Origin of the sequence: Microbispora oryzae, from assembly GCF_017896165.1 — a bacterium.
In the GTDB taxonomy this organism is placed as follows: Bacteria; Actinomycetota; Actinomycetes; order Streptosporangiales; family Streptosporangiaceae; genus Microbispora; species Microbispora oryzae.
The window spans coordinates 1-115,343 of record NZ_JAFCNB010000004.1 but is presented as its reverse complement, the minus strand read 5'-3'; the positions used below and the strand labels follow the sequence as shown (position 1 = coordinate 115,343).

The following is a 115,343-nucleotide window of genomic DNA, read 5'->3' as shown; positions in this document are numbered from 1 at the left end:
GGGCCACCTACCAGACGGGCGGGCACCAGCCCTGGCACCTGGACGCCCGGCAGACGGCCTTGTCGTTCACCCAGGGCTTCCTCGGGTTCGGCCGGATCGACCGGATCGTCAGGTCCAGCGTCTCCGGCTCCCACGCCCGTGTCGCCGTCGGCTTCCGGCCGGAGGAGAGCGGGCGGCTCGCCACCGCCGCGGTGATCCACCTCGTCCGGTACGGCCGCGGCGAGGACGCGCCGTGGGAGGTCGTGGGGACCGACGACACCACCTTCACCCTCACGACCCCGGCGTACGGAGCCACGGTCGCCTCACCGGCGAAGGCGGGCGGAAGGATCACCGGGGTCGACGAGAGCATCCGGGTCCAGGTGCGCCAGCCGTGGTCGGACCGGCCGCTCGGCGACGCCTGCTGCGTCCCCGCCGGAGGCGAGGGCCACCCGTGGTCGTCGAAGGTCGCGTTCAGGGCACGGCCCGGGTGGACGGCCACCGTCGTCGCCATGACGGGCGGCCACGTGGCCGAGGTCGAACGCTTCGCCGTCACCGGCGTCCGGGTCGCCACCGGCTGACAGGCGGCCGGCCCGGGCCGAAGGATCTCGCCGTCAGGAACGCGCGGTCAGTGGCCCCGGCGGATCCACTCGTCCAGGTGCGGTTTCTCCACCGCGATCGAGGTGCTGTCGCCGTGCCCGGTGTGCACCGCCGTCTCCGGCGGGAGCGTGAGCAGGCGGTCGCAGATCGACGCGATGATCAGGCCGAAGTCGGAGAACGACCGCCCGGTCGCGCCGGGCCCGCCGTTGAAGAGCGTGTCGCCGGTGAACACGACGCCGAGCTCGGGGACGTGGAAACAGCAGGCCCCGGGCGCGTGACCCGGGGTGTGCAGGACCTCGATCCGCGTCCCGCCCGCCTCGATCACCTGTCCGTCGGCCAGATAGCCGCCCGGCTCCCGGCCGGGATGGGTGAGCCGCCACAGCGGCAGGTCGTCCGGGTGCAGCAGGACGGGCGCCCCGGTGGCCTCCGCGAGCGCGGGCGCGACCCTGACGTGGTCGTCGTGCGCGTGGGTGGCCAGGATCGCCACGACCCGCCGGTCCCCCACGACGTCGAGGATGGCCTTCACGTCGTGCGGCGCGTCGACGACCACGCACTCGGCGGCGTCGCCGATCACCCAGACGTTGTTGTCGACGTCGAACGTCTGGCCGTCGAGGCTGAATGTCCCCGACGTGACGGCGTGGTCGATCCGGGGGCCGGTCGGGAGATCATCGGTGTTGGCGGGCACCCCATGATTATGCCCCCGCCACACCCGCCTCCCGGTCAGGAGCCGCCGGCCAGGCTCTCGGCGCCCGAGCGGCGGCGCGCGGCGAGGAGAGCCCGGCTGTCCGGGCCGTCAGGTGAAGTGGATGGAGCCGTATTCACCTGCGGCGATGTGAACATTCGAGCCGAATTTCGTGCAATAGGCATAGGACCATCGGCCACCGGACACGACGTTGCCCTTCGCGAACTGACGGTTCGAGCAGAGGACCTGCGCGTAGTACGAACTACTGGTGGCCGTGCAGGCCGCGCCGTAGGTGTTCTCGTCCTGCCATTCCGACAACCCGCAGAACACGGCGCCGGAGGTCTGGACCGCGGCCTGGGCGGGAACGGTCATCGCGCCGAGCGCGAGCGCGGTGCCGAGCCCCGCACGTACGACGAATTTGCTGATTCGCATGAATTACTCCCGTTGAATCTCCGCGGCCAGATGCAATACGTCCCTTTCGGAACTCGTGTCAGGATTCATATCCGGCCGCGGCCTGTCAATTCTCGAATGTCCCGCCGGCGGGATCGTCCGGCGGAAAACGGCGCCCAAACGGCGCCCCAAAAGGGAGAACTCCGAATGCCGGGAATGAGGTGCGCGCGATTCAGCGGCCCGCGAGCCGGCCGGCGTCCGCGCCGTACTCCGTGCGCGGCGCGACGGCGGCGCGGTAGTCCCTGGCGATTCCCTGCGCGGCCGTCAGCAGGGGATCGATCAGGCGGGGCAGCTCCCGCACCCGCCGGGAGGACACCACGATGCCGACGGCCGCGAGGAGCCGTCCGTCCAGGAACACCGGGGCGGCGGCGGAGCACGAGCCGAGGGTCATCTCCTCGTGCGTGGTCGCGTACCCGCGGGCCCGGACCTGGGTCAGCTCCCGGGCCAGCCGGCCCGGCTCGGTGATCGTGTGAGGGGTGGGCCGCTCCAGCGACCGGGACAGGTAGGCGGAGACGAACCAGGCGGGTTCGAAGGCGAGGAGCACCTTGCCGACGCCCGTCGGATGCATGGGGAGCCGCCCGCCCGCCCGCGAGACGATCGGGACGGCCTGCCTGCCGTACACCTTGTCGACGTAGAGGACCTCGGCGCCGTCGCGGACGGCGATGTGGACGTTCTCGCCCGTGCCCGCGAAGACCTCCTGCAGCCAGGGGCGAGCGACCTCCTGCAGCGGGTCGGGGGCCAGCTGGCCGAGCTCCCACATGCGGCGGCCGACGTGGTAACGCCCGTCCTCGTCCCGGCCGAGCGCCCGCCAGTCCTCCAGTTCCGCCACCAGGCGGTGGACCGTGCTCAGCGCCAGCCCGGTGCGGGCGGCGATCTCCGTGAGCGTGAGCCGGGGATGGGCGGCGTCGAACGCGCCGATGATCGCCAGCAGCCGCGAGGCGACCGTGCGTCCCTTCTCGCGTGCCCCTCCCGGCATGCCGCCCCCCTTCCCGGATGTGGCCGTCGCTTCCACTGAGCGGAAGCACAGCCTACGCGCCGCCGCGCCGGATCACGATGCTCGTCCCATGCACACACAGGTCGCGATCATCGGGGCCGGACCGGCGGGCCTGCTGCTGTCGCACCTGCTCCACCTGCGCGGCATCGGCTCCGTCGTGCTGGAGCGCCGCAGCCGGGCGTACGTGGAGCAGCGGGTCAGGGCGGGGGTGCTCGAACAGGGCACGGTCGACACGCTCGTCGAGTCCGGGGTGGGTGAGCGGCTCCTGCGCGAGGGGCTCCCCCACCGGGGCATCGAGCTGCGGTACGGAGGCGCGGGCCACCGCATCCCGTTCGAGAAACTGGTGCCCGGCCGCACGATCACCGTGTACGGCCAGCAGGAGGTGGTCAAGGACCTGATCGCCGCCCGGCTGGCCGCGGGCGGGGACGTCCGCTTCGAGGTGGACGACGTCGCGCTGCACGACATCGCGACGGACCGGCCGTACGTGACCTTCGGCGGGCTGCGGCTCGACTGCGACGTGATCGCCGGGTGCGACGGGTTCCACGGCGTCAGCAGGCCCTCGATCCCGGCGGGCGCGCTCACCGAGTTTCACCGGGATTACCCCTTCGCCTGGCTGGGCATCCTGGCCCGCGTGCGGCCCTCAAGCGAGGAACTGATCTACGCGAGGAACGAGCGCGGCTTCGCCCTGCACAGCATGCGCACGCCGCAGATCAGCCGCTTCTACCTGCAGGTGCCCCCGGACGACGACGTGGCGGCGTGGCCGGACGAGCGCGTCTGGGCCGAGCTGAAGGCGCGCCTGGAGACGGTGCCGGGCTTCACCCTGGCGACCGGCGAGATCCTGGAGAAGTCGGTCACCCCCATGCGCAGCTTCGTGGCCGAGCCCATGCGGCACGGCCGCCTCTTCCTGGCCGGGGACGCCGCCCACATCGTCCCGCCGACCGGCGCCAAGGGGCTCAACCTGGCGGTGGCCGACGTGCGGGTGCTCACCCGGGCGCTCGCCCGCTTCTTCGCGGACGGCTCGACCGCCCTCCTGGACGGCTACTCCGACGCCTGCCTCCAACGGGTCTGGCGGGCCCAGCACTTCTCCTGGTGGATGACGACGCTGCTGCACACGTTCGAGAGCGACGACGCGTACGGCGGGCGGCTCCAGACCTCCTACCTCGACTACGTCACCTCGTCGGAGGCGGCCGCCACCACGCTCGCGGAGAACTACGTGGGCCTGCCGTACGAGGAGGAGCGGTGAGCAAGGTGATCGCGGACCCGGCGGCGGCCGTGGCCGACGTCGGCGAGGGCGCTTCGCTGGCCGTCGGCGGGTTCGGCCTGGCGGGCGTCCCCACCGTGCTCATCCGGGCCCTGCTCGCGAGCGGCGTGGGCGGGCTGCACGTCGTGTCCAACAACTGCGGGACCAACGGGCGGGGGCTCGGCGAGCTGCTGGCGGCGGGCCGGATCGCCCGGGTGACCGGCTCGTACGTCGGGGAGAACAAGGAGTTCGCCCGGCAGTATCTGGCCGGCCTGGTCGAGGTGGAGCTGATCCCCCAGGGCACGCTGGCCGAGCGGCTGCGCGCCGGCGGCTGCGGCATCCCCGCCTTCTACACGCCGGCCGGAGTGGGCACCGCGGTCGCCGACGGCGGCCTGCCGTGGCGCTATCACCCGGACGGCGGCGTGGCGGTGGCCTCCCCGCCGAAGGAGGTACGGGAGTTCGACGGCGTGCCGTATGTGCTCGAACGCGGCATCGTTCCCGACTTCGCGCTGGTCAGGGCCGCGAAGGGCGACATCCACGGCAACCTGGTGTTCTCGCGGTCGGCGCGCAACTTCAACCCGCTGGCGGCGATGGCCGGGCGGGTGACGATCGCCGAGGTCGAGGAGCTGGCCGAGCTCGACCCCGACGAGGTGCACCTGCCGGGCGTGTTCGTCCAGCGGGTGGTGCCGCTGACGCCCGCCCAGGCGGCGGACAAGGGAATCGAGAAGCTCACCACGACTGCCGGGGACGCCTGATGGGCTGGACGCGGGACGAGATGGCCGCGCGGGCGGCGGCCGAGCTGCCCGACGGCGGGTACGTCAACCTCGGCATCGGCCTGCCCACTCTGATCCCGGGGCACCTGGACGGCCGTGACGTGGTGATCCACTCGGAGAACGGCATCCTCGGGGTGGGCCCGTACCCCCACCCGGACGAGGTGGACCCCGACCTGGTCAACGCGGGCAAGGAGACGGTGACGGTCCTTCCGGGTGCGTCGTTCTTCGACTCCTCGCTGTCGTTCGGGATGATCCGCGGAGGGCACATCGACGTCGCCGTCCTCGGGGCCCTGCAGGTCTCGGCCCGGGGCGACCTGGCCAACTGGGCCGTACCCGGGAAGATGATCAAGGGGATGGGCGGGGCGATGGACCTGGTGCACGGCGCCAGGCGGGTCGTCGTGCTCATGGAGCACACGACCAGGGACGGCTCGCCGAAGATCGTGCGGGAGTGCACCCTGCCGCTGACCGGCCGGGCCTGCGTCGACCTGGTGATCACTGACCTGGCGGTCGTCGAGGTGACGCCGGACGGGCCGCGGCTGGTGGAGACCGCGCCGGGCGTCACGCCGGACGAGGTGCGGGACAGGACGGAGGCGGAGCTGCTGTGAGGGACGTGTACATCGCGGACGCCGTCCGCACCCCGATCGGCAAGTACGGCGGGGCCCTCGCCGGGGTGCGCCCCGACGACCTGGCCGCGGAGGTCGTCCGGGCGCTGCTCGGCCGCTCCCCCGGCCTCGACCCCGGGCGGATCGACGACGTGATCCTCGGCGCGGCCAACGGCGCCGGCGAGGACAACCGCAACGTGGGCCGGATGGCCGCGCTGCTGGCCGGGCTGCCGGTCTCGGTGCCGGGCGCCACGGTCAACCGGCTGTGCGCCTCCGGGCTTGAGGCGGTGATCCAGGCGGCCCGCGCGGTGGCGTGCGGCGACGCCTCCGTCGTCGTGGCCGGGGGCGTGGAGTCGATGAGCCGGGCGCCGTGGGTGCTGCCCAAGCCCGAGCGCGGCTTCTCCCGCGGCCACGAGCAGCTCTACTCCACCACGCTCGGCTGGCGGATGGTCAACCCGAGGATGCCCGAGCGCTGGACGGTGTCCCTCGGTGAGGCGACCGAGATGCTCGCCGCCCGCTACGGCGTCGGCCGGGAGGCCCAGGACGCGTACGCGGCGCGCAGCCACGAGCGGGCCGCCGCCGCGTGGAAGGACGGCCTGCTCGACACCGAGATCCTTCCGATGGAAGGGCTGACCAGGGACGAGACGATCAGGGACGACAGCACGCCGGAGGCGCTGGCCCGGCTGAAGCCCGCCTTCACGGTCGACGGCACGATCACCGCGGGCAACTCCTCGCCCCTCAACGACGGCGCCGCGGCCCTCCTGGTGACCGACGCGGACGGCCTGGCGGAGCACGGCCTGCGCCCGCTGGCCCGGGTAGTGTCGACGGGGACGGCGGGGGTCGACCCGGCCGACTTCGGCATCGGCCCGGTGCACGCCGTGGCCCGGGCGCTGGACCGGGCCGGGATCGGGCTCGGCGACCTCGCCGGCATGGAGCTCAACGAGGCGTTCGCCGCGCAGGTGCTCGCCTGCCTCGCGGAGTGGCCCGAGCTCGACCCGGAGATCGTCAATCCGCTGGGGGGCGCCATCGCCATCGGCCACCCGCTCGGCTGCTCCGGCGCGCGGCTCGCCGGGACGCTGGCCCATCGGCTGTCCCGGCGCGGCGGCGGCCTCGGGGTCGCCACCCTCTGCGTCGGCGTCGGCCAGGGGCTCGCCCTCGTTCTCGAAGGGATGTCATGACCCATCCTCCGTATCTCAGCCCCGGCTACCGCAGCACCGTCCTGCGGGCGCCCTCGCTGCCGCCGGTCGAGATGAAGGCCGACCCGGAGGCCGCCGAGCTGACCTCTCCGGTCTTCGGTCCCACGGAGATCGGCCCGCTGGACGCCGACCTGACCGCCGGGCGCCCGGGCGAGCCGATCGGCGAGCGGATCATCGTGACCGGGCGGATCGTCGACTCCGGCGGCCGTCCCGTGCCCGGCACCCTGGTGGAGATCTGGCAGGCCAACGCCGCCGGGCGGTACGCCCACCAGCTCGACCGGCATCCCGCGCCGCTCGACCCCAACTTCAGCGGGGCGGGCCGGTGCCTCACCGACGACGAGGGGCGCTACCGCTTCGTCACGATCAAGCCGGGTGCCTACCCGTGGCGCAATCACCACAACGCCTGGCGTCCCGCCCACATCCACTTCTCGGTGTTCGGCACGGCGTTCACGGAGCGCCTGGTCACCCAGATGTACTTCCCGGGCGACCCGCTGTTCCCGTACGACCCGATTTTCTGCTCGGTGCCCGGACAGGAGGCCCGCGACCGGCTCGTCGCCGCCTTCGACCTGGACGTCACCGAGCCCGAGTGGGCGCTCGGCTACCGGTTCGACGTCGTGCTCGGCCACACCCCGATGGAGGACCGATGACCACCCCGTCGCAGACCGTGGGGCCGTTCTTCGGGTTCGCCCTGCCGTACGCGGACGACTGGGCGCTGGTCCCCGAGGGCCACCCGGGGGCCGTCCTGATCACGGGACGGGTGCTCGACGGCGCCGGGGAGCCGGTGCCCGACGCCGTGCTGGAGCTGTGGACCGGTGAGACGGGGACACGCGGCGCGCTCGCGCGCGGCGGGCCCGGCGCCTCCGGCTTCGGCCGGTGCGCGACGGAGCCGGACGGCTCCTACCGCTTCCGCGCGGCGCCGCCGGCCGGGCCGTACTACTCGCTGACGGTCTTCGCCCGGGGGCTGCTCCGCCAGGTGCTCACCCGGATCTACCTGGAGGACCGGCCGGACCCGCTGCTCGACTCCCTGCCGCCCGGCCGCAGGGCCACCCTCATCGCGCGGCCGGACGACGCGGGGGCCCACCGGTTCGACGTACGCCTCCAGGGCGAAGGGGAGACGGTGTTCCTTGCGTTCTGACCGTGCCGAGCCGCCGGAGCGGGCCGACCTGGGGCTGCTCTCACCGGTGCGGGCGGGCGGCGCGGCCGAGGCGACGACCGGCGACGCCGCCTGGGTGCGCGCGATGCTGGACGCCGAGGCAGCCCTGGCCCGCGCCCAGTCGCGGCTCGGCGAGATCCCCGGCGACGCCGCCCGGGCCGTGACCGCGGCCGCCCGCGACCTCCGGATCGACCCCTCCGATCTCGCCCTCCGGGCGCGGGACGCCGGCAACCCGGTCGTGCCGCTGATCGCGCGGCTGCGCGGGGCGGTCCCCGGCGCGGCCGGGCACGTGCACCGCGGCGCCACCAGCCAGGACATCCTCGACACCGCGGCGATGCTGGTCGCCGCCCGGACCAGGGCCGTCGTGCTGCCCTTTCTCGGCCGGCTGCTTGACGCCCTCGCCGGGCTGGCCGACGCGCACCGGGACACCCCGATGGCGGGCCGGACGCTCGGGCGGCAGGCCGTGCCGACCGTCTTCGGCCTGCGGGCGGCGGGCTGGCTCACCGGCTGCCTGGACGCCCGCGACCGGCTGGCTGCGGCGCCGCTGCCCGTCCAGCTCGGCGGGGCCGCCGGGACCATGGCCGGGTACGGCGAGCACGCGCTCGCCCTGCTGCCGCTGTTCGCCGAGGAGACGGGCCTGGACGAGCCGGAGCTGCCCTGGCACACCGTCCGCACCCCCGTCACGGGGCTCGCGTCGGCGCTCGCGGGGGTCACCGGGGCGACCGGCAAACTGGCGACGGACGTGATCCTGCTCGCGCAGTCGGAGGTCGGCGAGGCCGGCGAGCCGCCCGCGCCGGGACGCGGCGGGTCGTCGGCCATGCCGCACAAGCGCAACCCGGTGCTCTCCATCATGATCCGCTCGGCCGCCCTCCAGGTGCCCGCGCTCGTCCAGATCATCCTGTCGTCGCAGGTGGCGGAGCACGAACGCCCCGCCGGGGCGTGGCACGCCGAGTGGCAGCCGCTGCGCGAGTGCCTCCGGCTGGCCGGCGGGGCGGCCGAGACCGCCGCGGAGCTCGCGGAGGGGCTGCGGATCTTCCCCGACCGGATGCGGGCGAATCTGGACGGTCTGCTCGCCGTGCTCGCGGAGCACGGCGGGGCTCCGGGCGTGGGAGCCGCGTCCGCCCTGATCGACCGGGCCCTCGCCCGGCACCGGCGCACACGCCCCGGAGGCTGCGGAGACTGCGGAGACTGCGGAGACTGCGGGGAGGCGGCCGCACGATGACACTGCACCATCGGTTCGACGGGCCCGCGGACGCGCCCGTCGTCGTGCTCGGCCCCTCCCTCGGGACCACCGCGGAGGTGTGGGCTCCGCAACTGCCCGCCCTGTGCCGTTCCCTGCGGGTGCTCCGCTACGACCTGCCCGGCCACGGGGGCTCCCCCGCGACGACAGGGGTGACCGTGCCCGGCCTGGCGGCGGAGCTCCTCGGCCTGCTCGACCGGTACGGCCTGGGCACCGTGGCGTACGCGGGCGTGTCGATGGGCGGGGCGGTGGGGACCGCGCTCGCCGTCACCGCTCCGGACCGGATCTCCGCTCTGGCCCTCGTGTGCACCGCCGCGCGTTTCGGCTCGCCGGACGGCTGGCGCGACCGGGCCGCGCTGGTGCGGCGGGAGGGGCTGGAGCCGCTCACCGCCGTCACCGCGCGCCGCTGGTTCACCCCGGCCTTCGACGCGCCGGAGCCGTACCTGGACATGCTGCGGGGAACCGACCCCGAGGGGTACGCCGCCTGCTGCGAGGCGCTGGCCGGGTTCGACCTGCGCGACCGGCTCGGGGAGGTGCGGGCGGCCACGCTGGTGATCGCGGGCGAGGACGACCCCGCCACGCCGCCGGACGACGCGCGGATCCTGGCCGGCGGGATCCCCGGCGCGCGGCTGCTCGTGGTCCCGGGGGCGGCGCACCTGGCGCACGTCGAGCGGCCGGACGTCGTGACGGACGCCCTGGTCCGGCACCTGGCCGCCGGACAGAGGCGGGAGGAGGAGTGATGGACGACCGGTACGGCGAGGGGCTGCGGGTCCGCCGCGAGGTGCTCGGAGACGATCACGTGGACCGGGCCCTGGCCGGCACGACGGAGTTCACGGCGGACTTCCAGGACCTGATCACTCGGTACGCCTGGGGGGAGATCTGGACCAGGCCGGGGCTCGACCGCCGCACGCGCAGTTGTGTCACCCTGACGGCGCTGGTGGCGCGTGGTCACCTGGAGGAGCTGGCCATGCACGTCCGGGCGGCCCTGCGCAACGGGCTGACCCCGGACGAGATCAAGGAGGTGCTGCTGCAGACCGCCGTCTACTGCGGGGTTCCCGCCGCGAACGCCGCGTTCGCCGTCGCGCAGCGGGTCATGGCGGAGAATCAAGACGATTGTCCCTAATGTAGGAATATGTCGGATTCGGGGAAGCTTGCCGCCTTCCTCCGGGCACGGCGACGGATCACCCACGTGGAGGACGTGGGCCTGCCGCCGATGGGAGGCCGCCGCCGGACGCCGGGCCTGCGCCGCGAGGAGGTCGCGATGCTGGCCGGCATCAGCATCGACTACTACGCCCGGCTGGAGCAGGGACGCGAGCGCAATCCCTCCGGCCAGGTCGTCACCGCCATCGCGCGGGCCCTCGGGCTCGACCGGCAGACGACGGCGCACCTCCTGGAACTCGCCCGTCCGACGGCGGAGCGGGCCGGGCCCCCGGCCGCCGAGGACGAGGTGGACGGCAACGTGCTGCGGCTGCTGAGCCACTGGCATCACGCCCCCGCCTACGTGGTCAACCACCGCCTCGACGTGCTGGCGGGCAACCGGGCGGCGGACGCGCTCTACGAGGGTCTGTGGCACCGGGACAACCTGCTGCGCCTCGCCCTGCTCGATCCCGCCGCCCGGGACTTCTACGTGGACTGGGAGAGGGACACCCGGATGAAGGTCGCCCACCTGCGGTCCGCCGCCGGGACGACGGCCGAGGACCCCCGCCTCGCCGACCTGATCCGGGAGCTGTCGGAGGCCAGCGAGGACTTCCGCCGGATGTGGGACATGCACGAGGTGCGGCGCAGGACCCGCGAGAAGGTCCGTTTCCGCCGTCCCGAGGTGGGCGTCGTCCACACGACCATGGAGGTGCTCAGCGTCGACGGCAGCTTCGGCCAGAAGATCGTCGTCTTCCAGGGGGAACCGGGCAGCGTGTCGGAGCGGGCCCTCGCCTCCCTGGCCCGGCGCGGCGCCGGAAAGCCGACCGTCTGGCCCCGGCCGCCGGACCGGCCCCGGCCCGGGATCAGGCCGCCGGCGTCCGGTCCAGCCCCGCCAGAAGCGCCGTGAGCGTGGCCCCGAGCGGCGCGTCGAGAGTCACCAGCGCGTCCTGGTCGCCCCGGGTCTGCCCCCGGTTGACGATCCCCACCGGGATGTCGCGGCCGGCGGCGTGCCGGACGAAGCGGTAGCCCGACATGACGGTCAGGGACGATCCCAGGACCAGCAGCGCGCGTGCCCGCTCGACCATGTCGTAGCACTCCCGCACCCGGGCGGGCGGCACGTTCTCCCCGAAGAAGATCACGTCCGGTTTGAGCAGCCCGCCGCAGGCCAGGCAGTCCACGACCCGGAAGTCCTCCACCTGGTCGTCGGTCAGGACCACGTCGCCGTCCGGGTTGATCTCGCCGGCGCTCGCCTCCCAGGTGGGGTTGGCCTCACGGAGCCGCCGCTCGAGCTCACGCCGCGGGCTGCGTCTGCCGCAGCCGAGGCAGGCGACCCGGTCGAGGCCGCCGTGCAGCTCGATGACCCCGCGCGCGCCCCCGGCCTGGTGCAGGCCGTCCACGTTCTGTGTGATGACCCCCGTCACCAGCCCCCTGGACTGCAGCCGCGCCACGACGTGGTGACCGGCGTTCGGCTCCGCCTTCGTGATGTGCCGCCAGCCCAGGTGGCTGCGGGCCCAGTAGCGACGCCGGGCCGCCGGGCTGCCGATGAACGTCTGGTAGGTCATCGGGTCGGCCCGCCGCGTGCGCCCGGTCTCTCCGCGGTAGTCCGGGATGCCCGACTCCGTCGACAGTCCGGCCCCGCTGAGGACCACCACGCCGCCTCCGGCGAGGAGATCCAGCAGCGTCCGGAACGGGGGGCCGGTGACCACGTCCGGCGGGCCGGGGGGACCTTCGGAAACCGTCCACGTCACCCCTCCATGGTGCCCGATGCGGCGGTGAGGTCGCGCCCGGCCCCGCCGGGTTGTCGGCCGGGTTGTCGGCCGGGTTGTCGGCCGGGTTGTCGGCCGGGTTGTCGGCCGGGTTGCTGGCCGGGTTGTCGGTCGGGTTGGGGCGCGGGCCGGGGGCCGCGGCCGTCCTTGCGGCGTCCGGCGGGTAGGTTGCCAGGGTGAGCGACCTCGACATCAGGCCACAGATCACCCGGCACGGGGGCCGCGACGGCGTCTCCGCCTCACCCGTACGAGAGCTTCTGCCCGGGCGCGAGGTGGCGCTCGGAGAGAGCACCGTGGTGCGGCGGCTGCTCCCCACCCTGGGCAGGCGCATGGTCGGCGCGTGGTGCTTCATCGATCACTACGGGCCGGACGACGTCGCCGGCCGGCCGGGCATGCAGGTGCCGCCGCATCCCCACATCGGACTGCAGACGGTGAGCTGGCTGCTGGACGGCGAGGTGGTGCACCGCGACAGCCTGGGCAGCCTTCAGACGCTGCGGCCTGGCCGCCTCGGGCTGATGACCGCGGGAAACGCCATCGCCCACTCGGAGGTGTCGCCGCCGGAGCACGGCCGTCTCCTGCACGGCGCGCAGCTGTGGGTGGCCCTCCCTGACGCGTTCCGGGCGGTCGACCCGCGATGGGAGTACCACGGCGAGCTGCCGGTGCTGGAGGAGCGCGGGCTGCGCGCCACCGTGATCATGGGTGAGATGGCGGGCGCCGCCTCGCCCGGCACGGCGTACACCCCGCTCGTCGGCGTCGACCTCGATCTCGCTGCGGGCGCGGCTGTCACGCTGCCGCTGGAGCCCGACTTCGAATACGCCGTGCTCTCGGCCTCGGGGGACGCCGAGGTTGACGGGGTGCCGGTGCCCCGGGGCTCCCTGCTCTATCTGGGCTGCGGCCGGCCCGGGCTGGCCCTGCGCGCGGAGTCGGCGAGCCGCCTGCTGCTGCTCGGCGGCGAGCCGTTCGAGGAGCGAATCGTCATGTGGTGGAATTTCGTCGCCCGCAGCGGAGACGAGATCGCCGCGGCCCGGGCCGACTGGATGGACGGCGACCGCTTCGGCACGGTGACCGGATACGACGGGCGGCCCCTCCCCGCCCCGGCGCTGCCGGCACTGCCGCTCAAGCCGCGCGGACGCGCCCGCTGATCCCCTCCGGCGCGGCTTCCCTCTGGCACTGATCCCTCCGGGCGGCACCCTCCGCGCGGCTCCCTCCGGCGCGGCTCCCCCGGAGTAGATCGCCTCCGGCGCCGCCCGGGTCACCGCCGGGCAAAAGGGCGGGACCGATTTCCGCGTGCGCCGCCTTCCGGCGTAGCGTCGTCCTCAGGAGCCGGAAAGGGGGAGCCGGCGATGCCTGACGTCGTCTACCGGCTGATAAACGCGATCAACGCGCATGACCTCGAGTCTTGCCTCGGCTGCTACCACACCGACGCCTTGATGGTCGGGCCGGAACTACAGGCGGAGGGCCTGGAGCAGATCGCCGCCTATCACGCCCATGTCTGGGAGGGCCTTCCCGACATCCGGGTCAACTTCTGGGAACGGATCTCCAGCGGCGACCGGGTGATGATCGAGGGGTGCTCCTGCGCGACACACACGGGTCCGTTCCTCATCGCCGGCGGCGAGGTTGTCGCGCCGACGGGACGGGCCGTCAACTTCCGCGAGTGCTGGGTCTTCACCCTCGAACACGATCTCATCGTCAGCCACCGCCTCTACCACGACCAGATGGAGCTCTACAGCCAGCTCGGCGTGGGGTTGACGATCAAAGTCGCCGAGCCCCCGATCGCCTAGCACGTCCCAAGTCGTTCGAGCTGCGGGGATGGCGCAAGGAGTCGAAGAAGTGGACATCTACCTGGCCGAACGCGAATGCGGCCGCTCTGTCCCTTCTACCGCGACCCACACCCCGGCCTGGCCTGGACATTCCTGAGCCGGGCCCTGAAGTTCCTGGGGCTCCGGTTGTGAATTCCCTGGCTTGTGCCGGTCACGGTCTGTAATGTATCGAACACATGATCGGACTGGTGGGGAGGGGGTGTCTTCGTGTCGGCGGTTCGTGACTCCGGCGTCGGTGGCGTCCCCCGCTCCGGCGATAGGGACAGCGCCGCGGTGCCCACAGAGCTCTGGCCGGGGCCGGACGCTGGTTTCCTTGGGTCGTCCGACTCGGATACTCGTGTCCCGGCGGGCGGGGTGCCGCCACTGCTTGCGGGTACGTGTCTGGATCCTCGCTCCCCCTCCCATGGGCGGCCGGCAGGGCCGCCCGCCGCGGACCCGCGCGGAGACGGCTCGGATGAGTCGTGGATGGCGGACGCCGGGAGTGCGCCGGGATCAGGTCCGCGAGGTGCTGGGGGAGGCGGTGCCGATGCCCCTACGGGCCGCGCCGACGGCCCCGCGCGGACGGCTTCGCGGACGGCTTCGCGGCCGACGCTACCGGCGACGGCGACACAGCCGCTGACACCGCCGGCGACGCGGCCGACGACGTGGCCGACGACGTGGCCGACGACGTGGCCGACGACGTGGACGTCGTGCTGGAGTTGGCCGCCCGGATGGCGCGTAGGCACCGGCAAGACGGTGCGGCGGTGTGTTTGCCGTCGGTTGAGAAGCTGATCCAAGCGATAGATCTGTTGAGTTCGGTGTTCGTGGCGCAGTTGCATCAGGTGCATGTCACCGGTGAAGCCAAGGCGCATGGGCATGCCTCCACCGCTTCATGGCTCCGCTCAACCAGACCGAGCACCCCCACACCCAGCACCCCCACACCCAGCACCCCCACACCCAGCACCCCCACACCCAGCACCCCCACACCCAGCACCCCCACACCCAGCACCCCCACACCCAGCACCCCCACACCCAGCACCCCTGCACCAGACGCGGCGGAGATCGGCGCTGAGGTGCCGGGCGCGCCTGGGCCGCCGGCAGGTGCGGCGGAGACCGGCGCCGAGGCGCCGGGAACGCCTGGGGTGCAGGGGGTGCCGGTTGTGGTGCGGCGTGGTCCGGGGATGACGGGTGCGCAGGCGTCGCGGTGGTTGCGGATCTCCGGTGAGGTGGCGCGCCTCCCGCAGGTGAGGGGCCGCTACCGGGCCGGGTCCTTGTCCGGCGGAGCGGTGGACGCCATTACTACGGTGACGGCGAAGCTGACCGACACGCAGGCCGAGGAAGCCGAAGCGATCCTCGTGCAGTTGGCGGATGCGGCGTCGTGCACGGAGGTGGCCAAGGCGGGCCGGTACATTCGAGAGATTCTGGACCCAGGCAGCCTGGTTGAGGAGTGCGAGGACGACTACGCCTCCCGGTTCCTGCTGATCCGCCCGTCCAGCACCGGCGGAGTGGAAGGCGAGTTCCGCCTGCCCAGGGAGGCGGCGGCCCGGCTGCGGGCGTTCTTGACCTCCTACGCCCGCCCCAAAGACAAGGACGACGACCGGCCACTACGCGTCCGCCAGGCCGACGCCTTCGCCGCCCTGCTGAGCGAGAAGGTCTCCACCGAACTCCTCGTCATGGTCCGCGCCGAGTCCATCCCCGACGACATCCTCACCCCCACCGGCACACCGAAGGCCCCGCCGACCCGAACACAGGACGCCCCGCTGACCGGAGCACAGGACGCCGGGTCGACCGCCGAGCCGACCGGCACCGACCCTCCCAAAACCTCCTCCCACACTGCGCTCGCCGCCGCTACTGGAGTCGCCGAAGACGGCGGCGCTGCCACCACCGAAAAGGCAGGCGCAGACGCGCGGGCGGAGGGGCGGTCGGAGGCACAGGCGGCCGGAGCGCGGGCTGACGCGTGCCGCACCTGCGGGCATGCCCCCAACCGGCTCGCCCCCGGACTGCTCGTCGCCACCGGGCACCTGCTGCCCGTCAGCGACGTCCACCGCCTGGCCCGCACCTCACGCCTGACCCGGATGGTGATGGACGCCAAGGGCCAGATCCTCGACATGGGTCGCTCGGTGCGACTGGCCACCCCAGCCCAGCGCAAAGCCCTGCTGGCGCAGTACGCCACCTGTTACTGCCAGGGCTGCCCGATCCCCGCCACCATGGCCGAAGTCGACCACGTCCACGGCTGGATCGACGACGGCGTCACCAACCTCGACCTGCTCGCCCCCGCCTGCACCTTCCACAACCGCGACAAATTCACCCACCCCCACCGCTACACCACCCACCGCAACCCCAACGGAACCTGGACCCTCACCCACCACCCGAAGGGACGCCTCACCCGGCAGCCCCGAACCGGCCGGGTCACCCAGCCCCCGTGATGGACAACCGGGGCCCGGGACACACTCGGGGACAGATACCGCGCAGGCAGGGCGCGGACGCCGACCGGGCGCGCCGCCGATGCCGCGCGAGTGGCGGGGGTGGCCGTGGAACACCACGCCGACGACCTGCCCCCGCCGGCAACCTGACCCGCGCGGGCGGCCAGGCCCCCGCAGCCCACCGGACCCCCGCGGACGGCCGCAGGCGGCCGGACCCTCGCGGGCGGACCGGCCACCCCATCGAGCGAGCCGCCCACGGCTGGAGCCAAACATGACTGGACCCTGCCATCGATCGTCTACACGATCGAGTCCGAGGGATCCCCCGGAGACCCGCCTGGGCCGACACCGAGGCGTAGGCGCTCCTCCTCGACGATTCGCCGCGCCAGCGCCTGCTCGGACAGGTCGACCGCCTCGGGGGCCGACTCCGCGAGATCGCTGCGCCGGGCGTACGCGTCGAAGAGCGCCGTCTTGCGGCGCAGGATGGCGAGCAGGCGCTCGTCGACGGTGTCGGCGGCGAGCAGGCGGTGCACCTGGACCTTTCGCACCTGGCCCATCCGGTGCGCCCGGGCCACGGCCTGGCTCTCCGTGGTCGGTTTCAGCTGCGGCTCGCAGAGGATCACCACGGTGGCGGCCTGCAGGTTGAGCCCCGTGCCGCCCGCCTCTATCTGCCCCAGCAGGACGGCGTGCCCGGTGACGGCGCCGAACTCGTCGGCGATCCGCTGCCGTTCCGCGGCCGGCACCCGGCCGGAAATGGGACCGTGCACCCCACCGTGCATCCCACGGTGCACCCCACCAGGCACCACACCGCACGCCCCACCGGGACTTCCACCATGCACCCCACCATGCACCCCACCATGCACCCCACCATGCACCCCACCATGCACCCCACCATGCACCCCACCGTGCCCGCGCCGGATGAGCGCCTCCCGGACGACCGCGAGGACGCTGGTGAAGCACGAGAAGACCACGACCTTGGCTCCGTTGCCCGCCGCCTCCTCGACCAGTTCGAGCAGCCGATGGAGCTTCGCCGAGCGGGCGGGCACCTGGTAGGCGGCCCGGCGCATCGCCATGAAGTTGCCCGCGGCCACCGCCCGTCGGTAGGCCGCCAGGTCGGCCTCGCTGAGCTCCTCCCACTCGTCCACGTGCACGAGATCGGGCAGCTCGGGCAGCACGTCCACCTGGTTCCTGCGCAGGTAGACGGGGGCGACGGCGCGGCGGAATGCCTGGGCGCCCGCGGCCGCGTCGCTGCCGCGGATCTCGGCGGCCAGCTCCGGCCGCAGATGGCCGACCAGGGCGCGGAAGTCCTCCACCCGGTTCTCCATCGGCGTGCCGGTGAGGAAGATCACGCGGTCGGCGCGGCGGCACCATTCGGCGACCGTCCTCGATCGGCGGGCCTCCGGGTTCTTCACATAGTGGGCCTCGTCGACCACCAGCGCGCCGATGTCGATCTCCGCGGGTATCCGCAGGCTGTGCAGGGTGTCCAGGGTGGTCACGGCCACTCCCCCGGCGCGGGCCCACTCGGCCAGCGCCGCCGCGCGGAACTGGCCGTGCGTCCGGTACGCCCGGAGCGTGCTGCGGCTCTCCACCTCGCGGATCCAGTTGATCAGCACGCTGGCGGGGCAGGCGACCAGGAAGTGACGGGCGCCCGCGGCGCTGAGGTGGGCGAGGACGGCGACCGCCTGGACCGTCTTGCCGAGCCCCATCTCGTCGCCGAGGATCACCCGCCGCTGGGCGAGCGCGAACCGCGCGCCGAACGCCTGGTAGCCGCGCAGCGAGACCCTGCGGTGGGTGTCGTCGAGCGGCTGCGCCCTGATCAGGGTGGCCAGGTCGTCGGGCACGAACCCCTCAGCGGCGACCCGGTCGGGCCCGACGGCCGCGACCTCGGTGAGCAGGCCGTAGTAGTCGGCGGGCCTGACCTCGAAGTCGGCCCACGCCTCGAACGGCGCGGGCGACGGCCGGAGCAGGTCGACGACGGCCTGGTTCAGCAGGAGCCGGGTGCCGTGCGCCCGCGCCTCGCCGAGCGCGGCCCGCAGCCGCGCGAGCGCCTCACGGGCCCGGCGGCGGCGCCGTGTCCCGGCGAGCAGCATGCGCAGCCGGCCCCGGGCCGGCCGGGCCGCTGCCACCAGCGGGGCCAGCGTCCGCTCGGCCTCGGCCGCGGCGGCGACGGCGCGCGGCAGGTCGGGGCCAGCCCCCACCAGCGGCCGGAGCGCGGCCAGCAGCGCCGTCGATGCGTCGTCCCGCTCGCCGGGGTCGATCCGGACGGCGACCGCGTCGGCCGCGGCCTCCTCGATCTGCCGGGCGGCGGCCACGACCTGCGCGGCCGTCCGCGCGCCCACCCCGGGTACGAGCTGCAGCGCGTACGGCGTGGCCTCCAGGACGTCGAGCACGCTGCGATAGCCGGCCTGTTCCAGCAGACCCAGGCGCAGCCGACCGTCGGTGACGTCCCGCAGCCGGCTCACGGGCACGAGGGCCAGCCCGTCGCGGGCCAGCCGCATCCGCACCGCGGACACCGCCCGCCGCACCTCCGCGCGGGCGCCGGCGTCGTCCGCCAGCAGGGCGCGGGCGTCCGCGAGTAACCGCTCCGCCTCACTCAGCAGGTCGCGGGCCGCCCGCCCGGCGGCGCAGACCTCGCCGTCCGGCGCGTCGTCCCGCTCCCGCGCTCCCTCCTGCCGCAGCACCGCCACACCGCCCTCGCCCTTCCCCACCGGGCCCGGATCTCCCGATGCACGGCAGTTACGGTGACCAAACGCGGGGGCGCTGTCAATGGCGGCAATGGGGGGCTGCCGTGATCAGGCACGGAAGGCGGCGGCGAACCGTGCGGTGTACGCCGGCCAGGCCACCGGGTCGTGGCCCGGGATGAGCGGATACCCTCGGGCGGCGGCGATGGCCTTCAGCTTGCGGATCTGCTCGACGGTGGCCTCCGGCCCGCAGTCGATGAATCCGCCCACGGCCACCTCGCGCTCGATGTTCTCCGTCAGGTCGGCCGCGTCGAACGCGAAGACGAAACCACCGCCCCCCAAGGAGTCGTCGAGGTCCACGACGAAGCTCTGGTGGCCGGGGGTGTGGCCCGGCGTCGGCACCGCGGTGACGCCGGGGGCGATCTCGGCCTCCCCGTCGGCGAGCCGCCAGTCGATCCTCGGGTCGTCGAAGTCGATACGGAAGATGCCGTGCTCCTCGGCGTCCCCGGACAGGCCGTACTCCAGCTCGGCGCGCTGGGCGTGGACCGGCACCCGCCCGGCGAAGTGCTTGAGGCCGCCCGCGTGGTCGAGATGGAGATGACTCACGGCCACCGCGTGGATCGCGTCCATGGGGATGCCCACGTCCGCGAGCGCCTCCTCCAGCGGTTCTCCCGGTCCGGGCAGCACGGGCAGGTACTCCGGCCCGGGATGGAAGCGCCGGGCGAGAGCGGCGTCGCGGATCAGCGCGGTGTTGAAGCCCGTGTCGAGCAGCACCCAGCCGCCGTCCGTCTGCAGGAGGACGCCCGGCACGGGCTCACGCAACCGCTCCCCCGAGACGTCGCCGTGGAGGGAGACGCTCTTCGGCAGGTCCTCCCAGCCGAGTGTCAGCAGCACAATCCGCCGCACACCGGTTCCCATCGCGTCAGACCCCCGGCTCGTCGGGCGAACCCGTCAACCATGCCGCGATCACGGCCCCCTCACCCTCCGGCAGGAGGGCGGCGAGCGGCCCGGGGCCCTGTTCCTGGCCGTGTTCCCAGCCGTGTTCCTGGCCGTGTTCCTGGCCTGACGGGAACGGCCGGGCCGCGAGCAGCCGCCCGGCGGCCTCCTCGCCCACGCCCGCCGCGGCCAGGCAGCTCGCCGCCTGCCGCTCGGGCAGGGCGTTGAACCAGCGGAAGCCGGCCCTGCGCCGGGCCTCGCGGTCGGGCACGCCGATCAGCCTGACCCGCGAGATGCCGCCGTCGGGGTACGCGTCGACCCGTACGGCAGCCGCCGGGGCGGTGGGCCGGGGCAGGGTGAACACGTGCCGCGTGTCGGGCTGGAGCCGGGTGCGGGGCAGGATCGGGAACCAGGCCGCCGAGCCGGGGTCGTCCGTCTCCTCCCCGCCGGGCGGACGGCCGTACAGCTCGATCTCGCCCGTGGCGTTGTACTTGAAGTGGCTGGTGTCGATCTCGATCTGCCGCAGCCGGCCCGTCGCGGCCAGCCTGATCACGGCGTAGTCATGCCCGGAGTCGCGGCGGCGGCTCGTCTCCCAGCCCTCCCCCATCGTCCGCGCCCGGTCCGGCCGGTTCAGCAGGTCCGCCGAGGTGTAGAAGTCGTCGCTGCTGGCCACCACCAGGCCGCCGTGCTCCTGGCTCGCCAGGTCGACGGTCAGCCCGTCCCAGCGCCGGGGGTCGGGCACGACCTCGCCGTACGCCCGCAGCCGGGCGACGCCGCCGTCCGGCTCGATCGACAGCCGCAGGTGGGTGAAACGGCGCGGGTCGGCGACCGGGAAGAGGTTGTGCGCGTCGCCCTTGAGGGGTCCGCGCGGCACGATCTCCACCCACTCCGCGCCGGGGCCGGTGAGGTCGTCCACGTCCGGGTGGCCCTCCATCCCGCACGCCTCGATCCGGCAGTACGGCGGGTAGTTGCCGGTGAAGAAGGAGGTGTCGACGTCCACCTCGGCGATCGTCCCGGGGGCGCCGAGCCGGACGATCACCCAGTCGTGGCCGGGCTCGCCGCGGCGGCGCCGGGTCTCCCAGCCGTCGACGATCTCGCCGCGGTGGTCGTAGTGGCCAGGCACGAAGTCGGCCGGGGCCGGCACCAGCAGATTCTCCTTCAGGCCGAACGACTCGTCGCTGGCCGCCACGACGCCGCCGCCGAGCCAGCGGGAGGCCAGGTCGAGCCGCTTCCCGCCGCTCATCGGACGGCCGCCTTCAGGTGCCGGGAGAGCGGCCACGCCGGAATCCGCTTCGGGTCCGGGGCGGCGTACGTGCAGACCTTGCTGGTCCGCAGGCCGAGCCCGGCCACCGCCTCGGCCAGCCGCACGCCGGCGGCGACGCCGTCGACCACCGGTACGCCGAGACGCGCGGTGATCGCCTCGTCGAGCCCGGCCATGCCGCCGCAGCCCAGGCAGATCACCTCGGCGTGGTCGTCGCGGACGGCGCGCCCCGCCTCGGCGACGATCTCCTCCATCGCGGCGGCGGGGTCGTCGTCCACCTCCAGAGTCGACAGGCCGCAGGCCCGCACCGAGGCGCAGCGGTCGGCGAGCCCGGCCAGCCGCAGCCGGTCCTCGATGGCGCCCACCGACCGCTGGAGCGTCGTCACCACCGAGTAGCTCCGCCCGATCATCTGGGCCACGTGCGCGGACGCCTCGGCAATGTCGATCACGGGCACGTCCACGATCTCCTGCACCCCCTCGCGCCCATGTTCCCCGAACCCGGCGAGGACCACCGCGTCGTACGGCTCGCCGAGGGTGAGGAGCCGGTCCATCACCGCGACGGCCGACAGGTAGCTCTCCATCGCGCAGTCGATGGCCTCCGGACCGTACTCGGGCTGGACGGCGAGGATCTCGGTGCCCGGCGAGGCGGCGCTCCGCGCGGCGTGGCCGATGGCGTCGGTCATCGACCGCGAGGTGTTGGGGTTGACCACGACTATCTTCACTAGGTGTCCTCCGGTCGGTCGGTCGACGGGGTCAGCAGGCGGCCGGCGGGGCGCGCCGGGCCGGCGGGGCGCCCCCGCAGCCAGGTGCGGCGCACCACGCCGTGGAGCCGGCGGCCGGCGTACGGGGTGACGGGCTGACGATGGTGCAGTTCCTCGGGGCGGACGGTGAACGTCTCGTCGGGGGCGAGGACGAACAGGTCGGCGTCGCGCCCGGCGACGATGCCGCCCTTGGCCGTCAGGCCGGCGAGCCTGGCCGGGCGCTCGCTCATCCAGCCGGAGACGCGCGCCAGCGGCACGCCGCGCCGCCGGGCCTCCGTCCAGACCACGGGCAGCGCGAGCTGGAGGGAGGAGACTCCGCCCCACGCCGCACCGAAGTCGCCGGTCTCCCGGTGCTTCAGCTCGGCCGCGCAGGGCGAGTGATCGGAGACGACGACGTCGAGCGTGCCGTCGCCGAGGGCCGCCCAGAGCCCGTCGCGGTTGACACCCTCCCGTACGGGCGGGCAACAGGCGAACTCGGTCGCCCCGTCGGGGATCTGCTCCGCGGCCAGCGTCAGATAGTGGGGGCAGGTCTCGGCGGTGATCCGCACGCCGTCGCGGCGGGCCGCCGCGATCAGCGGCAGCGATCCGGCCGCGGAGACGTGCACGATGTGGGCGCGCGCCCCGGTCAGCCGGGCCGCCTCCACCACCGCCGCGACCGCGGCCTCCTCGGCGGACGGCGGACGGGACCGGAGGAAGTCCGCGTAGCGGCGTCCCGCGGCGCGGGGGGCGCGGGCGAGCTCGGCCTCGCTCTCGGCGTGCACGAGCAGGAGGGCGTCGTACTCGCGCAGCGTCCGCATGAGGGCGGCCAGCTCCGCGGGAGAGACGGGCGGCAGATCGGGCGCCCCCGCGTCGGCCAGGAAGCACTTGAAGCCCATCACGCCGGCCCGGTGGAGCTCCGCCAGATCCCCCGCGTTGCCTGCGTGCGCGCCGCCCCAGAAGCCGACGTCGACGTGGCACCGCCCGCGCGCCGCCTCTCGCTTGAGCCGCAGCGCGGTCACGTCCGTGGTGGCGGGCACGCTGTCGACCGGCATGTCGATCAGGGTCGTGATCCCGCCCGCGGCGGCGGCCCGCGTCGCCGACGCGAAGCCCTCCCAGTCGGCGTGCCCCGGATCGTTGAGGTGGACGTGCGTGTCGACCAGGCCGGGCAGCACGACCTCGTCCGCGCCGACCTCGACGACCTCACCGGCGGTCCGCGCCGCGGCCGTGTCGTATGGGCCGACGGCGGCGATCCGGCCGTCCCGCACGGACACGGCGGCGGGGACCTCGCGCCCGCCGATCACGGCCCGCCGCGCGAGGATCACCAGATCGGGCGGGGCCGAGGGGGCCGCGGTCATCCCCGGGGCCCCGAGGTCGCGAGGGGGCCGTCCGTCACGAGCCGTTCCAGCAGCGACACGGCCTCGTCCACGTCTCCGGCGACCGGCGCGAGCCGCAGGTCGCCCGGGCCGACGACGAGGTCGGCGGCGAACGCCTCGCGCAGCCGCCGCCAGCGCGGTCCGAGCAGCACGAGCCGGGCGGCGCCGGGCTCGGTCTGCAGGGCCGACCAGACCACGGCCGCCTCCGCGAGCGTGCCCACCCCGCCCGGCAGGGCGACCACCGCGTCGGCGGCGAGCAGGTGGCGCAGCCGCTCCGAATAGTCGGCGGCCCAGCGCAGTTCGGTGCACCACGGGCTGGGCGTGAGGCCGGTCCATGCCGTCATGGGCAGCCCGACCACGGCCGCCCCCGCCTCGCGGGCGCCCCGCGCGGCCGCGCCCATCAGGCCGGCGTACCCGCCGGTCATCAGCCGCCAGCCCCGGCGGCCGAGCGCCGTGCCCAGGGCCAGGGCGTCCCGCCACGCGGGATCCGGCTCCTCGACCCGGGCCGACCCGACGACCGCGACGGTGGGCGGCCCCGGCGGACGCGACCCCCGCCCGACCGGCACATCCGGGTTATCCGGGTTATCCGGGCGATCCGTCTTATCCGTCTTATCCGTCTTATCCGGCGACGAGCTGATAGCCACGGAGCCCCTTCTTCGTCGACAGGGTGATCAGCGCGCCGCGCAGCACGCCCTCGGAGTATTCGCTGCCGGGGTTGATCGACCGGGATCCGCCGACGACCGCCTCGCCGCGGGACTCGTGGATGTGACCGTGGAGGCCGAGCAGCGGGCGGTAGGTCGCCATCGCGTCGCGCACCGCGCTCGACCCCACTCCGGTGATCACCGGGCTGCCCGCCTTCATGACCGGGCGGAACTCGTCGTCCAGCGCCATCGCCTGGTCGATGGGGGTGTCCTTCGGCGGGACGTGCAGGTTGAAGACGGCCTTCGACATGTCGGGGACCCTGGCCGCCTCCCGCGCGATCCTCTCGGCGAGCTGGTCTTCGGGCAGCTCCCGCGGCGACTTCCACGGAGTCGGGTTGGAGTAGCCGACCGAGATCATCGTGAAGCCGCCGGGCAGCTCGACCAGCCGGCCCTCCGGGTTGAGCAGCATGTCGGAGGAGCCGAGCACCTCGTCGACGAACAGCGGATCGTCGTTGCCCGGCGCCAGCAGGCACATGATGCCGGTGCCCGCCAGCCGTTCCTCGGCCAGCGCCATCCACGCCGACAGCGTCTGGTGCATATGGGTGCGGAACGTCTTGTCCACGAGCTCCGGGTGCTCGCGGAACTCCGCGATCTCGTCGGGCGTGGTGTCGTACGCGTAGAAGCCGGCGTCGGCGATCGTCTTGCGCAGGGCGGGCAGCTCCTCGGCGCTCACCTCCCGGTCGCGGCCGAACAGGTGGGAGGTGAAGCGCCCGCCGGCGGTCGCGATGACGGGCACCAGCATCTTGCCGGTGATGTCCCCGCCCATGATCAGGACGTCCGCGCCGTAGAACTTGCCGGCGTTGACGAACTTGCGGAAGCAGCGGTCCGACCCGTGGATGTCGGTGGCGAAGAAAATCTTGACGTCACGGCTGCGCACCGATCGGCCCTCCGATCTCGTCGGGAAGCTCGTACCAGGGGATGCGGCGGCCCACCTTGCCCCGGGCGCGCCATTTGAGCGACTTGGGCGCCGCGGCGAGCCCGTCGGCGATGCCGGCGGCCCGCCCCGCCACGGTCTCGGCGGCCGGGCCGGGCAGCAGCTCGGCCGCGAGGCCGGGAAGCCGGGAGAGGTTGTCGGTGAAGGTGGTGTACCAGCCCCAGTCCGAGCTGGTCACCCGCACCAGCCGGTCGAGGCTGACGTGGTCGTCGCCGCCGGGGGCGGGCGCGTCCGGCGGCGCCACCTCGTGGGTGAGCAGGATCGTCAGCGCGTCCGTCAGGTCCTTGAGGTTGACCTCGACCACCTGCAGCTTGGTGAGCAGCAGGTCGGCGGGGGCGAGCGTCTCCGGGTGCAGCCCGAGCCGGTCGGCCAGGTCGAGGCTGTGGCACATCTGGAAGCCGCCCACGAAGACGTCGAGCTTCCGGTCGTTCGCCTCGTCGCCGTAGAGCAGCCTGCGATCGCCCCGCATGTTGTTGAACCGCACGTTGGGCGTGTAGCCGAGCTCCTCCATGGCGGCCCGGAACGCCTTGCCCTCCCTGGGGTGGATCACCAGGTCGATGTCGCCGTACTCACGGCCGAGGGCGGCGGGCACGTCGCGGTGGCGGTGCCGGGCGACGGCCAGCCCGCCGATCAGCCGTACGGCCAGGCCGCGCTGAGCGAACGCGCCGAGCAGGCGCTCCGTCTCCGCCTCGATGTCACGCAGGGGCACCGCGGGGCTCATGCCGGCTCTCCGATCACCACTCGGTGGATCGTGTCGTAGTGCTCGGTCCTGGCCTCCTCGCTGGGGAAGTTGTAACTCTGCTTGCCCAGCGCCTCGGCGAGGTGGAAGCCGAGCAGACTCAGCGGGAGGGCGGCCAGCAGCGGGGAGAACTCCTCGGGCAGTCCCTCGGCCAGCGGCAGATGCAGCGCGGGCAGCGCGGGCGCGGCGTCGCTCACGACGACGGCCGACGCGCCGATGAAGTCGATCTCGCTGAGGATCTCGGCGGCCCGGTCGGCACCCGCCCCCGTCGGTGCGATCACGACGACCGGGGTCCCGGGCGAGGTCACGAAATACTCCTCGTGCGCCCACTCCTCGATGTTGGTGCTCAGGCCCACGAGCTGCGGGCCCTCGAAGAGCTTGGCCGCGCCGAACTTGGCGGACGCCTCGTTTGGCCCGGCGCCGAGGAATGCCGTCCACCCGTGCTCGGCGATCGCCTGGGCCGCCTTCTCCGCCGGTCCCGCGTTGGCGAGCAGGGTCCGTTCCGCGAGGGCGGGCGCCGAGTCCAGCGCGGCGCGCGCCGCTCCGACGTCGCGGCCCCGGGCGGCGCCCCAGCGCAGGGCCAGGTCGGCCAGGGTCGCGACGAGGCCGAGATAGGTGCTGGTGCCGGGCGAGAAGCCGAGCGTCGGGACGTCAACGGGCAGCACGGTGTCGGCCGCCGCGGCGAGCGCCCCCTCACGGTTGTTGGTCAGCGCCACGGCGAAGTGGCCGAACCTGCGGGCCTGCGCCGCGGCCTCGGTCGTCCTGCCGACCTTCCCGGAGAACGACACGCACACCACGGCGCTGCGCTCCGGCAGGTAGCGCACCTGGTAGCGAGCGAAGTCGAGGGCGTGCACGGCCCTGGCGGAGACGCCCGCGTGCCGCTGGAAGGCCAGCGCCGTGGCCAGCCCCGCGAAGTAGGAGTCGCCGCAGCCCACCAGGAAGACGTGTTCGACGCCCCGCTCCACCAGCGTCGCGGCGAGCCGGGCCACCTCCCCGCCGGGATCGGCGAGGTGACGGGCCACCACCTCGGGGATCATGGTGATCTCGCGCCGCATGACGTCGATGTCGTACGGCGCCACACTGGGCGCATCGGGCGATTTGTCCGTTTGACCCCTTTCATCCGACCCGGCGGATTCGGGAGTGGCGTCGCCGTCGGCGTCGGTGACGCCGTCGAGGGCGGCGTACTGGCGGGCGGCCTCCTCCGGCTCCAGGCCGGCCAGCGCGAGCGAGCCGATCCCGGCGACCGCCCAGGCCGCCGTGGCGGCTCCCCGCCGCACCGCCTCGGCCAGCGGGAGTCCCGCGGCGAGCGCGGCGGCCAGCGCGCCGCAGAACGTGTCGCCCGCGCCCGTGGCGTCCACGGCCTCCGTGGGGAACGCGGGCACCTCCACCTGGGGCCCGTCGCCCGCGTCGACCAGCGCGCCGGCGGCCCCCAGCTTCACCACGACCGCGGGCACGCCAAGCCCCCGCAGCCACGCCGCCGCCCGGGGCGGGTCGTCGTATCCCGCGAGGGCGGCGAGCTCGTCCCGGCTCGGGACGAAGACGTCCGCCCGGACGGCGAGGCCGGTGACCGCCTCGCCGTCCCCCGCCCAGTCCTCGTGGGTGTCCAGGGTGATCAGCGCGCCGGGGGCGCGCCTGCGGACGTGCTCCACAAGGGCGGCAGCCGCGGCCAGCGGCATGGCGGCGACGTGCACCACGGGCGCGGGCTCGTCCCACAACCACGCGTCCGGGACGTCCTCGGGGCGCACCGCGACCTGCGCGGAGCGCTCCCTGGGCGTGCGGTAGATCCAGTGCCGCCGGCCGTCCTCCTCGTACACGACCCAGTTGCGTACGGTCGGGCCGTCGACGGTGCGGACGCCCGACGTGTCCACCTCCAGCCGTTCCAGCGCCTCGAGGATCCCGGGGGGAAGGTCGTCGCCGCGTCTGGTGACGACGCCGACGGCCGGGTTCCACAGCCGGGCGGCCAGCACGGCGTAGACCGCGTTGCCCCCGGGGGAGCCCATCCGCACGGTGCCGTCGGGGTGGATGACGTCGTCGATGGTGAGATTGCCGATGACCAGCACCCGCCGGGCTCCGGCGGCACCGGGCAGAGCCATGAGAGCAGCTCCTTCGTGGTTATGGAAACGCGTTGTGGGGAGGCGTTGTGGGGAGGCGTTGTGGAAACGCGTTGTGGGGACGCCTTCGTGGTTCTGGGATGAGGGCCTGGAGAGGTCGCTCCGGGAGGCTTACTCCGGGACACTCACTCCGGGGGGATCTCGCGGAAGACGAGCCCGAGGTCGACGCCGCGGCTGCGGTTGACGAGGCGGGCCGCGACATACCAGACGGCGCCGGTGGCGACGACCCCGATCATGAACCACAGCGACAGGGCCCGGGTGACGGCGAACAGCGAGTTGATGCTGTCGTTGGCGATGAACATGATCATCAGGCCGCCCAGGGCGATCACGCCGCCCGCTCCCGACAGCGCGACGACCGGGACGCCGAGGAACCGCCGGCCGCCCGCCGACTCCCAGACGTCGCGCAGCCGGTACGGGAACACCACGCCGGCCAGGGACACCACGATGAAGGCGAGGATCTGTGCGAGCAGGGCGCCGAGGAGGCTGGCCGACGACCAGTTGACCAGCGCGACCAGGGCGATCTCGCCGGTGACCACGCACAGGGCGATGGCCTTGACGGGCGTGTGGAACCGCTCGCTGACGTCGCCCAGCCGCTGGGGCACGGTCCGGTCGAGGGACCAGGCGAGCATGTACCGCGTGGCCTGCATGGTCGACAGCGGGGTGCCCATGACGGCCCAGATCACGAAGCCGAGGCCGATCAGCAGCAGCAGGAAGACGTTGTGGGTCAGCAGAGCGGCCAGGAAGTTGAATCCGGGCGGCAGGCCCGCGGGCAGGCCGAGCTTGTCGGGGGCCGCGCCGGCCAGGTAGCCGAGGCTGCCGAGCCAGTCGGTGCTCACGTGGCCGGTCAGCACGACGGTGAGCAGGGCCAGGACCAGCCCGTTGATCAGAACGCCGCCGACCATGGCGCGGTACTGCGTCTTCGACGCCCGCTTGATCTCGCCGCCGATCTGGGCGGAGCCCTGCGCGTAGCCGACCACGAAGAACACCCACGGCAGCATCAGCACGGTGTCGGTGAGACTGAAGCCCGCGCCGTTCCCCGTGTACCCCGCCTGCTCCGCCGCGGGGATGATCTGGTCGAAGGTGAGCCCGTGGTTGCGGGCGGCGAAGTCGTCCCAGCCGGAGGCCAGGCCGCCGCCGTTGAACAGCAGCAGCGCGAAGCTCACGAGGAGGCTGAGCCCGGCGACGGCGAACAGCACCTTCTGCCACCGCCAGTAGCGCTGCCCGCCGACGACGATGAGTACGCCGAAGCCGACGGTGATCAGGGTGCCGAGGCCGAGCACCCACCACTGGGTGGTGATGCCGAAGAGTTCGTGCCTGCCGAGCAGCGCGTTGCTCATGTCGAGCCACACCTGCTGGCCGGTGACGGTGGTCAGGGTGGCCAGCGCCGCGGGGACCGCGAAGGTCAGGGCGAAGTAGGCGTTGAACCCGATCCAGAAGAAGATCATCCACAGGCCCTGGCTCCAGGAGAGCAAGAACCCGGCGATCGGGTGCAGAGTCCGGCTGACGAACACGTAGTCGCCGCCCGACCTCGGCATCGCCGCGGAGAACTCGGCGTACACCCGCAGCAGGGTGAACGCCATGAGCAGGGTTCCGACGATCACGGCGAGCAGGATGTTCCCGCCGGGGAACGCGGTCTGCGCCTGCAGGTAGAGGAAGACGCCGCCGACCGCGACGTTCATCCCGAAGGTGTTCATGACGAAGGCGTCGAAGAACGACACCTCGCGGATGAGCCCGGTGGCGTTCCGGACGAAGACGCCGGCTTGACGATCGGAGGAGGAGGCGGGGAGGTGACTTGGTGCGGCCACGGCGATGGCCCCTCTCTGCGGAGCGGGTGGAGCTATGGAGTAGTGCCGTCGGGGGGTGTCGTGGGGGCGGGCCGGAAGCCCACCCCGTGCTTGGGGTGGCTCTCGATCTCGAAGCGGAACCGGTCGGCCTGGTAGAGGACCTGGGAGAACTCCACCGGCACGCCGTGCTGGTCGCGGGTGACGGCCTCGACGCGCAGCAGCGCCTCGCCGACCGGGACCTGCAGGTGGGACGCGTGCTCGGGAAGCGCGCGGACGACCTCGATGACGTTGCGGGCGGAGGTCATCACCGTGCCGTACCGCTGCTCCAGGAGCCCGTAGAGCGATCCCGACAGGTCGGCGTCGGCCAGGCCGGGGAACAGCGCGGCCGGCAGCGACGCCGACAGCAGCACGACGGGCTCGCCCGCCAGGTGGGCGACCCTGCGCAGCCGGAACAGCGGGGCGCCCTCCGGCAGGCCGAGCGCCGAGCCGATCGGCTCCTCCGCCGGCGCCGTCTCCGCGGACAGCACCCGCGTGGCGACCGGCAGCCCGGTCGCCGCCAGCGTCGCGGTGAAGCTGGTGAGCAGCTGGATCTCCGCGCCGACCTTCGTCTCCCTGACGTAGGTCCCGCGGCCCCGGGTCCTGGTCACGTAGCCGTCCTTGGCCAGCGCCAGGATGGCCTGCCGCACGGGCGCCAGGCTCACCCCGAGCCGGGCCGCGTACTCCTTCTCCCGGAGCAGCTGCTCCCCGGGCGCGAGCCGGCCGGACACGATCATGTCCAGCAGCAGCCGGTAGATCTGCTCGTGGTACGGGATCGGGGAGCCGCGGTCGATCTCGGGAAGGGCGCCGATCGCCGGTGCCTCGATGGTCTCGGGTGACCTCATGGCGTCGACCGTAAAGATTATAAGTTTCTAATTTATTAAGGAGGAGTTGCGTTTCGGGTCATGATAGGCATGCTTCGCGCGCTTCCCACCTGGGGAAACGTAGATCTTGACGCCTCACACCTCGCGGGGCGACTCTCCCGCGATGAGGGGATCGAGCGTCAGCTCGGGATGCTCACGCTGGATGGAGCGCATCCGCCACTGGTCGGAGAAGACGGCCAGCAGGGCCTGGTCGCGGCGGCGGGTGAGCACCTCGGCGCCGCGCTGGCGCCGCAGGATCTCCGCCGAGGCCGCGTCGGTGCGGCGGGCGAGGGAGTACTCCAGCCGGTCCAGCACGATCTCCGCGCCGAACTCGGCGGCCAGCCGGTGCTGGACGACCTCGAACTGCATCGCCCCGACCGCGGCGAAGACGGGCGCCTGATCGCCGCGCAGGTCGGAACCGAGCACCTGGATCACGCCCTCGGCGTCGAGCTGGTCGACCCCGCGCCGGAACTGCTTGGCCTTGCTGGTGTCCCGCACGCGGGCCGTGGCGAAGAGCTCGGGCGCGAAGCTCGGGATGGGCGGGAACTCGACGGCCTGGCCTTCGTACAGGGTGTCCCCCGGCCGCAACGCCGAGGCGTTGACGAGGCCGACGACGTCGCCCGGGTGGGCCTCGTCGATCGTGCTGCGCTCCTGCCCGAACACCGACTGGGCGTACTTGGTGGCGAACGGCCGGCCCGTCGCGGCGTGCGTCAGCACCATCCCGCGTTCGAACCTCCCCGAGCAGACCCGGACGAACGCGATGCGGTCGCGGTGGGCCCGATCCATGTTGGCCTGCACCTTGAACACCAGCCCGGAGAACGGCGCGTCCAGCGGCCGCAGCGCGCCGTCGACGTCCGCCCGCGGGGCCGGGGCGGGCGCGAGGCCGACCAGCACGTCGAGGAGGCGGGCCACGCCGAAGTTCGACAGCGCCGCGCCGAACAGCACGGGCGTCGACTCGTGCGCCTCGAACCGCTTCTGGTCGTGGTCGGCGCCGATCGCCCCGAGCAGGTCGACCTCCTCGCTCGCCCGGATCCAGTCGGCGCCCAGTTCGGCCTCGGCCCGGTCGGGGCTCAGCTCGGTCTCCAGCGCCCTGGTCGCGCCGTGGGCGGTGCGGGTGTAGAGCACGATCCGGTCGTCCAGCCGGTCGACGACGCCGCGGAATCCTTCGGCCGTCCCGATGGGCCAGGTCAGCGGCGTGGGCCGCAGGCCGGTGCGCTCCTCGATCTCGTCGAGCAGCTCCAGGGCCTCCCGGCCGGGCCGGTCCCACTTGTTGACGAAGGTGATCACGGGGATGCGGCGGTGCCGGCAGACCTCGAAGAGCTTCATGGTCTGCGGCTCCATGCCCTTCGCGGCGTCCAGCAGCATGACCGCGCAGTCGACCGCGGCGAGCACCCGGTAGGTGTCCTCGGAGAAGTCCGCGTGCCCCGGCGTGTCGACGAGGTTGAACACGTGGCCGTGGTACTCGAAGCGCAGGGCCGCGGAGGTGATCGAGATGCCGCGGGCGCGCTCCATCTCCATCCAGTCGGACGTCACGCCGCGCCGCCCGGCCTTGCCGTGCACCGCGCCCGCCTCGCTGATCGCGGCGGCGTGCAGGGCCAGCGCCTCGGTCATGGTCGACTTGCCCGCGTCCGGGTGGCTGATCACCGCGAAGGTCCTCCGGCGCCGCGCCTCGCCCGCGATGTCGCCCTCGGCTCCCATGACCGGCCTCCCCATCCGCCCCGGCGCGTCCCCGCCGCCGTACGCACGTACGCCATCCTCCACGACCTTGCGAATCTACCCGAACCCGGGACCGGCACCTGCCACCAAATATGCGAATCCCACTCGCAGTCAGGGCTGCTGTGCGGGGATACGCGCGATATATGGTCCGCATAGGGCCCGCATAGGGCCCGCATACGGTCGGCAGATGGCCGGCCACCGAGCCGTATCCGCCCCCCGGAGGCCGAATGGAGCTGCGCGACCTACGCTGTGCCCTGGCGCTTCGGGACCACGGGCACTTCGGGCGGGCGGCGCAGGCGCTCGGCATCGACCGGCCCCGGCTCCGCCAGCAGATCAAGGCGCTGGAGGCCGATCTCGGGTTCGACCTGTTCCACCGCGCCGACGGTGCCGTGCGGCCCACCCCGGCGGGCCGCGTCTTCCTGCGCCGGGTCAGGCACGCGCTGCGCCACCTGGACCAGGCCGCGGTCGAGGCGGCCGAGGCCGGCCGAGGCGACGCGGGAACGCTGTCCGTCGGCTTCGGCGGCGCCGCGCTCGCCGCGATCCTGCCCGAGGCCGTCGCGGCGTTCCGCGAGCACTACCCCCTGGTACGGCTGGAGCTGGTCGAGGCCCCGGCCGCCGAGCAGGTCGCGCAGGTGCTCGCCGGCCACCTGGACGCGGGTCTCGTCTGCGGCCCGCCGCCCGCGGCGGCCCGGGAGCAGCTGGCGTGCGTCCCGATCGCGCACGACCGGCTCCTGGCCGCCGTGCCGGACCCCGGGACCGCCGGGGCCGCCGGGGCCGGCGCCGGGCACGAGACCGACCGGCACGGGGAGGCGGGCCGGCACGCGGCCCGCGGCCCGCTGCCGCTCGCCGCCCTGGCGAAGCGGCCGCTCATCCTGACCTCGCGGAACGCGGAGCCCGCGGTGGCCGAGGCCGCCCTCGCGATGTGCCGTACGGCGGGTTTCGAGCCGCCCGGCGTGATCGAGGCGAGCGGCCTGCACGCGATGCTCGGGCTGGTCGCCTGCGGCCTCGGGGTCGGTGTGGGGCCGGAGAGTATGCGCAGGCTCCGCCACGACGGGGTGGCCCTGCGTGAGCTGTCGCCGCCCGGCCCGGTGCTCGCCGTCCATCTGATCCACCGCGCGGGCGACCCCGCGCCGCTCCTGCACAACTTCCGCCGGATCGCGCAGATCGTCGGCCGCTGAGGTCACTGAGCACAACCCACCGAGCACGAGCACTGACCACGAGCACGGGAGCACGGGCCGGGAAGCGCCGGGTCAGCCCGCGGCCGGGCCCCCGGGGGGCTCGGGGAGCGGGATCCGCAGCGACACCGTGCCGCGCAGGTCGAGCCACGCCGCGTCCGGTCCGCGCACCACCCGCAGCACGATCTCCTCGCAGCCGGGGCAGCGGGCGGTGAACCCCGGCTCGGGGCCGTAGACGTGCAGCGAGGCGACCAGGCCGGACCGGCCGCAGCCCGCGCAGCGCTCAACGGCGGCGGTCACGTCGACGGCGAAGATCTCCCGCAGCGGGCCGGCGAGGGCGTTGCCGTCCAGGTAGTCGTCGGTCATGTCAGCCTCCTGTGGGGCCGAAGCGTTCGGTCTTGACGCGGCCGGGGTCGTGCCCCAGCCCGATCAGCAGTTCGGCGGCGTGCTCGACGAAGCCGGTCGGGCCGCAGACATAGCAGTCGGGCCGCCGGTCGGCCGGCCATCCGCCGGCGGCCAGGTCGTCCGCCGTGATCCGGCCGGCCGGGCGGGCGGACCCGCCGGGCGCCTCCCGCGTGTAGACGTAGGAGACGTCGAGGCCAGGGTCGGCGCGGTCCAGCTCCTCGGCGTAGAAACGCCGGCCGGGATCGCGGGTGGAGTAGATCAGGCGGAACGGCGGCCCGCCGCCGTCGGCCCGCCGCGCGCGGATCATCGACATCAGCGGGACGATCCCCGAGCCTCCGGCGACGAGCACGACCGGCGCGGACGCGCCCGCCCGCCACACGAACCAGCCGCCGACGGGCCCCCGCATCTCCACCTCGTCGCCGGGCTCGAGCACCTCCGTCAGGTAGGGCGAGACCTCGCCGTCCGGCACGCGCTCCACGGTCAGCTCGATCCGCTCGCCGGCCGAGGGAGAGGCGATCGAGTAGCTGCGCTGCGTGCTGTAGCCGTCCTCCGCGGTCAGGCGGACGTCCACATGCTGGCCGGGCAGGTGGCCCGGCCAGCCGGGCAGCTCGAAGACGAGCGTGCGCGCGGTCGGCGTCTCGTCGCGGGTCTCCAGCAGGCGGGCGGCCCGCCACGTCAGGCGTCGCACCCGGTGCCCCTCCCGCCGATCATCGCTGGGCGTACGTCCTGGGTCACGGGGCTAGTCACCTTCGTACCGCTGCTCACGCCAGGGGTCGCCGTAGTTGTGGTAGCCGGCCGTCTCCCAGAATCCCGGTTCGTCCTCGTCGAGGAGCCGGATGCCGCGCACCCACTTGGCCGACTTCCACAGGTACAGGTGCGGGACGAGCAGCCGGGCGGGACCGCCGTGGGCCGGCGCGAGGTCCTCCCCCTCGTACTCGTAGACGATCCATGCCTTGCCGTCGAGCAGGTCCTCCACGGGGAGGTTGGTGGTGTAGCCGCCGTAACAGTGGATCAGGGCGTGTTCGGCGGCGCTCTCGACGTCCTCGAAGAGCACGTCGAGCGAGACGCCCCGCCACGAGGTGTCGAGCTTGGACCACTTGGTCACGCAGTGGAGGTCAACCGTCGGTGTCTCACTCGGCAGCGCGGTCAGCTCCGCCCAGGACCAGCGGAGGGTCTGGCCGTCCTCCGCGTCGATGGTGAACTCCCACCGGTCCGTCGGGACGCGGGGTGTGGGGCCCGCGGACAGGACGGGGAAGTCGTGGGTCAGATATTGGCCCGGCGGTAGCCGGTCGGCCCGGTCGCGGTGGCGGCCCTGGAAGCCGCGGGAGATGATCCCCATCCGTGTCTCCTCACGTCGTGCTCGCCCCGCCGTCAGTGGGGCGCGAGGTTCGGCGTGCCGTCCCTCATCTGGGGTTCAGTCTCGCGGATCAGGTTTCCCGGAGACCACCCGGCCCCCTGCCGTCACGGAAATCGTGAGATCACAGGGATCACAGGGATCACAGCGTCGCGGGGATCACAGCGTCGCGGGGGTCGCGGTCAGCTCGCGTGCGGGGCGAAAGGGATGCGGACGCCGAGGAGGAAGCCGCCGTCGGGGATCTGCTCGGCCTTGAGGGTGCCACCCGCGAGGTTGATCCGCTCTCGCAGACCGGCGAGCCCGTATCCCGACTCCACATAGTGGGCGGGAGGGGCGGCGTGGCAGTCCCCGGGGCTGTTGACGACGGAGACCCGCACGCCGTCCGCACCGGTCTCACAGGTCACCCGCACCTGGGCCCCGGGGGCGTGCTTGCGCACGTTGTTGAGGCCCTCCTGGACGACGCGGAAGCAGGCGTGGGAGATCTGCCGGGGCAGCTCGCGGTCGCCGGGGTCGAGCGTGAGGGCGACCCGCAGGCCGTTCTCCTTGGCCTCGCGCACCAGGCGGGCGATGCCCTTCACGCCCTCGGCCGACTGGGGGACCTCGTCTCTGCGCAGAACGGTGAGCAGTTCCCGCAGCTCGGTGAGCGCCTGGACCGCCTTGTCCTCGATCGCCGACGTGAGGCGCCTGACCTCGCCCGGACCGGCGGCGCCGGGGATCATGCCGGCGTTGAGCGCCATCGCCGTCACCGCGTGGGTCACGGTGTCGTGCAGCTCTCCCGCGATCCGCCTGCGCTCCCGCCAGGCCGCGTTCTCCTCCCGGTCCCGCACGGCGGCCTGCAGTTCCTTGAGGGCGCTGCGGTATCGCCAGACCCACGTGCCGACCAGGGCGGGGAGGTAGACGAGGGTCAGGCCGCGGACCAGGCAGAGGTAGTGGTTGTGGTCCATGTAGGGGCTGCGGTAGTTCACCACGGCGTACACGAGCGTCAGCGCCCCCGCCGCCCAGGGCCAGCGCCGCACCCGGTTCTCCGCCGTCATCGAGTACGCGGCCAGCGTCAGCGGCACGACCTGCCCGGTCAGGCACGCGCAGACGACCGACGCCACGAGCATCGGCCAGGCGACGCGGCGGCGGAGCAGCATGGTGCCCGCGGTCACGATGCCCGCGACGATCTCCAGCGGATCGGGCACCGGGCCCCACAGGGAGAACGACTTGTCGATGAGGGTCACCGGAATGGTGAACGCCAGGACGGCGGCAGCCAGAAGCAGATCGCCGATTTCGCCGGGCCCCAACCCCGCTAGTTTCCTCCAATGTTCCGTCATGTCCCCATCTTGTGGCGTCTACCTGCGTGTTCTCATCCCCAAGCGGCGGTCGGAAGGTAAACTTTCGGCCGATCCACAGCCGCCCGGCGCCCTGGGCGGGGAGCGGTTAGGGTGGTCAGGGCCGGAACGTTCGCCGCCCAGAGTGCGCAGGAGAGCGAGACCGGCCGGCGGCCGGGGCGGCCCGTCGGCGTGGACGTGCACGTGACCAGCGCTGGAGGGCGCAGATGAGCACTCCCCGCACGGACGGCGACGTCGTCGACCTGTTGGACCCCGAGCTGATGCGCGACCCGTTCCGCGGCTTCTCCCAGATCCGGGAGCGCGCCCCCCTGGCCCGGGCCGCCTTCCCGGGCCAGACGACCCCCGTCTGGCTCGTCACCCGCTACGACGACGTGGCGGCCGTGCTGAGCGACCGCCGGTTCGTCAACGACCCCGCCGGCGTTCCGGGGACCGGCGCGAGCAACGTGCGCGAGGAGCTCGTCCGCGCCCGCGGGATCCCCGCCGAGTACGCGCGCTACCTGCTCGACACCGTGCTGGACGCCGACGGCGCCGACCACATCCGGCTGCGCCGGCTGGTCTCCCGCGCCTTCACCGCCCGCCGGGTGACCGAGCTGCGCCCGCGGGTGGAGCGGATCAGCGAGGACCTCCTCGACCGGCTCCCCGGGCACGCGCGGGACGGCGTCGTCGACCTGATCGAGCACTACGCCTACCCGCTGCCGATCACGGTCATCTGCGAGCTTGTCGGCATCGCCGAGGAAGACCGTCCTCTCTGGCGCGAGTGGGGCCGGGGCCTGGTCCGCATGGAGCCGGGCGCGGTCACCGAGCCCCTGCGCGACATGATCGCCTTCGTGCGGGACCTCATCGTGCGCCGCCGGTCGGAGCCCGCCGACGATCTGCTCACCGGCCTGATCCGGGCGCACGACGAGGACGGGGACCGCCTCACCGACACCGAGCTGATCACCATGGTGCTGACCCTCGTCCTCGCGGGGCACGAGACCACCGCTCATCTCATCGGCAACGGCGTGGCCGCGTTGCTGGCCCACCCCGGCCAGCTCGGCGCGCTGCGCGCCGACCCCGCCCTGCTGCCCCGCGCCGTCCACGAGCTGATGCGCTGGTGCGGCCCGGTCCAGGGCACCCGGTTCCGCTACGCCGCCGAGGACGTGGAGATCGGCGGCATGACGGTGCGGCGAGGGGAGCCGATCATGGCGATGCTCGTCTCGGCCAACTACGACCCGCGCCGCTTCGACGACCCCGAGCGGCTCGACATCACCCGCGAGCCGGACGGCCGCCGCGAGACGCACCTCGGGTTCGGGCACGGCCTGCACTACTGCCTCGGCGCCGCGCTGGCCCGGCAGGAGGCCGAGGTCGCGTTCGGGATGCTCCTGAGCCGCTTCCCCCGCATCGAACCGGCCGTCGCGCCCGAGGACCTCGAACGCCAGCTCGTGCCGGCCTCGTGGCGCCTGGCCCGGCTGCCTGTGCGCCTGAACACCTGAACGCCTGAACCCGCCGGGGGCGGTGGGACGGCGGGGCCGGCCGGAGGGCACGGCTCCGCCGGGGTGATCGCGCGGTCTTGACGATCGACGCGGCCGGAGCGACACTCTGCACCCGGCGCCGGGCCTGGAGCGCGTACGGCCCCGCCGGCGGCCTCGTCCGATCCGACGCAAAGGGTGGGCGTTGACCCCCACGTCATCGGTGCCCCCGCCGAACCTCCGCGGCCGGGTGCCCTGCCATGCCGCCGCACCGCGGCCGCCGCCGCCGGATGTCGCCGTGCCCGTGCCCATGAAACGTTCAGCACCGGCCCTTTCGGCGCCCGTCGGGATGGAAGCGACGGCCCGCGGCGCCCTCGCCGGCAGGAGAAGGAGAGACCGTGCGACGCACGCAGGTAAAGGCGGCGCTGGCCGCGCTGGCGATGACCGCCATGCTGCCGCCGGCGGCCGCCCACGCGACCGCCACGCCAGACACGACCCCCCTGGGGAAGCCGGCCCCGGCGTCCCTCTTCAGGGCGCACACCGCCGGCCGGGTCGAGCCGGCCGGCGGCTCGGTCCGCTACAGCTGGCCGGGCGTCTACTTCGAGGGCCGCTTCCGCGGCACCGGCGTCGGGGTCGCCCTCAACGACGCCGTGAACGATTACGACGTCCAGGTCGACGGCGCCACCGTCGCCACGCTGGTGACCCCCGGCCGTACCACCTACTGGGTCAGGGACCTGACCAACGGCGTGCACAGCGTGCGGCTCGTCAAGCGCACCGAGAGCCCGTCCGCCTTCGGCGAGTTCTACGGATTCGTCGCCGCCCCCGGCGGCGCCCTCCTTCCCGGGCCGGCCGATCGTCACCGGCAGATCGAGTTCATCGGCGACTCCTACACCGCCGGCTACGGCAATCTCTCCCCCACCCGCGAGTGCCCCGCCCCCGGCCAGGTCGACCGGAACACCAACACCGACATCAGCTTCGGCGCCCTCACGGCGCGCCGCCTCGGCGCCGACTACCAGGTCAACGCCTTCTCCGGGCGGGGCATGGTGCGCAACTACAACGGCATCGAGCCGGGCACCGACTACCGCACTTATTACGACCGCGCCCTGATCGGCGTGCCCGGCGACGTCTGGAGGAACCCGGGCACCTGGCACCCGCAACTGATCGTGATCGGCCTCGGCATCAACGACTTCTCCACCGCGATCAACCCGGGCGAGTCGTGGACGCCGGAGTCACTGGTCGCCGCCTACAAGACCGCCTACCAGGGCTTCATCGACAAGCTCAGGGCCCGGTACGGCAAGCGCGCGATCATCGTGGTCAGCGCCACGTACATGTCCAACACGACGGCGTTCTCCGACGCGGCGCGGCAGATCGTCCAGGACCGCAACAGGCGGGGCGACGACCGGGTCCGCTACTGGTACTACGACAATTCGGAGCTGGACTACGGCGGTTGCGACTGGCACCCGTCGGCCCACGACCACCAGATCATCTCCAAGCGTCTCGACGACTTCATCGCCACGCTTCCGCTGCGCTGGTGAGCGCGGGTGGCGGGGGCCCGCGGCCCCCGCCATCCGGATGGGCGCTCAGCCCGCCGCGTCGAGTGTGGCGATCTCGTCCGCGGACAGCTCCAGGTCGACGGCCTTGACGGAGTCGAGGATGGTCTCGGGGCGTGAGGAGCCGGGGATGGGAATCACCACCGGAGCCTTCGCCAGCATCCACGCCAGGCACACCTGCTGCGGGCTGACCCCGTGCTCGCGGGCGACCTCGGCGAAGGGCGCGAACCGGCTGCCGAGCCCGCCGGCCCGGCCGGTGCCGCCGAGCGGGCTCCACGGCAGGAAGGCGATGTCCATGTCCGCGCACAGGTCGAGCTCGGGTTCGCTGCTGCGGAACGACGGCGAGAACTGGTTCTGCACGCTGACCAGACGGCCGCCGAGGATCTCGTTCGCCTCCCGGATCTGCTCCGGATTGGCGTTCGAGACGCCGGCGTAGCGGATCTTGCCCGCGTCCAGCAGGTCGCGGATCGCGCCGACGGAGTCGGCGTAGGGCACTCTCGGGTCGGGCCGGTGGAACTGGTAGAGACCGATGGCGTCCACGCCGAGCCGCTTGAGCGAGGCGTCGCAGGCCTCCTTCAGGTGATCGGGCGAGCCGTTCACCGTCCACGAGCCGTCGCCGGGACGCAGGTGGCCGCCCTTGGTCGCGACGATCACATCGCTGGTGTCGCCGCCGTATCCGGCCAGCGCCCGCGCGATCAGCGACTCGTTGTGGCCCACCTCGTCCGCGTGGATGTGGTACGCGTCCGCCGTGTCGATCAGCGTGACCCCGGCGTCGAGCGCCGCGTGGATGGTCGCCACGGAGCGCCGCTCGTCCGGGCGCCCCTCGATCGACATCGGCATGCCGCCGAGGCCGATCGCACTGACCTGCGCGTCACCGAGTGGCCGATATTTCATGGAAATCCTCCTCGCAGGGGCATCCGCATCACTTCATGCTGCTCGACTCGGCGTCCCCCGGGCCAACACAGGATGTCGATGATCTCCAGCACTCTACGTGATGGCGGTGGCGGCCTCCGGCCGCGGCGGGGCCCCACAGGAGGAGGCGCGGCGAGGAGGGACCGGAGGCCCGGCTGGGCCTCCGGCCGCTCAGCCGCGGTGGGGCGCCGCCCCGGTGCTGTCCCTGACGACGAGCTCGGGCTCGACCAGGTGGCGGACGGCTACGCCGTTCTCACCGGCCACGCGGGACTCGAAGAGCCGGAACGCCTGCCGGCCGACCTCGCCGAAATCCTGCCGGAGCGTGGTCAGCGGCGGCCAGAAGTAGGAGGCCTCGGGCAGGTCGTCGAAGCCGACCACGCTGACGTCGCGCGGGGTGCTGCGCCCCGCCTCGCGGAGGGCGCGCAGGACGCCGAGCGCCATCTGGTCGTTGCCCACGAAGACCGCCGTCACGGACGGATCACGCGCGAGGAGCTTGCCGAGCTGGTATCCCGAGCGGGGGCTCCAATCGCCGCGCAGCGGCTCGGGAACCGGCCGGCCCTCCGCCTCCAGCACCTCACGCCAGCCCTCGATCCGGGCGCCCGCGTCGATCCAGTTCGCCGGCCCGGCGACGTGCCACACCGTCTCGTGGCCCAGGTCGAGGAGGTGCCGGGTCGCCCGGGCGGCTCCGGCCCGCTGGTCGACCATGACCACAGGAACGGAGGCGTTCTCCCCCGCCCCGACGGCGACCACGGGGAACTCGGGCGGCAGGTGACGCAGCCCCTCCGTGGCGGACTCGTGCGGCGCCACGATGATGACGCCGTCGACCGACTGCGCCCGCAGGCGGTCGACCCCCTCCTCCATGGAGAGGCGGTTGAGGTTGCTCAGGCTGGCGATGCTGACGGTGTAGCCGCTCTGCCGCGCGGCCCGCTCGATGCAGTAGAGCGTGGAGGCCGGGCCGTACTGGGTGGTGTCGACGCTCACCACGCCCAGCACCCCCGAACGTCCGGTGACGAGCTGCCGCGCGGCCGCGTTGGGCCGGTAGTCCAACTCCCGCATGGCCGCGAGGACCCGGGCGCGGGTGTCCGCGCGCACGAGTTCGGGCGCGTTCAGCACCCGTGAAGCGGTCATCGCCGACACCCCGGCGAGCTGTGCGACATCGCCCAGCACCGCCGGCTTTCCCACCCGTGGCTGCCCATCCCGCCGCCCCGCCATGGGCTTCACCCCCTTGCCGTTAACGTTAACAGGGCAGTCGTCGTCACGCGCGAGCGGCACAACCCGCGAACCGGAGCTGACCTACCCGCCTGACCAGCCCTGACAGCGCCGCCGGGGCGGTGCGCGGGGCGCGGCACCCCGGCCGTACTGCCGCTGTGTGGACCGGTCCGCCGCCGGGCTCTCCCGGCGCCGCCGGCACACCCGCCGCGGTGGGCCTCGCCGCTGGCGCACCGGCGATCCCGGAGGGACGGGTCACGGAGTGAAACGTTCAAATTCCGGAGCCCAGCCGGCACCGCCCACCTCCCGTCCGTCACCATTCGTCCCATTCGTTGTCACCCGTCGCTCTCAACACCCCGCCACGGCCCGCCGGGACGCACCCCAGGGGGTCACCCGCGCACCCTTCCGGCACTCTCCCGGCCGCTCCCCCCATCCCGGGGAACGCGGGACGACGGACTGTCACACCTTCTCGCGACATTCCCTACTTTCATTAAGCAGATTAGCCGGACAAATTATGCTATGTGCCCGAATTAACGTTTAATTTACAATTGGCCGATTCGCGCGGACCCCGGCCAGGCGCCGAGCCGGAGCGCCATCCGGCCGGCCGTATCGGCCGCCCGCACACCCGCCTCACCGGCGGCCGTGGAATGAAAGTTTCGGCTCCGCCCGGCGTAGCCGCCCGACCTCGCGGCCCGAAATCGCAGCTCACACCGGACCACATGGAGCCGTACGGATATGGGGCGGGGCCCGGCTCGTTGACTGACCCCGCGCCACGGGGATTGGCTCCGCACAGCGATACGCGCCATTCGCGAACGGAGCCACAGCCGGGATCGGCCATCGAATGTTAGCGCTAACAGAAGACTCGACCGGCGAAGGCTCCTGAACGGCGGCTCGACCGTGCGCACTCGGCCGCCGCGGATGACCGTCACAACTCGGAGAATGGGAACACACCTGTGCGACATGACAACTCCTTTCACCGGCGGCTGAGGCTTTCGGCAGCCGCCGTCGCCGCCCTGCTGACCGGGGCCGTCGGCGTCGTCGGCGCCCTGACGACGACCGCGGCCGAGGCCGCGGCCGGATGCCGGGTCGACTACACGGTGAACAACTCCTGGCCCGGCGGCTTCGGCACCAACGTCACCATCACCAACCTCGGAGACCCGATCGACGGCTGGCGGCTGACCTGGTCGTTCTCCGCCGGGCAGACGATCACCCAGCTGTGGAACGGCACCTACACCCAGTCGGGCTCCCAGGTCACGGTGACCAACGTCTCCTACAACGCCACCATCGGCACCGGCGGCAACACGTCCTTCGGCTTCAACGGCTCCTGGAACGGCACCAACCCCGTGCCGACGAGCTTCTCGCTCAACGGGGTCGCCTGCACCGGCGGTGTGACGACCTCGCCGTCCACCTCGCCGTCGACGTCGCCCTCGGCTTCGCCGTCGATCTCGCCGTCCGCCTCGCCCTCGGCCTCGCCGTCCGGCACGCCGACCAGGCAGCCGTGCGACATCTACGCCGCGGGCGGCACGCCCTGTGTGGCCGCGCACAGCACGACCCGCGCGCTGTACGCGAACTACAACGGCGCGCTCTACCAGGTGCGGCGATCCTCGGACAACACCACCCGTGACATCGGCGTGCTGAGCCCGGGTGGCGCCGCCAACGCGGCGGCGCAGGACTCGTTCTGCGCCGGCACGACCTGCCTCATCACGATCATCTACGACCAGTCCGGCCGCAACAACCGCCTGACCCAGGCGCCTCCCGGCGGGTTCTCCGGCCCGGCCGCGGGCGGCTACGACAACCTCGCCACCGCGACCAAGGCGCCGACCACGGTCTACGGGCAGAAGGCGTACGGCGTCTACGTCGATCCCGGTGTCGGCTACCGCAACAACTCCACCAACGGCATCGCCAAGGGCGACCAGCCCGAGGGCATGTACGCCATCTTCGACGGCACGCACTACAACGGCGGCTGCTGCTTCGACTACGGCAACGCCGAGACCAACAGCCGTGACAACGGCAACGGCACGATGGAGGCCATCTACTTCGGCAACATCAAGGTCTGGGGCTACGGCGCGGGCAACGGCCCGTGGATCATGGCCGACCTGGAGAACGGCCTGTTCTCCGGCGTGAACCAGCACTACAACGCGGGTGACCCGAGCATCAGCCACCGCTACCTGACCGCCATCGTCAAGGGTGAGCCGAACCACTGGGCCATCCGCGGCGGCAACGCCCAGTCGGGCGGCCTGGGGACCTTCTACGACGGCGTGCGGCCCAACGTGTCGGGCTACAACCCGATGAAGAAGGAAGGCGCCATCATCCTCGGCATCGGCGGCGACAACAGCCACGGCGCCGCCGGCACCTTCTACGAAGGCGTCATGACCTCCGGCTACCCGACGGCCGCCACCGAGGACGCCGTCCAGGCCAACATCGTCGCCGCCGGCTACCGGTGATCCACCTCAGGTAGACCGAACGCCGCGATCGCGACCGAGCCGCCCCCGGCACACGCCCGGGGGCGGCTCACCCGCGTTGGCCCGGGGCGCGGTGGCCACCCCTCACATTTGTTTTCCGGCATTCGGAAAGTCGCATTTTACGGTCAACGGGTAAAAGGTCACGATTCTTCTCGCCCGGTCCTTCTCTCCCGCGGGCCGGGAGACGCCGCCACCCCCCCGGATGACGAAGGAGTCGCCTGTGCCGACATTCCCCCGCGACCAGTGGTACGTCGCCGCCTACGGGCGCGAGATCGGGCACGAGCTCTTCAGCCGCACCGTCTGCAACGAGTCGATCCTGTTCTGGCGCACCCAGGCCGGGTCCGTCACCGCCGTGTCCAACCGCTGCGTGCACCGCCGGTTCCCCCTGTCGCAGCCGCCGTCCGCGCTGGTCGACGACCAGGTGGTCTGCGGCTACCACGGCTTCACCTACGCCGCCGACGGCCGTTGCACCGCCGTACCCGGCCAGACCAGGATCCCCCGCGCCGCCCGGCTCACCTCCTACCCGGTCGTCGAGCAGGACTCGTTCGTCTGGGTGTGGATCGGCGACCCCGCCAAGGCCGACCCGGCGCGTGTGCCCCGGGCGCCGTGGCTGGAGTCCCCCGGCTACGCCACCGTCTCCGGCATGGAGCCGCTGCGGGCCAGGTTCGGGCTGCTCGTCGACAACCTGCTCGACCTCAGCCACGAGACGTACCTGCACGGCGGATACATCGGCACGCCCGAGGTGGCCGCCACGCCGATCACCACCGAGGTCGACGAGGACGCCGGCATCGTCTACGTGAGCAGGCACATGGACGACGCGGAGTGCCCGCCGTTCTACTCCAAATCCACCGGCCTGAACGGACGGATCATGCGGTGGCAGGACATCGAGTACATGCCGCCGTGCCTCTACACGCTGCACTCGCGCATCGCCCCTCTCGGCGTCCTGCCGCACGACGACGGCACCGACCCCGGCGCGTTCCACGTCGAGGTCGTCTACGCCATGACCCCGGAGACGGACACCTCGACCCACAACTTCTGGGCCGTCGCCCGTGACTTCGCCCAGGAGGACCAGAGCGTGTCCGATTTCCTGGCCGAGCAGAACCGCACGGTCGTGCTGCAGGACGTCGCCGCGCTGAACGCGCTGGAGAAGTCGATCGCGGCGGAGCCGGAGGGCTACCAGGAGCTGTCGATCAACATCGACACCGGCGGCCTCGCCGCCCGCAGGATGCTCGCCAAACTCATCGAGCGGGGTTCGGCCGCGCCGTCCGCCGCCAAGGGCTGAGGCTCGGATGAGCGTGGACCCGTCCCGTGCGGCCCGCGGGGTGTTCCGCGTCGAGTGGCTGCCCGGAAGCGACCAGTTGCGGGGGTTCTGCCACTGCGGCGCCGCCACCGTGGCGGACGGCCCGGTGGAGGTGTGGGACTGGCTGCTGGCTCACCCCGTCGGACACGACACCCGTGGCCGGGCGTCCGTGCCCGGGTCCGGCCCTGCGGTGCTCGCGGGAGCGGGGGCGGCGCCGTGACGGGCGGAGCGGAGCCGGAACGGCTCCTCGTCGTCGGCGCGCGGGAGCCACGCGCCGACGGGGTGATCACCCTGGACCTGCTGGATCCGGCCGGCGCGGACCTGCCGGCGTGGGCGCCGGGGGCGCACGTCGACCTCGTCCTCGCGGACGGCCTGGTCCGGCAGTACTCGCTGTGCGGCGACCCGGCGGACCTCCGGGTCTGGCGGGTCGCCGTGCAGCGGGAGCCGGGCGGCCGCGGCGGCTCCGAGCTCGTGCACACGAAGCTGGAGCGGGACGCCGCCGTCCTCGTCCGGGGCCCGCGCAATCACTTCCCGCTGGAGCCGGCCCAGGGCTACCTCTTCATCGCCGGAGGGATCGGCATCACCCCGATCGTGCCGATGGTGGCCGCCGCGGAGGCGGCCGGGGCCGAGTGGTCGCTGACCTACGGGGGCCGCACCGCGACGTCGATGGCCTTCGCGGCCGAGCTGGCGAGTGCGTACGGCGACCGGGTGCGGCTGCGTCCCCTGGACGAGCACGGCCTGCTCGACCTCGACGCCCTTCTCTCGCGGCCGCGGCCCGGCGTCCTCGTGTACTGCTGCGGCCCCGAGGGCCTGATCGAGGCGGTGGAACGCCGGTGCGCGGCGTGGCCGCCGGGGACGCTGCACGTGGAGCGCTTCACCCCCAGGGACGTGGGCGAGCCGGTCAGGTCGCGGCCGTTCGAGGTCGAGCTCGCGGTCACCGGCGTCACCCTCACTGTGCCGCCGGACCGCTCGATCCTGGAGGTGCTGGAGGAGGCGGGCGTGCCGATCCTGTCGTCCTGCCGGGAGGGCACCTGCGGCACCTGTGAGACGGAGGTGCTGGCGGGCGAGGTCGATCACCGCGACTCGCTCCTCACCGAGGAGGAGCGCGCGGCGGGCGACATCATGTACGTCTGCGTCTCCCGCGCCGCGTCCCCGAGGCTGGTCCTCGGCCTGTGACCGCCGTGCGGCACGGGCACGTACTGCCAGGGGCCCGTACGGCACGGCATTGACGGCACGGCATTGACGGCATTCGCGGCATGTACGGCACGGGCGGCCTGTGCCATTCTGACCGGATGAGCGGGAACGCGACCGGCCGGGCCGGCGAGGCCGTCCGCCGCGCGGCCGGGGCGACGCAGGCCGGCCCCGGTGGGGAGGCGCTGGAGCGCACCGGCCCCGTGGTGGCCCGCGCCCTGCAGATTCTCGGCGCGTTCACGGCCGACCGGCGGGCGCTGACGCTGAGCGAGTTGTCCCGGCGCGCCGGGCTGCCCGTCTCCACCGTCCACCGGCTGGCGGCCGAGCTCGTGGCGTGGGGCGCGCTGGAGCGCGACCAGCGGGGCTGCTACCACGTCGGCCTGCGCCTGTGGGAGATCGGGTCACTCGCCCCGCGCGGACAGGGTCTGCGCGAGGCGGCACTGCCCTACCTTGAGGACCTGTCCCATGTGACCAGGGAGAACGTGCAGCTCGCCGTGCGCGAGGGCACCGAGGCCGTGTTCCTGGAGCGGATCGCCGGAACGGTGGCCGTGCCGGTGCTGACCCGTGTCGGCGGCAGGTTCGCACTGACGTCGACGGGCGTCGGGCTCGTCCTGCTGGCTCACGCGCCCGTCGACGTGCAGGAGATCGTCCTCGCCACCCCGGTCAGGCGCCACACCGAGCGCACGATGACGACGCTCGGCGAGCTCAGGGCCGCGCTCGCGGACACCCGCGCGCGGGGATACGCGGTCAGCGACCGGCAGATCTCCCTCGACACCCTCTCGGTCGCCGCGCCCGTCCGCGACGGGACCGGGAGGGTCGTCGCCGCGGTGTCCCTCGTCGTCCGGTACGGGACGGCCCACCCGCGGGCGCTGGCTCCGCTGGTCCGCACCAGCGCGCGGGCGATCTCGCGCGCGCTCGGGCACGCCGGTCAGGAGGGCTCGACCGAACGGAGGGTACCGGCGGTACCGGCGGCACCGCCGTCCCGGCCGCCGGTGGGATGAGCCGCGTCAGCCAGCGGACGGCGTGAGCGCCACGGCGGCCTCGGCGGTGTGGACGAGGAAGGTCAGGGTCTCCTGGAAGTACAGCTCGACGCCGGTGGCGTCGTGGGACAGGTAGCCGATGGACAGGTCCTGCCCGATGCACAGCTCGAAGTCGCCGCCCCGGCTGGAGACCAGGTACGCCCCGTCGATGGCGGGCGCCCAGATGATCTTCCCGCTGAGCAGGCGGGCGATGTGCTCGTGGACGGGATAGCCGTACACCGAGGTCTCGTTGACGGCCGTGTAGGCGGCGGCGCTGAGCACCAGGTCGTACGGCCCGCCGACCCCCGCGAGGCGCAGCGCCGAGATCGCGTGGCTGATGGCGTCGGGGTAGTCTCCCACCTCGGCGGGGAGCGGGACGGCCGGGTTCGACGCGCTCTCGCGGATGCCGGAGATGCCGGCCGCGGCGTACCCCTCGAAGATCGCGCGGTCCTCGGCGAACGCGATCCGCTTGGCGGCGACCTTGACCGGCTGCCAGTCGGCGTCCTTGGCTCCCCGCTCGACGTCGTCGACCTGCGCCCGGTCCACCGTGAACGGCACCCGCAGCTCAAGGATCGGCTGCGACCTGCGGGTGCGCGCGACGACGCCGGCGGCGGGGGGCTCGACGGGGTCGAGGTGGCCGGTGGAGACGGCGGCCAGCTCCAGCCCGGCCGGCTCGGGCACGTCGACGACCCGCCGGCCCGCCACGTGCCGCCGGAACGTGCGCCGCGCCTCCTCCTCCAGGTCGGCCCAGGCGGCCTCGGAGATGGGCGCCAGTTCGCGATGCAGGTTGTTCATCGGGACATGCTCCTCTTCAGGTCGCCGATCCCCAGCGACCCGTCGGGCGAGGGCCGGGCATCGAGGTCGGGGCCGGTCTCGGCCGCGTGGCCGGCGCCGGGTGGTTCGGGAAGGTCGTCGAGGAAGTCGGCGCTGGGCGCGAAGAAGAGCGAGCCGGTGACCGCCGTGGAGAAGTCGAGGATCCTGTCGGTGTTGCCGGGCGGATCGCCGAGGAACATGTTCTCCAGCATCTTCTCCGTCACCGCGGGGGTGCGGGCGTAGCCGATGAAGTAGGTGCCGAACTCGCCGCGCCCGACGTTGCCGAACGGCATGTTGTCGCGGAGGATGCGCCGCTCGGTGCCGTCGGGGTCGGTGATCGTGGTCAGGGCGACGTGCGAGTTGCCGGGTTTGACGGCGTCGTCCAGCTCGATGTCGGACAGCTTGGTCCGCCCGATCACCTTCTCCTGTTCCTCCACGGGCAGCGCGTTCCACGCCTGGAGATCGTGCAGGTACTTCTGCACGATGACGTAGCTGCCTCCGGCGAACTCCGGGTCCTCGCGGCCGATCAGCACGGCCTCGCTCGCGACCGGGCCGACGGGGTTCTCGGTGCCGTCGACGAAGCCCAGCAGATCGCGTTCGTCGAAGTAGGTGAAGCCGTGGACCTCGTCGCGGACCACGACCGAGCCGCGCAGCCGGTCCATGATGTGGGAGGCCAGCTCGAAGCACAGGTCGAGCCGCATCGCCCGGATGTGGAAGAGCAGATCGCCGGGGGTGGACACGGCCGTGTGGACCGGCCCGCGCAGCTCCCGGAAGTCGTGCAGCCCGGCCGGGCGGGGCCCGGCGAAGAGGCGGTCCCACGCCTTCGAGCCGATGCCGGCGACGCAGCTCAGCCTGGCCTCGCCCGCCCGGAAGCCGACCGACCGCTGGAGCGCGGGCAGGTCGGTCAGCAGGTCCCGCGCGACCGCCTCGCCTCCGGGGGCGATCGTCACCACGAGGAAGATCGCCGCCGTCGTCAGCGGGCTGAGCACCGACTGGGGGACCGCGGGGCGTCCCGGTTCCCCCTCGGGCACCTGCTGTGTCATCTCCGCGCCCTCCTCGCCTCGCGCCTCGCAGGGCCCCAGCCTTTCAGGCGGCGGCCACGGGGTGCGACGCCGGGGTGGCCGGCCCGGTCCCCTGCCCGGGTCCGCACTGGTCGGCACTGGTGCGGCGGCGGAGCCGGGCGATCAGGGGAGTGACGCACCCATCCTCCCCGGCCGGCTCGCGTCGTAGCGTGGCGGAGTGGACGTTCTCGCCGATCTGCTTCGCGCGCTCCGCTCGGCGGCGCGGCCCGACGGCCCGCCGGGGCGGGGCGACGAGCCCGCCGCCGGGCTCCGGCAGGAGGAGGTCGCGCTGCTGGCCGGAATCAACCCGGCCTACTACGCGCGCCTCGAACGAGGCGACGCGCTCGAGCCGCCCGACTGGGTGCTCGGCGCCCTGGGGCGGGTGTTCGGCCTCGACGACGGCTGCATGGAGTATCTGCACCGCGTGGCCCACCCGGGCGGCGACACGCAGGTCCCGGGCAGGGTCCTGCGGATCGTCGACGGCTGGCGGCACGCGCCGGTCTTCGCCGTCAACAGGCGGCTCGACGTGCTGGCCGCGAACAGCATGGCCCGCACCCTCTTCAAGGGCATGGACCACACCGACAACCTGATGCGGCACACGTTCCTGTCCGACGCCGCCCGCGAGTTCTTCCCGCACTGGGAGCAGGAGGCGCGGTCGAAGGTGGCCCATCTGCGCGCCGCCGCCTCGGCCGGGCCCGTGCCGGCCCTGGCCCGGCTGGTGGACGAGCTGTGTTCGGAGAGCCGGGAGTTCCGCCGGCTGTGGGCGCGGAGCGACGTCGGGGCCGGCGAGTACAAGCGCATGCACCACCACGACCTCGGCGGCCTGGACCTGCGGCACGACACGCTGTCGGTCGAGAGCGCCCCCGGCGTGCTGCTCTTCGTCTGCCAGGCCGACCCCGGGACCGCCTCGGAGGACGCGCTGTCCCTGCTGAGCATCCTGGCGGCGGAGGACGAGTGAGCCGCCGAGGCGGCTGAAACGACTGAAACGGCCGACCGGCCCGCCCCGTGGTCGCGGGACGGGCCGGCCGTGTGGCACGACCGTTACGAGGCGGTCCTGTCGGGACGCTCGGTCACGCGGACGAAGTTCACGATCGGATCACCCACACGCGCCCGGAACGCCACGTCGAGCCGGCCGCCGGCGACCTTCACCGTGTACTGGCGGGTGACCGCCGTGTTCTCGCCGGCCTCCCTGGCGAGGTCGAGACCCTCGATCACCCGGCGGCCCGCGACGGAGACGTCGAAGACCCGCTTGCCCGGCTTCTTGTGCCGGGTCTCGGCGAAGCCGAGCTCCACGGTGTAGACGCCGTCGGGCAGGCGGTCGAACCGGTACGCCCGCATGCCCTCACGGGCGCTGCGGAACAGTCCCTGCTCGGTGGTGCCCTTGACGTCCGTGGCCGACGTGCTCGCCTTCGTGTCGTCGCCCACGTAGCCGTACCCGCCGGTGGTGAACTTCCGGTCGGCCGCCCACGTGTCGCCGCCGGCGTCGGTCACGGCCTTGCCGCCGCCCGCCTCGACGGCGACCTGGACCTTCGGCACCACCACGAGCACGGTGACCGGAACCACCGGGGCCCGGCCGCTCGACGACCGCACGAGCAGCGTTCCGGTGCGGACGGTGCCGGGCTCGACACCCGCGCTGGAGGCGGCGACCTGGATGGTCGCCGTCGCGCCCGCCGCGAGCCGCCCGCTCGCCGGGGTCACGCTCAGCCAGGTCTGCGCCGGGTCGTTCTCGACGGTGTACGTCGCGTCGGCGCCCGGGTTGGCGAGCTGGAAGGTGCTCTTCCTGGTGGCGGAGGCCGGCATCACCAGGGTGACCCGGTCGGTGGACGCGGTGACCCGGCCGGTGGCCAGGGCGGCGTCCATCCGGTTCCGCCCGCCGGCGGCGACCGTGACCTCCTTGGTGAGGGTGCCGTAGTTGTCCGCCGAGATCTCCACCCGGTGGTCGCCGGCGGGCACCTGCCCGAGGAAGGCGCCGTCGGGGCCCGTCGTGAAGGCGGCGGCGTCGTCGACCCGCACGGTCGCGCCGGCCAGCGGGCCGCCGTCGTTGGCGTCGGTGACGACCCCGGTGAGCAGCCCGCGGCCGCGGGCGGCGATGGTCAGGCTCTGGCCGTCGCGCAGGACCGGGCTCTCGAAGGAGTACTGGAACGCGTCGGTGCCGTCCTCGTTCTCGATGCCGACCGTGGCGCTCTCGCCCGCCTTGCGGACGGTGTCGAGACCGCGGTAGCGGAACTCGACGGAGCCGTCCTCTCCGAGCAGCGCCTCGAACGAGAAGAACTCGTCGGCGTTGTAGAACTTCACGTTGCGCCACTCGACGACGAAGGTGCGGTTGGGCGCCGTCCCGAGGACGGCGGTGTAGAGCGCCTCCGGGCCGTACAGTGCGAGGTCGTCCCAGTACGGGTAGACACCGGCGTTGATCTCGTCCTGCCGGGGCAGGGTCGTGTTGCTCGGGAAGGAGTAGCCGTTGGCCATGCCGAAGGTCAGGTAGCCGTTGGTGCTGATCCGGCCCCTGGTGTACGTCTTGCCGTAGAACGGGAAGGCGAACGGCAGGTCGATCACCTGGGTGTCGTCGTCGTCCGTGAGCGGCTGCGGCGTGGTGGCCTCGACGTACGCCTCCTTCCCGCTCCTGCAGGTGTAGCCGAAGGCGTCGATGTGGCTGGACAGCTCGATGTCCTTGGTCGTGTCACCGCCCACCGTGACGGACACGGTGGCGTCCTCGGCGCACAACGAGTCCGCGGTGACCTTCAGGTCGTAGGTCGTGTGCGGCAGCAGCAGCTCGTAGTGGCCGCGGGCATCGGTCACGGTGGTGGCGGGGGTGCCGGCCGCGGTCACCGTGGCGCCCGACTCGGGCTCGCCCACGCTGGTGACGGTTCCCGACACCGTGCTCATGGCCTGAGCCGTCAGCGTCGCGTCCGCCGTGACGGTCTGGTCGACGGCGACGGTGACGGTCCGGGTGACGTCGTCGTACGCGAACTTCCGGACGGTGAACTGGTAGTCGCCGCTGAGCAGGCGGGGCAGCGTGTACGTGCCGTCCGGCCCGGTGGAGACCGTGCGGTTCAGCGGCCCGGAGATGCCGACCGTCGCGCCGGCCACGGGCGCGCCGCCGGAGGTGACCGTGCCCGTCATCGTGCCCAGCTCGCCGGCCGGGGTGGACTTGACCGCGGCGTACGCGTCGAGCATGCCCTCGCCCCAGACGAAGTTGTCCGCGGCGGTGCCGCCGCAACTCTCGTCGTCGACGTCTGCCGCCGTACGGTCGAGCAGTGCCCGGGTGCCCTCGATGTCGTTCCGCAGGTAGGGCGAGGCCGACCACATGAGCGCCACTGTCGCGGCGACGTGGGGGCTGGCCATCGAGGTGCCCGACTTCAGCCCGTACCCGTTGCCGGGCAGCGCCGACCGGATGTCGACGCCGGGCGCGGAGATGTTCGGCTTGATCTCGCCGTTCTCACCGGGACCCCTCGACGAGAAGTAGGCGATCTGGCCGCTGGAGTCGAAGGCGCCGGCGCTGTAGCTGGCCGCGTAGCCGCCGGGTGTCCCGGTGGTGTCGCACGCCTGCCCCGCGTTGCCGTTGGAGAAGGCGGGGAAGATGCCGGCGGCGACCCACGCCTCGACCATGTCCTTGTACCAGAGGTCGATGCCCGTGCCGCCCCAGGAGTTGTTGACGATGTCGGGCGCGAGGTCGGGACGCGGGTTCTGGCCGTTCAGGTCGGTGGGCGCGAGGATCCACTGGCCGGCGGCGAGCAGGGCGTAGTCGGGGCAGCCGTCGATGAGGCAGCCCTTCGCCGCGATCCACTTGGCCCCGGGGGCGACGCCGATGTTGTTGGCTCCGCCGTCGCCGCCGACCATGGTGCCGACGGTGTGGGTGCCGTGGCCGCGGTCGTCGCACGGCGTGTGGTCGGGGCAGGCGCCGGCCGGGTCGTACCAGTTGTAGTTGTGGTCGACGGTGCCGTCGGCCTTGGTGCCGCGGTAGTGGGAGACCAGGGCGGGGTGATCCCACTGCACGCCGGTGTCGATGCTGGCGATGACGATGCCCTCGCCGTGGTCGCCGAGCTCGTTCCAGACCTTGGGGGCGTTGATCCGGTCGACGTTCCACTCGACGGTGGCGGCCGAGGTCGTCGCCGCCTTCGCGGCCTTCGCGGGCTGCGGGTCCGGGAGCGGGACGGTCACGGACGGCTCGATCGACGCCACCTCGGGCAGCTTGGCGATGTCGGCGGCCAGCTTCGCGTCACCCGTCACCTTGACGGCGTTGACGATCCAGAACGGGGTGAAGTCGGCGTGCGCGCTCGTGAGGAGCTTGCGCAGGCCGGCCTGGGACGACGCGGCGGTCTCCGTCTTCAGCCGGTAGACCTGCCGTCCCTTGTCGCTCTTGCTCCTCGCCACACGCGCGGCACCGAGGTCGGCGTGGTCCTTGAGCCGTACCCAGAAGGTGGTCTTCCCGTGGGCGGAGAGGTCCTGCTGAAGTGCCTTATCGATCTTGGTGGGATCGGGAGTGGCCGGTGCCGCGATCGCCGCGGTCTGCGGGAGCAGCATGGCCAGGGCGGCGGTCCCGATCAGGACCATTCGCCGTAGGTGCGGTAGTGACACGCGATCTCCTATGTGGGCACGCACGTGCCCACAGGGGGGTAAAGGGATTAGAGAGGCTCAAATGAACTTCCGGGGAAGCATCATGATGGATCAAGATATTTACGGCAATACGTGAATAAATCGTTCAACTCGATGTAACAAACGGTCACCACGCTCCGCGCATACGCGCTCACATCGCGCCACATTGGGGGCTTGGAGCCAACAGACCAAGGGGGGCAGCGGGGCTACAGCGGCGCCAGTGGCCACAGGAGGGCTGAGTGATCGCCGACCCGGGACGCACGGATGAGGGCAGATGCCGCCGGGAGGACTCCGGGTCGGGACGCGGCGCGGGAAACGCGGAGGGCGCCGTGGACACACGACCGCGGAGGGGCCGCGGAGGGACACGAAGAGACGCCGAGGGACACGGAGAGACGCGCAGGGGACACGGGTGCGTTGCAGGGCGGAACTGGTGCCGGCCATGGCGTGACACGAGGTGACACAGGGCGACACGGGGCGACACGGGGCGAGACAGCGACACGCGGAGGGGCCCAGGGAGGCGGCATGCCGGCGGCGGCGGTGGCCGGTCCGCGACATGCCGCGGGACGGTGCTCGCCGGGATAGGGCGAGCCGCCGTCCGTCGGAGCGACGGGTATGCGCTCGTACCGCTCCTCCACCGCGCGCTCCTGGGCCCAGGGGTGCGCGGCGCCTGTAACGGCGAGAAAGAGTGAACTTCCTGGGGCTATTGGTTGTCCAGGTACCCTTGTGACCAGTTTCGCCAGCGTGGCGTGATTCGCCACGATCTCAAGAGCAAGATGGAGCGGGGCCCGTGCTGGGGGCGTTGGGCATCAGCGAGTTCGACGAGCGCGTCTACCGGGCGCTCCTCGACCAAGGCGAGCGGACGGTGACCGAGATCGCGGCGTGGGCCGGCGCGCCGCCCTCACGGACCAGGCACGCCATGACACGTCTCATGGCGCTGGGGCTGGTCCGGCGGGTCGCGACCGGCCGTTACCAGCCCGTACGCCCGCAGGACGCGGTGCCCGCCCTGATCAACCGGCGGCGGCTGGAGATGGAGGCGGCGTTCACCCAGGCCGGAGGCGCGGTGGACGATCTCGCCCAGGTCTACCGGGCGGCGCGGCTGCGCACCGATCCGAGCGACATGGTGGAGGTGCTCTCCGGACGCGACGCGGTCAACCGGCGGGTGGAGGAGCTCACCCGCTCGGTCACCACCCACATGTGGGTGTTGGACCGGCCGCCGTACCTGTGGGCGAACGGCCAGCCGGACACCAACGAGACGGAGATCGCGACGACGCTCGGCATGATCCGGCGGGGCGTGGAGATCCGCTCGGTGTACTGCCCGGAGTCGATGCACCGGCCGGGCCGGTTCGAGACCGTCCGCAGACTGGCCGCCATCGGTGAACAGGCGCGGATGCTGCCGAGCCTGCCGTTCAAGCTGAGGATCATGGACCAGCGGGTCGCGCTCGTGCCGCTGGTCGGCGGCGTCTATGACAGCCTCGCCGTGGTGCACCCCTCGGGCCTGCTGGACGCGCTCATGGAACTGTTCGACGCGTACTGGGAGCGGGCCGAGCCGCTCGCCGGCGCGGCGGCGGCGCACGGCGACCAGCCGGACGACGAGCGGCCGAGCGAGGAGGACCTGCTTCTGCTGCGGATGCTGAAGGCGGGGCTGAAAGATCAGGCCATCGCGCGGCAGCTCGGTGTCAGCGCGCGGACCGCCACCCGGCGCATCTCCACGATCATGACGAGGATGGGGGCGGAGACCCGGTTCCAGGCCGGCGTGGAGGCGGCGGCCCGAGGCTGGCTGTGAGGCGCAGCCCCGCCATCACGAGATCGAGCAGCCGCGACGCGAGATCCCGCTGTGACTCGTGGCTCGCGATGAGGGCGACTCCTCCGGCGGCCATCATGACGTCGGCGGCCGGAACGTCGTCGCGGACCGTCCCGGCGGCGACGGCGGCCCGCAGCAGGCGGTCGACGGCCGCGCACAACAGGTCGCGGCTGTGCGTTCGCAGGCCCTCCCGCGCGGCGAGGATGCCGGGCAGCGCCTCCGACATCCCGTTCTTGGTCATCACATAGCCGACGAAGCCCTCCATCCACTGCCGCAGGGCGTCCTCGGGCGGCAGCCGGCCGAGGAGCTCCCCCGCCGATTCCGCCAGCCGTTCGGTCTCCCTCCGGTAGGTGGCCTCGATCAGGTCCTCACGCGTCGGGAAGCGGCGGTAGAGGGTGCCGATGCCCACACCCGCGTTCTTCGCGATCGCCTTGAGCGAGGTGTCGGCGCCCTCCTGCGCGAACGCACGCGCCGCCGCCTCCAGGACGCGTTCGTGGTTGACCTGCGCGTCCGCCCTCAGCCGCCGTTGCCCGGTCGTCATAGCACCCCTCTTCCTTTAACCGGAGCTGGCTCCGGTTATAGTCGTCGACGTAACCGGATGCGGCTCCGGAACGGAGCCTATCCGAGGGTCCTAGCGAGGCCAGTCCGGAGGCGCCTCCGACGGCCTGCCAGAGGAGAGAGGCATCACCATGGCACGACTCACCATCCCGTTCGGGGCCACGTCCACCGCGGCCGAGGTCATCGCCGGAGTCGACCTGACGGGCCGGCGGGCGATCGTCACGGGGGCGGCGTCCGGCATCGGAACCGAGACGGCCCGCGCCCTCGCGTCGGCCGGCGCCGATGTGACGCTCGCCGTTCGCGACACGACGGCCGGCGAGAGCGTGGCCGAGCGGATCGCGAAGGACAGCGGCGCTCCGGCCGCACGGGTGGCGCGGCTCGACCTGGCCGACCCGGCGTCCGTCGCCGCGTTCGTGAGCGCGTGGCGAGGTCCGCTGCACATATTGGTCGCCAACGCGGGCGTCATGGCCACGCCGGAGCGCCGCACCGCACAGGGCTGGGAGCTGCAGTTCGCGACCAACCACCTCGGTCACTTCCAGCTCGCCACCGGCCTGCGCCACGCGCTGGCCGCCGCCGGGGACGCCCGCGTCGTGGCGGTGAGCTCGGTTGGACACGTGAACGGCGAGGTGCTGTTCGACGACGTCAACTTCGAGCGGACGCCGTACGACCCGTGGGCGGCCTACAGCCAGTCGAAGACGGCGAACGTGCTGTTCGCCGTCGAGGCGGCGAGGCGCTGGGCGGGCGACGGCGTCTCGGTGAACGCGCTCAACCCCGGCCGGATCTGGGGCACGAACCTCGGCCGCCACATGACGGCTCCGCCGGAGAGCTTCGACCCGGCGGGCGCGACGGGTATCTCCGTGAAGGACGTCGCGCAGGGTGCGGCCACCTCGGTGCTGCTCGCGGCGTCACCCCTGGTCGACGGCGTCACCGGCGCCTACTTCGAGGACTGCCAGGTGGCCGGGCCCCACGTGCCCGGGGTGCGGCGCGGCGTCGCCGCGCACGCGCTCGACCCGGCGAAGGCGGCGCGGCTGTGGGACCTGTCGGGCGCGATGCTCGCCGAGGCGGGATACCCGGTGCTATGACCACGCCCCGGGCCGCCGCCCGGTCAGCCTCCGCCCGTCCCGATGTTGTCGCCCAGCGCTACCAGCACGCCCTCCTCCGCCGGGCCGCGGCGGGTCGGCGTGAAGCCCAGCAGTTCCCTGGCCAGGTCGTCGTTGCCGGAGAACCCGGCCGCCGAGTCGACCAGCTCGCAGCCGTCCCACAGGACGAGCATCGACGACACCGTGTGGGTCGCCTTGTCGCTGTGCATGTCGTAGTGGGCCACGGCGGGGACGGTGTCGTACCGGACCCACAGGTCGTGCCCGGTCATGAACACGTCGAGGTCGTAGCGGACGGTCAGCCCGAGCAGGTCGGGCTTGTAGACGTCGTCGATCCCGGCGAACGCCTCGTCGAGCGCGATCAGGCGGGGGCAGTCGGGCGCGGCGGAGCCGTAGAGGGCGTTGGCCGCCGCGAAGAGCGGCAGGTGGATCGCCGCCGACTTCTCCCCGCCTGACATCTGCGAGTGACGCTTCCTGCTGAGCTTCACCTCCTCCTCGCCCGGCACCTTGAGCCGCAGCTCGAAGGCCCGCCAGGCGCGGTAGTCGAGGACGGTGGACAGGGCCTCCTTGTACGTCGCCCGCGGGTGGGCGGCCCGATATTCACGGATCATCTGGCGCAGCAGCCCGCGCAGCTCGGCCAGCCGCCCCGGCCCCAGGTCGTCGCGGCCCAGCAGCTCGGAGACCTGGCGCTGGGCGTCGCCGGCCCCGTCGGCGACGACCCAGCGGATTCCCACGGTGGTTCCCGTCGACATGGGCCGTGACCGGGTGTCCGCGTCCATGCCCCTGACCAGGTCCTTCGCCAGCCTCACCCGGTCGGAGATCTGGTCGGCGAGACCGGTGAGCAACTCGTCCTCCAGGACCACGCGCTCCCGTTCCTCCAGCAGGACGGCCTGCTCCCGGGCGCGTTCGCCGACGCGCCGGGCGAACGAGGTGACCGGGTGGCGGCCGTCCGCGTCGTGGATCCGCACCAGGACGAGCGACTCCCCCTGCTCCCAGTCGAGCCGGTAGTCCTCCTCGCAGGCGTTCAGCGCCTCGCCGAACTCCTTGAGCGCGTCGGACATGCGGTCACGCGACCGTTTGCGCGCGCCGTCGCCCGCCTGCCGTCCCTCGGTGGCCCGCTCGCACAGGGCGAGCAGCTCGGCCACGCCCTCCGGCAGCACCGAGCGGACGGCCAGCGCAGCGTCGCCGGCCACCGTGCCGCTGGCCACCGTGTCACCGATCACCGTGCCGCCCGCGTCTGTGTGCGCCGCCGCGGGATCGGCCGCCGGAGACCCGGCGGGCGGAGGGACCGCCAGCCGTTCGACGACCTGGGCGGCGGCCTTCTCCGGCTCGGCCCAGCGGTCCCTGCCGGGCCACACCGGCTCGGCGGGGAGGCCGAGCACCGGCCGCAGCTCGGCCTGCGTGTACGGCGCGAAGGACGCGAGCTGCTCCTGCGTCTCCCGGAGGGCGGCTGCGAGGGCGTCGCGGCCGTGCCGGCAGGCCGTGGTGGCCTCGACCAGCGCGTCGTGCTCGGCCCTGGCCTTCTGGTCGGCGGCGCGCCACCGGGCCGTCGCGGCGGCCAGCGCCCGCTCCGCCTCGTTGATCTGGCCGAGGACCTCCTTCAGCGGGGCGCCGAGCGCGTCCTCCAGCACCGAGAGGCGTTCGGCGAGCCGCAGGTGGGCCTCCTCCTTGTCGGCCAGGTCGCCGGCGGCGGTCCCGAGGTCGGTCTCCAGCCGCTCGATCGTGCGGTGGCGCGCGGCGAGGTCACGGGCCAGCCGTTCGGCGTCGGCCACGTGGCGCGACTGCCGTTCCGCCGCGGCGGTGAAGTCGCCGACGGCCCTGACGACCGCGTCGACCTCGGCGGCCGTCACGGGCATGTTCCGGTCCGCCGCCGTCTGCCGGAGCCGCCGCCGCTCGGCGTCCATCTCGGCGGTGGCGGCGTCGAGCGCGGTCGAGGCCTCCGCGAGCTCGGCGCGGGCGGCGGCCAGCAGGGCGGACGCCCCGGTCAGCGCCGTCGCCGCCTTCGGCACGTCCCTGCCGACCTGGCGCAGCTCCGCCCGGGCCCGCCCGAGGTCGTCCAGCCGCCGCCGGACCGCCTCGCGCTCCGCCTCGGCTCTGTCGCGTTCCCGCGATCTGTCCCGGATCTCCTCGTCGAACTCGGCGAGGCGTGCCCGCCGCCTGGCCGCCCGGTTGGTCGCGCCGATGTACTCCGGCGCGGCCTTGGTCCGGGCGCCGACGTGCACGCCGTACCCGAACTGACCCCTGGTGCTGATCGCGGGGACGCCGGAGGCGACGTCGAGGTCGTCGGTCAGGGCGATGGAGGCGAGCACGCCCGCGACGACGTCGGCCGGGACGTCGTCCTGCTCCTCCGGCACCAGCACGCTCGCCAGCGTCCGCCCGGAGGGCCTGCGCTCCGGCGGGGCCGCGAGCAGGTACGACTCCGACCGCGGCTCCGATAGCGGCTCGGCCAGCGCCTCGGCGGTGAGCCGGGGGTCGGGGTGCACCCAGGCGGTGAGCAGCCCGGCCGCGTCGAGGGCGGCCTCGACGGAGGCCGCCCGCTCCCGCGGGATCTCCTCGGCGAAGCGCACCAGCCGCCAGAGCGGCGCTCCTGGCCGGGCGTCCCGCCCGGCCTGCCGGGCGGCGTCGAGCGGCGGGGCGTCGTCGCGTTCCGACGCGACCTCGTCCCGCTCGGCGGTCAGCCGCGCGATCTCGGCGGTGAGGCCCGTCACCGCCGCCTCGGCGCTCGCTGACTCGGCGGCGAGCGCCGTACGCCGCGCCTCGGCCAGTTCGGCGAAGACCTCGCCCAGGCTGGGCGCGCCCGCCTCGGGCAGCCGCGACAGGCCGCGCGTCAGAACGTCGGCGTCGCCCGCTCCGGCCGCCGCCTCGGGACCGTCGCCGGCCCACCGCCCGGCCCAGGCGCGCAGCTCGCCCTCGGCCCGCGCGAGCGCGTCGCCGAGCGCCTCCTGCGCGCGGCGGCACGCCTGCTCGCTCGTCTCGATCTTCTGATGGGCCCGTTCGAGGGACTGCCCGGCCCGGTCGCGTTCCGCCTCCGCGTCGCCGGCCCGGCGCAGCGCGGACCGCACGTCCTCGGCGTCCTGGAGCCGGGCGACGGCCCGCGCACGGACCTCCATCGGGTCGGTCCCTTCCGGAGCCGGGACGCCCGCGAGCTCGGCCGCCTCGGCTCCGGCTGTCGACTGCCGGGCCGCCGCCTCCCGCGCCTCGTCGAGCTCGCGGCCGGCCTCGGCCGCCTCACCCCGCAGGTCGGCGATGTGCCGGGCGGCGCGGCCGTTCGCCTCACGCGCCCGCGCGATCTCCTGCGCGCCCCGCGCGACCTGGGCGCGCAGGTCTTCCAGCTCGCCCTGCGCCGCGTACGCCTCGTGCCGTCGGAGCGCCTCCAGCCTGCCTTCGAGCCTCGTCTGGTCGGCGGCCGCGGCGTCCCGCTCCGCCTCGGCGGCCTCCTGCGCGGCCTCGGCTCGGCGCATCTCGGCCTGTGCCCGGCGGACCTGGACGGCGGGGTGGACGGCCTGCCCGACGCGGGCCTCGATACGGGTGAGCTGGTCGCGGACGCCGACCTGGAGATAGTCCGCGTATCGGGTCAGGAAGGCGCGGGCGGCGGCGTCGGCGGTGGCGAGGTCGTCGGCCAGGCGCTGGACGGCCTCCAGGTTGTCGAAGTCGCGGGCGGCCTGCTCGATCAGGTCGTCGGAGACGGGGCTGAGGCCCGCGGTCAGCGTGTCGGAGACCTTGGCGGGGTCGAGGTCCTTGGCCAGCAGCGGCCGGCGCAGTGCCAGCAGCAGGTCGAGCAGCTGGGTGTACCGTTCGCGGCCGAGCCGGAACAGGGCCGCGTCGACCGCGTCGCGGTAGTCGGTGGGGTTGGTGCGCGCCGCCCCGGGTTCGAGCAGCCGCCGGAGCTGCTGGTCGGTCACCGGCCGGGCGTCCTCCGACAGCAGGCCGAAGTCGACGCCGACCCGCCTGGCCGTGACGAAGTAGGTCCGCTTCACGTCGGGCCGGTCTCTGCGCGCGTGCATGGCGATGATCAGCGTGACGGTCTTGCCGCCGTTCGCGAACTCCATCCACACGAACCCGTACTCGGACTCCTGCCCGCGGTAGAGCAGGTTGGACTTCATCGTGCGGTTCTCGCCGCTGAACGGGTCGAGCCTGCGAGCGTCGACCACGCCGTCCAGGATGAACGGGAACAGCACCTCCAGGGCCTTGGTCTTGCCCGACCCGTTGTGCCCGCGCAGCACCAGCCGGCCGTCCGCGAACGCGAACTCCTCGTCGGTGTAGTCCCAGATGTTGATCAGGCCGGCACGGGACGGCTTGAACCGGGTCACGCCTGGTCTCCTTCGTCGAAGAGGTCGAGCTGGCCCCGGGGCGGCGCCGGGATCGCCAGGGTGATGTTGCGGTAGCGCATGGCCGCCGGGAGCAGCAGCACGCCGCCCGGCACCGGCCGCACCAGCCGCAGGTCCGCGAGCAGGGTGAGGGCGGCGTCGAGCAGGCCGCCGGGGTCGTGCTGCCAGGCCGCGGTGAAGGAGGCCGGGCCGAACGTGTCGTACAGCTCCTCGATCAGCGCCTTGAGCCGGTGGCGCTCCACGAGGACCAGCGGCTCGGGACGGCCCGGCGGCTCCGGCGTCTCGTGGCCGGACGACCAGGCGAGGTCGCGCACGACGCCCGCCCGTGGGAGCGCCGCGTCGACCCGTTCGATCAGCTCGCGCTGCGTGTCGGCCTCGACGGGCGGCTCCAGCCGGCCGAACGCGTCGCCGTCCTCCTCCAGCAGGTCGGCGACGCGGGCGAGCAGGAGCCCCGCCGCCCGGTTGACCGCGCCGCCCCTGCCGGGGAACGCCAGGTCGGTGAACCGGCCGCCGGGATCGGCGAGCAGCACGCCCTCGGCCCTGCGCTCCACGATCAGGCCGGTGAATCTGGCGACGTTCTCCACCAGGTCGTCGCGGCGCAGGGCCGCGGCGGCCTCGGCGTCGAGGTCGGCGTAGTAGACCACCGGCCGCTCCAGCAGCAGCCTCCTGGCCCGTCGCTCGGCCGGGCCGCCGAGGCCGTCGAGCAGGCCGGCCGCGCTGGTCAGGTGCTGCACCGGCCGGGACGGCCGGAAGATCGCCATGCAGAGGTCGTGGTCGATGTCGTACAGGGCGTCCCCTCCGTCGCCGCGCGCCCACGCCTCCACCGAGCCGTCGGACAGGTGGAGCGCGCCCCGGTCGACGAGCCAGCCGATCACGTCGACGACCGCGGCCCGGTGACCGGGCACGACCGGGTCGAAACCGAGCCCCGCGATGGTGTTGGCGACCGGGGCGAACAGGCGCACCAGGTCGGCGAGGCTGATCTCCACCCGTGACCGCTGGAAGGAGCCGAGCACCAGGCACAGGTAGGCCAGCCGCCTGCGGTCGAAGGGCCGGCCCGCCCTGGTGACGAAGATCTTCCCGCGGGAGGGGTCCAGCGCGTCGAGGCGGCGGACCAGCCGCACCTGCCGGGTGGTCGCGAGCAGCGTGTAGCCGAACAGGTCGTGGAAGTCGCGGGTGAGCTGGTCGGCCCAGGCCAGCACGCGCTCCAGCACGCCGGGACGGGGATGCACGGCGGTGATCAGGTCGGTGGTCAGCACCAGCCGTACGGCGTCCTGGTAGGCGCCGAGGTCGGTGAGCGGGACGCCGGCGGCGGCGCGCGGCTCAGCCATCGGCCCGTCCCGGGCGCGTGGAGATCTCCAGGGCGAAGCCCGGCAGGTGTAGCAGCCCGTGGGCGGTGCGGACGCCGCTGCCCGCGGCGTGGGGCACCAGCCGCAGCACCACGGTGTCGTCGCTGCCGCTCGCGGACCGCAGCCGGCCGGACACGACCGTGCGGGCCTCCAGCGCCCGCGTCAGCAGGGCGAGCAGCACCCGGGTCTCGACTTCGTCGAGCACCCGGTCGTGGGCTCCGGCGCCCGCGAGACTCGCCGCGGCCCGGCGCTCGGCCGCCCTCGCGGCGAGCTGCCGTCCGCGCAGGTCGGCCCGGGCCCGCGCGTCGGCGCGGACCGGCTGCGGGAGGCCCGGCCCGGACGGCCTGCCGGTGCGGAACGGCGTGAGCCCGATCTCGATGCCCGGGGCGTCCCACCAGGTGGATCGCGGCGAGATCTGCTCGACGTCGTCGTGGGCGCCGCCGAGATGCCGCGCCGATCCCACGTTGAACGCGGCCGAGGCCAGGGCGTACGCGGCGTCCTCGTCGGGCGCGTCGCAGATCCACTCCGCGAGGTGACGCAGCTCGGAGGCGCGGTTCACGCCGCCGCGCTGGGCCTCGGTCACCTGCCGGAGCAGGGCGATCACCCCCGACACGGCCGTGCGCGTGGCGCGGCGCAGCCCCGCCGCGCCGGACGACGCGCCGGGCTCGGCGGTGAACCAGGCCCGGAGCGCCTCCCAGCGGCGCCGCCAGTCCTCCGTGCGCTCCGCGGGACCGAGGAACGGCCGGTCGTCGACGCCGGCCGCCCTGGCGAGCATCGCGCCGGCCCCCGAGTCCTCGACCTCAAGCACCGCCCGGTGCAGCCGTGGCAGGTAGCGGTCGAGCTCGGCCATGAATTCGGTCATGTGGGCGAGCAGGGCGTTCTTGTGCCGGAGGAACAGGTCGGGCGACGCGTCCGTGGAGCCGACGATCTCGCCCAGGGTCACATGGAACCGGGCGGACCGGCGCACCATGTCCTCCATGACCTGGTCGAGGCGGGAGAGACGGCGGTACACCTGCTCCCCGTCGCCGCCGCGGTTGGCCAGTGCCAGCGACTTCAGGTCGTCGAGGATGTCGGAGAAGACGAGCCGGGACAGGTTCGCGTCCCTGACGCGCGCGGCGAGCACGTCCTCCACGGCCGTGAACGCGCGGTAGCCCAGCTCGCTGAACTGGTAGACCGACTGCCGGTTGCGGTACCGGGCCAGCGACCCCGCCCGGGAGGCGTCCTCCAGGCGGTGGATGATGCCGTCCTCGGCCAGCGCGTCGAGCCTGGCCCGCAGGGACGCGTCCGCGGCGGGGACACCGTCGTGGTGGAGGGCCAGCTCGGCCAGCGCCGCCGCCACGTCGTCGCCGTCGACCTGGACGCGGTGCACCGCCCGCAGCCGGTCCATCGCCCTGAGCACCCACAGGTACACGACGAAGTCGTCCCTGTGGGTGAACTTGAACAGCCGGAACCTGTCCCCCACGGCCGGCGCGTCCAGGTCGAGCGCGCGGCCACCGCCCCATGAATCTGCCATGACCCCGCGAGTATGCCGCACACCACCGACAACAACGGTCCCGAGCGGTCCCGAGCGGTCCGGCGCGGGCGGCGCGGCGCCGCGGCCAGGAAACGGACCCGCGGCCGGGGCTCAGCGGCGGCTCAGCGGCGGCCGAGGGCGCGCAGCTGCTTCGGCGTCAGCGTCGACACGTTCTGGTCGATCGGGGTGTCCGTGTACTGGTGGATCGTCCAGGTCTTCCAGTCGGCCGGCGGGCTGATGTCGCCTCCGGGGCGGTTGTAGTTGGCGACCCAGAGGGGATACGCGGACAGGCCGCGCCCGTAGGTCTCGGCGAAGTTCCAGCCGCTGTAGAACATGGGCGCGACCCCGGTCTTGGCCTTCACGTAGGCCAGCCAGGTCTTCGCCCAGCTGTTGACGCGCTCGACGGACTGGCCGTCCGAGGTCTCCAGGTCAAGCACGAGCAGGTCGCCGGGCCTGGCCGGCTGGGAGTTCACCACCGACAGGAAGTGGTCGGCCTCGGCGATCGGGTTGTTGGCGGGGTGCCCGTAGTGGTACACGCCGCGGACGATGCCCTTCTTGGCCAGCTCCCGCCAGTGGCGGGCGAAGGACGAGTCCGTGAAGTCCAGGCCCTCGGTCGCCTTCACGAAGCCGAACTGGGCCCGGCTGGTGTTCCAGTCGTAGTCGGACTCGTAGCCGGAGACGTCCTGGCCGTAGGTGTACGGGTTGGCGTGCGCCGGGCTCGCGACGACGAAGGTGCCGGCGGAACCGGCGAGGGCCGCCACGGCGACGGCCAGGCCCAGGCGTTTACGGGAGGGGCTCCGCCGCTCCTCGCGGGGCGAAGCGGCCGTGACGGATCGGTGATGGGGCATGTCGAGGTTGACTCCTAGCTTCCATGCCGCCTACCGGGTTAGCTGACGGGTTCGGGCAGGAAGTGCCCTACGGGCGCCCCTGGGGGGCCGGCGCTCCGATTCACCCCGGAAGAGATGGGTCCCCGGCTCCGCGAGTGCGGATTCGGCGGCCGTACGATCTCGACGGACGTGGTCCCTCGTGGCCGTACGGTCCGGGCAACGAACGGCAACGGTATGACGCTGTCAGGGCAGCATCATGCGCTGCTTCGGACTCCAAGGTACACACTTCTCAATAAAGGTGTAAATAGGACAAAAGCCATACCAGGCTGCGATCGATCGCCGTTAACGACTGAGCAAGCCATTCCCGATTTACAAAGTAGATTTACCACGCGAGCACTGGTGCAAAAGTGACGAAAGATGCGCCAACCGGTGGCCGGTATAGTGAGTCAGGTGACTGACTCCGAGAGTGAGGGGCGACCGGGCAAACGCGACCGCCTGGCCGCGGCGGCGGCGCGCGTCCTGCACGAGCAGGGGGTCGAGAAGACCACGCTCGCCGACATCGCCAAGGCCGCGGACGTCCCGGTCGGCAACGTCTACTACTACTACAAGACCAAGGATCAGCTCGTCGGCGCCGCCATCGCCACGCACGAGCGGAACATGCGCGCCCTGGTCTCCGCGCTCGACCGGCTGCCCACCCCCCAGGAACGGCTGAAGGCGCTGGTCGGCGCCTGGGTGGATCAGCGGGATCTGACCTCCAGGTACGGCTGCCCCACCGGCACCCTGGCGAGCGAACTCGACAAACGGGCCGAGGGCGGCCTGGACCGGGACGTCGCCGAGGTCATGGGGCGGCTGCTCGACTGGATCGAGCGCCAGTTCACGGCCATGGGCCGCGCCGACGCCAGGGAGCTCGCGGTCGCGCTGCTCGCCGCCTACCAGGGCATCTCGCTGCTCACGAACACCTTCAGAGACCCCGGCCTGATGAGCGCGGAGGGCCGCCGTCTGGAACGCTGGATCGACTCGCTCGGCTGAGAAGGTCCGGGCGCGAGCACAAAGACGAGAGGGCGAGCGACATGGACATCCGGGTGGACGACCTCTCCGGGCCGGAGATCGCCGAGTTCCTGCTGGAACACGTTCGGGAGATGCGGTCGATCACTCCCCCGGAGAGCAAGCACGCGCTCGACATCGACGCGCTCCGCCGGCCCGGCGTCACGTTCTGGACCGTACGGGACGGGGACGCCGTCGTGGGCTGCGGCGCGATCAAGGCGCTGGACGGCGGCCACGCGGAGCTGAAGTCGATGCGCACCGCGTCGTCGCGCAAGCGCGCGGGGATCGCGTCCCTGCTGCTCGAGCACATCATCGCCGAGGCCGGGCGGATGGGGTTCGCCCGGCTGAGCCTGGAGACCGGCGCGGCCGCCTTCTTCCTGCCCGCCAGGAGGCTGTACGAGAAGTTCGGGTTCGCGTACTGCGAGCCGTTCGGCGACTACCGGCCCGATCCGAACAGCGTGTTCATGACGAGACGCCTCTGACGGGTCCGCGCGGCCCGGCTCAGCGGTGGACCGTGACGGAGGTCGTCAGCAGACCGCCGTCGGCCAGCCAGCGACCCCGGAAGCCGGTCAGCGGCCTTCCGCCGATGCGCGGCCCCGGCACGAGAAGGGTGGCGGAGAACGAACCGTCCCGGTCGATCCGGATCAGGGCCTCCGTGAAGTCCAGCCACCGGCGGGCCAGCGGGAACCACGCCTTGTAGACGCTCTCCTTGGCGCTGAACAGCAGGCGGTCCCAGTGCGGTCCCCCGGCCGGCTCCCCCAGCCCGGCCAGCGTCTCGCGCTCCTCGGCGAGGGAGATCGTGCCGAGGACGCCTGCGGGCAGCGGCAGATCCGGCTCGGCGTCGATGCCCACGCTGAGGACGTCCGTCGAGACCGCGGCCGCCCGGTATCCGGCGCAGTGGGTGATCGAGCCCACCACTCCGGCCGGCCATGTCGGCGAACCGGCCTCGCCCGGCGGGATGGCCACGGGCGGGAAGCCGAGCGCGGCCAGCGCCGTCCGCGCGCAGTGCCGTCCGGCGGTGAACTCGGCGCGGCGCTTGGCCACCGCACGGGCGACGTGGGCCTCCTCCTCGGGGAAGAGCACGACCCCCGGCGGGTCGTCGAAGACCTCGGCCGCGGCCACCCCGTCCGGCAGGATCCGTTCGATCACGGCGCCGGCAGGATCTGGCGCGGCCGGCCAGGCGTGCCGGCCCGGGGCTTCCACTCCCGCGGGTATCCCAGCGAGACCTCCTCGAAGCGGACGCCGTCGTACCAGGTGGTGCGGGGGATGTGCAGGTGGCCGTAGACGGCGGCGACGGCCTGGAAGCGCAGATGCCAGTCGGCGGTGGCCTCGGTGCCGCACCAGATGGCGAACTCGGGGTAGCGCAGGATCCGGGTGGGCTCGCGGACCAGCGGATAGTGGCCGGCCAGGACCGTCGGCAGCCCGCCCGGCCGCTCCTCGAGCCGCCGTTCCGTCTCCTTCAGCCGCGCGGCGCACCACGCCTGCCGGGACGGGTACGGGTCGGGGTGCAGGAACGTCTCGTCGGTGCAGACGACCCCGCTCTTGTACGCGAGGGCCAGCGCGGCCTCCACGGTCGTCACTCCGGGCATGCGGAACGTGTAGTCGTACAGGACGAACAGCGGGGCGACCACGACGGTCCCGCCCGGTCCGTCCCAGACGGGGTACGGATCCTCCGGGGTGACGACGCCGAGGGAGCGGCACACCTCGACGAGACGCCGGTAGCGCTCCTCCCCGCGCAGCGTGACGGGGTCGCTTGGATGGCTCCACAGCTCGTGGTTGCCCGGCGTCCACACGACTTTCTCGAAGCGCCCGGCGAGCAGGCGCATCGCCCACTCGAAGTCGCCCAGGCTCTCGCACACGTCTCCGGCGACGATCAGCCAGTCACCCGGGGAGGAGGGCTGGAGCCCCTCCAGGATCGCCCGGTTCTCCGGGTAGCCGATGTGGAGGTCGCTGATGGCGAGGAGCCGTTCGCTAGACAACGGCGATCCATGGACTGACGGGCCGCATCGGCAGGTCCTCGCCCCTCACGTGTCGGGTTCGCCGGGAAACTTCCGCTTGATCGATGATGCCAGACCGAGCGGCGCGCCGGGAGTCCGCGACCGGCTCAGGAGGGCAGCACCGGCTCCAGCCGGAACATGGCGCCCTCCGCCCGGCCCCGGCCGGGAGCGCCGCTGATCCGGCCGGCCACCGCCCTGAGGACGTCGACCGTCGTGATGATCCCGGCCGTGCGGCCGTGTTCGTCGACCACGGGGACGGCGTCGCGCCCGGCGTCGAGCATCGTGGCCGCCACGCAGTCGAGGGGCGCGTCCATCCGCACGCGGGGCAGCCGCCGCTCGCCCAGGAACTCGCGGACCTCGCGGCGGGCGAGATCGGCCGGGCCGCCCGACCAGCCCATGGCCAGGTCGAGCCGGGTGAGGACGCCGTGGAGCCGCCGGTTGCCGTCGACGACGGGGATGTGGTGGACGCCGGCCCGCCGCATGAGCTCCCACGCCATGAGCGGGGACTCGTCCGGCGCGACGGTGAGGACGATCCGGCTCATGACGTCGGCCGCTGTGAGCCTCCGGGTGCCGATCATGTCTCCTCCTTCCCCGGCCGCACGATCGCGACCGGGCAGTGCGCGCGGTGCAGGACGCCGTGACCGACCGAGCCGAGCACGGCGGCGCTCATCGCGCCGAGCGCCCGCGAGCCGACCACCAGCAGGTCGGCGGAGCGCGACGCCTCCGACAGCGCGTGAACGGGATGGTCGCAGACGGCCTCCTCCTCGACGGGGACGTCGGGCTGCTTGTCCCGCCACCTCCCGAGCTGCTGCAGGACCGCGGCGGCCCGCCCCTCGAAGACCTCCTGCGACAGCTCGTCGCGGCCGGGCGTGAGCGGCGGGAGCACGGGCATCTGCCACGCGTAGACCACCCTCAGCCGGGCCGAGCGGCGCCGCGCCTCGGCGAATCCGTGGGCGAGCGCCGCCTCGGCGTGATCGGAGCCGTCGTAGCCGACCACGATCTCGCCGTACAGGGGCGATGCGGGCCGGCGGACGACCACGACGGGGCCGGCGACGTGCCCGGCCACCCCGAGGCCCACCGAGCCGAGGACCATGCCGGCGAAGCCGCCCATGCCGCGGCTGCCGATCACGAGCTCATCGGCGTCCCGCGACTCGAACTTCAGCCGTCCGATCACGTCGCCGGTGACCAGGTGCTTGGCCACCCTCACCCCCGGCGACCGGTCCCGCGCGTGCCGTTCCGCGGCGTCGAGCACGCCCTGGCAGTAGCGGTGGATCGCCTGGTCGAGGCCCTCGGGCCCGGGGAACGCCCAGTTGCCCGCCCACGGCTCGCGTACGTGCACGATCCGGACGTCCGCGGCCCTGCGGACGGCGTCGTCCACGGCGTAGTCCAGCGCCGCGGACGCGGCGGCGGATCCGTCGACGCCGACGACCACGAATCCCGCCATGACCATCCCCTCCTTGATTGGCCCTCTTCCATCACATCTCGGGCGAGAGCTGATCACCGCTGCCGAACGTCACCGGGTGGATGGGACTTTCGGACCCCTTCCAGCCCCTTTGGACCTGGGCCCGCTCCCACCGGTCCACGATCACGCGGGGCCGCGTACCGTGGGCGGTGACGGGCAAAGAGCCGGACGGACGGCTCACGACGCGTGCCGCCGAGGCGAACGGTGCCGATCCCGGCCGCGAGGTGCTCCCGCCCTTCCCGCGTCAGGAGGAGGAAGCGGATGTCTCACACGAAGAGCACACCGGGCGACCTCGGGCGCCGCGTCGCCTACCAGCGGAAGAGGCTCGGCCTCACCCGGCAGGAGGTGGCCGAGCGGGCCGGGATGGCGCCCGGGTTCGTCGAATATCTGGAGGAGCGGCCCGCCTCGCTGACCGAGGGGAGCCTGCTGCGGCTCGCGTACGCGCTTGAGACCACGGTGGACGAGTTGCTGGGCGCCACCGCCGACCGGCCGGCGGGCGCCGGGACGGCCGTGGTCCGCCCGCTCCTGGACGCCCTGGACCTGGAGGAGTGCATGCGGCTCATCTGGCCGGGCGGGATCGGCCGGGTGGCCTTCACCGGCCCGGACGGCCCCGTCGTGCTTCCGGTCAACTACCGGCTGCACCACGGCGAGGTGATCTTCCGTACCGCCGCCGGCGGCTCCCTCGACCGGAGCGTCGGCGTGGTCGAGGGCTGCATGACCGGCTTCGAGATCGACCACATCGACGAGGTCAGGAGCGAGGGCTGGAGTGTGCTGATCCAGGGACAGGCCCAGCCGGTCGGCCCGGGCGAGCCGCCCGTGCCGGGCCTGGAGCCGTGGGCGGGCGGCGAGCGCACGCTCGTCGTCAGGATCGTCCCGCGCCACGTCACCGGCCGCCGCATCCGCGCCTTCTGAGGCTTCCGGCACTTCTGACCCCTGATCCGCTCCCCCGCCCATGACCATGGCGCGGCGTGGGCATCCTCCTCACAGGGGGTGCGCCGGACCCGGGGACCGGCCGTGGAGGTGGTCGAGATGCACATGAAGGTTCGCGATGTGATGACCAGGAAGGTCGTCGCCGTCACGGGCGCCACCTCCTATCGGGACGTCGCCCAGGTCCTCATCGACCGCGGGGTGAGCGCGGTGCCCGTCGTGGACGAGAGATGCCACGTCATCGGGGTGATCTCGGAGGCCGACCTGCTCCGCAAGGAGGAGTTCAGGGAGCAGTACTACGGGGAGGATTACCGCCCGCCGTTGCGGCAGCGGCTGCGGGAGCAGCTCGGGCGGCGCGGCACCACCATGGCCGACCGGGCGCGCGGCGACACGGCGGCCGACCTGATGTCCGCGCCGCCGGTCACCACCAGGCCGTACATCAGCGTGGTGAGCGCGGCCCGGATCATGGCCGCGCACGAGGTCAAGCGGCTCCCCGTGGTGAACGACGACGGCCGGCTCGAAGGCATCGTCAGCCGGCACGACCTGCTCCGCGTCCTCGCCAGGACCGACGACGACATCGCCCGCGAGATCCACGCCGACATCCTCGACTGCGCGCTGTGGACGGACACCTCCGGCGTCCGGGTCCAGGTGACCGACGGGGTGGTGACTCTCACCGGCAAGATCGCCCGGCACAGCGACGCGCGGATCCTCGTCCGGATGACGGAGCGGGTCAACGGCGTGAGCGAGGTGCTCGACCGGCTGGAGTGGGAGGTCGACGACCTGTCCGCCGGCGCCCGCCGCTGATCGGGCCCGGCGCGGGCGACGACGTTCCTCTCACTGTTCGGCCTTGTCACTGTTCGGCCTGTCACTGTCCGGCCTGTCACTGTCCGGCCTGTCACTGTCCGGCCTGTCACTGTCCGGCGGGACCGGTCACGAGCGAGAAGTAGGCCTCCTCCTCCTGCGCGAAGTGCAGGGTCAGCACGGCGTGCAGGCCGTAGAGGCACGCCCGGAGGTCGTCGAGCTGATCGGGGCGGGGGCCCGCGTCGCCCGCCATCCGGAGGTGGCGGTCGAGCCGCCCCACCAGCCGGTCGATCTCCGCGTGGGCCCTGCTCATCGTCACGGTCGCCTCCGGGTCCCGCAGCACCCGGGCGATCGCCGGGTAGAGCCTGGCCTCCTCGTCGTGTTCGTGCGGCAGCAGTTCGTCCGCCAGGAACTCCCGCACCCCCCGCAGATCGGCCAGCGCCTCGTCAGGCGGGAGCAGGCCGACGCGGTCGGCCACGGCCCTGATCATGTCGAGCGGCGGGCGCAGCTCGGCGTGCTCCCGCTCGAACCGCCGCAGCAGGTCCGCCGTGGGCCGGTCCACCGGCAGGCGGGTCCCGCGCGCGGCGCGCAGCGCCCTGAGGGCGTTGAGGATCACGGCCACGTCGATCAGTTCCTGCACGACGGCGCCAGCGGCGGGCACGATCGCCCCCGCGGCGGCAACCGCCATCGCGAGCAGGGACAGCCCCATCCCCGCCCCGGCGCTCTGCACGGCGATGCGGCGGGTCCGGCGCGCCACGTCCATCGCGTCCGCGATCGGGTCGATGCGGTCGGCGGTCAGCACCACGTCGGCCGCCTCCGCCGACGCCGCGGTCCCCCGGGCTCCCATCGCCACGCCCACGTCGGCCGCGGCCAGCGCGGGCGCGTCGTTGATCCCGTCGCCGACCATGATCGTCGTAGCTCGCCGCGCCTCGTCCCGCACGCCCTCCACCTTGCTCAGCGGGGTGCGCTCGGCCAGCACCCCGTCGATCCCGAGCACGGCGGCCACGGCCTCGGCGACCTCGGCCCGGTCGCCGGTGAGCATCACGACCCTGGCGATCCCCGCCGCGCGCAGCCGCCGCAGCGTCCGGCCGGCGTCCCCCCGTACGGCGTCGCGGAGCAGGACCACCCCGCTCACCTCGTCGTCCACGGTCACCCAGACGGTGATCGCCCCGTCCAGCGCCGCCCTGGCCCGCTGCGCCGCCACCCACCCGCCGGGGCGGGCGCCGTCGAGCCTGCCGACGCGCACGCGGCGCCCGCCGACCAGCCCCGCCGTGCCGGTGCCCGGGATCTCGGACACCTCCCGCGGCTCGGGCAGGTCCAGCTTCCTGGCCTGCGCCGCGCCGACGACGGCCGCGGCCAGCACATGGGCGGACATCTGGTCCACGGCCGCCGCCAGGCGCAGGACCCGTTCCGGATCGCCGCCCGGCGCGGCGACGACGTCGACTACCCGGGGCCGCCCCTCGGTGAGCGTGCCGGTCTTGTCGAGCACGAGGGTGCGGGCCCGGCCGAGGGTCTCCAGCGCGCCGCCGCCCTTGACGATCACGCCGTGCCGTGCCGTACGGGACAGACCCGCGGCGATGGCGGCGGGGGCGGCCAGCAGCAACGGGCACGGCGTCGCCACCACCAGCACGGCCACCGCCCGCACGGCGTCGCCCGAGGCCAGCCAGGCGCCCCCGGCGAGCAGCAGGGTGAGCGGCAGGAACCACGCGGCGAACCGGTCGGCCAGGCGGACGACCGGGGCGGAGCCCGCCTCCGTCTCACGCGCCAGCCGGACCACACCGGCGTAGGCGCTGGCGTCGGCGGTCGCCGTCGCCCGGATGTCGAACGCCTGGCCGACGTTGACCACGCCGCTCCGGACGCACTCCCCCGCCCGGTGCTCGACGGGCAGCGACTCGCCGGTGAGGGCTGACTCGTCGAGCAGCGCGTCGCCTGAGGCGACCACGCCGTCGACGGGCACCGTCTCGCCGCTGGGCACGAGCAGCCGGTCACCGGGCCGGACGTCCCCGGCCGGGACGAGGCGGGGCACGCCGTCCTCGTAGCGGCGGGCGGAGCGCGGCGTCCGCTCGTGCAGCGCCGTCAGATCGCGGCGGGCCCGGCTGAGGGCGTGGTCCTCCAGCACCCGGCCGCCCGCCAGCATCACGCCGATCACGGCTCCGGCGAGGTACTCCCGGACCGCCAGGGCGCCGCCCAGCGCGAGCGCCGCGATCGCGTCGACGCCGAGCCGCCCGGCGAGCAGCGCGCTCACCACCCACCAGACGGCCGGGATCAGGGCCAGGGTCGTGCCCGCCGCCCAGACGGCGTCGCCCGCGGCCGCGGCCCCCGTCCAGTGCAGGAGACCGCCCGCCGCGAGCGCGCCGAGCGTCGCGCCGAGCAGCGCGAGACGACGTCTCATCCGCCCAGCCTGACGATCACGAGCGGGCAGGGCGCGTGGTGGAGCATGGCCTGGCTGACCGAGCCCAGCACGAGCCCGGCGAACTCCCCGTCCCCGTGCGAGCCGAGGACCAGCAGGTCGGCCCCGGCGCAGGAGGCACGCAGGACGTCGACCGGATGCCCGCGTGCGACCTCCTCGATCACCTCCACCTCGGGGTAGCGCTCCCGCCAGCCCGCGAGGGCCTCCGTCAGCAGCCGCGTCTCGCTCTGCTCCTCGCTCGCCTCGTCGGCGCCGGGAGTGAGGACGCTGACCGACACGGGCGGGCTCCAGGCGTGCACGGCCCGCAGCCGGGCGTTCCGCAGCGACGCCTCGGCGAAGGCGAACGCCAGGACGGCCCGGCCGCCGGGCGAACCGGCCACGCCCACCACCAGCTCGTTCCGCTCGACGGCGGGCAGTTCCCGCACGACGACCACGTCGCAGGCCGCGTGCGCGACCACGCCGTACGCGACGGATCCGAGCAGGAGCCCGCGGAAGCCCCCGAGCCCGTGGTTGCCGACGACGAGGAGATCCGTCCGGCCCGCCGCGTCGACGAGTGCCCGGCGGGGGTCGCCGTCCAGGGTCACCGCCTCCACCTCGATCCCCGGCGCCTCGTGCCGGGCCCGCGTCACCGTCTCGGCGAGCAGGGCCCCGGCCTCCCGCCGCATCCACTCGGCCACGGCCCCGATCCGGGGGTCCACCACGGCGGCGCCGGTCCAGGCGTGAATCGCGTGGACGACGCGCAGGGGGACGTGGCGCATGGCCGCCTCCCTGGCCGCCCACACGGCCGCCTCGAGACCGGCGCGCGAGCCGTCCACTCCGGCGATGATCATGGGCTCCTCCCCTCGGCCGGCCCTTCCGCCTTGGGCGCCGGACGGGTGAACCGCTCCGCCAGCTCGTCGGCCAGGGCGCCCGCGGCTCGCCGGACGGCCGGCGTCATCGCCGCCCCGAGGGTGAAGTCGGCGCCCTCGATCCCGACGATCAGCAGCCGCCGGGGCAGCCGGCCGAGCGCGCGCGCGAGCTCGACCGCGTCCCGCAGGCCCAGACCGTGCGAGCCGAGGTGCCGTCCCGCGCCCGGGGCCAGAGCATGGCAGCGGTGCACGGTCCCCGGCGGGGCCCCGGAGCGGACGGCGTCGACGACCACGGCCAGGTCGGCCCCCGACCAGCTCTCGATCAGCTCGGCGGCGTCCCCGCGGTTCTCCACCAGTGCGACCTGCGGCGGGAGCGTCCCGCGCAGCAGCCGCACGACCTCGATGCCCGCGGCGTCGTCGCCCCGGCACACGCCGCCGAAGCCGACGACCACGGTCCTACCGGGCGTCGACATGAAGGTCCAGGAAGTGGGCGGAGCAGGAGATGCACGGATCGTGGTTGCGGATCGCCCGCTCGCACAGCGCGGCCAGCTCGTCGCCGGGCAGGTCGAGGCGCGGCTCGACGACCGCCCGCAGGTCCGCCTCGATGCGGGCCTGGTTCTGCGCCGTGGGCGGCACGATGTCGGCCTCGGCGATCAGCCCGTCAGGGCCGAGCCGGTAACGGTGATAGAGGGTGCCGCGGGGCGCCTCGGACGCGCCGTGGCCGGTGGCGGCGCGGGGTTCCACGGGCACCGCGGGCGCCTCCGGCTCGGTCAGCTCATCGATGATCCGCAGCGCCTCCGCGCAGGCGTGCACGATCTCCACGGAGCGCACCACGATGCTGCGGAACGGGTTGCGGCAGACCGGGCCCAGCCCGGCCCCGGCGGCGGCCTCGCGGGCGAGCGGGGAGAGCTGGGCGGAGTTGAGGGCGTAGCGGGCGAGCGGCCCCGCGAGATATCCGGCGACGCCGTCCAGCCGGGCGTGCAGCGCGGTGGAGTGCGGCACCTGCTCCTCGGTGACGTGCTCGGGCCACTCCCACACCGGGAAGCCCACGCCGTCGCCGGTGGCGACGGAGCCGGACAGGATGGCGTACTCGCCGGGGTGGCGCAGGGCGAGGAAGCGGTAGTCGTGTTCGACGTCGGGGAAGTCGAGGGACGCCGCCCACTCGACCGTCGCCAGCGCCTGGTCGAGGGCCCGGCGCAGCCGCTCGGCGACCGGAGCCAGCTCGCGCCGCCCCGGCACCCGGTAGAAGCCGCCGACCCTGACGTTCACGGGGTGGATCGGCCGCCCGCCGATCGCGGCGACCAGCTCGTTGCCCGCCTTCTTGAGGGCGAGGCCCCGTTCCACGAGGTCGCGGCGGTCGGCCGCCAGCGCCAGCCCGCTCTCGTACCCCAGGAAGTCGGGCGCGTGCAGCAGGTAGACGTGCAGGGCGTGCGACTCGATCCACTCGCCGTAGTAGAGCAGCAGGCGCAGGTCGCGAAGCGGCCCGGTCACCTCCACCCCGCAGGCCGCCTCGATGGCCTGGCACGCGCTCATCTGGTACGCCACGGGGCAGATGCCGCAGATCCGCGCGGTGATGTCGGGCGGCTCGGTGTAGGCCCGGCCGCGCAGCAGCGCCTCGAAGAACCTCGGCGGCTCGTAGATGCGCAGCTCCAGGCCCGCGAGGCGGCCGTCCCTGACGCGGAGGGTCAGCGCCCCCTCGCCCTCCACCCGCGACAGGCCGCCGACGCTGACGGTCTTGTGCGTCACGGCGCGTCACCGGCCTCGCGGGCGGCCTCATCGGCGGCCGCGTCACCGGCCCGCAGGAAGGGCTCGTCGGTCGCGTTGAAGGTGCGGTAGACGCGGACGAGTTCCGGCGTGCTCATGCCGAGCTCGCGCAGCTGCCGGTTGAGCGCACGAGCGTTGGGGCTCTCCATCGGGCCGAAGCAGCCGTAACACCCCCGGTTGAACGCCGGGCACAGCGCCCCGCAGCCCGCCTGGGTGACGGGACCCAGGCAGGGCGTCCCGTGGGCGACCATGACGCAGGGGTTGCCGCGGGCCTTGCACTCCACGCACACGCTGTGCGGCGGCACGACCGGCCGGCGTCCCGCCAGGAAGGCCGCGACGACCTCAAGCAGCTGCCGCCGGTCGATGGGGCAGCCGCGCAGCTCGAAGTCGACCGGCACATGGGCCGAGATCGGGGTCGAGCGGTCCAGGGTCGCGACGTACTCGGGCCGGGCGTACACGACGGACGCGAACTCCCGCACGTCGGCGAAGTCGCGCAGCGCCTGGATGCCCCCGGCCGTCGCGCACGCGCCGATCGTGACCAGGCGCCTCGACACCCGGCGCACGTGCCGGATCCGTTCCAGGTCGTCGGGCGTGCTGATCGACCCCTCGACCAGGGACAGGTCGTACGGCCCCGGCCCGGCCGCGCTCGACGCCTCCAGGAAGTAGGCGATCTCCACCCGGGCCGCGACGGACAGCAGTTCGTCCTCGCAGTCGAGCAGGGTGAGCTGACAGCCGTCGCACGAGGCGAACTTCCACACCGCCAGCCGCGGGACGCCGTCCCGCCCCGTCGCGCCCATCACAGCTCCCGCACGGCGAGCAGGTGGGCCACCCGGCCGTAGTTGACCACGGGGCCGTCCAGGCACAGCATCAGGGGGCCGAGCTGGCAGTGGCCGCACCAGCCGATGCCGCACTTCATGTTGCGCTCGATCGACAGCTCCACCCGCTCCGGCGCCACCCCGCGGCGGGTCAGCTCGGCGGCGGTGGCGCGCATCATGGGTTCGGGCCCGCAGACGTAGGCGAAGGTGCTCCGGGGCTGGAACACCACGCGGTCGATGAGCCGGGTGACCAGGCCGACCGGCCCGGTCCACCCGGCGTCCGCCGGATCCGGATGATCGACGGTCACCTGCACGTCCAGCCCGTACTCACGCCAGTGGGCGAGCTCGCGGGCGTAGACGAGGGTCGCGGGGGTGCGGGTGCCCATGATCACGCTGATCCGCCCGTAGCCGGATCTGCGCCGGAGCAGCTCGCGCACCAGGGGACGCAGCGGCGCGATGCCGAGCCCGCCCGCGGCCACGACCACGTCGAGGCCCTCCGCCGCGGCGAGGTCCCAGGCGGTGCCGAACGGCCCGCGCACTCCGATGATCTCTCCCGGCCGTTTGGCGCACAGGGCCTCGCTGACCGCGCCGACCGCCCTGACGGTGTGCACGTACCCGCCGTGCCTGGTCCGGCCGCTGACCGACATCGGCACCTCGCCGACCCCCGCGGCGTACAGCATGGTGAACTGGCCGGGCAGGGCGGGCGCGCACCTGCCGCGCACCGGCTCCAGCGACAGCGTCACCGTGTCGGCCCGGTCGGGCCGCCGCGACCGCACCCGGTACGGCGCCGGGGTCATCGGACGCGCCCGCGGCGCGGGCTCCGGCGCGGGCCCGGGCCGGGTCTGCGGCCACGGCGGGGGCACGGTCTCGGGCACGGTCTCGGGCACGGTCCCGGGCACGGTCCCGGGCACCGCCTGGGACGCGGTTCCGGGCACGGCCTGGGCGGTCATCGCAGCTTCGCCAGCTCTTCGGTCACGTCGATCCCCACCGGGCACCACGTGATGCACCTCCCGCAGCCGATACAGCCGGACGTGCCGAACTGGTCGAACCAGGTCGAGAACTTGTGCGTCAGCCACTGGCGGTAGCGGGCGGCCCCCGACCCGCGGACCGGGGCCCCGCCGACCTCGGTGAATCCGAGGGTGAAGCAGGAGTCCCACCGCTCGGTCCGCCCGGCGGTCCCGTCGCCGAGATCGGTGAAGTCCTCCACGGTGGTGCAGAAGCAGGTGGGGCAGACCATCGTGCAGTTGGCGCAGGTGAGGCAGCGGGAGGCCACCTCCTGCCACTGCGGCGACTCGGGGGCGGAGGCCACCCGCTCCTTGATCCCGTCGGTGTCCACGCTCCGTCCCATGTGCTCGGCCGCACAGCGGGACACCTCGCGGGCCGCGTGGAGATCGGCCTCGGTCGCCGGATCGTGCGGCAGGAGCCGGAGGATCTCCGCGCCGCGCTCGCCGCCCGCCTCGGCGACGAACCGGTGCGGGCCGGCCAGCTCGGTGAGCGCCAGGTCGTACCCGCTCGTCGCTCTGGGCCCGGTGCCCATCGAGACGCAGAAGCAGGTGCCGCCGGGCACCGCGCAGTTGACCGCGACGAGGAACAGGTTCTCCCGCCGGCGCCGGTAGCCGGGGTCGGGGTGCCTGCCGCCGAGGAACACCCGGTCCTGTACGGCCAGCGCGGCCAGATCGCAGGCCCGGATGCCGAGCAGCGCGACCTTGGGCGCCGGCTCCTCCGGTTCCTCGACGGTCTCGCCGTGCATGCGGAACAGGGTCCGGCTCGGCGGCTGGGTGAACCGTTTGGCCGAGTCGGGGCTCGCGGCGAAGCCGAAGAACATCCCGTCGCCCGCCGGGCCCAGGCGGTAGCGGCCGGGCGCCTGCTCGTCGGTGAGCCCGGCGGGCAGATCGGACTCGGCGTCGATCTCCGACATGCGGATGACTTCGTCTCGTGACACGGGTCCCACCACGGTGTACCCGCGCGATCGCAGTTCCCCGATGAGGGGGTCGAGCGAGCGGATGACGACGGCGTCCATGGGCGGCTCCCTTCACCCGTCGGCGCGTCGTGAACTCCGCTGTCCACATTACTCCGGGTGACGGAGAAGAGCGGAATGCGCTATCCGGGCAGGTTGGGTCAGGGTGATCAGCTCATCGGCGGGTATGGACGGATTCGCCCGGCTCCGGAGAGGAGACGTCATGTCCGCACCCGTCGTCGTGGGCACCGACGGCTCGGCGTGCGCCGCCGAGGCCGTGGCGTGGGCGGCCGACGACGCCGCGCGGAGGGGCGCTCCCCTGCGTGTGGTGCATGTCGTGGACCGGCTGCCGTACGACGTGCCCTCCTATCCGATCCCCGACATGTACGACCGCATGGTCAGGTCCGGCGGGCAGATCCTGAGCGACGCCGAGCGCGCGGCGCGGGCGGTGCGGCCGGAGATCGACGTGACCGCCGAGCTCGTGGAGGGTCATCCGGTCGGGGCGCTGCGCGAGCAGGCGGCCGAGGCCGTCGAGCTGGTCGTGGGCAGCCGCGGGCTGGGCGGCTTCTCGGGCATGCTGCTCGGCTCGGTCAGCGCCCGGGTCGCGGGGAGCGTGCCCGTCCCGGTGGTCGTCGTGCGGCCGGTGCCGACCGAGGCGCGTGCCGAGATCGCCGTCGGATACGACGGTTCGCCCGGCGCCGAGACGGCGATGGCCTACGCCGTGGAGGAGGCCCGGCTGCGGGAGTGCGCCGTGCGCGCGGTGTACGCCTGGGAGCTGCCTCCGCAGGTCTACGCCCCGCCGGGGATCGCCTTCGACCCGGACGAGGTGCGGCGGGCGCAGCGCGACTACGCGATGGGAAGGCTCGCGGGCTGGTGTGAGCGGCACGGCGGCGACCTGAAGATCGAGCTGGACACGCCGGCCGCCCATCCCGTGATCGGCCTCTGCGACGCCTCCCGGCGGTCGCGCCTGCTCGTCGTCGGCTCCCGGGGCCGCGGCGGCGTCGCGTCCGCGCTGCTCGGCTCGGTCGGCCGGGCCGTCCTGCACCACGCCCACTGCCCCGTCGCCGTGGTCAGGTAACCATGGCGGAGCCGGCCCGGTGTGAGGCGGGCCCCGGCGAGACGCCGCGTGAACCGCCCGGCGGAGCCGCCGCCCCCCGGCCCGGAATCGACCCCACGGAGCGGCTCGAATCGCTGTTCCGCGATCTGCGGACCGCCCGGACGGGTCTGACCTCCCGTGAGGCGGCGCGGAGGCTGGTCCACCACGGCCCCAACGAGCTGCGCCGCCGCGGCGGCCGGCGCTGGCCGCGCGAGCTGGCCCGGCAGTTCACCCATCCGCTGGCGTTGCTGCTGTGGGCCGCGGCGGTGCTGGCGTGGGTCGCGGGGATCACGGCGGTGGCGGCGGCGATCGTCGCGGTGGTCGTCGTCAACGCGGGCTTCGCGTTCGTGCAGGAGGTGCAGGCCGAGCGGGCGGTCGAGGCGCTCGCCGCCTATCTCCCCGCGCGGGCGCGGGTGCTGCGCGACGGCCGTCCCCGGGTGATCCCGGCGGCCGAGCTGGTTCCCGGCGACGTGCTCGTGATCGAGGAGGGCGACCGGATCTCGGCCGACGCCCGGTTGATCGAGGGCGGGGTCGAGGTCGACCTGTCGACGCTGACCGGCGAGGCGCTGCCGGTGTTCCGCTCCGCCGAGCTGACCGGCCCGGGAGAAAGCCCCCTTCGGGCCCGCGACCTCGTGTTCTCCGGGACGATGTGCACGGAGGGGCAGGCGCGGGCGGTCGTGTTCGCCACCGGCATGCGCACCGAGCTGGGCCGGATCGCGGCGCTGTCGGAGCGGGTCGAGCGCGCGGAGAGCCCGCTCGAAGACCAGGTCCGCCGGGTGGCGTGGCTGATCGCGCTGATCGCGGTGCTGTTCGGGGTGGCGTTCATCCCGGTCGCGGCCCTGGCGGCGCACCTGCCGCTGGGCGACGCGGTGGTGTTCGCGGTGGGACTGCTCGTCGGCAATGTGCCGGAGGGGCTGCTGCCCGTGATCACGCTCGCGCTGGCGATGGGCGTGCGCGTGCTGGTGGGGCGCGGGGCGGTGGTCAAGCGGCTCAGCGCGGTGGAGACGCTGGGGTCGACGAGCGTGATCTGCACCGACAAGACCGGCACCCTCACCGAGAACCGCATGCGCGTCACCGCGGTCTGGACGGCGGCGGGCGCCGTGGAGCTCGGCGGCGGCGCGGGTGCGGGCGGCCCGCCGGAGGATCGGGTACGGGCCGCGCCGGCGGCGCCAGCACCGCTGGCGGCGCTGGCCGCCGTCATGGTGATGTGCAACAACGCCCACAGGGACGCGACGGGCGGCCTCGTGGGCGACCCGACCGAGGTGGCGATGCTCCGCGCCGCCGCCGAGCTGGGCTGTCCCACGGGCCCGGCCGGGCCGCCCGGCCGCCGGGTGCGCCTGTTCCACTTCGACCCGGCGCTGAAACGCATGTCGACCGTGGACGAACGCGACAGCGGGCTCTGGGTGGACACCAAGGGCGCGCCTGAGGCGGTGCTGCCGCGCTGCGCCCACATCATGGAGGACGGCGGCCGGATCCGGCCGCTGACCGGCGCGCGGCGCGCGGACGTCGAGCGGGTGGTCGACGCGCACGCCCGCCGCGGGCTGCGGGTGCTGGCCGTGGCGGCCCGCCGGCTCGACCCGGCCGCGCCGCCCCCGCCGAGCCGGGACCGGGCCGAGCGCGAGCTGGCCCTGGTCGGACTGGTCGCGCTGCAGGATCCGCCCCGCCCCGAGGTCGCCGAGGCGGTCGCGCACTGTCACGCGGCGGGCATCCGGATCATCGTGGTCACCGGCGACCACGCGCTGACGGCGGCGGCGATCGCGCGGCAGGTGGGCATCGCGGCCGATCCCGCCCTGGTGACGGGCGAGCGCCTCGACGCGATGAGCGAGGACGAGCTCGACGCGCTGCTGCGCGAGCACCGGCAGCTGATCTTCGCGCGGAGCTCGCCGGAGGCCAAGCTGCGGATCGCCGACGCGCTGCGGGCCGAGGGACACGTGGTGGCGATGACCGGCGACGGGGTGAACGACGCGCCCGCGCTGCGCCGCGCCGACATCGGCGTGGCGATGGGCCGCTCGGGCACCGACGTGGCGCGGGAGGCCGCCACGATGGTGCTCACGGACGACAACTTCGCCACCATCGTCACCGCGATCCGCGCGGGCCGGCAGATCTACGACAACATCCGCAAGTTCATCTGCTACATCTTCGCCCACACCACCCCCGAGGTCGCCCCGTTCCTGGTGTTCGCGCTGGCCGGGGGCGCCGTCCCGCTCCCGCTCACCGTGCTGCAACTACTGGCCTTCGACGTCGGCACCGAGACGCTGCCCGCTCTCGCGCTCGGGCGCGAGCCGCCGGAGCCCGGCCTCATGCGCCGCCCCCCGCGCCACCGCTCGGAGGGCGTCATCCGCCCCGCCATGCTGGTGCGCGCCTGGCTGTTCCTCGGCGTCGTCTGCGCCGTCCTGTCGATGGCGGGTTTCTTCTACGTGCTGCTGCGGGCCGGCTGGCGGCCCGGCGCTCCCACGGGTCCCGGCCATCCGCTGCACCACGCCTACCGGCAGGCGACCACCATGACCTTCGCCGGCATGGTCGCCGGCCAGATCGGCACCGCCTTCGCCGCGCGGACCGAGCGGGCCTCACTGCGTTCCGTCGGGGTCTGGTCGAACCCGCTGCTGCTGTGGGGCATCGCGTTCGAACTGGCCCTGGCCGCCGTGCTCGTCTACGCCCCGCCCTTCCAGGCGCTGCTGGGCACGGCGGCCCTGACCCCGGACCTGCTCGCCATCGTGGCGCCGTTCCCGGTGACCGTCTGGGGCGCCGACGAGCTGCGCCGCCTGCTGCTGCGCCGGTGGCGGGGCGGGTGACGGGGCCGGTAGCGCGGTCCCGGACCTCGTGCCCGCGTCCGCCCGGCGGGAACGTACCGTGGATACGAGTGAGGCGGCCGGATGCGGCACCGAACGTCCTGGCAGGGGGTTGCCATGGAAGCCAAGCAGTGGAACGTGCAGATCTTCATCAGCGAGGAGGGCGACGCGACGTCGGCGAGGGCCGTGCTGTCCACCGGGAACGGCGGGCGTCTGACGGGCGACGGGCACGCCAAGCGCAATCCGGCCGACCGCCCGGTGGCCGAGATCGGGGACGAACTGGCCGTCGCCCGGGCGCTGGGCGACCTGGCGGACAAGCTGATGGCCACCACGTCGCAGGACATCGCCGCGGCCGCCTCGTCGAGCCGGCTCTGGTGAGGCGGGGCGCGGGCCTCACCGGCCCCGCCCGTCGCCGAGGAATCGCAGCAGGCGGTCCGGCGGCCATGTGTTGATCACGTGGCCGGGGTCGAGCCAGGCCCGCTGGGCGATGCCGACGCCGTACCTCATGTTGGCCAGATGAGGCACCGCGTGGGCGTCGCTGCCGATGGAGAAGACCACGCCGTGGCCGAGCGCCCGTCGCGCGAGGCCGGCGGGCAGGTCGAGCCGGTCGGGGAACGCGTCGATCTCCAGGGCGGTGCCGGTGCGGGCGCATGCCGCGAACACCTCCTCCCAGTCGGCGTCGACCGGTTCGCGCCTGCCGATGACCCTGCCGGTGGGATGACCGATGATCTTGATGTGCGGGTTCTCGCACGCCCGCACCAGCCGCCTGGTCATCCGCGCCCGCGGCAGGGTGAAGTGGGAGTGCACGGAGGCGACGCACACGTCGAATCCGGCCAGGAACTCCGGCGGCCAGTCGACCTCGCCGTCCGGGTCGAGGTTGAGCTCGGTGCCGTGGAGGAAGCGCGTGCCGGGATGCGCCGAGCCCAGCCGGCGCACCCGCTCGCGCTGGTCGAGCGCCTTGTCGTCGGTCATGCGCTGCATGTACAGGTTCGGCGCGTGATCGGTGACCGCGTAGTACGCGTACCCGCGCGCGGCGGCGGCCGCCGCCATCTCCTCCAGTGTGGCCAGCCCGTCGCTGAGGCGGGTGTGGGTGTGCAGATCGCCCCGGATGTCGGCGTCCGTGGCGAGGCGCGGCAGTTCCCCCAGCACGGCGGCCTCGATCTCGCCGCCGTCCTCCCGCAGGGCCGGCGGGATCCACGGCAGGCCGAGCATCGCGTACACGTCCTCCTCCCGCGCGGAGGCGATCCTGGCGCCCGTGTTCACGTCGAAGACGCCGTATTCGGACAGTTTCAGCTTCCGGTGCACCGCGATCTCGCGCGTCCGGATGTTGTGCGCCTTGGATCCGGTGAAGTACTGGAGCGCCGCGCCCCACGAGTCCCGGCGGACCACCCGCAGGTCGACCTGTAGCGTCGGCGTCCGCACCGAGCACTTGGTCTCACCGCGCGCGACGACCTCGGTGACGCAGGGCAGCGCCGTGAACGCCGACATCAGCGGCGCGGAGTCGTCGGCCGTGGCCAGGACGTCGATGTCCCCGATCGTGTCCTTCATCCGGCGCAGCGACCCGGCGTACGCGCAGCGGTCGCAGCCGGGCACGGCCGCCAGCCGCGCCACGATGTCCTCGGCGAGCGGCATGGCCAGCCCGATGTGCACCCGTCTGCCGGTCTTGCCCAGCACCTGGATGCCGTGCAGCAGGTTCTCCTCGGTCCTCGCGCCGAAGCCGGGCAGCCCCTGCAGGGCTCCCGCGTGGATGGCCCGCTCCAGCGACTCGACCGAGTCGATGCCGCGCTCCCGGTAGAGCACCATCGCCTTCTTCGGCCCCAGCGTGGGGATCGTCGTCAGCAGCCGGACCCCCGCGGGCACCCGCGCGCGCAGCTCCTCCAGCTGATGGATCGCCCCGGTGTGGGCGTACTCGTCGATCTTCGCGGCGATGGACGCGCCGACGTTCGGGATGCGGCGCAGCCCGCGCTCGTCGAGCCCCGCGATGTCCTGGGCGAAGCCGCCGACGGAACGCGCCGCCTTCTCGTAGACCCGGATCTTGAACGCGTCGCCGCCGGTGATCGCGATCAGGTCGGCGTACTCCTGCAGGAGCGCCGCCACCTCGTCGTTCATCCGCTCCATGGTCGTCTCCTCACCGATCCCGCCCGGAGCCTGGCGCCGACCTCGGCGGTGAGCCGGTCGAGCGCCTCGCTGTGCCGCACCGGGGGCCCCACCGGCGCGCGCAGGGCCCGCGCCGCCTCCGGCAGGCCGGCGACGTCGGCCGCGCACCTGGCGCGCGTCACGCCGAGATCCTCGGGCGGGCCCGCGCGGCGGCCGCCCGTCATGACCTCGATCAGCAGCGGCCGGCAGCCGGGCGGCGGCGGCTCGTCGCGCAGCCCGATGACGTCGCCGCCGGGGCCGCGGAAGACCTGCTTGGCCCCGGGCAGTGTGACCTTGCCGGTGGAGAGCTTCATCACCGGCCGGTCGCCGTACGCGACCAGCTTGTAGGCGCTGTCGAGGTACGGCGCGTCGGCGCTTACGCCCATCCTCGTCCCGACGGCGTACGCGTCGATGGGGGCGCGCGCGTCCACCAGGTCGGCGATGGAGAACTCGTCGAGCCCGCCGCTCGCGAGGATCTCCGCGCCGGGCATGCCCGACTCGTCGAGAATCCGGCGGGCGGCCAGGGACAGCTCCAAAAGGTCGCCGGAGTCGAGCCGCACCCCGACCCGGTCGCCCAGCCCCATGCGCCGGGCCACCGCCACCGCGGCCCGCACCCCGGCGACGGTGTCGTACGTGTCGACCAGGAAGGTCGCCCGGCCGGGACGGGCCCGGGCGATCGCGGGGAGGTCGGCGGCGAACGCGGCGAAGGCCGCCTCGTCGTCCTCGAACGCCTCGACGTACGAATGGGCCATGGTGCCGACCGCGGAGAGCCCGTACCGGCGGGCGGCCTCCACATTGCTCGTCGCCGCGAAACCGGCGATCGCCGACACGCGGGCGACCGTCATCGCGGCCTCGATGCCGTGCGTGCGCCGCATCGAGAAGTCCACCACCCGCGCCTTCCCGGCCGCCAGCACGCACCTGACCGCCTTGGTCGCCACGGTCGTCTGGAAGGTGACGTGGTTGAGCAGCACGGTCTCCACGAGCTGGGCCTCGGCGATCGGGGCGGTCACCTCGATGATCGGCTCGCCCGGCAGGGCCACCCGGCCCTCCGGCAGCGCCCACACGTCACCGGTGAAACGGAGGCGTTCGAGTGCGCGCAGCAGGTCGCGGTCGTAACCCAGGTGGCGGCCCAGATAGTCGAGTTCCGCGGCGCCGAAGCGGAAGCTCTCAAGGTAGCTCAGGCAGTCGTCCAGGCCCGCCGCCACCAGGAAGCCGCGGTTCGCCGGCGGCCTGCGCACGAAGAGGCTGAAGGTCGCGGCGTCCGTCATCCCCCGGCGCAGGTAGCTCGCCGCCATGTTGAGCTCGTAGAGGTCGGTGACCAGCCCGCCCGTCATGAGCGTCCTCCCCTCTCCGGCGCGTGCCCGGCTCGGCCGGGGCGTTCAGTGGCGTACCGCGATCACGGGGCCGGGGCAGTGGTGCAGCACGGCGTGGGCGGTGGCGCCCAGGCCGAGCACGCCGGCCGCCCTGCCGTGCGCGCCGATCACCAGGAGGTCGGCGCCGGCCGCCGCGTCGATCAGCGCCTTCGCGGGGTGCGCGCGGACGACGTGCTGCACGAGGGTGACGTCGGGGTGCGCGTCCGCCCGCCCGGCCAGCGCCTCGGCGAGCAGGCGGGCCTCCTCCTCCGCTACGGCCTCGGGATCGAAGACCGGCGGCAGCATGTCGCCGGGGCCCGCCGAGACGGGCTGTGTCCACGCGTGCACGGCCCGCAGGTCCGCCCGCCGCAGCCCGGCCTCGCGGAAGGCGTAGTCGAGCACGGGTTCCTGGTCGGGCCGGCCGGTCACGCCGACCACGATCTCCCCGCGCCGCGGTCCGGCCGCCCGTTCGCGGATCACCGCCACGGGACACGGCGCCCGGGTGGCCAGGTAGCGCGGCACCGAGCCGAGCAGCAGTTCCGTGAAGCCCCCGTGGCCCCGGCTGCCCACCACCACGAGCTGGGCCCGCCCGGCCAGGGCGAGCAGCACCTCCCGGGCCGTGCCGTCGATCGTCTCCGTTCCGGCCTCAAGGCGGGGACGGCCCGCGCGGGCGCGGATCAGCGCCTCGCCCAGCATCTCGTCCGCCGCGGCCTCCGCGGCCGCGGCCCACCGCGGCGGCTGCGGGACGAGCGGCACGTACGCGGACCACAGCAGCGCCGCGTGCACGATCCGCAGCGGGGCGCCCCGCAGCGCCGCCTCCTCGCCGGCCCAGTCGACGGCGCGGAGCGACGCCTCGGATCCGTCGGCGCCGACGACGACGGGCATGGTCGTGGGCATGGTCATTACGCCCCCTCGGCTCGGGTCCCCGTCATCCGCGAGGGCCCGCACGCCCCTTTCTCCTGCTTACCCGCATACCCGTCCGCGGCCCGCCGACCCCGCGGTCTACGTGCCGGAATCCGCCGTGGTGGTCACGCGGCCGGGTTCCCCGGCGGCCGGGAGGAGCCCGTGGTGGTACAGCAGGCCGCGGGCATGCGCGATGGCGCTGGGAGTGTCGGGGAAGACCAGACCGTCGCGGTAGAGGTGGCCGGCGACGCCGAGGGCGGCCAGGACCTGGTCGTGCCCGGGTTTGACGCCGGAGATCAAAACGGTGATGCCACGGCGTTCCATGCGGACGACGGCGTCGCCGAGGATCTGGGCGCCGGTGGCGTCCAGGGCGGTGATCCGTGACATCCGCAGGATGACCACGCGGACGTCGGCCACTTCGGACAGCTCGAGCAGGAACCGGTGGGCCGCGGCGAAGAACAGCGGCCCGTCGAACCGGTAGGCGACGATGTGCTCGCTGAGCAGCCGCTGTTCCTCCTCGCCGTGATCACCGGCGTCCAGTGGGACCTGCTCGAGCCGCGAGGTCCGGGCGACCGAGCGGAGCGCGAGCACCACGGCCAGGCCGAGACCGGCGGCGACCGCGGTGATGAGGTCGAAGACGACGGTCACGCTGAAGGTGAGGACGAGCACGACGGCGTCGCCGCGGGTCGCGCGGGCCAGGGCGCGCAGGGAGCCGACCTCGACCATGCGGACGGTGGTGGCCAGCAGCACCCCCGCGAGCGCCGCGAGCGGGATCCGGCCGACCAGGGGGCCGGCGGCGAGCACGATGCCGGCGAGCACGGCGGCGTGGGTGAGCGCGGCCAGCCTCGACCGGGCCCCCGCGCGCACGTTCACCGCGGTGCGGGCGATGGCGGCGGTCGCCGGCACGCCGCCGAGAAGGGGTGCGGCGAGGTTGGCGATGCCCTGCCCGAACAGTTCCCGGTCGGGGTCGTGTTTCTCGCCGACGCTCATCGCGTCGGCGACGGTGGCGCACAGCAGGCTCTCCAGCGCCGCCAGCGCCGCCACTGCGAGCGCGGACGGCAGGAGCGTCCCCACCATGCCGGGATGGAGGAAGCCGAGCGACGGGGCGGGCAGTCCGGCCGGCAACGCCCCGATCCGGGCGACATCGAGCGAGAACACCTGGGCGCCCAGCGTCGCGACCGCGACGCCGAGGAGGGAGAACGGGACACCCGGCCGCAGCCGGGCGCCGGCCAGCATCGACGCGGCCACCGCCAGCGCCATGAGCGGCGCCGCCCAGGTCGGATGCGCGGCGAAGCGTGCCACGGCGCCGGCCGCTACCTGCCACACTTTCTCGCCGTCTCCGGCTGTCACGCCGAGCGCGGCCGGGACCTGCTGCAGCGCGATGACCACGGCGATCCCGGCGGTGAAGCCTTCGACGACCGAGGTCGGCAGGAGCTGGGCGAACCGTCCCGCCCGCAGCGCGGCCAGGGCCAGGAGCACCAGCCCGGCCATCAGGCCGACCATCAGCACTCCGGCGGGGCCGTAGGTGTGCACGATGGGGACGAGGACGACGGTCATGGCGCCGGTCGGGCCGGACACCTGCAGGTTGCTGCCGCCGAATATGGCCGCGAGCGCTCCGGCGACGATGGCGGTCACCAGGCCGGCCTGGGCGCCGAGCCCGGAGGAGACGCCGAACGCGAGCGCCAGCGGCAGTGCCACCACCGCGACGATCAGCCCGGCCACCAGGTCCCGGCCCGGTGAGCGGCGCGCGGCGGTCCAGTCGGAGCGTCCGGGCAGCAGATCCGGAAGCCGGCGCAGTGCCTCCTGGAGGTTCACGTCGTCTGTTCCAGCTCGGCGAGGAGTCCGTACTGGTCGGCCAGCAGCTCGGTGAGGATCCGGCGGGCCGCCCGCATCATCTCCGACACGTCCGCCCCGGCCAGCTCGTAGACCACGGTCGTCCCGTCACGCCGTGCGGTGACCAGCCCCGCCCGGCGCAGCACCGCCAGCTGCTGCGACAGATTCGGCGGCTCCACCTCGATCGCGGCCAGCAGCTCCCGGACCTGCTGGGGTCCCTCACACAACAGTTCGAGCACCCGGATGCGCAGCGGATGGCCCAGCGTCTTGAACAGCTCGGCCTTGGCCTGGTAGAGCGGGACCGGCATCACTCGGCCCCATCCTCGACGCCCTCGGGGGCGGGCCCGGCCGCCGGTGCGGAAGGGACGATGTCCGCTTCGCCCACGTTGCCGGCGGGCTCCGTGCCCGCGGCCACACCGACGCCCAGCTCCCGCCGCAGGGACTCCAGATCACCGCCGCCGCTGTATTTCAACGCGCGAGCGACCTTCACCTGCTTGGCCTTGGCCCGACCACGCCCCACCGACATCGCCTCCACACCATTGCGGTTTTTCGGAATTATAAAACTCTGCAACTATGCGGGCGCGACCGGGGGCGGCCGTTACGCGGAGCCCGCCTCGGGCACGGATGCCGCATGGGCGCCAACCGCGCGGAACGGGAGCGACGGGACGCGGCCGGGGCGGCGTGGGAGGACGGCGCGGAGCACGGCGAGGCGGGGGGTGAACCGCGATGACGTTGCGCGTGCTGACCGGCACGGCCAATCCCGAACTGGCGGCCGCCGTGGCGGCGGAGCTGTTCCTGGAACAGCCGGCCCCCGCGGTCGAGCGTTTCCCCGACGGCGAGCTGCGGCCGGCCGTGACCGGGGTGCGGGGCGCGGACGTCTATCTCGTCCAGCCCACCGGCCCGCCCGTCAACGACCATCTGGTCGAACTGCTGCTGCTCCTCGACGCCTGCCGGCGCGGCGGAGCCGCCCGCGTGACCGTGGTCGCGCCCTACTTCGGCTACGCCCGGCAGGACCGGCGACGGAAGGCCGGGGAGGCGATCGGCGTCCGCGTCGCGGCGGACGCGATCACCGGCGCGGGAGCCCGGCGCGTCGTCGTCGTGGATCCGCACACGAACGCGCTGGAGGCGATCTGCGGCGTCCCCACCGAGTCGCTCACCGCCGTGCCCCTGCTGGCCCGGGCCCTGCGGGACCGGACGCCGCCGCGGACCGTCGTGGTCGCGCCCGATCTCGGCGCGGCCAAGCTCGCGGAGCATTACGCCCGCCTGCTGTCCGCGCCGGTCGCGGTGGTGCGGAAGACCAGGCTGACCGGGACGAGCGTGGTGGCGGAGGAAATCACCGGCGACGTGGCCGGCCGCCCCGCCCTCATCGTGGACGACATGATCAGCACCGGTGGCACGATCGAGGCGGCGGTGGACGTCCTGCTGGCGCACGGCGCGGTCCCAGAGATCGCGGTCGCGGCGACGCACGGACTGTTCGTCGGCGAGGCGTCCCGGCGGCTCGACCGGCCGGAGACGGGAACCCCGCTGGTGACCGACACCCTCGCACAGGGCGCCCTCCCCCGAGACGCCCCTTCCCAGGACGCCCCTTCCCAGGACGCCCGTTCCGGCGACGCCCGCTCCCACGAGGCCCCTCCCGGGGACGCGGAGGCGGGCCCGCGGCGCGAGGTCTGCTCGGTGGCTCCGCTTCTCGCCGACGCCGTGGGCCGCCTGCACCGCGACGAACCCCTGGACGACCTGCTGACGCACACCTGACCGGCGCCTGACCGGCCATCGCGTTTTGTCGCCCACCATGCACTGTTTGCGCGTTTTAGGCGATTTATCCGAATTGCGTGGGTACGGCCGAGAGGGTCGGACAACCGAGCCACCGGGGGGTCACATGGAAGCCCGGGGAACCACGTGGCGCGCCACCGGCGCCGCCCTTCTCGGCACGATCGCCTTTCTCGCCGTTCCGGCCGCGAGCGCGTCGGCGTCGACGCGCGGAGACGACATCCACGCGTCCACACGCGGCGACCTGAACGCCGCCATGACGGGTGAGGCGTTCGCGCACGCGAAATACCGCGCGTACGCGGACCAGGCCGGCGCGGAGGGAATGCCCGAGGTGCGGGCGCTCTTCAACCGGACGGCCGCCGACGAGCTCGACGAGCACTTCGCCGAGCAGGCCCGGCTGACCGGCCTGGCCGGCACCGACGCGAGCAACCTGCGGGACACGATCCGGGGAGAGGGCTACGAGGCGACCACGATGTACAAGGGGTTCGCCAAGCAGGCCGAGGCGGCCGGCGACACGGCCGCGGCCCGGCGGTTCAACGAGATCGCCGCCGACGAGGCCGGGCACCGGGCGCGGTTCGAGCGGGCGCTGCGCGCGATCGGCGGCGAGTCCGGCGAGTCGGCCGTCCCGACGGACGTCACCGTGAAGCCGGAGGCCATCAAGGCCGGTCTGCCGCAGGTGTCGTCGCCGCGCACGCTGGAGAACCTCAGGACGGCCCTGCGCGGGGAGGCTCTCGCCAACGCCAAGTATCTCCTCTACGCCCAGCAGGCCCGGCGGGAGGGCCGCACGGCGCTGGCCACCCTGTATCAGCGCACCGCCCGGGTCGAGCGGGCCGAGCACTTCGCCGAGCAGGCGACCCTGGCGGGCCTGGTCCGCGACACGAGGACCAACCTGCGCGAGGCCATCGCCGGGGAGACCGACGAGGGCACCCGGATGTACCCCGGCTACGCGCGCCGGGCCGAGGCCGCCGGAGACGGCACCGCGGCGAGGGTGCTGTCGGACACCGGGCGCGACGAACTCAGGCACGCGCGGGCGTTCTCTGACGCCCTGGCGGGCCTGGAGGGACGAGCCGCCGGCTGACCGGCCTGGCACCGTCCACCGCGACCTCCCAGGAGCTCCCGGCCCTTCGAGATCGGAGGTGCCTCGATGACCGAATGGGCACAGATCAGCGAATCGCACGTGGCCGTGGTCATCATGCTGGGAGACCACGCGTACAAGATCAAGAAGCCGGTGAGCCTGGGCTTCCTGGACTTCAGCACCCGGGAGGCGCGGCGGGCGGCCTGTCATGACGAGGTGACCCTCAACCGGCGGCTCGCGCCGGACGTCTACGAGGGCGTCGCCGACGTGCTGGGCCCCGACGGGCAGCCGTGCGACCACCTGGTCGTCATGCGGCGCATGCCGCGGGAGCGGCGGCTCGCCACACTGGTCCGCGCCGGGGAGCCGGTGGAGGAGCCGCTGCGGCAGGTCGCCCGGATGATCGCGAGCATGCACGCGCGATCACCGCGCGATCCCCGCATCGACGAGCAGGGGGGCCGGGCGGCGCTGCGGTCCCGCTGGTCGGACAGCTTCGGCCAGGTCCGCGCGCTGCCGGCCGCGCCCGTCGCGCCCGAGACGATCGAAGAGATCGAACGCGAGACGTGGAGCTTCCTCGACGGACGCGAACCGCTCTTCGCCGGACGGGTGACGGGCGGCCGGATCGTCGACGGCCACGGCGACCTGCTCGCCGAGGACGTCTTCTGCCTCGACGACGGCCCACGGATCCTCGACTGCCTGGAGTTCGACGAACGCCTGCGTTTCGTCGACGGCCTGGACGACGCGGCGTTCCTCGCCATGGACCTGGAGCGGCTGGGCTCGCCCCGGCTGGCCGAGCTCTTCCTGCGCTGGTACGCCGAGTTCTCCGGCGACCCCGCGCCGTCGTCGCTGTGGCACCACTACGTCGCGTACCGGGCGTTCGTCCGGACGAAGGTCTCCTGCCTGCGGGACGGGCAGGGAGACCAGGACGCGGCGGGCGAGGCGCGCCTGCTGGCCGAGCTCACCCTGCGCCACCTGCGGGCGGGCGCGGTCAGCCTCGTCCTCGTGGGCGGGCTGCCCGGGACCGGCAAGTCGACCCTGGCGGCCGCGCTGGCCGACCGGCTCGGTTACACGCTGCTGAGCAGCGACCGCGTCCGCAAGGAACTGGCCGGCATCACGCCGGACGAGCGTGCCGCCGCGCCCTTCGAGGAAGGTCTCTACCGGGCGGAGTGGACGGAGAAGACCTACGCGGAGCTGCTGTCCAGGGCCGAGCGGCTGCTCGGGCTCGGCGAGCCGGTCGTCCTCGACGCGTCCTGGATCGACACGGCCCAGCGGGCGGCGGCCCGGGGAGTCGCCGGCCGCACCCACAGCCGCCTCGTGGCCCTGCGCTGCGCCGCCCTTCCGCAGGTCACCGCGGCCCGCCTGGCCGGGCGTACGGGCGGGATCTCCGACGCCGACCAGGCGGTCGCGGCGGCGATGGCGGAGCGGGCGGCGCCCTGGCCCGAGGCGGTCGAGATCGACACCAGCGGGACGGTGGAAGAGGAGCTGGCCAGGGCGGCGGAGGCCGTCCACGCCCGCGCGGCCGCCGTGCCCTGGCGGTTCCGGCGCCCCCGGCTGGCACCCGACTGAACGGCGCACGAACGACCAGGAGGAGACCGGGAAGGGACGGAGGTCCCGGCGGCGAGGGCAGGTCGGCCCTGCGCGCGGCGCGGACGTGGAGGGAGGATCGGATCATGGCCCGATCCGTCGCCGACGAGTGCGACGTCCTGCTCAGGGACGGCGGGATAGCGCACGTGCGGCCGCTGCGCCCGTCCGACCGTGAGGCGCTGCACGGCCTGGTGAGCGGATCGTCCGAGCGGTCGGCCTATCTGCGCTTCTTCGCCGGGGGCACCGCGACCGCGCACGCGTACATGGACCGCCTGACCGGCCCCGACTATCCGGGGCACGCGCTGGTGGCGCTGGTCGGCGGCCGGCTGGTCGGCGTGGCGGAGTACATCCCCGGCGGCCGCGAGGCGGAGGTCGGCATCCTCCTCCACGACGACGTGCACGGCCTGGGTCTCGGCACACTCCTGCTGGAACAGATCGCGGCCGACGCGGCGGCCGGCGGCGTCGAGGAGCTGGTCGCCACCGTGCTTCCGGGCAACCGCCGGATGTTCCGGGTCCTGGACGATCTGGGCCTGCCGGTGCGCCGCCTGACCGGCGAGCCGGACGGCGGCGTGAACGGGGGCGAGGTGGAGGTCCGCATCGCGGCCCGGCCCACGGCCCACCTGCTGAAGGAGATCGAGGCACGGGCCCACGAGGCGGAGCGCAACTCGCTGGCCCGCGTGCTCAACCCGCGCTCGGTCGCGGTGATCGGCGCGAGCCGCGACCCCGCCCGGATCGGGCACCGCGTCCTGCGCAACCTCGTCGACGGCGGGTTCCCCGGGCCGATCTATCCGGTGAATCCCCACGCGACCGAGGTGTGCGGGCTGCCGGCCTGGCCCGCCCCGGCCGCGCTGCCGGGGCCCGTCGACCTCGCCGTGGTCGCCGTCCCGGCGGCCGTCGTGCCGGACGTCGCCCGGGAGTGCGCCGGGCACGGAGTCCGCGGCCTGGTGGTCCTGACGGCGGGGTTCGCCGAGAGGGGCGACGACGCGGCCGAACGGGAGCTGCTGCGCGTCTGCCGGGACGCGGGCATGCGCCTGATCGGCCCCAACTGCCTCGGGATCGTCAGCACCGGGGCCTCGCTCAACGCCAGCTTCCTGCCCGGCCGGCCCGATCCCGGCCCGCTCGGCCTGATGTCGCAGTCGGGCGCGGTCGCGGCGGCCGTCGTGCAGCGGGCCGCGGAGCTGGGGATCGGCCTGTCCTCGTTCGTCTCGGTCGGCAACAAGGCCGACGTCAGCGGCAACGACCTGCTGGAGTACTGGGAGGACGACCCCGCGACCGCCGTCATCGCCATGTATCTGGAGTCGTTCGGCAACCCGCGCAGGTTCGGCCGTATCGCGCGCAGGGTCAGCGCGCGCAAGCCGATCATCGTGGTGAAGAGCGGGCGCAGCGCCTCCGGCGACCGGGCCGTCCGTTCCCACACGGCCGCCGCGGCGACCCCCGACCTGGCCGTGGACGCCCTGCTCCGCCAGTCGGGCGTCATCCGGGAGGAGAACGTCCGCGACCTGCTCGACACGGCCCGCCTGCTCGCCGGCCAGCCACTGCCCGCCGGGCGCGGAGTCGCAGTCGTCGGCAACTCCGGCGGCCTGCAGGTGCTCGCCGCGGACTCCTGCGAGCGGCACGGGCTCGACGTGCCGGAGTTGTCGGCGGGGACGCAGGCGGAACTGCGGTCGCTGCTCCGCCCGGGCGCCGCCGTCCGCAACCCCGTGGACCTCACGGCCGAGGGCGACGCCGCCGAGTTCGCCTCGGCCATCCGGACGGTCCGCGCCGACCCCGCCGTCCACGCCGTGCTGGTCGTCTACACCCCGCCGTTCGGCTCGGGGCTCGACGCGACCCGGCGGGCGATCGCGGCGGCCGCCCGGGACGGCGGCACGACCGTGCTCGCCTGCCTGACCGGGCACGACGGTCCCGTGGACGCCGCCGTCCCCGGTTACGCCTACCCCGAGCAGGCCGTGCACGCCCTCAGCCGGGCCGCCGGATACGCCGCGTGGCGGGCCCGGCCGGCGCCCGAGCCGGAGGAGGTCGCCGGGGTCGACCAGCGCCGGGCCCGCGCGATCGTCGAGCGTGACCTCGCCGCGCACCCGGAGGGCCGGTGGCTCGACCCCCACCTCGCGACAACCCTCGTCTCGTCCTACGGCCTGCGCGTCGCCGAGTCGGTCACCGTGGACGGCCCGGAGTCGGCCGCCGAGGCCGCGGCGCTCGTCGGCCTGCCTGCCGTGCTCAAGGCATGGGGCCCCGATCTGGTGCACAAGAGCGACGTCGGCGGAGTGCGGCTCGGTCTCCGCACGCCCGAGGAGGTCCGCCGGGCGTACCGCGAGATGGACGGGCGGATCGGGCCCGCGATGCGGGGCGGGATCGTGCAGCGCATGGCCGCCGACGGCGTCGAGATGATCGTCGGCGGCGTCGCCCACGAGACGTTCGGGCCGCTGGTCATGGCCGGTCTCGGCGGGATCGCGGCCGATCTCCTCGCCGACCGGGCCTTCCGGGTGCCCCCGATCGGCCGGGCGGAGGCGGAGTCGATGCTGGGGGAGCTGCGCTGCGCTCCCCTGCTGACGGGCTACCGGGGGCGTCCGCCGGTCGACGCCGGGTCGCTGGAGGACCAGATCGTCCGGGTGGGACGTCTCATGGACGACCTGCCGGAGGTCGCCGAGCTGGACCTCAATCCCGTGATCGTCACGCCCTCGGGCGCGGTCGCCGTCGACGTCCGCGTGCGGCTCGCCCCCGCGCCGCCCGTCCCGTCCGCGTTCCGGCGCCGCCTCCGGTGACCCCGATGCCGCCGGTCGACCCGTGGTCGCTGGTCTACGAGGGCTTCGATCCCGAGCTGGAGGGACGGCGGGAGTCCCTCTGCACGCTGGGCAACGGCCGGTTCGCCACCAGGGGCGCCGCGCCCGAGGCCGGTCCCGGCGGCGGGCACTACCCCGGCACCTACGTCGCCGGCTGCTACGACCGGCTCACGTCGACGGTCGCCGGTCACGAGATCACCGCGGAGGACATGGTCAACCTGCCGAACTGGCTGCCGCTTTCGTTCGCCGCCGGCGACGGCGAGTGGTTCTCGCCCCGCACGGCCCGCCTGCTGGGCTACCGGCAGGAGCTCGACATGCGACACGCCGTGCTTCACCGGGCGGTCCGCTTCGTCGACGCGGAGGGGCGGGCGACGTCGGTGCGGCAGCGCCGCGTGGTGTCCATGGCCGACCCGTTCCTGGCCGCCCTGGAGACGGTCTTCCTGGCCGAGAACTGGTCGGGCCCGCTCCGGGTGCGCGCCGGGCTGGACGGGCGGGTGACCAACTCCGGCGTGCCCCGCTACGCCGAGCTGCGCGGCGACCACCTCGTGGGGCACGAGACCGGCACGGCCAGCGGCACTGACGGGGGCACGGAAAGCGGCACGGGCGGCGGCACGGACGGTTCGCTGACCTGGCTGCGTGTGCGGACGAGATCGTCCGGCACCGAGATCGTCCTCGCCTCGCGCCTCGACGTGGCGCCCGGCGGCGGGTGGCCGGCCCGCGAGATCCCGGTGACCGTCGAACGGCACGACGATCACATCGCCCAGACGTTCACGCCGCACCTGGAGCGGGGCCGGCCGGTGATCGTGACCAAGACCGTCGCGCTCACCACCTCGCGCGACCTCGGCTCCTGCGACGCCTTCTCCTCGGCCGTACGGCGGGCCGCGCGGGCGCCCGAGTTCGGCGAGCTCCTGCGGCAGCACGCCATCGTGTGGCGCGGGCTCTGGGAGCGGGCCCGGCTGGAGGTGCCCGACCCGCGCATCGAGCGCGACATCCACCTGAGCGTCTTCCACCTCCTGCAGACGCTCTCCCCGCACACGGCCGGCCTGGACGTCGGCGTGCCCGCGCGCGGGCTGCACGGCGAGGCGTACCGGGGGCATGTGTTCTGGGACGAGCTGTTCGTGCTGCCCTGGCTGACCCTGCGGTTCCCCGAGGTCGCCCGCGCCGTGCTGCGCTACCGCGTGCGCCGCCTGCCCGAGGCCCGCGCCGCCGCGCGGGCGGCGCGGCTGCGCGGCGCGATGTTCCCGTGGCAGAGCGGCGGCGACGGACGCGACGAGACGCAGCGATACCACCTCAACCCCAGGTCGGGGCGGTGGACGGCCGACCACACCCGCCTCCAGCGCCATGTCGGGCTGGCCGTCGCCTACAACGCGTGGCACCATTACGCCGTCACCGGCGACATGGACTTCCTCGCCGGGATCGGCGCCCCGCTGTTGATCGAGATCTCCCGTTTCTTCGCCTCGCTCGCCCGGCTCAACCCGGCGTCGGGCCGCTACGAGATCCACGGGGTGATGGGCCCGGACGAGTATCACGACGCCTACCCCGGCGCGTCGTCCCCTGGGCTCGACAACAACGCGTACACGAACATCATGGCGGTGTGGCTGCTGCTGCGCGCCCGGCAGGCCCTCGAACTGCTGCCGCGGCGCGCCCGCGAGGAGCTGCGCGGCCGGCTCCGCCTCACCGGCGAGGAGATCCGGCGCTGGGACGACATCACCCGCCGGATGCGGGTCGACTTCCTCGACGCCCCCGACGGCGGGGTCATCGGCCAGTTCACCGGCTACGAGCGGCTGGCCGAGCTCGACTGGGAGCGCTACCGCGGCGTACGGCGGCTCGACCGGGTGCTGGAGGCCGAGGGCGACACGCCCAACCGCTACAAGGCGTCCAAGCAGGCGGACGTCCTCATGTTGTTCTACCTGCTGACGAGCGACGAGCTGGGGCGGATCCTCGCCCGCCTGGGCTACCAGCCCAGGCCCGGCATGATCCGCCGCACCGTCCGGTACTACCTCGCGCGCACCTGCCACGGGTCGACCCTCAGCTCGGTCGTGCACGCCTGGGTGCTGGCCCGCTCCGACCGGGCGGGATCGTGGCGGTTCTTCACCGAGACGCTCACCGGCGACCTCGCCGACGTCCAGGGCGGGACGACGGCGGAGGGCATCCACCTCGGGGCCATGGCGGGCACCGCCGACCTGCTCCAGCGCTGTTACCTGGGCCTCGACGCGCGGCACGACGGCCTGCACCTGCGGCCCCTGCTGCCGGAGCCCCTGACGAGCCTGTCGCTGTCGGTGCTCTTCCGCGGCGCGGAGATCTCCATCGACGCCGAACCGGCCCGGGTGCGGATCAGCCGCGCGGACGACGGCCCGCCCACCGTGACGGTGAGCGTGCACGGGCGGCGCGCCCGGCTGCGGCGCGGCGAGAGCCGCACGTTCCGCCTGCCCGGGCCGGACCGGGGGCCGGGCCACGGGGCGTCTGCGCCCGCGGAGCCCCCGGCCGTCCCCGATCGTTCGGGCCACTCGGATTATTCGGATTATTCGGGTTACTCGCCCGGGTAGCGCAGGCCGATCTGGGCCCGCACGTCGTCCATCGTCCCCATGATCCGGCAGGTCTCGTCGAGCGGCATGACCGGGCTCTCGGTCAGGCCCGCCGCGACGCACCGCGCCACCTCCTCGGCCTGGTAGCGCAGCCCGTTGCCCGGCTCGGGGAACTCGTAGCGCTCCACGGCGCCGGTGCGCTCCGTCAGGGTGAACGACGTCGGCCGATACCAGGTGGCGTCGATGTCGACACGGGCGTCCGTCCCGGCGATCGACGCCCGGTTCGACAGCCACACCTCCATCGAGCTCGTCGTCACCGCCCGCGCGCCCCCGTCGTAGCCGAGGACCACCGAGGTCTGGCCGTCCACTCCGGTGTCGCCGAGCCACCCGGACGCCTGCACCGACGACGGGTCGCCGAACACCATCGACGCGAACGACACGGGGTAGACGCCCAGGTCGAGCAGGGCGCCGCCGCCCAGGCGCGGATCGAACAGCCGGTGCGCCGGGTCGTGCCGGAACCAGATGCCGTGCTCGGCGGTGAGCGTCCGCGGCTCACCCAGCCGTCCCTGGGCGAGCAGCTCCCTGATCCGCACGATGTGCGGCAGGAAGCGCGTCCACATGGCCTCCATCAGGAACACCCCGCGTGACCGGGCCAGCTTCACCAGCTCCTCGGCCTGCGGCCGGTTGATCGTGAAGGGCTTCTCCACCAGGACGGCCTTGCCCGCCTCGATGGCCGCGACGGCGAAGTCCCGGTGCGCGCTGTGCGGCACGGCGACGTAGACGGCGTCGACGTCGTCGGCCGCGAGCAGCTCCGCCATGTCGGCGTGCCATCGGGGCGCGGACGTGCGCCGGGCGAAGTCCGCGCCCCGCTCGGCCGTACGGGAACCGACCGCCACGAGCTCTCCGGTCTCGGACAGGCGCAGGTCGTCGGCGAACATGCGCGCGATCCCGCCCGTCCCGATGATCGCCCAGCGGAGCGGCCGGGAGGCCTGGGGGTCCGTCGTCATGGCAGCCATCTCTCTTTCCGTTCTCTTTCCATCGCCCTGCCGGGGAAGTACGGCCCCACCTTGCCGCATGCCGGGCGGCCTGGTGCCAGGGGGTCCGCCGGGACCGCCGCCGGACGGATGAGACAGTGGTCATGACCGCCGCCGTCGTTCCGGCCCGTGTTGCTTCGTGCTGCTTCTGGCCCGTGTTGTTCCGGCCCGCGTTGGAGGAGAGCCCATGTGGCGGGAGACCGCGTTCACCCGTGTGACGGGAGCCCGGCTGCCGATCGTCGCCGCGCCGATGGCCGGCGGGCCGACGACGCCCGGCCTGGTCGCGGCGGCCGGCGAGGCCGGGGCGTTCGGCGTGCTCTCCGGCAGCTACCGGACGCCGGACGGCTTCCGCGCGGCGATCCGTGAGGTGCGGCGGCTGACCTCGGCGCCGTTCGGCGTCAACCTGCTGCTTCCCGAGCCGTACGAGGTGGACCCGGCCGCCGTCGAGGCGGCGCTCGCCCTGCTGCGTCCGTACGCCGACGAGCTCGGCGTCGAGCTCACCGCCCCCGAGCGGTACGGCGAGGACGCCGACGCCCTGCTCGACGTCGCGCTCGCCGAGCGGGTGCCGTTCTTCGGTTTCACCTTCGGCGTCCCCTCCCCCGCCGCGCTGGCCGCGCTCCGCGACGCCGGCACGGTGACCTGCGGCACCGCCACCAGCGTGGCCGAGGCGAGGGCACTGGTGGACGCGGGCGTCGACATGGTGTGCGTCCAGGGGATCGAGGCCGGCGGCCACCGGGGCGCGTTCCTCGGCGACCCGTTCCGCGGCGCCGGGCTGATCTCCCTCGTCCCGCTGGTCCGCGACGCCGTGGACGTGCCCGTCGTCGCCGCGGGCGGGATCATGGACGGCCGCGGCGTCGCCGCCGCGCTCGCCCTGGGTGCGGACGCGGCCCAGCTCGGCACGGCCTTCCTGCTGTGCCCCGAGGCCGGCACCAGCGCCCCGTACCGGACGGCGGTCGCGTCGGCGGCCGAGACCGGCACCGCCCTGACGGCCGCCTTCTCCGGCAGGGCGGCCCGCGGCATCCGCAACCGCATGCTCGACGACCTCGCGGGCGCGGACCTGCCGCCCTATCCCGTGATGAACGACCTCACCCGTCCGCTGCGCCAGGCCGCGGCGGCCGCGGGCCGGGCCGACTTCCTCTCCCTGTGGGCCGGGGACGGAGTGCCACTCGCCCGGGAACTGCCCGCCGCCGAACTGGTCGCGGCGCTCGAACGCGAGACGGACCTGGCAGTGGAGAGGTTCGGATGCGGACGTGGGCACGGTTGACGTCCTCCTGCCCGCGTGACAGCCGAGGGACCTGCCTAGGTGTAGTAGGAACGGTGATGAGTGAGGAACTCCGCCCGTGAAATCACGGACCCTGGACTTCCGAGCTTCACTTGATCGGGCTTGAGGTTCATCGCCTGGCTTATGGTGAACTCCGTGTGGCCGAAGCTGCCGTCCGAGCCGTCGTCGGGCCAGGCGCCTACGACATAGTCGCCGTCGGCCTCCAGAACCGACGGATCACCCGACTCCACTTTCCAGCCCGGCCGATCCCCGACAAGGGGCAGCTCCGCCACATCACCACGGATGGCAGAGCTTGAGAACGCGACCAAGGGGCGCTGGCTGGCCTTTCCGTCGCGCTGCCGCCAGATTATTACGTGGATCACGTCTGGACGCTTGCACCACCAAATCACCGCTCGCGGCGTTTTTCCACCGCCGGCGACTCCCACCTCGCCGGCGAATGCCGCCGTGCAGCCTCCCAGGACACCAATCATCGAAAGGGGACCTATACTCACCGAAACATGAATGCCTAATCTCTTCAGCATTTGCCGCACAGCCCGTCGCGCCGACCGGGGCTTGTTGAAGCCGGGCCACAGTCTGTCTGGACCTCCCATTCGCACCCTCAAGATCACCAACCTCTCGCATCAATTACTCCGAGGAAGCATCAGTGCGACTCACTTCGATCACCAAGGCAGATTTCATATCTCCACTTGCCCTGGCCCGGGCCAGCTCAATCGCATCGCCTATTGGCGATCCTCCGCCCCCAGAATCCTCGAAGAAGGGAAGACTGCTTATAGACAGAAGAACATTCTTCCAGCGAAGAGATTCCATCTGTTCCCAGCTTGGAAGTTGTTCCGCAACCTGGGTCCATTTTCGAAGTCGCAGGGCCTTCTCGGCCCGCTTGAAGGCCTCGTCGATGCTCGTGGCTCCCATATCGATAATCAAAACTGACGTAACGCTGATGACCCCATTCCATGTGTCCTTGTAGGTAGTCTCCGCTAGGACCGTACCCGTCTCGCGCAGATCACTAATAATCACCTGGTCAACCTCGAACCTCCGAGGTATATATCCACAGCCGCCCATCACAAGAGCGCCAAGCAGCAGGAGGGACGTGATCAAAGCAAACGACGATCGCACCAGGGGTCCGGATCTATTCCTTACTGCCCCGAGTCACTCTCAGGGGCTTGAACCGATTCAGTTCGTCCGGTTCCGTCGACGGGTCTATGGTTTTGATCGCCTACCTCGACTTCAGCTCGCCGTACCCAGGTCAGCAGCGGTCCGGCCGTACCGATGCCCGGCTTCTCGACCACCGCCATTATCGCCGTCCGCTGGGCATCGAACTGAATAATGAGATTGGATCAGCAGTACTCTCCACGCACTTCATCGAGAAACTCCTCCTCCGATACCCTCACAGCATGCCTATTCAGGACCTCCCCCGTGTCCACCATTTCAGCGCGAACAGCCGTCAACGGGAAGGGGACCGACCGTTACAGACAACGGCTCACTATGCCGAGGCCCTGATCCCGCCTGCCCGGTCTGGCCGCTGGCTTGCCTACTCCGTTGGATTCACCGTCACCGATGACATCGCGTCCAAGAGATCCACCATCTGGTTCAGTTCGGCCAGGGCTCAGGCATTGGCGACATGCGAGATCGGCGCTACGGGTAAAACTTGCCTCTATTCACCTGTGGGCTCCACTTCCAGGATTACAATCCCTTGAGAGTCGCTCTGCATCCGAGCCGTCTTTATTGCCTTCTCTTCGATAGAGTCGACCCCATCATGCGACTCATAGTAGCCAATCCCTTTGATCATGATCCCAAGGTTGTCCCACTTGTGCGACTCCATCCATGCGGAGTCAGGATCCTTATTTATGACCATCGCCCAGCCCTGCTTCTCCAGGAGCTTACCTGCCGCACTGACGACACTTTCTTTGTCCGGAATTCCGATATCAATCGCGAGGATCTTCGTGACTTGGGTGACGCCGTCCCAGGTGCTCTCACTATCACTCCCCACCAACACCTTTCCAATTCTTCGGATTTCGCCAACAGCATCTGGATCGACGCGTTGCGTATGCGGGAACAGTTCAGAGCGGCACGCGGAAACTAGGATGAGCAAGCCGACGAGAATAGCAGACTTGCCTCCTCTTAGTGGAGGCGAGCGGCGTCGCATACCCGATCCGACAGAGAGCACCGTCCTCATTAGCAGCCCCTAGAAGAGGTAGTAGCAATTCGCATCAACGCATCTCCATTACTCGTAAGCTTTTCACCCCTCGGCTCCCAGTTTGGCTGGTTCTCATATATCACCAATGCGGTCAGCGCCACGTGGTTGACTTTAAATTCTTTTGCTGCGTCCCGGATCTCGTCCTCATATTTCAGAACGCTCATATACTTCAGCAGCTTGGGAAAGGCGGCGCAGTACGTGACGGGCCGACCTCCCGCCTGTTGCACGCAGCTAGGGGTTGGGTTCCTCGAATCCACCCTTAGAAACAGCCGTGAAACATGACAACGCTGACGCACCGCCCCCGCCAAGAGGCCAGCAAACCAGCCACCTTTGGAACGGTTTCACGCAAAAACATCCGCAACATATCCAGAAACGATCAATCAAGTCCAGGCGCCGCCTTTGTGATCAAACTCACATCTTTTCTCGTATATACGGCATGCCCAAAAAGCCATGCAGCTCCTTTGAAGTCCGGCCGGACTGATCCATCGATCGAGACGAGGAGTTCGCGGATTCGCCACCCATGACAGGCCTGGCCGCATATACACAGTGAAGCTCCGGTCGTGTTTCAGCCGGTGAACGGCGCACTGGACGTCGCGGTACAGCTTGCGGATCTCCGGATCCACGGCGGGCCATCGACCGCCCCAGCCGGCTCTGGCACAGCGGCACTGAATCTGTCAAATTGGGCCAGACATCAAGTTATTTGTCCGGTTTGTTGGAATGTACGGCCCTTATGGGCCAGAGGCGGCGGCGCTTCCGGCCCCAGTCCGGGGGTATGGGGACGATCCGTACACACCCGCGGGTGGGGGGTTTCGACCATGAACTGGTTGTGGCATGCCCTGGCGATGGCCGGGACGATGGGCTGGAAGATCCTCTGGGCTCTCATCCTCGGATTCGCCCTCTCGGCGATCGTCCAGGCCGTGGTGCGCCGCGACGCGGTGACCGGCCTGCTCGGCGACGACTCACCCCGAGCACTCGCCGCCGCGACCGGCCTGGGCATGGCGTCGTCATCGTGCTCCTACGCGGCCGTCGCACTCGCCCGTACGCTCTTCCGCAAGGGCGCGAGTTTCACCGCCGCGATGGCGTTCGAGATCGCGTCCACCAACCTCGTCGTCGAACTGGGCATCCTGCTGGCGCTGCTGATGGGCTGGCGGTTCACCCTCGCGGAGTTCGTCGGCGGCCCCATCATGATCCTGCTGCTGGCGGTGCTGTTCCGGATCTTCCTGCGCCGCCGCCTCATCGAACAGGCCCGCGAACAGGCGGAGAAGGGCATCGCTGGATCGATGGAAGGCCACGCCGCCATGGACATGGCGGTGACCGGACCCGGCTCGTTCTGGCGGCGGCTGACCTCCGCCAGAGGCTTCACCGCCGTCTCCCACATCTTCGTCATGGAGTGGGCCGCCATCTGGCGGGACATCGTCGCCGGACTCCTCATCACCGGCGCCCTCGCCGCCTGGGTGCCCGCCACCTTCTGGAAGGAGTTCTTCCTCACCGGTCACCCGGTCGTATCGGCCCTGTGGGGTCCCCTCGTCGGACCGCTCGTCGCCATCGTGAGCTTCGTCTGCTCGGTGGGCAACGTCCCCCTCGCCGCGGTCCTGTGGAACGGCGGGATCAGCTTCGGCGGAGTCGTCGCCTTCATCTTCGCCGACCTGATCATCCTGCCCATCCTCAACATCTACCGGAAGTACTACGGCTGGAAGACGGCCGCCTTCATCTTCGGCGCCTTCTACGCCACCATGGTCGCCGCGGGCTACCTCGTCGAGCTCATCTTCTGGGCACTGCGCCTGACCCCTCAGGACAGGTCCGCCCGGATCGCCGAGGAGCAGTTCGCCTGGGACTACACGACCTGGCTCAACCTGGGCTTTCTCGTGCTGGCCGCCCTGCTCGCGGCCCGCTTCCTCACCACCGGAGGCCGGCGGATGCTGGCCATGATGGGCGGCCGGCCCGAGACTGCCCCCCACGAGACCCACCCCTGACCAGGCAGCACGCGCCGGGCCGATCGTCACGGTCGGGCTCGGACCGGTAAGAACGGCAATCGGCCAGGGATCATGGGTCCGCGGGATTCGCTTCGAGGACGACAGGAGCGTTCGATCCAGCGGATTTCCGGGCCTGCAGAATCGCCTTCTGCTCCGCGGGATCGAGGTCACCCGTGGACTCGATGAACTCCAGGCTGTTCGCGGCGAGCCGTGCCTCTCCCCATTCGCGTGAGGTCATGACCACCCAGTCGGACCGACCCTGAGCGACCACCACCCATCCCCGCTCCCGCAGGAGTTCCGTCGCTCTGTGGAGTGCGTCGCCAGTGTTCGTGCCTCCCACGTCCACGATCGCCACCTGGCTCACCGTGGTAAGACCGCGCCAGGTGGATTTCGTCTTCGTCTCGGCAAGCACCTTTCCGATGCCACGCATGTCCGAGACGATGCCGGGATCCACCTCCGCCGTACGCGGCAAAATGCCACAACCGGAGACCAGGAGCGAGACGGAGAGGAGGACCAAGCCGGCGACGGAGGAAAACCAGCCCTTCATGGGACAACGATAAATGGCCAGATCGTCGGACAGTTGGAATCGGCCAAACTTCCAATACTCGTACGCTGCCGCGGCCGACGGACTCCGCAGTCCACTCGGCGGCAGCGCGCCTCGGGCCGCTCGTCACGGCCCCGTTCCAACCCGGTGAGAACGGCAACCGGCCTGGGGCCGCCGAGACGGAGACGTCAGGCCACGCCGAGCAACTCAACCTTCGCCGTGCCCGTAGATCAGCCATCGGCCGTTCACGAGTCGCAACACGAAAGGCTCACTCCGAAGCCCGCCCGGGTAATCGGAGAGAATGCAATTGTCTAGGTCAAAGGTGGCATGCATCCTCACGCATCTCTCGCCGGGCTCGCAAAATCGTTCCTTCTTCGGCCTATCGACCATGAGATGATTTGCCGAGGTCCATGCTCGGAACGGGCTGTCGGGACGCTCCAGTTCCAGGTCGAAGTTGGTATCGGACGCCAGAAGGGCGCGAGCAGTTTCCTTGTCCTGCCCTACTATTGCGTCGAAGTAGTTCCGCAGCACCTGCTCGGGCGAGGCATTCGCGGGCGGCATGACCACTTTGTGACTCTCCGGTACGCTGCATCCGGACGCTGGTAGAACCAGCAGGCCCAGAATAATGACCGTGACCAGAATGGTCGTACTACCAGATGACGTGAGCAAAAGCGAGCCCCTTGAAATCATCGTTGTGATAGCGATCGCTGGATCGTTCAGCCGTATTCATATAAGAGACAGGCGTGGAGCCTACGGCAGAAGAGATCCCACCACAAGATTGTCTGCCCGCCGGAAGGCGTCGCGTGATCGCCGATCTGCCATGCTCGACGTCTCCCGTGACCTCACCCCCTCGCACGCCTACCGCGCACGAACCGGGGACGGCAAGGTCGTTGACACCGACCGGTGCCATAGAAAACCAGCGTGAAAATGAGCAGATCGACGCCACGCGCACGTCCCGCCGACCGCCTGACGCCACCATCCTCCAAGCAATTTACTAAATCGAAGGACAACAAGATTAGGTCGTTTGCGCGGATCCCGCACAAACGATCTAACCACTCGCGGATCCGATCAGAATCCCGAACGGTTGTCAGGTCGAGCGGAGCAACTCAACCATCGCCGTGCCCGTAGACCAGCCATCGACCGTCCACAAGCCGAAGCCCGAAGGACGTGCTCTGAAGGCCGCCGGGCCATTCATCCAACAAGCACCGACTTAGAACAAAGGTAGTGACCATGGCTACGCATGTGGCGCCGCGCCTGCAGTCACCGTCCTCATAGGGACCTTCGATGCGCAGGTCGCTTGCGGAAAACCAGGCGTGGAACGGACCGTCAGACGCATCGAGCTCGTGCCCGAAATCGGCATCCGATGTCAGAACGGCACGGAAGGTATTCGCGTCCTGCCCGACTATGGCGTCAAAATAGGTCCGCAGCACCTGCTCGGGCGAGGCGTCGCGAGGCGGCAGAGCTACCTCGCGCTTCTCGGGAACGCCGCATCCACATCCCGGCAGAACCAGCAGGCCAAGGATGACGACTGCAACCTGCACGATCCTACTACCAGATGACGTGCGCAAAAGCGAGCCCCTTGAATTCATCGTGGGTATAGCGCTGGCCCCCTTCCGACCGGGTGAGAACGGCAACCGACCGGGAGCCACGGGCCGGCGCGATCCGCTTCGAGGACGACACGAGCGTCCCTCCTCAGCCCGCCCGACGCCCCCCGTCGTCCAAGCAATCAAAGGATAATTAGATTAGATCGTTTGCGCGGATCCCGCACAAACGATCTAACCACTCGCGGATCCGATCAGAATCCCGAACGGTTGTCAGGTCGAGCGGAGCAACTCAACCATCGCCGTGCCCGTAGACCAGCCATCGACCGTCCACAAGCCGAAGCCCGAAGGACGTGCTCTGAAGGCCGCCGGGCCATTCATCCAACAAGCACCGACTTAGCACAAAGGTAGTGACCATGGCTACGCATGTGGCGCCGCGCCTGCAGTCACCGTCCTCATAGGGGCCTTCGATGCGCAGGTCGCTTGCGGAAAACCAGGTGCGGAACGGAGCATCAGGCGCATCGAACTCGTACCAGAAATCGGTATCCAATGTCAGAACGGCACGGAAGGTATTCGCGTCCTGCCCGACTATGGCGTCAAAATAGGTCCGCAGCACCTGCTCGGGCGAGGCGTCGCGAGGCGGCAGAGCTACCTCGCGCTTCTCGGGAACGCCGCATCCACATCCCGGCAGAAACAGCAGGCCCAGAACGACGACCGCGACCTGAACGATCCTGCTACCAGATGACACACGCAAAAGCGAGCCCCTTCACCTCATCATGGGTATAGCGATCGCTGGATCCTTCAGCCGGACTCATATGACAGGCGTGGGACACTCGGTGGAAGAGGTCTCACCACAAGACCGTCTGCCCGCCGGAAGGCTTCGCGATCGCCGATCCTGCCATGCTCGGCATCTCCCGTGACCTCACCCCCGTGTCGCACGCCTACCGCGCACGAACCGGGGACGGCAAAGTCTCTAACACCGACCAGTGCCATGGAAAACCAGCGTGAAAAACGAGCAGATCGACGCCACGCGCACGTCCCGCCGACCGCCTGACACCCCGCGTCGTCCAAGCAATGCACTACATCAGATTAGATCGTTTGCGCGGATCCCGCGCAAACGATCTAATCACTCGCGGATCCGATCAGAATCCCGAACGATTGTCAGGTCTAGCCGAGCAAATCACCCTTCGCCGTGCCCCTTGATGAGCCATCGTCCCTTCACGAGCTGAAGTCCGAACGAATCGCCCTTAAGGCCGCCGGGCCATGTCGCGAAAAAGCAGTCCTGCAGGTGGAAGGTGACGGACATGCGGACGCATGTGGCACCTGGGCTACAGTCAAGGTCCTGGTAGGGACCTTCGACATGCAGGTCGGTCGCCGAGGTCCATGCTCGGAACGGGCTGTCGGGACGCTCCAGTTCCAGGTCGAAGTTGGTATCGGACGCCTGAAGGGCGCGAGCAGTTTCCTTGTCCTGCCCCACTATTGCGTCGAAGTAGGTCCGCAGCACCTGCTCAGGCGAGGCATTCGCGGGCGGCATGGCCACTTTGTGCCTCTCCGGTACGCCGCATCCGGACGCTGGTAGAACCAGCAGGCCCAGAATAATGACCGTGACCAGAATGGTCGTACTACCAGATGACGTGAGCAAAAGCGAGCCCCTTGAACTCATCATGGGTATAGCGATCACTGGATCGTTCAGCCGGATTCATATAAGAGACAGGCGTGGAGCCTACGGCAGAAGAGATCCCACCACAAGATTGTCTGCCCGCCGGAAGGCTTCGCGATCGCCGATCCTGCCATGCTCGACATCTCCCGTGACCTCACCCTCGTGTCGCACGCCTACCGCGCACGAACCGGAGACGGCAAGGTCGTTGACACCGACCGGTGCCATTTGCTACGTCGAAGGACAACAAGATTAGATCGTTTGCGCGGATCCCGCGCAAACAATCTAATCACTCGCGGAACCGTTCAGAATCCCGAACGGTTGTCAGGTCGAGCGGAGCAACTCAACCTTCGCCGTGCCCGCGGATCAGCCATCGACCATTCACAAGCCGCAACACAAAAGGCTCACTCCGAAGCCCGCCCGGGTAATCGGAGAGAATGCAATTGTCTAGGTCAAAGGAGACATACATCCTCACGCATGTCTCGCCCGGCTCGCAGAATCTCTCCTTCTTCGGCCCCTCGATCTCAAGATGAGTTGCCGAGGTCCACGTCCGGAACGGGCTGTCAGGATCCTCCAGCTCGAGGCGGAAATTGGTGTCGGACACCAGAAGGGCGCGAGCAGTCTCCTTGTCCTGCCCCGCTATTGCATCGAAGTAGATGCGCACGACCTCTTCCGGCGACGCGTTCGCAGGCGGCATTGCCACCTTGTGTCTCTCGGGTACGCCACATCCGCAGCCTGGCAGGACCATCAGGCCCAGAATAATGACTGCGACCGGAATGATCCTACTACCAGATGACGTGCGCAAAAGCGAGCCCCTTGAATCCATTTTGATCGTATCGCTCACCCAGGTTCATATAGGGTCCGGAACCATTCCCGTAATCGCCGCCGTGTTGCGCGAACAGGATATCCTTCAGGCCGGTCGGATGATCTTTCCATAGGAAAGTGACGATTCCCATGTGCGTGAACTCACCTTTTCTCCTATGCAGGAAGTAGATGACGTCGCCAACCTTGACGTCCCGATCGAAGAAGGTTTTGGACTCACCGGAATATGTTCCGGATATACTCAGTCGATTACGCCCATAGAAGTGTTGCCAGTTGTTACTCGCAGCGGCGAACGTGAAGGAGTCGTTCTTGTAGCCATTCTCCCACCAGGAATCATCCGAACGCTTGTCGAACCAACTTAGGAGGCTCGACGTATAAGCGTGAAGCTGGCGATATTTGCCGCCGCGGCGGAGTGCCCTGGACACGAAGTTGGCACAGTCGTTGACATACTCCCACCCCTTTTTGGTGGCAGGTCCGACGTTTTCCCTTGCCCAGGCGGCCGCGGCAAGAGGGCCCTTACGGTATGACGTGGAGGCAGTGGTTACCGCCGTCGTCCTCGCGGCGGCGGCCTGCTGCGAAGGAGAGTCAGCAGGCTCATCCACCGCTGGAAGGTCCGTTATCGGATTCTCCGGAAGGCCTCCCGGCCATGCATTGATTTCCGCCGCGGACGGCATCACGGCACCGTCGACGGCCGAGCTCACGTTCTCGGTCGAGAGTTTGAACTTTCCGCTCCCACTCGTGTCGGCGTTGAAGACGAAGTCTTCGCCGGCCATCCAGGGATTGTCGACGGTTACGCCGTCCTGCTCATAGCTGGTCGTTCCCCCGGCGAGGGACCGGACCACGATCGTGCCGTCGTCGACCTTGGAGACCAAGCTGTCGGTTACTTCGATACCGCTGGTCGTCCTGCCGTCGACGCCCGTATCCACGAGTCCCTGTTCCTTGACGTACAGGGCCGGCTCGATGGTGGACGCCTGAGAACTGTTCGCGATGGCCGCGCCGGTGTCCTCGTACCGCCCGTCGAGCATTCCGTTCGTCGCCTCGACGTAATCGCTGACGGAGTCGAGATATGCGGCTGCGCCGCCGGGCACGGCCTGCGGGACGACCTCAGCCGTCTCCTTCCACGGCCCCGTTCCGTACGGAGTGCGGGTTCTGACGCGGAAGTGGTATGCGCTGCCGTTGGTGAGGCCACCGACGACGACCGTCGCCTCCTGGCTGGTCAGCGAGCGCAGAACATTGCCACTCGCGTTGAGGACGTCCAGGTCGAAGTCCTCGTCCTCGACGTCGGCGCCCATGTCGTCCGGACGCGCCCACCGGAGAAGCGCACCGGAGTCGCCCTGCCGTACATCGACTCGGGGGATGATTCCCGGCGCACCCGGAGGGCGGTAGGTGACGAGCAGCGAGGTCGGCTGGGCCGCGCCGTTGCCGCCGAACTGCACAGAGGGAACGGACTCGTTCGTGAAGACGATCACACCTGGATCGATGAAGCTGTCGTCCGCCGTGTTCTCCTGACGCCAATCGGTGACATTGCCGGTGACGTCGATCTGGGGCGTGCCCACCTGGACCTGCTGCTGGTCTTCGGGCACCAGGTCCGCCATCAGGTCCGCACCGGTGGGCGTCTCACTGAGTTCGCTCTTCTTCACGTGGACGGAGACGACCTCGTTGTTGGGGCAGTCTCCCGAGCAGACGGCTCCCCCCAGATCCAGGGTGGCCGACGTAATGATCGCACCCTTGGGCACTGCGCTGAGGTCAGCCTTGATCAATGAGACTCGGCGGTTGTCGCCGCTACCCCCGACTTGTACAGAATCGGTGGCCGCGAGGCCGCATGGGCCGCCATTACAAGCGGTCGCACCCGTGGCTGCCGATCGCACGGACAACTGCTGGCCGCTCACGGTGACCTGCTGGGTCGGGTGCGATTCGGGATCGACGACCTGCGCCCCGAACGGCTGCGGAGCGGTCTTCGGTGTGCAGATCTCCTCGACGCATGCCTCCATGCGCCAGTAGTAGGAGCCGCCGTCCGTAACCAGGCCGTCAGGCACGCGGGCCGCGACCCGCTCTCCGCCGTTGACCACGCCTTCGGCGAGAGGCACAGGTCCGACGCTTGTGCCATCGCTCTTGTACAGATAGAACTTGCCCGTGACCGGCCCGCCCGACGGGCGCGACACGACGCCGGACAGCACCGGGTTGAGGGGCTCCTCCAGACCCGTCGCGAGATCCGTAGGCAGGTGCGGAGCGTCGGTGGTGATCCGATAGAAGGGGGTCTCGCTGCAGATGCGCGGCGTGACGCCGGTGATGCACACCTTGATTTTGAATTTGAAGCTGTCCGGGCTGCCCAGCTTGAACTCGCTTCTGATCACCTGCCCGGACAGTGTGCTGGAGATCGGCGGGAAGAGCTGCGCGGAGGTCAGGGCCGCGACCTGGTTGGACGCCGGGCCGGTCTGGCCTGCGCTGTCCACCGCGACGACCCGATAGTAGTACTGGCCCTGAGGCATTCCGCTGTCGCTGTAGGCGAGTCCGTTGACTGTGGCGACACGGGTGGCCGCCGTCGGGGTGAAGCCGGCCGTCTTCGATCGGTGCACCTGGTAGGTGACGGCGCCGTGGTCGTCGGTCGCCGCTCCCCAGGTCAGGTCCACGGTGTCGGGTCCGGCCACGGCCGTCAGGGTTCCGGGAGCCGAAGGCGGGTTGTTCACCGGCGATGTCGTACCAACTGGCGTGGTCATGTCGGACTGGATCTGTCCCTGGGTCAGAGCCGCCTTGTAGACCCTGACCTCGTCGATCGACCCGCTGAAGTACTCACCGAAGATGCTGTTGCCCCCGATGCTCAGGGGCGCGGTGCTGGAGGCGAGGTTTCCGCTGACCGTGCTCTGCGCGACCATCGCACCGTTTACGTAGGTCTTGATGACCGTGCCGTCGTAGGTGCTGGCGATGTGGCTCCAGGTATTCGTCGGCAGCGCGTCTGGACCGCTGACGCTGGCGATGCTTCCGCCGATCTGCAGATAGCTCGTGGGTCCCATTCCCATCCAGGGGAAGAAGCCACCTTCGATGCTGGAGTAAAGGCCGTAAGAAGCGTCGCCCGATGCCTCCTTCATGATGGCCGTCCGGTATCCGCTCACGCTGGAGGGCTTGACCCATGCCTCAATGGTCATCTTGTTCGTCAGGTGCAACGAGGCGGAGTCGTTCACGGTCACCATGCTGGAGGCGCCGTCGAACGACAGCGCCTGGCCGAACTTGCCTGTCGCCCAGTTCGTGCCGCTGGCCGTGCCCGTGTTGCCCGTGCCCGACTGGTCCGCCACCGTCGTCCCGGTGCCCTCGTTCATCCCGTACGCCGCGACCAGGCCGGGAATGGCCGTGCTCGTCGGGGACGGGGAAGGAGTGGGAGACGGGCTGGGGCTCGGCGAAGCCGTGGTGGTCGGAACCGGGATGGGCGTCGTCGGGTCGGAGATCGACACCAGGTAGTCGAGCTTCTTCCCGTCGATTGAGGTCGAGGAGTAGTTGATCTTGATGTCGCTGGTACGGGAGATGGCGTCATTCCCGACGATCGAGTCGATCGACTCTCCGGTCACCGTCGGGATCTCCGGCGGTAGGAGGTACGTCACGCTGAGCCGAGGGGGGCTCTGCCCAGACTCGACCGAGTCGAACGACCAGTACTTCGCGCTGATCGGATTGGGGTCATCCGGCCAGGTGCTGCGGGGATCCTCGTTCGACTTCAGCTCCACCCCGTAATTGGGGGTTCCGCTTGCCCATGCCTTCGCCATCTGGGTGGCGTCGACGGTGTTGGTGATGATTCCCGAGTCGCACGAGGGCAGCGTCGTCACCGTGCCGACGGAGGTGACCGGCGGGAGAGAGCTCCACGACAGTCCGCTTGTGTCCCACGCCGAGGCGATCGCCGATGCGGTGATCGTCGCGTTCGAACAGGCTCCGGTGTAGTAGCCCACCAATTCGATGTTGGCCGAGTCGATGTACTTGCCGAAGTAGGCGTCGCTGTCCTCGAACTTCACGTAACCGCGCAGGAAGTTCGGATAGATCTTGTTGGTGTACGTGCAGACGCTCCCGGAGCACCTACGCTCCGACTGCCAATACGTCCCCGTTCCGACGTTCAGCTCCGCACCGGTGGAGTCCGCGACCCCCGTCCTCGACTGCACCCACGCATCGCTGGCCGCGGTCAACGACACGGTCGGATCGACCGTAAGAGGATAGGTGGTGTCCTTGTCGGCGAGGAACTTCGCATCCGGCGTGACGACCAGCGTTTGATCGCCCGTCTTTCCGACGACCCGCGCGTCCACGTCACCGCGCATGTTCGGACCCGTCCTGCGGTCGGCACTCGGGCCCTCGGTCATGTACGGCTTGGCGGCGGCGGCCACCGTCTTCCCCTTGCCGTCGGTGAGCTTCAGCCCACCCGACTTCGTCCCGCTCAGGGACAGTCCTGCCGTGCGGACCGGAAGGCGGAACTCCACGGGTACGGTCGGACGCTCGCGCAACACCACGTCGTGACGGAAACCGGATGCCAGGGCGGTCACCACCAGATCGGCTTTCATCCCCGGCCGGGAGATGTCGTAGATCGCCTTGTTGCCTTCGATCCGGGGCCGGGGCAGCGCGTCCGGCCATCCAATGGCGAACGACTGCTTCTTGTCGGCACGTTCCAGGGCAGCGAGGTGAGTGTCGCCGCCCGCACTGATTCGTACGTCGGCCCGAGCCACCTTCGGCTGCAGCGCTCCGTCGCGTTCTTCGAGGGTCGTGTCGATCCACCGGAACGTCCCGTCGGGCTGCTTGACCCTTCGCGGCCCTGCCCACGACTGGGTCGTCAAGCGACCGTCCGGGTAGGCCCATGTCCAGCTCGTCTCGCTGTCAACCGCCGTCACATGAACGGGCTTTCCCTGTTTCTTCGCTTCCGCGAGAGCCTCCCGCAGCGGTGCATCAGGATCGGGGGGCTTCGGGAAAGCGGTTACGGGAGGAGACGTGGGCTCCGGCGTTGCCTTCGGAGTTGGTTGTCCGTCGTCCGCCACTGCGGGCACAATGCCGCCAGCCATGAGCGACAGGACTGCGACCAGGGCGATGAGCCCTCTCTTTGGTACCGCTTCCCAATGACCCTTGGCCGACTGGGGGAAGCCGCCTAATACTCCAGCCGTAGTTCCTGATCAGGGCTCGTAAACAGCTTGCCGCCGGTAATGGCTGACTCGGGCGCGGGCTTGATGGCGTCGCCGCCACCACGACCAGCGGAGTAGGTCGGTCATGCTGTGGGCG

General features: G+C 72.3%; 97 protein-coding genes and 1 riboswitch (1 of these 98 running past the window's edge). Of the genes, 39 read left to right on the top strand and 58 right to left on the bottom strand.

The window, feature by feature from the left end; all coding sequences use genetic code 11:
- Positions 1–557, top strand: partial view of a hypothetical protein gene (locus JOL79_RS09235; RefSeq protein ID WP_210155305.1) — the 3' portion only. Its footprint begins 349 nt before the window's first position; the window shows 557 of its 906 coding nt (coding positions 350–906); its start codon lies beyond the left edge, outside the window; it ends in the stop codon at positions 555–557.
- A gap of 47 nt (positions 558–604) precedes the next feature.
- Here the strand turns inward: JOL79_RS09235 and JOL79_RS09230 are convergent, their stop codons facing one another.
- The 3 genes from JOL79_RS09230 to JOL79_RS09220 all read right to left on the bottom strand — a co-directional run bounded on the left by JOL79_RS09230 (position 605) and on the right by JOL79_RS09220 (position 2,684).
- Positions 605–1,261 (bottom strand): MBL fold metallo-hydrolase, encoded by a 657-nt coding sequence (locus tag JOL79_RS09230; protein ID WP_307848421.1) that lies wholly within the window; start codon positions 1,259–1,261, stop codon positions 605–607.
- Between the two features lie 108 nt (positions 1,262–1,369).
- A complete protein-coding gene (locus tag JOL79_RS09225; RefSeq protein WP_210155304.1) occupies positions 1,370–1,690 on the bottom strand; it encodes a hypothetical protein in 321 nt (106 codons plus the stop codon).
- Positions 1,691–1,880: 190 nt separating this feature from the next.
- On the bottom strand, positions 1,881–2,684 hold the full coding sequence (locus tag JOL79_RS09220; protein WP_210155303.1) for an IclR family transcriptional regulator: 804 nt from the start codon (positions 2,682–2,684) through the stop codon (positions 1,881–1,883).
- Positions 2,685–2,772: 88 nt separating this feature from the next.
- Here JOL79_RS09220 and pobA point away from each other — a divergent pair, with 88 nt between their 5' ends.
- From pobA to JOL79_RS09170, 10 genes are read left to right on the top strand one after another with little or no spacing between them, the layout of a single operon-like run.
- A complete protein-coding gene (pobA, locus tag JOL79_RS09215; RefSeq protein ID WP_210155302.1) occupies positions 2,773–3,945 on the top strand; it encodes a 4-hydroxybenzoate 3-monooxygenase in 1,173 nt (390 codons plus the stop codon).
- Positions 3,942–4,697, top strand: coding sequence for a CoA transferase subunit A (locus JOL79_RS09210; protein WP_210155301.1), 756 nt, complete (start codon positions 3,942–3,944; stop codon positions 4,695–4,697). The genes pobA and JOL79_RS09210 overlap by 4 nt, the downstream gene beginning before the upstream one ends.
- Positions 4,697–5,320, top strand: coding sequence for a CoA transferase subunit B (locus JOL79_RS09205; protein WP_210155300.1), 624 nt, complete (start codon positions 4,697–4,699; stop codon positions 5,318–5,320). Before JOL79_RS09210 ends, JOL79_RS09205 begins: the two co-directional genes overlap by 1 nt.
- The gene (locus tag JOL79_RS09200) at positions 5,317–6,495 is read left to right on the top strand and encodes a thiolase family protein (RefSeq protein WP_210155299.1); all 1,179 of its coding nucleotides are present in this window, start codon (positions 5,317–5,319) and stop codon (positions 6,493–6,495) included. Before JOL79_RS09205 ends, JOL79_RS09200 begins: the two co-directional genes overlap by 4 nt.
- Positions 6,492–7,160, top strand: coding sequence for a protocatechuate 3,4-dioxygenase subunit beta (gene pcaH, locus JOL79_RS09195; RefSeq protein WP_210155298.1), 669 nt, complete (start codon positions 6,492–6,494; stop codon positions 7,158–7,160). The genes JOL79_RS09200 and pcaH overlap by 4 nt, the downstream gene beginning before the upstream one ends.
- On the top strand, positions 7,157–7,648 hold the full coding sequence (locus JOL79_RS09190; RefSeq protein ID WP_210155297.1) for a dioxygenase family protein: 492 nt from the start codon (positions 7,157–7,159) through the stop codon (positions 7,646–7,648). The genes pcaH and JOL79_RS09190 overlap by 4 nt, the downstream gene beginning before the upstream one ends.
- Positions 7,638–8,888, top strand: coding sequence for a 3-carboxy-cis,cis-muconate cycloisomerase (gene pcaB / locus JOL79_RS09185; RefSeq protein WP_210155296.1), 1,251 nt, complete (start codon positions 7,638–7,640; stop codon positions 8,886–8,888). The genes JOL79_RS09190 and pcaB overlap by 11 nt, the downstream gene beginning before the upstream one ends.
- Entirely contained in the window at positions 8,885–9,646 is a 762-nt protein-coding gene (gene pcaD / locus JOL79_RS09180; protein WP_210155295.1) for a 3-oxoadipate enol-lactonase, read from the top strand. Before pcaB ends, pcaD begins: the two co-directional genes overlap by 4 nt.
- The gene (gene pcaC / locus JOL79_RS35380) at positions 9,646–10,029 is read left to right on the top strand and encodes a 4-carboxymuconolactone decarboxylase (RefSeq protein ID WP_210155294.1); all 384 of its coding nucleotides are present in this window, start codon (positions 9,646–9,648) and stop codon (positions 10,027–10,029) included. The genes pcaD and pcaC overlap by 1 nt, the downstream gene beginning before the upstream one ends.
- A 9-nt stretch (positions 10,030–10,038) precedes the next feature.
- A complete protein-coding gene (locus tag JOL79_RS09170; RefSeq protein ID WP_210155293.1) occupies positions 10,039–10,950 on the top strand; it encodes a helix-turn-helix domain-containing protein in 912 nt (303 codons plus the stop codon).
- On the opposite strand, the gene JOL79_RS09165 is transcribed toward JOL79_RS09170, so the two are convergent.
- Entirely contained in the window at positions 10,907–11,791 is an 885-nt protein-coding gene (locus tag JOL79_RS09165) for an NAD-dependent protein deacetylase (protein ID WP_372446739.1), read from the bottom strand. The genes JOL79_RS09170 and JOL79_RS09165 overlap by 44 nt on opposite strands.
- 194 nt (positions 11,792–11,985) lie before the next feature.
- Here JOL79_RS09165 and JOL79_RS09160 point away from each other — a divergent pair, with 194 nt between their 5' ends.
- From JOL79_RS09160 to JOL79_RS09150, 3 genes are all read left to right on the top strand, one after another.
- Complete coding sequence (locus JOL79_RS09160; protein ID WP_210155292.1) at positions 11,986–12,951, top strand: pirin family protein; 966 nt, start codon at positions 11,986–11,988, stop codon at positions 12,949–12,951.
- A 201-nt stretch (positions 12,952–13,152) separates the two neighbouring features.
- Positions 13,153–13,590 carry an ester cyclase gene (locus tag JOL79_RS09155; protein ID WP_210155291.1) on the top strand — a complete coding sequence of 146 codons (438 nt, stop codon included), beginning with the start codon at positions 13,153–13,155 and terminating at the stop codon, positions 13,588–13,590.
- Positions 13,591–14,090: 500 nt separating this feature from the next.
- Positions 14,091–16,034 carry an HNH endonuclease signature motif containing protein gene (locus tag JOL79_RS09150; protein WP_210155290.1) on the top strand — a complete coding sequence of 648 codons (1,944 nt, stop codon included), beginning with the start codon at positions 14,091–14,093 and terminating at the stop codon, positions 16,032–16,034.
- Positions 16,035–16,327: 293 nt separating this feature from the next.
- Here JOL79_RS09150 and JOL79_RS09140 read toward each other — a convergent pair whose 3' ends face one another.
- The 12 genes from JOL79_RS09140 to JOL79_RS09085 form a co-directional block, all read right to left on the bottom strand.
- Entirely contained in the window at positions 16,328–18,736 is a 2,409-nt protein-coding gene (locus tag JOL79_RS09140; protein ID WP_307848420.1) for a DEAD/DEAH box helicase, read from the bottom strand.
- 84 nt (positions 18,737–18,820) lie between these two features.
- Complete coding sequence (locus JOL79_RS09135) at positions 18,821–19,615, bottom strand: N-acyl homoserine lactonase family protein (protein ID WP_210155289.1); 795 nt, start codon at positions 19,613–19,615, stop codon at positions 18,821–18,823.
- Between the two features lie 16 nt (positions 19,616–19,631).
- Positions 19,632–20,888 (bottom strand): allantoicase, encoded by a 1,257-nt coding sequence (gene alc / locus JOL79_RS09130; protein ID WP_210155288.1) that lies wholly within the window; start codon positions 20,886–20,888, stop codon positions 19,632–19,634.
- Positions 20,885–21,628: an aspartate/glutamate racemase family protein gene (locus tag JOL79_RS09125; protein WP_210155287.1), complete on the bottom strand. Its 744-nt coding sequence runs from the start codon at positions 21,626–21,628 to the stop codon at positions 20,885–20,887. The genes alc and JOL79_RS09125 overlap by 4 nt, the downstream gene beginning before the upstream one ends.
- Positions 21,628–23,001: an allantoinase AllB gene (gene allB, locus JOL79_RS09120; protein WP_210155286.1), complete on the bottom strand. Its 1,374-nt coding sequence runs from the start codon at positions 22,999–23,001 to the stop codon at positions 21,628–21,630. The genes JOL79_RS09125 and allB overlap by 1 nt, the downstream gene beginning before the upstream one ends.
- Positions 22,998–23,585, bottom strand: coding sequence for an LOG family protein (locus tag JOL79_RS09115; RefSeq protein ID WP_210155285.1), 588 nt, complete (start codon positions 23,583–23,585; stop codon positions 22,998–23,000). Before JOL79_RS09115 ends, allB begins: the two co-directional genes overlap by 4 nt.
- A gap of 52 nt (positions 23,586–23,637) precedes the next feature.
- Complete coding sequence (locus tag JOL79_RS09110; protein ID WP_210155284.1) at positions 23,638–24,597, bottom strand: metallophosphoesterase family protein; 960 nt, start codon at positions 24,595–24,597, stop codon at positions 23,638–23,640.
- Entirely contained in the window at positions 24,584–25,375 is a 792-nt protein-coding gene (locus JOL79_RS09105) for a nucleotidyltransferase family protein (RefSeq protein ID WP_210155283.1), read from the bottom strand. The genes JOL79_RS09110 and JOL79_RS09105 overlap by 14 nt, the downstream gene beginning before the upstream one ends.
- Positions 25,372–27,486: a PfkB family carbohydrate kinase gene (locus JOL79_RS09100; protein ID WP_210155282.1), complete on the bottom strand. Its 2,115-nt coding sequence runs from the start codon at positions 27,484–27,486 to the stop codon at positions 25,372–25,374. Before JOL79_RS09100 ends, JOL79_RS09105 begins: the two co-directional genes overlap by 4 nt.
- Before the next feature lie 143 nt (positions 27,487–27,629).
- Complete coding sequence (locus JOL79_RS09095; protein WP_210155281.1) at positions 27,630–29,309, bottom strand: APC family permease; 1,680 nt, start codon at positions 29,307–29,309, stop codon at positions 27,630–27,632.
- Between the two features lie 32 nt (positions 29,310–29,341).
- The gene (locus JOL79_RS09090) at positions 29,342–30,169 is read right to left on the bottom strand and encodes a GntR family transcriptional regulator (RefSeq protein ID WP_210155280.1); all 828 of its coding nucleotides are present in this window, start codon (positions 30,167–30,169) and stop codon (positions 29,342–29,344) included.
- Positions 30,170–30,283: 114 nt separating this feature from the next.
- The gene (locus tag JOL79_RS09085; protein ID WP_230984525.1) at positions 30,284–31,885 is read right to left on the bottom strand and encodes a peptide chain release factor 3; all 1,602 of its coding nucleotides are present in this window, start codon (positions 31,883–31,885) and stop codon (positions 30,284–30,286) included.
- A 245-nt stretch (positions 31,886–32,130) separates the two neighbouring features.
- Between JOL79_RS09085 and JOL79_RS09080 the strand changes: the two genes are divergently transcribed.
- A complete protein-coding gene (locus tag JOL79_RS09080; RefSeq protein ID WP_210155279.1) occupies positions 32,131–33,081 on the top strand; it encodes a LysR family transcriptional regulator in 951 nt (316 codons plus the stop codon).
- Positions 33,082–33,153: 72 nt separating this feature from the next.
- Here JOL79_RS09080 and JOL79_RS09075 read toward each other — a convergent pair whose 3' ends face one another.
- From JOL79_RS09075 to JOL79_RS09060, 4 genes are all read right to left on the bottom strand, one after another.
- Entirely contained in the window at positions 33,154–33,444 is a 291-nt protein-coding gene (locus tag JOL79_RS09075) for a DUF6510 family protein (RefSeq protein ID WP_210155278.1), read from the bottom strand.
- Between the two features lies 1 nt (position 33,445).
- Positions 33,446–34,171 carry a ferredoxin reductase gene (locus JOL79_RS09070; RefSeq protein ID WP_210155277.1) on the bottom strand — a complete coding sequence of 242 codons (726 nt, stop codon included), beginning with the start codon at positions 34,169–34,171 and terminating at the stop codon, positions 33,446–33,448.
- 51 nt (positions 34,172–34,222) lie between these two features.
- Positions 34,223–34,822: a sulfite oxidase-like oxidoreductase gene (locus JOL79_RS09065; RefSeq protein WP_210155276.1), complete on the bottom strand. Its 600-nt coding sequence runs from the start codon at positions 34,820–34,822 to the stop codon at positions 34,223–34,225.
- Between the two features lie 197 nt (positions 34,823–35,019).
- Entirely contained in the window at positions 35,020–36,123 is a 1,104-nt protein-coding gene (locus JOL79_RS09060; protein WP_210155275.1) for a sensor histidine kinase, read from the bottom strand.
- A gap of 254 nt (positions 36,124–36,377) precedes the next feature.
- On the opposite strand from JOL79_RS09060, the gene JOL79_RS09055 reads away from it, so the two are divergent.
- Positions 36,378–37,643 carry a cytochrome P450 family protein gene (locus tag JOL79_RS09055; protein ID WP_210155274.1) on the top strand — a complete coding sequence of 422 codons (1,266 nt, stop codon included), beginning with the start codon at positions 36,378–36,380 and terminating at the stop codon, positions 37,641–37,643.
- Positions 37,644–38,017: 374 nt separating this feature from the next.
- Entirely contained in the window at positions 38,018–39,154 is a 1,137-nt protein-coding gene (locus JOL79_RS09050; protein ID WP_210155273.1) for an SGNH/GDSL hydrolase family protein, read from the top strand.
- Between the two features lie 45 nt (positions 39,155–39,199).
- Here JOL79_RS09050 and JOL79_RS09045 read toward each other — a convergent pair whose 3' ends face one another.
- Together JOL79_RS09045 and JOL79_RS09040 are read right to left on the bottom strand one after the other, a co-directional pair.
- Positions 39,200–40,063, bottom strand: coding sequence for an aldo/keto reductase (locus tag JOL79_RS09045; protein ID WP_210155272.1), 864 nt, complete (start codon positions 40,061–40,063; stop codon positions 39,200–39,202).
- Positions 40,064–40,252: 189 nt separating this feature from the next.
- Positions 40,253–41,263 (bottom strand): LacI family DNA-binding transcriptional regulator, encoded by a 1,011-nt coding sequence (locus JOL79_RS09040; RefSeq protein ID WP_307848419.1) that lies wholly within the window; start codon positions 41,261–41,263, stop codon positions 40,253–40,255.
- 980 nt (positions 41,264–42,243) lie between these two features.
- Between JOL79_RS09040 and JOL79_RS09035 the strand changes: the two genes are divergently transcribed.
- The 5 genes from JOL79_RS09035 to JOL79_RS09015 all read left to right on the top strand — a co-directional run bounded on the left by JOL79_RS09035 (position 42,244) and on the right by JOL79_RS09015 (position 47,244).
- Positions 42,244–43,734, top strand: a complete 1,491-nt coding sequence (locus tag JOL79_RS09035; protein ID WP_210155270.1) for an arabinofuranosidase catalytic domain-containing protein — start codon at positions 42,244–42,246, stop codon at positions 43,732–43,734.
- A 238-nt stretch (positions 43,735–43,972) separates the two neighbouring features.
- Positions 43,973–45,034 carry a Rieske 2Fe-2S domain-containing protein gene (locus tag JOL79_RS09030; RefSeq protein WP_210155269.1) on the top strand — a complete coding sequence of 354 codons (1,062 nt, stop codon included), beginning with the start codon at positions 43,973–43,975 and terminating at the stop codon, positions 45,032–45,034.
- A 7-nt stretch (positions 45,035–45,041) separates the two neighbouring features.
- Complete coding sequence (locus JOL79_RS09025; RefSeq protein WP_210155268.1) at positions 45,042–45,272, top strand: hypothetical protein; 231 nt, start codon at positions 45,042–45,044, stop codon at positions 45,270–45,272.
- Positions 45,269–46,228 carry a PDR/VanB family oxidoreductase gene (locus tag JOL79_RS33845; protein ID WP_210155267.1) on the top strand — a complete coding sequence of 320 codons (960 nt, stop codon included), beginning with the start codon at positions 45,269–45,271 and terminating at the stop codon, positions 46,226–46,228. The genes JOL79_RS09025 and JOL79_RS33845 overlap by 4 nt, the downstream gene beginning before the upstream one ends.
- 116 nt (positions 46,229–46,344) lie before the next feature.
- Positions 46,345–47,244 (top strand): IclR family transcriptional regulator, encoded by a 900-nt coding sequence (locus JOL79_RS09015; protein ID WP_210155266.1) that lies wholly within the window; start codon positions 46,345–46,347, stop codon positions 47,242–47,244.
- A gap of 6 nt (positions 47,245–47,250) precedes the next feature.
- Here the strand turns inward: JOL79_RS09015 and JOL79_RS09010 are convergent, their stop codons facing one another.
- Both JOL79_RS09010 and JOL79_RS09005 read right to left on the bottom strand, forming a co-directional pair.
- The gene (locus tag JOL79_RS09010; RefSeq protein ID WP_210155265.1) at positions 47,251–48,057 is read right to left on the bottom strand and encodes a family 1 encapsulin nanocompartment shell protein; all 807 of its coding nucleotides are present in this window, start codon (positions 48,055–48,057) and stop codon (positions 47,251–47,253) included.
- Positions 48,054–49,118 carry a Dyp-type peroxidase gene (locus tag JOL79_RS09005; protein WP_210155264.1) on the bottom strand — a complete coding sequence of 355 codons (1,065 nt, stop codon included), beginning with the start codon at positions 49,116–49,118 and terminating at the stop codon, positions 48,054–48,056. Before JOL79_RS09005 ends, JOL79_RS09010 begins: the two co-directional genes overlap by 4 nt.
- A 196-nt stretch (positions 49,119–49,314) precedes the next feature.
- On the opposite strand from JOL79_RS09005, the gene JOL79_RS09000 reads away from it, so the two are divergent.
- Entirely contained in the window at positions 49,315–50,094 is a 780-nt protein-coding gene (locus tag JOL79_RS09000; RefSeq protein WP_210155263.1) for a helix-turn-helix domain-containing protein, read from the top strand.
- 83 nt (positions 50,095–50,177) lie between these two features.
- On the opposite strand, the gene JOL79_RS08995 is transcribed toward JOL79_RS09000, so the two are convergent.
- Positions 50,178–53,687, bottom strand: a complete 3,510-nt coding sequence (locus tag JOL79_RS08995; protein ID WP_210155262.1) for a S8 family serine peptidase — start codon at positions 53,685–53,687, stop codon at positions 50,178–50,180.
- Positions 53,688–54,516: 829 nt separating this feature from the next.
- Between JOL79_RS08995 and JOL79_RS08990 the strand changes: the two genes are divergently transcribed.
- Positions 54,517–55,512: a helix-turn-helix transcriptional regulator gene (locus JOL79_RS08990; protein ID WP_210155261.1), complete on the top strand. Its 996-nt coding sequence runs from the start codon at positions 54,517–54,519 to the stop codon at positions 55,510–55,512.
- On the opposite strand, the gene JOL79_RS08985 is transcribed toward JOL79_RS08990, so the two are convergent.
- Positions 55,442–56,071 (bottom strand): TetR/AcrR family transcriptional regulator, encoded by a 630-nt coding sequence (locus JOL79_RS08985; RefSeq protein WP_210155260.1) that lies wholly within the window; start codon positions 56,069–56,071, stop codon positions 55,442–55,444. The genes JOL79_RS08990 and JOL79_RS08985 overlap by 71 nt on opposite strands.
- Before the next feature lie 148 nt (positions 56,072–56,219).
- Between JOL79_RS08985 and JOL79_RS08980 the strand changes: the two genes are divergently transcribed.
- The gene (locus JOL79_RS08980; RefSeq protein ID WP_210155259.1) at positions 56,220–57,170 is read left to right on the top strand and encodes an SDR family NAD(P)-dependent oxidoreductase; all 951 of its coding nucleotides are present in this window, start codon (positions 56,220–56,222) and stop codon (positions 57,168–57,170) included.
- A gap of 23 nt (positions 57,171–57,193) precedes the next feature.
- Here JOL79_RS08980 and JOL79_RS08975 read toward each other — a convergent pair whose 3' ends face one another.
- From JOL79_RS08975 to JOL79_RS08960, 4 genes are all read right to left on the bottom strand, one after another.
- Positions 57,194–61,495, bottom strand: coding sequence for an SbcC/MukB-like Walker B domain-containing protein (locus JOL79_RS08975; protein WP_210155258.1), 4,302 nt, complete (start codon positions 61,493–61,495; stop codon positions 57,194–57,196).
- Entirely contained in the window at positions 61,492–62,841 is a 1,350-nt protein-coding gene (locus tag JOL79_RS08970; RefSeq protein ID WP_210155257.1) for a DUF2398 family protein, read from the bottom strand. The genes JOL79_RS08975 and JOL79_RS08970 overlap by 4 nt, the downstream gene beginning before the upstream one ends.
- Positions 62,834–64,372, bottom strand: coding sequence for a TIGR02677 family protein (locus JOL79_RS08965; protein WP_210155256.1), 1,539 nt, complete (start codon positions 64,370–64,372; stop codon positions 62,834–62,836). The genes JOL79_RS08970 and JOL79_RS08965 overlap by 8 nt, the downstream gene beginning before the upstream one ends.
- A gap of 122 nt (positions 64,373–64,494) precedes the next feature.
- The gene (locus tag JOL79_RS08960) at positions 64,495–65,220 is read right to left on the bottom strand and encodes a glycoside hydrolase family 25 protein (protein WP_210155255.1); all 726 of its coding nucleotides are present in this window, start codon (positions 65,218–65,220) and stop codon (positions 64,495–64,497) included.
- 12 nt (positions 65,221–65,232) lie between these two features.
- Positions 65,233–65,378, bottom strand: a riboswitch (cyclic di-AMP (ydaO/yuaA leader).
- 271 nt (positions 65,379–65,649) lie between these two features.
- Between JOL79_RS08960 and JOL79_RS08955 the strand changes: the two genes are divergently transcribed.
- The gene (locus JOL79_RS08955) at positions 65,650–66,228 is read left to right on the top strand and encodes a TetR/AcrR family transcriptional regulator (protein ID WP_307848418.1); all 579 of its coding nucleotides are present in this window, start codon (positions 65,650–65,652) and stop codon (positions 66,226–66,228) included.
- Between the two features lie 41 nt (positions 66,229–66,269).
- Positions 66,270–66,725 carry a GNAT family N-acetyltransferase gene (locus tag JOL79_RS08950; protein ID WP_210155253.1) on the top strand — a complete coding sequence of 152 codons (456 nt, stop codon included), beginning with the start codon at positions 66,270–66,272 and terminating at the stop codon, positions 66,723–66,725.
- Between the two features lie 19 nt (positions 66,726–66,744).
- Here JOL79_RS08950 and JOL79_RS08945 read toward each other — a convergent pair whose 3' ends face one another.
- From JOL79_RS08945 to JOL79_RS08930, 4 genes are all read right to left on the bottom strand, one after another.
- Positions 66,745–67,392: a 4'-phosphopantetheinyl transferase family protein gene (locus tag JOL79_RS08945; protein WP_210155252.1), complete on the bottom strand. Its 648-nt coding sequence runs from the start codon at positions 67,390–67,392 to the stop codon at positions 66,745–66,747.
- Positions 67,389–68,222, bottom strand: coding sequence for a metallophosphoesterase family protein (locus tag JOL79_RS08940; RefSeq protein ID WP_210155251.1), 834 nt, complete (start codon positions 68,220–68,222; stop codon positions 67,389–67,391). The genes JOL79_RS08945 and JOL79_RS08940 overlap by 4 nt, the downstream gene beginning before the upstream one ends.
- 125 nt (positions 68,223–68,347) lie before the next feature.
- Positions 68,348–68,818 carry a CBS domain-containing protein gene (locus JOL79_RS08935; RefSeq protein WP_210155250.1) on the bottom strand — a complete coding sequence of 157 codons (471 nt, stop codon included), beginning with the start codon at positions 68,816–68,818 and terminating at the stop codon, positions 68,348–68,350.
- On the bottom strand, positions 68,815–69,684 hold the full coding sequence (locus tag JOL79_RS08930) for a universal stress protein (protein WP_210155249.1): 870 nt from the start codon (positions 69,682–69,684) through the stop codon (positions 68,815–68,817). The genes JOL79_RS08935 and JOL79_RS08930 overlap by 4 nt, the downstream gene beginning before the upstream one ends.
- 279 nt (positions 69,685–69,963) lie before the next feature.
- Between JOL79_RS08930 and JOL79_RS08925 the strand changes: the two genes are divergently transcribed.
- Both JOL79_RS08925 and JOL79_RS08920 read left to right on the top strand, forming a co-directional pair.
- Positions 69,964–70,614 carry a pyridoxamine 5'-phosphate oxidase family protein gene (locus JOL79_RS08925; protein ID WP_210155248.1) on the top strand — a complete coding sequence of 217 codons (651 nt, stop codon included), beginning with the start codon at positions 69,964–69,966 and terminating at the stop codon, positions 70,612–70,614.
- A gap of 117 nt (positions 70,615–70,731) precedes the next feature.
- Positions 70,732–71,433: a CBS domain-containing protein gene (locus tag JOL79_RS08920; RefSeq protein ID WP_210155247.1), complete on the top strand. Its 702-nt coding sequence runs from the start codon at positions 70,732–70,734 to the stop codon at positions 71,431–71,433.
- A gap of 106 nt (positions 71,434–71,539) precedes the next feature.
- Here the strand turns inward: JOL79_RS08920 and JOL79_RS08915 are convergent, their stop codons facing one another.
- From JOL79_RS08915 to JOL79_RS08885, 7 genes are read right to left on the bottom strand one after another with little or no spacing between them, the layout of a single operon-like run.
- Positions 71,540–73,822: a heavy metal translocating P-type ATPase gene (locus tag JOL79_RS08915; protein ID WP_210155246.1), complete on the bottom strand. Its 2,283-nt coding sequence runs from the start codon at positions 73,820–73,822 to the stop codon at positions 71,540–71,542.
- On the bottom strand, positions 73,819–74,670 hold the full coding sequence (locus tag JOL79_RS08910; protein ID WP_210155245.1) for a universal stress protein: 852 nt from the start codon (positions 74,668–74,670) through the stop codon (positions 73,819–73,821). The genes JOL79_RS08915 and JOL79_RS08910 overlap by 4 nt, the downstream gene beginning before the upstream one ends.
- Complete coding sequence (locus JOL79_RS08905; protein ID WP_210155244.1) at positions 74,667–75,161, bottom strand: hydrogenase maturation protease; 495 nt, start codon at positions 75,159–75,161, stop codon at positions 74,667–74,669. The genes JOL79_RS08910 and JOL79_RS08905 overlap by 4 nt, the downstream gene beginning before the upstream one ends.
- Positions 75,145–76,434: a Ni/Fe hydrogenase subunit alpha gene (locus JOL79_RS08900; RefSeq protein WP_210155243.1), complete on the bottom strand. Its 1,290-nt coding sequence runs from the start codon at positions 76,432–76,434 to the stop codon at positions 75,145–75,147. The genes JOL79_RS08905 and JOL79_RS08900 overlap by 17 nt, the downstream gene beginning before the upstream one ends.
- Positions 76,431–77,249 (bottom strand): NADH-quinone oxidoreductase subunit B family protein, encoded by an 819-nt coding sequence (locus JOL79_RS08895; protein WP_210155242.1) that lies wholly within the window; start codon positions 77,247–77,249, stop codon positions 76,431–76,433. The genes JOL79_RS08900 and JOL79_RS08895 overlap by 4 nt, the downstream gene beginning before the upstream one ends.
- Positions 77,249–78,217, bottom strand: coding sequence for an iron-sulfur cluster-binding protein (locus tag JOL79_RS08890; RefSeq protein WP_230984523.1), 969 nt, complete (start codon positions 78,215–78,217; stop codon positions 77,249–77,251). Before JOL79_RS08890 ends, JOL79_RS08895 begins: the two co-directional genes overlap by 1 nt.
- Positions 78,214–79,287 (bottom strand): 4Fe-4S dicluster domain-containing protein, encoded by a 1,074-nt coding sequence (locus JOL79_RS08885; RefSeq protein WP_210155241.1) that lies wholly within the window; start codon positions 79,285–79,287, stop codon positions 78,214–78,216. The genes JOL79_RS08890 and JOL79_RS08885 overlap by 4 nt, the downstream gene beginning before the upstream one ends.
- A gap of 160 nt (positions 79,288–79,447) precedes the next feature.
- On the opposite strand from JOL79_RS08885, the gene JOL79_RS08880 reads away from it, so the two are divergent.
- The 3 genes from JOL79_RS08880 (at position 79,448) to JOL79_RS08870 (ending at position 83,487) form a co-directional block, all read left to right on the top strand.
- Positions 79,448–80,302 (top strand): universal stress protein, encoded by an 855-nt coding sequence (locus JOL79_RS08880; protein ID WP_210155240.1) that lies wholly within the window; start codon positions 79,448–79,450, stop codon positions 80,300–80,302.
- Between the two features lie 2 nt (positions 80,303–80,304).
- Positions 80,305–83,112 (top strand): cation-translocating P-type ATPase, encoded by a 2,808-nt coding sequence (locus tag JOL79_RS08875; protein WP_210155239.1) that lies wholly within the window; start codon positions 80,305–80,307, stop codon positions 83,110–83,112.
- Between the two features lie 114 nt (positions 83,113–83,226).
- Complete coding sequence (locus JOL79_RS08870) at positions 83,227–83,487, top strand: DUF1876 domain-containing protein (RefSeq protein ID WP_210155238.1); 261 nt, start codon at positions 83,227–83,229, stop codon at positions 83,485–83,487.
- Between the two features lie 15 nt (positions 83,488–83,502).
- On the opposite strand, the gene polX is transcribed toward JOL79_RS08870, so the two are convergent.
- The 6 genes from polX to JOL79_RS08840 all read right to left on the bottom strand — a co-directional run bounded on the left by polX (position 83,503) and on the right by JOL79_RS08840 (position 89,853).
- Positions 83,503–85,227, bottom strand: a complete 1,725-nt coding sequence (gene polX / locus JOL79_RS08865; RefSeq protein ID WP_210155237.1) for a DNA polymerase/3'-5' exonuclease PolX — start codon at positions 85,225–85,227, stop codon at positions 83,503–83,505.
- Positions 85,215–86,579 carry a nicotinate phosphoribosyltransferase gene (locus JOL79_RS08860; RefSeq protein WP_210155236.1) on the bottom strand — a complete coding sequence of 455 codons (1,365 nt, stop codon included), beginning with the start codon at positions 86,577–86,579 and terminating at the stop codon, positions 85,215–85,217. The genes polX and JOL79_RS08860 overlap by 13 nt, the downstream gene beginning before the upstream one ends.
- A gap of 45 nt (positions 86,580–86,624) precedes the next feature.
- Positions 86,625–87,500 carry a universal stress protein gene (locus JOL79_RS08855; protein ID WP_210155235.1) on the bottom strand — a complete coding sequence of 292 codons (876 nt, stop codon included), beginning with the start codon at positions 87,498–87,500 and terminating at the stop codon, positions 86,625–86,627.
- A 99-nt stretch (positions 87,501–87,599) separates the two neighbouring features.
- Complete coding sequence (locus JOL79_RS08850; RefSeq protein ID WP_210155234.1) at positions 87,600–89,315, bottom strand: SulP family inorganic anion transporter; 1,716 nt, start codon at positions 89,313–89,315, stop codon at positions 87,600–87,602.
- Complete coding sequence (locus JOL79_RS08845; RefSeq protein ID WP_210155233.1) at positions 89,312–89,641, bottom strand: ArsR/SmtB family transcription factor; 330 nt, start codon at positions 89,639–89,641, stop codon at positions 89,312–89,314. The genes JOL79_RS08850 and JOL79_RS08845 overlap by 4 nt, the downstream gene beginning before the upstream one ends.
- A complete protein-coding gene (locus JOL79_RS08840) occupies positions 89,641–89,853 on the bottom strand; it encodes a DUF3073 domain-containing protein (protein WP_210155232.1) in 213 nt (70 codons plus the stop codon). Before JOL79_RS08840 ends, JOL79_RS08845 begins: the two co-directional genes overlap by 1 nt.
- 206 nt (positions 89,854–90,059) lie before the next feature.
- On the opposite strand from JOL79_RS08840, the gene JOL79_RS08835 reads away from it, so the two are divergent.
- The 5 genes from JOL79_RS08835 (at position 90,060) to JOL79_RS08815 (ending at position 99,079) form a co-directional block, all read left to right on the top strand.
- Positions 90,060–91,085 carry a ribose-phosphate diphosphokinase gene (locus tag JOL79_RS08835; protein ID WP_210155231.1) on the top strand — a complete coding sequence of 342 codons (1,026 nt, stop codon included), beginning with the start codon at positions 90,060–90,062 and terminating at the stop codon, positions 91,083–91,085.
- A gap of 124 nt (positions 91,086–91,209) precedes the next feature.
- Complete coding sequence (locus tag JOL79_RS08830) at positions 91,210–92,178, top strand: ferritin family protein (RefSeq protein ID WP_210155230.1); 969 nt, start codon at positions 91,210–91,212, stop codon at positions 92,176–92,178.
- 66 nt (positions 92,179–92,244) lie between these two features.
- The gene (locus tag JOL79_RS08825; protein ID WP_210155229.1) at positions 92,245–93,738 is read left to right on the top strand and encodes a bifunctional aminoglycoside phosphotransferase/ATP-binding protein; all 1,494 of its coding nucleotides are present in this window, start codon (positions 92,245–92,247) and stop codon (positions 93,736–93,738) included.
- Between the two features lie 104 nt (positions 93,739–93,842).
- Positions 93,843–96,515: a GNAT family N-acetyltransferase gene (locus JOL79_RS08820; protein ID WP_210155228.1), complete on the top strand. Its 2,673-nt coding sequence runs from the start codon at positions 93,843–93,845 to the stop codon at positions 96,513–96,515.
- A 5-nt stretch (positions 96,516–96,520) separates the two neighbouring features.
- Positions 96,521–99,079 carry a glycoside hydrolase family 65 protein gene (locus JOL79_RS08815; protein WP_210155227.1) on the top strand — a complete coding sequence of 853 codons (2,559 nt, stop codon included), beginning with the start codon at positions 96,521–96,523 and terminating at the stop codon, positions 99,077–99,079.
- Here the strand turns inward: JOL79_RS08815 and JOL79_RS08810 are convergent.
- Positions 99,064–100,065 (bottom strand): Gfo/Idh/MocA family protein, encoded by a 1,002-nt coding sequence (locus tag JOL79_RS08810; RefSeq protein ID WP_210155226.1) that lies wholly within the window; start codon positions 100,063–100,065, stop codon positions 99,064–99,066. The genes JOL79_RS08815 and JOL79_RS08810 overlap by 16 nt on opposite strands.
- A 214-nt stretch (positions 100,066–100,279) precedes the next feature.
- On the opposite strand from JOL79_RS08810, the gene JOL79_RS08805 reads away from it, so the two are divergent.
- The gene (locus JOL79_RS08805; RefSeq protein ID WP_210155225.1) at positions 100,280–101,356 is read left to right on the top strand and encodes an NAD(P)H-dependent flavin oxidoreductase; all 1,077 of its coding nucleotides are present in this window, start codon (positions 100,280–100,282) and stop codon (positions 101,354–101,356) included.
- 35 nt (positions 101,357–101,391) lie between these two features.
- Here JOL79_RS08805 and JOL79_RS08800 read toward each other — a convergent pair whose 3' ends face one another.
- The 3 genes from JOL79_RS08800 to JOL79_RS08790 all read right to left on the bottom strand — a co-directional run bounded on the left by JOL79_RS08800 (position 101,392) and on the right by JOL79_RS08790 (position 103,463).
- Positions 101,392–101,844 (bottom strand): hypothetical protein, encoded by a 453-nt coding sequence (locus JOL79_RS08800; protein ID WP_210155224.1) that lies wholly within the window; start codon positions 101,842–101,844, stop codon positions 101,392–101,394.
- Between the two features lie 154 nt (positions 101,845–101,998).
- Positions 101,999–102,469 carry a hypothetical protein gene (locus tag JOL79_RS08795; RefSeq protein WP_210155223.1) on the bottom strand — a complete coding sequence of 157 codons (471 nt, stop codon included), beginning with the start codon at positions 102,467–102,469 and terminating at the stop codon, positions 101,999–102,001.
- Between the two features lie 556 nt (positions 102,470–103,025).
- Positions 103,026–103,463, bottom strand: a complete 438-nt coding sequence (locus JOL79_RS08790; RefSeq protein WP_210155222.1) for a hypothetical protein — start codon at positions 103,461–103,463, stop codon at positions 103,026–103,028.
- Positions 103,464–104,383: 920 nt separating this feature from the next.
- Here JOL79_RS08790 and JOL79_RS08785 point away from each other — a divergent pair.
- Positions 104,384–105,541 (top strand): permease, encoded by a 1,158-nt coding sequence (locus JOL79_RS08785; protein ID WP_210155221.1) that lies wholly within the window; start codon positions 104,384–104,386, stop codon positions 105,539–105,541.
- Between the two features lie 70 nt (positions 105,542–105,611).
- On the opposite strand, the gene JOL79_RS08780 is transcribed toward JOL79_RS08785, so the two are convergent.
- From JOL79_RS08780 to JOL79_RS08750, 7 genes are all read right to left on the bottom strand, one after another.
- Positions 105,612–106,088 (bottom strand): hypothetical protein, encoded by a 477-nt coding sequence (locus JOL79_RS08780; RefSeq protein WP_210155220.1) that lies wholly within the window; start codon positions 106,086–106,088, stop codon positions 105,612–105,614.
- Positions 106,089–106,292: 204 nt separating this feature from the next.
- Positions 106,293–106,652 carry a hypothetical protein gene (locus JOL79_RS08775; protein ID WP_210155219.1) on the bottom strand — a complete coding sequence of 120 codons (360 nt, stop codon included), beginning with the start codon at positions 106,650–106,652 and terminating at the stop codon, positions 106,293–106,295.
- Between the two features lie 539 nt (positions 106,653–107,191).
- A complete protein-coding gene (locus JOL79_RS08770; protein WP_210155218.1) occupies positions 107,192–107,626 on the bottom strand; it encodes a hypothetical protein in 435 nt (144 codons plus the stop codon).
- A gap of 292 nt (positions 107,627–107,918) precedes the next feature.
- Positions 107,919–108,374 carry a hypothetical protein gene (locus JOL79_RS08765; RefSeq protein ID WP_210155217.1) on the bottom strand — a complete coding sequence of 152 codons (456 nt, stop codon included), beginning with the start codon at positions 108,372–108,374 and terminating at the stop codon, positions 107,919–107,921.
- Between the two features lie 432 nt (positions 108,375–108,806).
- Positions 108,807–109,307 (bottom strand): hypothetical protein, encoded by a 501-nt coding sequence (locus JOL79_RS08760; RefSeq protein ID WP_210155216.1) that lies wholly within the window; start codon positions 109,305–109,307, stop codon positions 108,807–108,809.
- Positions 109,308–109,626: 319 nt separating this feature from the next.
- On the bottom strand, positions 109,627–109,947 hold the full coding sequence (locus JOL79_RS08755; RefSeq protein ID WP_210155215.1) for a hypothetical protein: 321 nt from the start codon (positions 109,945–109,947) through the stop codon (positions 109,627–109,629).
- Between the two features lie 121 nt (positions 109,948–110,068).
- Entirely contained in the window at positions 110,069–115,105 is a 5,037-nt protein-coding gene (locus JOL79_RS08750) for a LamG-like jellyroll fold domain-containing protein (RefSeq protein ID WP_210155214.1), read from the bottom strand.
- Positions 115,106–115,343: the final 238 nt, after the last annotated feature.

Coding starts and splice junctions, on each gene's coding strand:
- JOL79_RS09225 (WP_210155304.1), bottom strand. CDS start 1,690: ATGCGAATCAGCAAATTCGTCGTACGTGCGGGGCTCGGCACCGCGCTC.
- JOL79_RS09220 (WP_210155303.1), bottom strand. CDS start 2,684: ATGCCGGGAGGGGCACGCGAGAAGGGACGCACGGTCGCCTCGCGGCTG.
- pobA (WP_210155302.1), top strand. CDS start 2,773: ATGCACACACAGGTCGCGATCATCGGGGCCGGACCGGCGGGCCTGCTG.
- JOL79_RS09205 (WP_210155300.1), top strand. CDS start 4,697: ATGGGCTGGACGCGGGACGAGATGGCCGCGCGGGCGGCGGCCGAGCTG.
- pcaH (WP_210155298.1), top strand. CDS start 6,492: ATGACCCATCCTCCGTATCTCAGCCCCGGCTACCGCAGCACCGTCCTG.
- JOL79_RS09190 (WP_210155297.1), top strand. CDS start 7,157: ATGACCACCCCGTCGCAGACCGTGGGGCCGTTCTTCGGGTTCGCCCTG.
- pcaD (WP_210155295.1), top strand. CDS start 8,885: ATGACACTGCACCATCGGTTCGACGGGCCCGCGGACGCGCCCGTCGTC.
- pcaC (WP_210155294.1), top strand. CDS start 9,646: ATGGACGACCGGTACGGCGAGGGGCTGCGGGTCCGCCGCGAGGTGCTC.
- JOL79_RS09170 (WP_210155293.1), top strand. CDS start 10,039: ATGTCGGATTCGGGGAAGCTTGCCGCCTTCCTCCGGGCACGGCGACGG.
- JOL79_RS09155 (WP_210155291.1), top strand. CDS start 13,153: ATGCCTGACGTCGTCTACCGGCTGATAAACGCGATCAACGCGCATGAC.
- alc (WP_210155288.1), bottom strand. CDS start 20,888: ATGAGCGGCGGGAAGCGGCTCGACCTGGCCTCCCGCTGGCTCGGCGGC.
- allB (WP_210155286.1), bottom strand. CDS start 23,001: ATGACCGCGGCCCCCTCGGCCCCGCCCGATCTGGTGATCCTCGCGCGG.
- JOL79_RS09105 (WP_210155283.1), bottom strand. CDS start 25,375: ATGAGCCCCGCGGTGCCCCTGCGTGACATCGAGGCGGAGACGGAGCGC.
- JOL79_RS09100 (WP_210155282.1), bottom strand. CDS start 27,486: ATGGCTCTGCCCGGTGCCGCCGGAGCCCGGCGGGTGCTGGTCATCGGC.
- JOL79_RS09090 (WP_210155280.1), bottom strand. CDS start 30,169: ATGAGGTCACCCGAGACCATCGAGGCACCGGCGATCGGCGCCCTTCCC.
- JOL79_RS09085 (WP_230984525.1), bottom strand. CDS start 31,885: ATGGGAGCCGAGGGCGACATCGCGGGCGAGGCGCGGCGCCGGAGGACC.
- JOL79_RS09080 (WP_210155279.1), top strand. CDS start 32,131: ATGGAGCTGCGCGACCTACGCTGTGCCCTGGCGCTTCGGGACCACGGG.
- JOL79_RS09075 (WP_210155278.1), bottom strand. CDS start 33,444: ATGACCGACGACTACCTGGACGGCAACGCCCTCGCCGGCCCGCTGCGG.
- JOL79_RS09065 (WP_210155276.1), bottom strand. CDS start 34,822: ATGGGGATCATCTCCCGCGGCTTCCAGGGCCGCCACCGCGACCGGGCC.
- JOL79_RS09055 (WP_210155274.1), top strand. CDS start 36,378: ATGAGCACTCCCCGCACGGACGGCGACGTCGTCGACCTGTTGGACCCC.
- JOL79_RS09045 (WP_210155272.1), bottom strand. CDS start 40,063: ATGAAATATCGGCCACTCGGTGACGCGCAGGTCAGTGCGATCGGCCTC.
- JOL79_RS09025 (WP_210155268.1), top strand. CDS start 45,042: ATGAGCGTGGACCCGTCCCGTGCGGCCCGCGGGGTGTTCCGCGTCGAG.
- JOL79_RS09015 (WP_210155266.1), top strand. CDS start 46,345: ATGAGCGGGAACGCGACCGGCCGGGCCGGCGAGGCCGTCCGCCGCGCG.
- JOL79_RS09010 (WP_210155265.1), bottom strand. CDS start 48,057: ATGAACAACCTGCATCGCGAACTGGCGCCCATCTCCGAGGCCGCCTGG.
- JOL79_RS09005 (WP_210155264.1), bottom strand. CDS start 49,118: ATGACACAGCAGGTGCCCGAGGGGGAACCGGGACGCCCCGCGGTCCCC.
- JOL79_RS08995 (WP_210155262.1), bottom strand. CDS start 53,687: ATGGTCCTGATCGGGACCGCCGCCCTGGCCATGCTGCTCCCGCAGACC.
- JOL79_RS08985 (WP_210155260.1), bottom strand. CDS start 56,071: ATGACGACCGGGCAACGGCGGCTGAGGGCGGACGCGCAGGTCAACCAC.
- JOL79_RS08980 (WP_210155259.1), top strand. CDS start 56,220: ATGGCACGACTCACCATCCCGTTCGGGGCCACGTCCACCGCGGCCGAG.
- JOL79_RS08970 (WP_210155257.1), bottom strand. CDS start 62,841: ATGGCTGAGCCGCGCGCCGCCGCCGGCGTCCCGCTCACCGACCTCGGC.
- JOL79_RS08965 (WP_210155256.1), bottom strand. CDS start 64,372: ATGGCAGATTCATGGGGCGGTGGCCGCGCGCTCGACCTGGACGCGCCG.
- JOL79_RS08960 (WP_210155255.1), bottom strand. CDS start 65,220: ATGCCCCATCACCGATCCGTCACGGCCGCTTCGCCCCGCGAGGAGCGG.
- JOL79_RS08950 (WP_210155253.1), top strand. CDS start 66,270: ATGGACATCCGGGTGGACGACCTCTCCGGGCCGGAGATCGCCGAGTTC.
- JOL79_RS08935 (WP_210155250.1), bottom strand. CDS start 68,818: ATGATCGGCACCCGGAGGCTCACAGCGGCCGACGTCATGAGCCGGATC.
- JOL79_RS08930 (WP_210155249.1), bottom strand. CDS start 69,684: ATGGCGGGATTCGTGGTCGTCGGCGTCGACGGATCCGCCGCCGCGTCC.
- JOL79_RS08925 (WP_210155248.1), top strand. CDS start 69,964: ATGTCTCACACGAAGAGCACACCGGGCGACCTCGGGCGCCGCGTCGCC.
- JOL79_RS08920 (WP_210155247.1), top strand. CDS start 70,732: ATGCACATGAAGGTTCGCGATGTGATGACCAGGAAGGTCGTCGCCGTC.
- JOL79_RS08915 (WP_210155246.1), bottom strand. CDS start 73,822: ATGAGACGTCGTCTCGCGCTGCTCGGCGCGACGCTCGGCGCGCTCGCG.
- JOL79_RS08910 (WP_210155245.1), bottom strand. CDS start 74,670: ATGATCATCGCCGGAGTGGACGGCTCGCGCGCCGGTCTCGAGGCGGCC.
- JOL79_RS08905 (WP_210155244.1), bottom strand. CDS start 75,161: ATGTCGACGCCCGGTAGGACCGTGGTCGTCGGCTTCGGCGGCGTGTGC.
- JOL79_RS08895 (WP_210155242.1), bottom strand. CDS start 77,249: ATGGGCGCGACGGGGCGGGACGGCGTCCCGCGGCTGGCGGTGTGGAAG.
- JOL79_RS08890 (WP_230984523.1), bottom strand. CDS start 78,217: ATGACCGCCCAGGCCGTGCCCGGAACCGCGTCCCAGGCGGTGCCCGGG.
- JOL79_RS08885 (WP_210155241.1), bottom strand. CDS start 79,287: ATGGACGCCGTCGTCATCCGCTCGCTCGACCCCCTCATCGGGGAACTG.
- JOL79_RS08880 (WP_210155240.1), top strand. CDS start 79,448: ATGTCCGCACCCGTCGTCGTGGGCACCGACGGCTCGGCGTGCGCCGCC.
- JOL79_RS08875 (WP_210155239.1), top strand. CDS start 80,305: ATGGCGGAGCCGGCCCGGTGTGAGGCGGGCCCCGGCGAGACGCCGCGT.
- JOL79_RS08870 (WP_210155238.1), top strand. CDS start 83,227: ATGGAAGCCAAGCAGTGGAACGTGCAGATCTTCATCAGCGAGGAGGGC.
- polX (WP_210155237.1), bottom strand. CDS start 85,227: ATGGAGCGGATGAACGACGAGGTGGCGGCGCTCCTGCAGGAGTACGCC.
- JOL79_RS08860 (WP_210155236.1), bottom strand. CDS start 86,579: ATGACGGGCGGGCTGGTCACCGACCTCTACGAGCTCAACATGGCGGCG.
- JOL79_RS08855 (WP_210155235.1), bottom strand. CDS start 87,500: ATGACCATGCCCACGACCATGCCCGTCGTCGTCGGCGCCGACGGATCC.
- JOL79_RS08845 (WP_210155233.1), bottom strand. CDS start 89,641: ATGCCGGTCCCGCTCTACCAGGCCAAGGCCGAGCTGTTCAAGACGCTG.
- JOL79_RS08835 (WP_210155231.1), top strand. CDS start 90,060: ATGACGTTGCGCGTGCTGACCGGCACGGCCAATCCCGAACTGGCGGCC.
- JOL79_RS08830 (WP_210155230.1), top strand. CDS start 91,210: ATGGAAGCCCGGGGAACCACGTGGCGCGCCACCGGCGCCGCCCTTCTC.
- JOL79_RS08825 (WP_210155229.1), top strand. CDS start 92,245: ATGACCGAATGGGCACAGATCAGCGAATCGCACGTGGCCGTGGTCATC.
- JOL79_RS08820 (WP_210155228.1), top strand. CDS start 93,843: ATGGCCCGATCCGTCGCCGACGAGTGCGACGTCCTGCTCAGGGACGGC.
- JOL79_RS08815 (WP_210155227.1), top strand. CDS start 96,521: ATGCCGCCGGTCGACCCGTGGTCGCTGGTCTACGAGGGCTTCGATCCC.
- JOL79_RS08810 (WP_210155226.1), bottom strand. CDS start 100,065: ATGACGACGGACCCCCAGGCCTCCCGGCCGCTCCGCTGGGCGATCATC.
- JOL79_RS08805 (WP_210155225.1), top strand. CDS start 100,280: ATGTGGCGGGAGACCGCGTTCACCCGTGTGACGGGAGCCCGGCTGCCG.
- JOL79_RS08800 (WP_210155224.1), bottom strand. CDS start 101,844: ATGATTGGTGTCCTGGGAGGCTGCACGGCGGCATTCGCCGGCGAGGTG.
- JOL79_RS08785 (WP_210155221.1), top strand. CDS start 104,384: ATGAACTGGTTGTGGCATGCCCTGGCGATGGCCGGGACGATGGGCTGG.
- JOL79_RS08780 (WP_210155220.1), bottom strand. CDS start 106,088: ATGAAGGGCTGGTTTTCCTCCGTCGCCGGCTTGGTCCTCCTCTCCGTC.